The following is a 115,343-nucleotide window of genomic DNA, read 5'->3' as shown; positions in this document are numbered from 1 at the left end:
AAACGAATATTGCCCCGCTCCGGATCTACATTTAGTGCGCCCAGCACATGCGAGCCAACGTTAGAACCACTTGAACAGGCGCTACCACCAGACACGGAAATTCCGGCGATGTCCAGATTGAACAACAGCATGTCATTGAGTTCCGAAGGTGGGAGGCTCACACTCAGAACCGTATACAGGCTGCTATCCAGATCGGCCGAAGTGCCATTGAAAATGACGCCCTCGATGCTACCCCGCAGTTGACCAATCATGTACCGCTTCAAATCCTCGATATGCTGCCGATGGGCGTCCATGTCGCGGTAAGCAATTTCGAGGGCTTTGGCTAAACCCACGATTCCATACACATTTTCGGTACCCCCGCGCATATTGCGCTCCTGCGCTCCGCCAAATACGAAGGGGTCAATTTTGGTGCCGGGTCTGACATAAAGAAAACCTACCCCCTTTGGGCCGTGGAATTTGTGGGCTGCTCCTACAATGAAGTTGGCCTGGAGTACCTGCAGATCGTGCCGGTAGTGACCCATAGTCTGCACAGTATCACTATGAAAAACGGCATCGTACTGCGCGCACAGTTCACCCACGGCATGCAGATCGAGCAAGTTGCCGATCTCGTTGTTGCCATGCATGAGCGAAACCAGCGAGCGGGGCTTAGTTTGGAGCAATTGTTCCAGATGCGTCAGATCCACATTGCCTTTTTCGTCCAGACGTACCAGGCTGAGTTCCACCTGTCCGTTTTTTTGCAGATGTTCCAGGGTATGCAACACCGCGTGGTGTTCAACGGGTGAGGTAATAGCGTGCGTCAGGCCCAATGTTTCGATACTACTCCGAAGGGCCGTGTTGTCGGCTTCGGTTCCGCCTGATGTGAAGAAAATTTCCGCCGGGGCGGCGTTGAGTAGACCCGCCACTGTTTTGCGCGCCCGCTCGATGGCCGATCGCACCGTGCGGCCATGGCCGTGAATGGACGAGGGATTGCCGAACTGCTCGGTCAGGTACGGTAGCATAGCATCCAGTACCTCGGGGTCCAGGCGGGTGGTGGCGGCGTTGTCGAAATAGACTTTCATACAATTCTTTTCAAGTGTTTGGCGGCAGGGTCGCCCTAAATACAAATCACCAGTCGCTTACCAGGAGCATTCTTTTGTACCCAGGAAGCGGCAATATCCGGGAAGGCTGCGGTTTCGGTCCCGATATGAAGTTTTCCGTCAGCGGCCAGTTGAAACATTTCGGGTAGTACTTCGGTGCTGAATTTTTGCATTTCCTGCGGGGTAAAGCTACCTAGCCCCGATCCCAGCAATTCGATAACCGAACTTCTCAGACTCCCGGAATCCAGTCGGATTGTTTCCCCTGCCATGCTACCCACCGACACCAGACGTACCCTGGGTACGCTGGCCGTTGCGCCCGAACTTTTCAAAGCATCAACGATCAGTTCGATAGGATGGCCCCACAAGTAATCGATAACGGCGCCGATCGGAGAAGCGGCATTGAGTTCTTTTAATTTTTCGACAATAGTCCCATCTTCCTGCTCCAATGAAAGCACCTCATCGGCCCCGATTTCGGTCAATTTCTGCAACAAATGAGGGTTTCGGCCTGTGGCGATTATTTTGGCCGCTCCGTAATGCCTGGCAATCTGTACCGCCACCTGGCCCGTCACGCCCGTAGCACCATTGATCAAAACTGTATCGCCTTTTTCTATTTTAGCACGAAAACGCAGGGCCAGAGCAGCACCCATAACGGCATTTGGTAGGGCAGCGGCGGTTACGTCGTCAATTCGTTCCGGCAGAATAGTATATCGGTTGTGGGCGACCAGCGCTTTTTCGGCTATCATCCCCGTGAGACCCTGCGCATACACCCGCGTACCGTTTTCCAAAGTACCCACACCATCCATCCCGACTACGACGGGGAGGTGGGTGTAGCTGGCGTAGTGCTGCCCGCTGGCGCGGAGTTTATCCAGGTTTTTAACGGAAGCAGCCTTTACGTGGAGCAGAAGCTCGGTTTCGTTGCGGGGGATGGGATCTTGAAAGTCTTCGTAGATCGGTAGCGTCCCCAGCTGGTGAAGTACTGCAGCTTTCATTTCTAGTGTAGTATAAAATTCGCTATGAACCTACCTTAGGTTCTCTCCGAAATAGCTTCCTTGATGTCGGAAATGATCTTATTAGCCAGATTGTCCGCCGTTGCCAGTGTTTCGGATTCGGAATAAATGCGGATGATGGGTTCGGTATTAGACTTGCGCAAATGTACCCATTCCTTGTCGAATTCAATCCGTACTCCATCGATGGTATTGATAGGTTGCCTAGCGTAACGCGACTTTATTTTTTCCAAAACCTCATCCACATTCACATCGGGAGTCAGTTCGATTTTATTTTTTGAGATATAGTATTTGGGGTAGGTCTTTCGAAGAAAGGAGGCTGATTTGCCAAATTTGGCCAGGTGGCTCAGAAACAGGGCGATACCTACCAGCGCATCACGGCCGTAATGCAGTTCGGGGTAGATGATCCCGCCGTTGCCTTCTCCTCCGATTACGGCTTTGTTGGCTTTCATCATTTCCACTACATGGACCTCCCCCACGGCCGAGGCAAAGTACTTTCCTCCAGCTTTTAAGGTAATATCGCGCAGGGCTACTGTAGATGAAAGGTTGGAAACCGTATTACCCACTTTGTTTTTAAGCACATAGTCGGCCACGGCTACCAGCGTGTACTCTTCCCCGAACGGCGAGCCGTCTTCGGAAATCAGCGCCAGCCGATCCACGTCCGGATCTACCACGATCCCCAGATTAAAGGAGCCATTCTTGATTTCGCGGCGGATATCGCGCAGGTGTTCGGGCAGGGGCTCGGGGTTATGGGCAAAATTGCCCGTCGGATCGCAGTTTAATTTCAGGATGTTCTCCGAATTAACGCCCAGGGCTTCCAGCAGGCGGGGTACTATGATACCGCCCGTAGAATTTACGGCATCGACCGCAATGCGGAAGTTGGCAGCCGTAATGGCGGCGCGATCCACCAGGGGCAGAGCCATAATGAGATTGATGTGCTTGGCCAGGTAGGTATCATCGGTACGGTAGGTACCTAGCTTCTTGACATCCACAAAATCAAAAGCCTCCTCTTCCGCGATGCGTAGCACCTCCGAACCTTCGGCCGCAGAAATAAATTCACCGGCATGGTTCAACAGCTTCAGGGCGTTCCATTGGATGGGATTGTGGCTTGCGGTCAGGACGATACCCCCGGCGGCCCGCTCGGCGGTTACGGCGATCTCTACGGTAGGGGTAGTCGAGAGCCCCAGATCCACAACATCCCAGCCGATACCTTGCAAGGTAGCCGACACCAGCCGGCTGACCATGTCGCCCGATAGGCGGGCGTCGCGCCCCAGCACCACGGTATTGCTTTCAGAATTGGTACTCCGCAGCCACGTTCCGTAGGCGGCAGCAAATTTCACAACGTCGATCGGGGTGAGGGCTGCACCGATTTTTCCACCAATGATCCCTCGAATACCCGAAATAGATTTTATAAGCGTCACAGATTCCTTTCCTTAATGAAGCAACAAAATTAGGGATTTCCCCCGCCAATCCCCTTTATTTTTCCCCAACTTCTTCTATTTCCAGTTCGGTGGTCAGAAAAGAAGAGGCGGCTCCCCGAAAGGTACCCATTACGGGAGCCAGCTGATCGTAGTCGGCCGAAGCGCCCAGGCAGATATGATTATTGATCATCGCCCGCCCCTCGGTAGGATCGAATCCCCGCCACCCGGCACCGGGCAGATACACCTCCACCCAGGCGTGTAACTCGTGGGCTTGGGTAGGATTGCCATACAGGTAGCCGCTGACCAGCCGAGCGGCCATACCCAGGCTTCGGCAGGCCGCAATGAACAGACTGGAATAATCCCGGCAGGAGCCACACAGCCCGCGTAGGGTGTCTTCGGGTGGGTAAGCACGCCCCTCGGGGCGCTGCTGATAGGAAAAGTTATCGTGGATATGACTACTCATTTCCGTCAGGAAAGGTACCGTAGCCCAGTTGACGTGAGAGGCGATTTGCCGGGCAAACTGCTCCACGTAGGGCGTGATTTCGTGTCGGCTCAGGTAGGGCAGCAGGTACTTGTGCGTCCGGTCGGAATAACGGAATGGTATGTTTTTGGCCTCGAAAGGAAAAAGGACGAAATCGAAAACATTGAAGGGATCTGAGCTAAGCGTCATGTCGGCCTTTACGGTTAGGTAGTCGGTGGGGGCGGCAAAATAAACCACTTGTTGCACGTTTCCTTCTGCATCCACATTGCGGACAACACGGGAGGGCAGCGGGTCGATGCGGAGTGAATAATCGAGCAACCGCTGGTGAGGATACGACTTAGGGTAGAGGTAGAGCAGATGCGGATCAAGCGCCACGGGCTTGTCGTATGTATAGCTCAGCACATGCTTTACGCTTAGATTCATGAGGTTTCGAGGGTTTTAGAAAAAACCGGCTCCATCCACTCCACCGGGAGTTTTTGAACGGAATTCTTGAGGAGTGCACTCCATTGTTTGGCAATATAGTCGAGGTCGTCCTTCTCAAAGCGATGCTCCACAATGCGAAAACTGTCTTTTTCGTACATGATCACATCGATCGGATAGTCCACATCATTGGAACTCACCCGGGTAGAATCGAACGACAGGAAGCCGATTTTGAGTGCATCCTGAAGGCTGGAATCATAGCGCAGACTGCGATAAAGCAGCGGCTTGCCGTTACCCGAATTGCCGATGATAAAAAATGGTGAGCCCGGACCTACCTCGACCCAATTGCCCTCGGGATAAAGCAGAAAAAGCTTATGTTCATCATCGTTTTCGAGTTGTCCTCCCACAATCGAGAATAGATTGAAGGCCAGTCCGGCTTCCGTCAGCGAAACCTTGTCTTCATCCGCTACCCGCCGTACCTGAGCTCCAAACGCATTGACGGCCTTGTAAAGTTTGTTAAAACTAGCATCCTGCTCCTCCAGCACTTCCTTGAAGTAGGTGATGGCTTTGTCGCGTACCGAGCGTAAGCCCGAGGTCATGATGAAGAGCGAATGATGGTCGAACTGGTGGACCGACACCTTCTTGTTGGTCGAAACTTCAGTGCCGGAAGTCAGGCGTGTGTCGGCAATGGCAACCAGGCCCGAGGCTACTTTTATACCGAGGCAGTACGTCATGGGCAAATAGTGAATGAATGTAAGAATGACGGCGGGGCCGCAGCGGCCCCGAGGTGGTCGTCCGAGCGGCGAATAAAACAAAAATAGTACATCCTTCGCTCATTCAGTGATTCAATAATAATTAATGCATGCGGAAGGATTGGAATTGATGCCCGTTCTGACTTTGATATTGTCCCATGCTCTGGCTTTGCGACTGGATAGGCTTGGCGTCGAAGTACATTTTGTATATAGCATTATCCACCTCATTATTAAGTTGTTGGAAGTGATCCAGGTACTGGTGCAGCCCCGCCTTGAAGATGTCCTCGACATCGGTAAACTCAATTTCTGTCCGCAACCGGCTGATGGATTTTTCCGCTATATTCGTAAAGCCTCGCTCGGGCGTAGACCCAGCGATGGCAAAAAGCGAAAGCTCCGCCTGCCGAACACAGTAGGCAATGGAGCGTGGGAATAGCTTGTCCAGGATCAGAAACGCCACGATATTCATGGGCGTGAGAGCAGCATGGGTTTGGCGGTACATGTTGTAGGCACTCACCGATTTAAGCACCGCGGTCCACATCATCAGGTCCAGCGTAGATCCAACGCCGCCGCTGTCGGGCAGGAGGGTGAAGTACTTCACATCCAGAAAGCGCGAGGATTTGTCGGCCCGCTCGATGTGCCGGCCCAGGCGTCCGAAATGCCAGGCTTCATTGCGGGTGATGGTGGAGTCTACTACTCCGTGGAACAATTGGCAACGCCGCCTGATTTCGGCAAAAAAAGCCTGCATCAGATCCAGGTTGCGGAAATTGTCGGTAGGGGTAGCCCGGATGAAGAGGTAAAACTCGTTGATGCTCTCCCACATCTCCTTCGTGATGGATTCGCGGATGGTGCGGGCATTTTCACGCGCTTCATACAGACAGCTTACAATGGAATTGGGATTACGCTTATCGAAGGTCATGAAGTAGATGACATCTTCCCGGCTGGGTTTGTCGAAATACTGGTCAAACAGCACGTGGTCGGCCGTGGCGGTTAGTAACGGCTCCCATTGTTCGTCTACATCGGGGGGAGGTCGAGGGCCATATTGAAGTTCACGCCCACAAAGCGGGCGTAGTTTTCCACCCGCTCCATGTAGCGGTTCATCCAGTAAATCGAATTGGCAACGCGGCTCAGCATACTCTTAGTCAGATTTGTAAGTATCGAATATGCGGAGAATTTTCAAAAATCCTATCCTTTAAAAGAGGAAATAATATTTTGAACAATTGGTGAATAGAGAAAATTCTATTTTTTGTAGGTATAGTGCAGGATAAGGATGCCCGATAGGACAATTATACCGATGCTGGCTAGTTTCGGGAGGTGAAAGTACCGTTCGAAGCAGGAAGGCAGGGTAGGTTAGTGTATTTTCATCCAGTGTCAGCCACAAGAAAGTAGGAAGCGACGGGTATTCAGAAACTTGCGGTCAGCTCGTGAGAGCCCACTGATTCATGGAAAGTAATCAAGCAACCGGAAAACTAGTGGTATTTCTCAAGACGACTTTATCCAATATTTCTCACTGGTGTGCATTTGTAAAGTATTTCTCAAACCTCCCCGCGCACCAGCTTCGCTCCGTCACACATCGCCTTTAATTTCAGCTTGGTAGCCCAGCGGGCAGTTTGGCTCAGACCGCAGTCGGGGGCCACGGCCAATTTTTCGGCGGGTACGTAAGGTAGGATTTTGCGGATGCGTTCGGCCACGTCCGCGGCGGTTTCGATGTAATAGCTTTTTACGTCGATGACACCCACGGCTACGTCGAACTGTTCGGCGAAGCGTTCCAGAAGATTTACTTCGGCAAAGTTCAGGATCGTCATTTCGGAGTGTAGTTCGTCCACGGTCATATCCAGGAAGTCGGGTAGCATGGGGGCAATGGTTTTCTTACCTACCGAGCGGCCTTTATAGTTGCCAAAACACAGGTGCATCGAAAGACGGGTTTTGCCTACGCCCGGCGCAACGGTACGGTTAAAAATATCCACGAACCGCTTGGTGTCTTCGCGGTAGGCATAGCAACTCATGGAAGGCTCGTCGATGCAGATTTCGGGGCAGCCTAGCGCGACTAAATTTGCGATTTCTTTACTGACGAGCGGCAGTATGGCTTCCGTAATTTCCCAGCGGTCTTTATAAAACTCTCCCGGATTGAGTCGCCCGGCCAGCGTATAGGGACCCGGGATCGACATTTTCAAGCCCTGCCCTACCGGAGCCAGCCGTTTCAGTCGCTTGTACTCTTCCACTACCCCCAGACCATTAGGAGCCGAAAGCAGAGCCACGATGCTGTTTTTGCCACGTTGATCATGGGCAGGCGGGCCGTACTTGCGGGTTTCAGAAGCATCATTTTGGATACCTTTGATAAACCCATAAAACGACAGGTTGAAATCGAGACGGGTTTGCTCGCCGTCGGTAATGACATCCAGCCCGGCAGCTACCTGATCGTGAATGGCGGCAATCACTGCGTCGTCGATCATCTCGGCAACATCAGTCGGGCCGAGTTGGGCTAGATTCATACTGGCGAATTCGAGCCAGCCGGGAAAGGGTAGGGAGCCGACTACGGTGGTTTTGATGGGTATAGGCTGCATTTGGTGGAGGGTTTTATAGTAGAGAGTTGACACTTAAGAGTGAAAAATTCAAATAGCTATTAGCTATCGGCTTTTTTTCCCACGTTTTCGTAGAGCTTGGCCAGGCGGTGGGCATGTTCGTCATAGGCGGCCTCGAAGAGCTCGACGGCTTTTTCGGTACCTACCACTACACCCGCGCTGAGTACTTTGGGCGGGTGTCCGGCTTCGGTGAGCAGGCGGGCCACTTCCGCTTTGATGCAGTTGACCAGCATGGCGCCACCTACGGTACTGCCGGGTGCCACAGGTGTTTCCAGATTGGTGATGCTGACCATAGCGTCGCCGACGGGTGCCCCCGTGTCAAGAATCAGATCGGCGAAGTCGCCTAGTTTCTTACCATCGCTGCGTTTGGAGGTACTTTGATCGGAATGTTCCTTTGTAATCAACGCGACTACTTTTACGCGGGATTTCTGGAATAGCTCGGCCGTTTCGATAGGTACCACGTTGCAGCCACTCGACGAAATGATCAGCGCAGAGTCCAGCTCCGATAGGTCGAAATTGCGCAGGATGCGATCCGCCAGGCCGGGTACGTTTTCCAGGAACATCGCCTGCCGCTGTCCGTTGGCCCCCACGACCAGATTATGGAACGTCAGCGAGAGCTCAACGATGGGATTGAAGCCTGGAAAAGAACCGTAACGCGGCCACATTTCTTCGACCATGATGCGACTGTGCCCGCTCCCGAACACGTGCACCATACGGCCGGCCAGGATAGTATCGGCAAACCATCGGGCAACCCGCTGAATTTCGCTTTTTTGCGCCTCGACGGTTTCCGTAATAGCGCGGCATCTGTCTAAGTACTCCTGAATTACATCCATCTAGGGCAATGAGTGAATAGAAAAAGCGGTTATAGAAAAAAGAGTAAGTAAGGGTACCTTCTACAAAACTCCCAGTCCGCTCAATATTTTCCGGGTAATCAATTTGCGCTGATTTCCAAAATCTTCGTGCTGCTGCGCGTCGGGCTGATACAGGTGCGTGGCAAAGAAATAGACGTTGTCTTTGGTTTCCACGTACCCCACGTACCAGCCTACGTGTTCGGGTTTGGTGTCGGCCCAGCCCGTCTTGGCGCGCAGCGTATAGGCCTCAGTTTTTTCCTCGATCATGATCTCTTTTCCGATCCGGTAGGTACGCTGGCTAAAAGGCAGCGTTTCGGCATAGAGTTTCTGTAGAAATTCAAGCTGGCCTTTGGGAGAAATCTTCAGGCTCGATCCCAGCCAGAAAGTGGTCAGTCCGCCGCTGATGTCCTGATTCCCGTAGTCGAGTTTTTTCAGATAAGTATGGTACTTCGCTTCGCCGACCCGCTTGGCTAGTTCCTGATAAAACCAGAAAGCCGAGTTTTTGTAGGCGTTTTTAAGATCATAATCCTGCTCCCAGATTTTGAGTCGCTTGGGTGTTCCATCCCATTTTATGATCTCGTTTTCGTCCTGCACGGCCTTTTCTTCCAGGGCGATGAAGGTATTGGGTACCTTGAAGGTAGAGGCAGGCGAGGTAGCTTTTATGAAGTCATTTTTATCGGTGGTAGCATATTCCTTTTTTTTCAAATCATAAAGACTGAAACTTCCTTTTAGGCCCGCTTCCTCAAAATAATGATCAAATTGGGTAAGTGTTTTCTGTGCAAAAAGAGCATGTGTGCTGAGTAAGATCAGTAGTAGCATTTTTGCAAAAAACCGCAGATGATTCATCATTATAGTAACGTTTTTAGAATACACTATTTTGAAATTACGAGCTAACATTTAACGCTTCTTCATTGCATAGCCTGCCGCACCAATGGCTCCGGCCATATCACCGAAATAGGCTTGCACAATGGGCGTTGACTTACCCCCGGGCTGCCATTCGTAGACTTCCATGAACGTTTGCAAAGGAGTAAAAAGCGCATCGTCGGCCAGCGTAATACCTCCGGCCAGCACGATGCATTCTGGCGAAAAGGTGTTTACCATCGAACATAAACCTACCGCCAGCGCTTTGACAGAAGCCAGCCAGAGATAGGTTGCAAAAGCCTCACCCGTACGATAGGCTTCCACCAGTTCCCAGGTCGAAGTGTAACGTCCCCGGCTGCGACGTTCAATGGAATAATTGCCGATGGCGTACTCCAGACTGCCCGGCAAACCCACAATGCTGCATTCGTCGTCGTGGGCGTTGACGGTGATGTGGCCGAGGTGCCCCGCCATTTGGGAAAGGCCCTGGAATAGTTCGCCATTGATCAGGAGTCCTCCGCCCACGCCGGTACCCAGGGTAAGCAACACCACGTTTTTATACGCTTTGGCGGCGCCAAACGAAGCTTCGGCCATCAAAGCCGAATGCGCATCGTTGATAACGAAAGCAGGCAGACCAAGGTACCCCTCCCACACGAAATTCTCCAGACCAGGCAAACGATTGGGCAGAAACGCGATGTATTGGTTGGTTTCATCGGGCAGGCCGGGCGCCGACAGGCCGACCGCTTCGATGGGGCCTTGCCAGAAGCTTTTGAAGTACCGCACCATATCCAGCACGTTGCCACGCCAATGCCCCTCCGGATCATCGCGGGTAGGAATATAATGCTGTTTCAGCACTTCCCCCGTCTCATTGACCAAAACGCCCTTGATGTTAGTTCCGCCGAGATCGATGCCGATGAAAACCATTTGTAGTGTTTTGTAATTTGTTGAAGTTTCAGATAACCCTTCGAAATGTAGTGTATTGAACTAAGTATGAAACAAAACACAAAGAACAAAAAACACCCCTACTAGTACTGTCCCTCCGTCACACTCCAGCCGCCATCTACCGTCAGAACCTGGCCCGTGGTGAAGCGGGAGAAGTCGGACATGAAGTAGACGGCTGCTCCGTCGAGATCGGTGGTCCGGCCGATGCGTCCGCCGTCGAGGGGCTGCTTGGTTTTGATAAATTCCTGAATAGCTCCATCCTGGGCAGCCCGTTGCGCCATGGGGGTATCTACCAGGGCGGGGGCCAGTACATTGATGCGGATGTTGTTTTTGGCGTAATAGGCCGCCGTGGATTTAGTAAAACCAATCACCGCCGATTTGGCGGCGGCATAGGCATGGGTCGTGAAGTGCTGCGGTGAGGGCGAGGCGCCCAGCACCGAACCCATATTGAGGATTACTCCGCCACGGTTCATGCCCATGAAGGCCCGAATGGCGGCCTGATTGGACAGCATCAGGGCCGTCAGGTTCAGATTCAGCGTGGTATTCCAGCCATCCAGGGTTAGTTCGTGCAGGGGACCATCGCCATACTTGCGGCCACTTCCGCCGGCAACGTGGTACAGACCATCGAAACTGCCAAATTCACGCACACACAACTGGATCGCATCCAGCGAGGTCTGGGCGTGCGTGGCGTCGCCCTGTTTGGCGCGGGCGTTTTGGCCCAGATCTACTTCTGCCATCAGGCAACTTTCGGGATTTCTTCCCACCACAACCACGTTGGCCCCGTGCTTTACAAAGGCCTTTGCGGCCGAAAGTCCCAAACCAGTGGTTCCACCGATTACCACGATGGATTTATTTGTAAGCCAATCATTCATAAGAAGTCTATGGGTTAATGACGGGGACAGCCCGCACGATTCAGGAGCTTATTTGTTCAAAAGTCACCAATGCGTCTTATTGCCAGACTTATAAACTCCGCTTGCAAGAATAAGCAATCTTGGGCAAAAAAACACCCTGCCTTTCCGTGAAAAGCAGGGTAATTTTGAGGTGTCTAGAACTGTTGGTCAGGCTACGGAACGCAGCAGCGACATGGACGATTTGTCGAATTTGTCGCGGGCGTAGTCCAGCGAAAGGGTGAATTCCTTGATGTCTTTCCGCGAGGGTAGCTCAAACATGGCATCTGTCATGATGGACTCACAGATCGAGCGCAAACCTCTGGCTCCCAGCTTATAAAGCATGGCCTGATCGACGATGAAATCAATTACATCGTCATCAAAGTGCAGTTCGACACCTTCCATTCTGAACAATTTCTGGTACTGCTTTACGAGGGCGTTTTTGGGCTCGGTCAGAATGCGGCGCAGCGTCTCGCGGTCCAACGGGTTGAGGTAGGTCAGTACGGGCAGACGGCCGATCAGCTCGGGAATCAGGCCAAACGATTTCAGGTCCATCGCCGTCACGTAGCGCATCAGGTTTCCTTTGTCAAAAATCTCGATGATACGATTGTCGCCCGAAAAGCCGATAGGCCGCGTGTTGATCCGCTTGGCGATATGCCGCTCGATACCATCGAACGCCCCGCCGCAAATGAACAGGATATTCTCGGTGTTGAGCGCGATCATCTTCTGGTCGGGGTGCTTGCGCCCTCCCTGCGGGGGTACGTTCACGATCGAGCCTTCCAGTAGTTTAAGCAGAGCTTGTTGTACCCCTTCGCCGCTCACGTCGCGGGTAATCGATGGGTTATCCGACTTGCGGGAAATCTTGTCGATTTCGTCGATGTACACGATACCCCGCTCGGCGGCTTCCACGTCGTAGTCGGCGGCTTGCAGCAAGCGGGTCAGGATGGTTTCCACGTCTTCACCCACGTAGCCTGCCTCGGTCACGGTAGTGGCGTCGGCGATGCAGAAAGGTACCTGTAGGATTTTGGCGATGGTACGCGCCAGGTAGGTTTTACCCGTGCCGGTTTCGCCCGCCATGATAATATTGGATTTTTCAATCACCACCTCATCATCGCTGCTAAACTGCGACAGGCGTTTGTAGTGGTTATACACCGCTACGGCCAACGACCGCTTGGCTTCGTCCTGCCCGATGATGTACTGCTCCATGAATTCCTTCATGGCCACGGGTGGAATTAAATTGAGCTTGGGGAGCTTCGATTTTTTTGGATCTTTCTTGTCTTTTGGATTTAGTTCTTCCATCACTACCTGGTTTCCCTGCGTAATGCAGTGATTACAGATATGGGCGTCGATGCCCGACAACAGAAGATCTACTTCATTTTTACGGCGTCCGCAGAACGAACAACTTACTTGGGCCATTGGGTCGTATTAAAGAATTGGTGTATGGGTACTATAAAGTCGGTAAATTTCTGAGTTAGCCCTTACGAAAAGGGGAGGTATATTTTGTGCAGCTAGTTCACAAAATATTTTCAGAGCCAGAGGAATAGTACAGCAAAGGTCTGATTTTTTGCTCCGCAAACCAAGATGCGTTCCCTACCGTACAATAAAAAAACCGATAAGGTTTCAGAAATGAGCCTTATCGGTTGGTATAAATTTAGCAAACGGCGCTTATTTTTCGCGCGTCAGGACTTCGTCAATCAGGCCATATTCTTTGGCCTCCATAGCCCGAAACCACTTGTCGCTGTCGGAATCCTTCTCGATGGTTTCCTTGTCTTTTCCGGTATGTTGGGCCAAAATTTCGTAAAGTTCGTCCCGAAGCTTGACAATTTCGCGGGCCGTAATCTCAATGTCTGTAGACCTGCCCTGCGCCCCACCTGAGGGTTGGTGGATCATCACCCGCGCGTGGGGCAGCGCCGAACGCTTGCCCGCTGCGCCGCCCGCCAGCAGCACCGCCCCCATCGAAGCCGCCAGGCTGGTGCATACAGTAGCCACGTCGGGCCGTACATACTGCATCGTATCATAGATACCCAAGCCGGCGTATACCGAGCCGCCGGGGCTGTTGATGTACATCAGCACATCTTTCTTGGCATCGGCCGATTCGAGGAACAGCAGCTGTGCCACCACGATGTTGGCGATATTGTCGTCCACGGCGGTACCCATAAAAATGATGCGGTCGGCCATCAGGCGCGAGAACACGTCTACCTCGCGGAAGTTCATGGGGCGCTCCTCGATGACGGCGCGGGTCATATTCTCAATTGTGTGATTCATGTAGCCATCCACTGTGGAGCCGTTGAGGCCCATGTGATGCACGGCGTATTTTCTGAATTCTTTTCCGTAGTCCATTAGTGGTAAGTAAGTGGTTTGAATAAATTAAAATATAGAAAAAGGGTTTTCCGCCATTGGGAATCTATACACAACGAAAACCGCCGGGGCTTAGTTTCCACACAGTTTGACCTAGAGCAGGAGGTACCTTGAACACAAATTTGGCCAAACCGCCGGATTATTCTAGTCAGTAGAGGTGAGAAATTGTCAGGATTTGTGAAAATAGAGGAAGTTTTTTGCCTTTGAACTGCTTTTGCGGGGCTTAATATCTGGAAACCAGCCGAAGACAAAGCGGTGGTTGTGAAAGGAGGGCAGATTGGGTTTTAGGGGATTTGGCGTATTTTGCAATTCTATAATTCGGTCTATGGTACGCTATCAGTTGGAGACTGACAGCAGCATGGGCTTTTTATCGAAAAAGATTATTGATTTCCTGAGCAGCATAACATTCAGTCATGAAAAACAAGATCGATTATTTAACCTTCCTACTGCTTCTGTCTTTTACGAATGTATTTTCTCAGATCAAGGATAACCCTGAGTTGAAAAGGATGTACGATGAGGATCAGAATTCAAGGAAAGTCCAAGATATCGACTGGAATCAATTAAGCAAAAATGATAGTATGAGAGAAAAGCGCGTGTATGAAATGCTGGATTCAGGGCAAGTAGTCACAGGTAAAGACTACTATCATTCCGCTATGATTTTTCAACATGGCAAAGATACAACAGCCTCATTGATGGCAGTGAAGATGATGAAGAAAGCAATTGACCTGGATTCAACGGTCAACAAATGGCTTTTGGCGGCAGCCATTGACCGTGACTTAATGCGAAGAGACGAACCACAAATATACGGGACTCAGTACGTAAAGATGGGACAGGATGCCAAATGGAAACGGTACAAAATAGATACTACCAAAGTGACGGATGCCGAACGAAAGTATTATCGCGTAGAATCTCTAGCTGAGCAGCGTGAGAAAGCACGCATTATGAATTTGCTTTCCATCAATGATTTTTACTCAAAGTCCAATTCAATTGAGCAAACAACTGAATTTATTAAAGCCGAAAAAAGCAAAGGGCTCTCATCTAAGTATAATATTAGTGAAAATCAAATAAATAGTTTTGGGTACAGTTTGATTAGATCAAAGAAAGAAAATGAAGCGTTAGCTATTTTTGAACTTAACACCCAATTATACCCATCAGGTTTCAATGCCTTTGATAGTTTAGGTGAGTGTCTTTTACTAGTGGGTAATAAAAAAGAGGCAATCAAAGCGTATGAAAAATCTTTGTTTTTAAACCCGGACAACAAAAATGCTGAGAAGATACTGAAAGATTTAAGATGACTTTTTTATATGCAAAATGAAGAGATAGAATCTAAACTTAAATCCATCAAACCGTATTTAATCGCTGAATACGGTATTGATCAGATCGGGTATTTCGGCTCGTTTGCCAGAGGAGATTACAATAAAGATTCTGATCTCGATATCCTGGTGTCGTTCAAGAAAAGAATCGGCTGGAAGTTCTTTGATTTGAAGGAGTACCTTGAATTGGTTGTAGGTAGAAAGGTTGACCTGGTTACCGAAAGGTCCCTGCGCAGGCAATGGAAAGAGACTATTTTAGAGCAAGTTATCTATTTATGAAAGACAGAGGCCATATAGCCTACATCGAAGATATCATTGAATCGATTGATAAAATCTTGAGGTACCTGGACACTGTGAATGGCCTGGATGATTTTTTGAAAAATGAGATGGTCATTGATGCCGTTACGAGGAATTACGAAATAATTGGTGAAGCTGTCAATCAGGTACCTAAGGCTGTCAAAGAAAAATATCCACAGCTACCGTGGAAACAGATGTATGGACTCAGGAACTTTGCCATTCACGAGTATCATCTTATCGATCCCGTCATCCTTTGGGAAATAGCTGAAGATCATCTGGTGGATAATAAGATTCAGTTGGAGAATCTGCTGGATCAGGAAAGGGGTACCTAGGTAGGCAGGAGAAGCAAAAGATTTTAGGTCTACACAGCACATAAGTAAAAGTGCGGGCTATTCCTCCTTTTGCCTAAAATCTATTCTCCGACTCTACATGAAAACATTATACAGCTTCCTGCTTTCGCTGCTCGTAGTCTGCGCGGCATCCACTACCACTCCTGCCCAGCAAATCTCTAAAGCCGACCTCCTCATGCTTACGCCTGAGTGGAAGGGCGAGCGCTTCGCCGACGGCCGTCCTAAGGTACCTGACGAATTGCTGGACCGCCTAAAAAAGGCTACCCTCGAAGAAGCCTGGGCCGTGCTGAAAAACAAGAATTACCGCTACCAGTATACCGAAAACTGGATGACTATCAATCCCGACAGTGTGCTGGTAGGCCGCGCCGTGACGGCTACCTTCATGCCGGGCCGGCCCGACGTGCAGCGTGTTTATGACGAAAAGGGACATACTAAGGATGGCCGGATCAAGTCGCAGAATGCCTGGCCTATCGACCTGCTGGTGAAGCGGGATGTCTATGTAGTGGACCACCACGGTTTCCACAACGATGGTCCTACCATCGGTGATAACCTCGGTAACTCCATCTACGCCAAAACCGGCAACGGCATCGTCTATGACGGAGCTATCCGTGATATTGCCGGCCTGAAGGAAATCGGGTCGTTTACCTCATTTTTCCGTACTTACCATCCGTCACACCATCTCAACAATCCCGACGGCGACTTGAACACCACACTTACGGGTATCAACCAGCCTACCCGCATTGGCGACGCCATGGTACTACCCGGCGACGTGGTGCTGGGCCGCGATGGGGGCGTGATTTTCATCCCGCCGCACTTGGTGGAGCAGGTCGTGAAAACCTCCGAGATTGTACGACTGCGCGATATGTTCGGCCACCTGCGTCTGCGTGAGCAAAAGTACACCCCCGGCCAGATCGACAACCGCTGGACCGACGACATCGAAAAGGATTTCTCGAAATGGCTCAACGACCACATCAACGAACTCCCCGTTCCCAAAGAGCAGGTCGCGGAGTTTCTGAAGGGACGGACGTGGTGAGTCGTACTTGATTATCCGCTCTTTAAAGCGTTTGCCAGCTAAAACCGACCGAGTATACCACTCATCTGGTCAAACGAAACTTTACTCCTCTTTTTCAATTCTAAAACCTAAAAAAGGTCGATACTCTGCTCATGACACAGAAAAACTCCCGTCGCTCTTTTCTCCGCAAGGGCGCACTAGCCAGCGCAATGGCCGCTTATGCCGGGGCTACCTACGGTGAAGGCCTCATCCAGGCTGTCGAACGTACCCCACAGTCGTCCAAGCCCGCCGACCTGAAAATCACCGACATCAAGTGCGGCTACATCCGGGGAGGGCATAGCCTGTTTGTGAAAATCTACACCAATCAGGATATCTGGGGTTGCGGTGAGGGCGTGGATGCAACGCCCGGTACCTACCATCTGGTGAAAATGATGGGCCAGCGCATCAAGGGCAAAAGTCCGCTGAATGTGCACCGCTTGTTCGAGGACATCCGCCGTTCGGGCTTTTTTGAGGGTGCGCAGGCAGGTATGTTCATCGCCGTGCTGACTGCCGTAGAAACCGCGCTGTGGGATCTGACGGGCAAAGCCTACGGGATGCCCGTGTACCAGTTGCTGGGGGGTAAGTTTCGCGATAAAATCCGGGTGTACTGCGATACCGCCGCCTACCGTACCGAAGGCCCCAAGCCTGAGGATTTCGCCAAAGCCGCTAGTAACGCCGTAAAAGCGGGCTACACCGCCGTCAAGTTCGATATAGACGAAGCCCGTGACCCCGCCAAGTACGATGCCTACAACTGGACCGCCAGCCAGGGTGAACTCGATCGGATGTACAACCAAATCGCCGCCGTGCGCAAGGCGGTAGGTCCCTACATCGATATTTGCGTAGACGCCCACGGGCGCTACGATATGACGACGGGCAAGAAAATCGCGGCCATGATGGAGCCGCTCAAGCTACTCTTCCTCGAAGAGCCTATCCCGGCCGAAAACGCCGAGGCCTACAAGATTATCTCGCAGAGTACCGAAACGCCCATCTGCGCCGGTGAAAACCACTACCTGGGCCACGGCTTCCGCAGACTGATGGAACTTGGTGCTGTGGACATCATCATGCCTGATCTCCAGAAAGCGGGCGGACTCGGCGAGGCGCAGCGCATTGCCAACCTGGCCAATCTCTACTATGTACCCTTTGCGCCGCACATGGTAGCCTCCTACCTGGGCGCCATGTCGTCGTGCCACGTGTGTGCGTCGGTGCCCAACTTTCTCATTCTGGAATGGCAGGTGTACTTCGACGAAGACCCGATGTATAAGGAAATCATCAGTTTCGACGGACCGATGATTGAAAAAGGCTTTATCACGCTCTCCGAAAAGCCGGGTATTGGCGTGGAGATCAACGAGGAAGGCATGCGAAAGTACGCTACGCCCGGTGTGCCATTTTTTGAGTAAAGTGAGAGATTCTTTATTGTTTTTTGTTCTGATTAAGTCAGGTGTTTTCATCTGACTTCATTACTTTGGGAACAGTACTAATTTTACCGTGAACTTCTCATGAACCTATCCGAACGAATCCGGCAACTGCGGCAGCAAAAAGGCCTCTCGCAGGAAAACATGGCTGACGAGCTGGGGCTCTCCACCTCGGCCTACGGCGACATCGAACGCGGCCGCACCGAGCCGCCCCTCTCGCGCCTGGAAGCCATCGCTCAGCTTCTCGAGGTACCCCTACCTACCCTCCTGGGCTTGGAAACCACTTCCCTCAGCGAAACCGAATGGCTCCGCCGCGACAACGAGGCCCTGCGTGTAGAGAACGCCTGGCTACATCAGGAAATCGGACAATGGAAAAGCAAGTTTCACGAGTGGGTGCGTCTGGAACTGGCGAGAAGAGCGGAGCGGGAAAGGGAGCGGATTGGGTTTTGAGTAGCCTGTTCTATGCGTGATACCTCCACAATCCTTACCCAAATGCTCCAATTTGATGTAAAGTCTAGTATTTCTACCCTACTTTACGAAAAAGATCAGGTATTCTACAAAAGACTCCCCCACAAACTCATTCTGCTCCAAATCATCTGACTGAAGGTCTGATAAGGACTACGAACTAATCCGATTGAGGTACCCCGGCGCGACAAGATCGGCCTCCTGAAAACCATACATATAAGCCGAGAGCTAAGGTACCTTTCAACCCCATCAAAATCTGTAAAGCGCAGAGGTATAGCACTGACCGTTGGTGGCCAGTAACGACCTCAGGTAAACTGCGCTATACCTGTCACAAAACGCCCGTTGTATTTGAGCGAGGGTTCAGGGAGATTTGTAGAAGCAAATGAAACGGGTAGGGGCCACTGCAAGCTTGCCGCAAAAGAGATATAGATAGTAGGGTACCGAAAACTTATCAGACGGTCATTTAATTGAGCGAACGGTCACTATTGTATTGATTTTCAACCCTAGTTTTATAAGTTCCCCTCTCCTTCATCGTTCCTAAACCCCGCACACGCACATGAAAAAACCTTTACATGTACTGTTCCTGTTAGCGTTTTTGGCATGGGTTGAGGCTAATGCGCAACCCGTCATTACCTATACGAACCCTGAGGAATTGCTCAGTATGGGCTCATCGGGAACCTACTTCGTAGATCATACCAATCGTCTTTCCTACACTGACGTACTCAAAATCAGCAACGATCAGTTCAAGCCCATCGAAGGCAACGCCATCAATCTGGGGTTTGAGCATTCACGGGTGTGGCTGAAGTTCGACCTACGCAATGCTACGTCGGAGAAGCTTTACGCGATCCTGCTAACCCAGGATATCGACTACATCGATGCTTTCCTGAAAGGAAAAGACCGGAATTATTTTGTGGAAACCGGTGCCATGCGCCCTTTCGAACGGCGTTTGCTGGGCATCAACAGCATTGTGCTGGACCTGGGCAGGCAGCCAACCCAGATGCTGTTGGGCGTTCGCGATATGAACGGGATGTCGTTACGAATCAAAGTGGGTACCTTGAAACCCCTCGCTGAGGAGGTGTACCACGAAACGCTGATCAATGCCTTTACCTTCGGTGCCCTGGCTCTGACGCTGGTATTCAGCCTGTTTATTTTTTTCTCGCTCGGCGATTCCGTGTATCTGCTCTATGGGATTCACGTGTTGTTTCTGTCGTTGGTATTTCTGTCGTTCGAAGGCTACCTGGCCGACTTTTTCTGGCGGGACATGCCCTTCATGAACAATGGCATCAACACCAGTCTGATCAGGCTGGGTACCCTGCTGACCAGTATCTGGTTTTCAGTCAGCTTTCTTACCATGCGCAGTATACTTCCCAAAGTGCACCGGGTGTTCGTGGTCCTGGGATGGCTGGCCGTTGCTACATTTTTGGTGAAACTGCTCGGTGCCCGGTGGGCCGAAATGGCTTTCAATATCGTTACATTTATCACCTTCGTTAGTTTCTTGGCAGTAGGTTCCTGGATGTACCGCCAGGGATTCCAATCGGCCCGGTTTTACCTGCTGGGTTGGGGCGTATTCATTGTCGAAATACTCGCAGTGGAGTTGGCACTGCTGGGGGTACTTTCATTCGATCATTTTTTTACCTACTACGGGTTCCACATCGGAGCTACCTTCCAGGTCGTGTTCCTGAATGTGGCGCTTTTTGACCGGATCCAGACCCTGAAAATAGCCCATAATGAAGCCAGAGCGCTGGCTTTGGAACGGAGTGCCGAAAACGAACAGCTACTGGCCGCACAGGCCCAACTGCTGGAACAAAAGCTCGAACAACCCCAGGCCACCCCCACACCCGATATACACTTGTTGTTAAAAGAATTCAGGCAGCAGCGCCAAAAAGTAAAGAAAATTGCCATTGCCACCATGGAGGGCATCCTGCTATTTCCGGCGGGAGATATTGTACGGGTGGAGGCAATGGGTAGCTATGCTTATGTTCATTTTTCCAACAAACAGAAAATCCTGGCCTCGCGGTCGCTGGCCGAATTTGAAGCCCAACTCTCTGAAGACCCCAGTTTTTTCAGGGTGCATAAGTCCCATATCATCAATCTGGATTATGTGACAAAATACATTCGTGGCGCCGGTGGCTACGTAGAATTATACGACGGCAGTAGCGTGGAAGTATCGCGGCGAAACAAGGCCGATTTTATGAAAACCATGAATCTGGAAGCCTGACGCGGTGGGAAAAACCTTTCTGGCTCAACCAGGACTGGTAAATTCGGGCGCATTATCCCGACCGTTGGTGGCCGATACCGACCTTAGATAAACTGAGCTATGGCCGTCACAAACTGTGGGTTGTAGGGGAGCGGCAGTCCGGGGAAATTTGTAGAAAAGAGTATCCTGCAACTTTTTAACCCCGCCTAAACGATGAGTACCTCTGCGAACATTTACAGTCTGCTGGCTCCCCTCGCCATCTTCTTTGTGCTGGCTGAGATTGGTTTTTGCCTCTACTACCGAAAAAATCTGATCTCCTTTCCTGAAGCCATTACAAACTACGGAACGGCCATCGGCAACCAAACCGTCAACGTACTGGTAGCCGCCGGGGTATACCTGGGCTATGGCTACCTGTGGGAACATTTCCGCCTCATCGACGACCTGCCTATGACCTGGTATAATTACCTGCTTTTGCTCCTGGGGGTCGATTTCATTTTTTACTGGGTACACCGCTGGGGGCACGAAATCAATATCATGTGGGCGGCCCACTCGCCCCACCACAGTGCACAGGAAATAAATTTCCTGGTAGCCCTACGGGCGAGTGTCACACAACGACTGTTCTCGTTTTTCTTTTTCTGGCCGCTGACGATCATCGGGTTTCGGCCCTTCGACATCTACCTAATGACGGCCATCCACCTGTTCATTTCCTTTCTGCACCATACCGAACTGATCCCGAAACTGTGGCGCTGGATCGAATATGTCTTCACTACCCCCTCTCACCACCGGGTGCATCACGGGGTGAATTTCAGGTACCTTGACAAAAACTACGGCGAGTTCCTGATCGTCTGGGATCGGTTGTTCGGCACCTACGAAGAAGAAACCGACAAGGTGATCTACGGTATGTACGGACAACCGGAAACCTGGAATCCCATCGCGATCAATTTTCACTATTACTACGTGCTGTGGCAGGACGCCCGGCAGGCGACGCATTGGTGGGATAAAATCAGGATTTGGTTTATGCCCCTGGGCTGGCGACCCGCCAATCTTCCGGTGCATCCACCCAAAGAAGAGATTACGGCCCAGAATCAGCGAAAAATCAAAACGTTTCGAATCCCCGGCTCGGATCACTACCTCATTTCGGGGGCTGTATTTGGTGCCGTCCTGATGATGCTGGTCATTAGTCCCAACAGCGCCCTCAGTACCTGGGAGCGGGTGGCGGGTAGCCTGCTGCTTTGGCACCTGATTGTCAACTGGTCGGGAATTCTGGAAGCCAAGCCGTGGCTGTTCAACTCCGAAATGATCCGAATCCCGCTGACCTGTGGGTGCCTGATTCTGTTTTATGACTTGTTCCACCATCCGCTCTGGCTGGCCGTATGCCTGCTCTACCATCTGTACAGCTTTGTAAGCGTCGTGCTATTTTACCGCCCCAGAGGACAGTTCTAATTCTTTTTTAATCCCTCACTTAACCATTCTATACAACACCTCAACCCACTTTTCCAATGAAAAATATATCCTGTCTTGCCTTGCTGCTGGCCCTGTTGTTTGGAGCAGCCCACGCCCAGCCTACCCAAACCATTCGGGGCCTGGTACTGGACAAAGAAGCCAAATACCCGCTGGTGGGTGTGACGGTACAATTGCTCACTTCTGCCGGACAACCGCAGGGCGACGCCACCGATGCGGAAGGCACCTTTCGCCTTTCCAACGTGGTGGTGGGCCGGCAGACGGTCAAGCTGACGCTGGTGGGCTACAAGGAAGTACTGCTCAATAATATTCTGGTGGACGCCGGAAAAGAAACCATCCTGAACCTGGAAATGGAGGAGGCGGTGACCAACCTGGAAACGGTGACGGTGCGGGCGCGACGCAACGGCGAGGCCGCCAACGAGATGGCCACCGCCAGCGCCCGGCAGTTTTCGGTAGAAGAAACGGGGCGTTTTGCCGGCAGCCGGGGCGAGCCCGCCCGCATGGCCTCCAACTTCGCCGGCGTGCAGGGGGCCGACGACTCGCGCAACGACATCGTGATTCGGGGCAATTCGCCGTCGGGCCTGTTGTGGCGGGTAGAAGGCATTTCGATTCCCAATCCCAATCACTTTGCGGAGGCGGGTTCATCAGGTGGTCCGGTGAGTATCATCAACAACAAGTACCTAGCTAATTCGGATTTTTTCACGGGAGCGTTTCCGGCTGAATTCGGCAATACAGTATCAGGCGTGTTTGATCTGAAACTGCGCAACGGCAACAACGAGAAGCACGAAACTGCCGCCCAGTTCGGTTTCCTGGGTACCGAGCTGATCGCCGAAGGGCCATTTTCCAAAACCGGGAAAGCTTCGTACCTGATCACCGGACGCTACGCCAATTTGTGGCTCTTCAAAAAACTGGGAATTGACATTGGTACCCAGGCTACCCCTTCCTACGCCGATGGATTTATGCGCATGAATTTCCCGCTCAAAAATAAAAACGGGAGTTCGGCCGGATCGGTGGCGGTATGGGCGCTGGGAGGTACCAGTACCATCAACATTCTGGCCAGCACCCAGGAGGCCGCCGACCGGAACATTTTCGGACAGAACGACCGCGACCAGCATTATTCCAGCAACATGAAGATTGGCGGCATTACATATAGCCGTTCAGTAAATAAAAGCCTGTTCCTCAAATCTACGGTAGCCGTGTCCAACAACGTGCAGGATTCCAGGCATGAATTCCTATTCCTGCAAAAAGACGAAACCGGCGCGCCGACCATAGTGAACAAACGCTACGCCATCGACTCCATCCGCCCGTTGCTCGATTTCCGGTTTTCCGAAACCAAGTATTCTCTCTCCACTACCCTCAATAAAAAGTGGGGGGCTACCCGGTCGCTGCGGGCAGGGATCAACCTGGATCTGATCCGTTTCAATGCACATGACAGTGTGCGGATATTCAATGAGTCCGACGCCCTGTGGACGCCCTGGCGGGAGCGGTGGGACGCCGACGGCGCTACTTTTGCGGTGATCCAGCCCTTTGTCCAGTACAAGGAGTACCTCTCCGAAAACCTGGCGCTAACCGTTGGACTGACCAGCCTGGTCAATACGATCAACAGCTACAGCAAGTCCTGGATCGAACCCCGGGCGGGGCTGGCGTGGGATTTACCCAAACGACAGAAAATCTCGCTGGCGACGGGATTACACAGTCAGTCACTGCCCACCTACCTGTACTTTTACCATCCCGATTTGAAAGGTCAGCCCGCCCTACCTTATCCGGTGCGGGAGGTGGGTCTACGCAAGAGCGTTCACCTGGTGGCGGGGTACTCGCGTCTACTCCGCGAAAACATGCGGTTTCTGGCCGAAGTCTATTATCAGTATCTCTATAAGGTACCCGTTACCGTACGTCCGTCGTCCTTCTCGATCCTGAACGCAGGTGCGGGGGCCGAACGAGTGTTCCCGGAACAGCTTGAGAATACGGGCTTTGGTAAAAATTACGGCCTGGAAATGACCCTGGAAAAGTTTTTCAGCAACAACTACTACTTCCTGCTCACCGCCTCGCTGTTCGACGCCAGGTACCAGGGATCGGACAAGGTCTGGCGCAATACCGACGTCAATGGCAAGTATGCCTTCAATGCCTTGTTTAGCCGGGAATTTGTGGTCAAAAAAGGCCGGACGCTCAACCTCGGGGCGAAGTACACCACCACGGGCGGGCGCTGGTACGGCCCCGTCGACGCAGCGGCCTCGCGCCGCGAACAGTCGGTTATTTTTGAGGAGGCTACCCTGAACTCCCGGCAGTTTGTCCCCTACAACCGCTTCGATATCAAGACCGAATACAAGGTCAATAAAAATCGATTGACGCATACGTTCGCCGTGGATTTTGTGAATATTCTGGGCATTCAGAATCAGCTCAGCGTGAGCTACTCACCCGAACCACCCTACTATCGGCAGGAGTATCAATTGGGCTTTTTGCCAATCTTTTTTTATCGGATTGATTTTTGAAAAGAAAGGTGTTTGACTTTATTACGGGTATCCTTTTTTTCATGCCTTAGAAGCGGTAATCCACAGATTATTGCCTATTGTAAACGAGCTTCATGGTGTCCCAACCAGAGCGATCTACCTGGACAGAGATAGCAATAGATTTCCCATCATTGATCAACTTCCAAATCTCCGTTACTTTAATAACTGCTTTCTCACTGTAATCATCAAGGAATCTGGCTGAACTGACAGTCATCGTTTGACCATCATCCGACCACCTTGCGGTAGATTCCTCCCTTGGGCTTCCGACCACGAGAGCCTCTCTTTCTTTACCGTCAAAGGCCAGTTTCTCTTTTCTCGGCACTAGCTCGCCGTCAATCGACGGGCTTGTTACGTCTAGTGTTAGAAAACCGGCCTGCTCGGCTATTTTCATTGTTTTGGAACGTATATGATCTTGCTCTCCTAAAATGCAAATAGGAAAATTTCCATCACGTTTACTTTCCGACTCATTCAGTTTCCATTCACCAGAAAAATCAATACGATTTGCGGTCGCCTTTGTTAGGTGGTAGGAGGTAGATGTGGTATCTGCTGGCAGGTCAGTTTTCCAGGCGGCGCAAACAACGAGCGTCAGGCAAAAAGTATAGGAATGTACGGTTTTCATCATGTTTACTTTTTTTTATAACCAATTGATTTTAACAAATCTAACTATTGTCATTCTGAGCTTTCGTTAATGACTTGTGAAAGAATGTTAACGAAATGTTAAAGTCGTCTGGAATAACTTCACGGAAGGTTTAGGTCTTGAACGTTCTGAATAAGAGACTGCCATCCGATGCGGGATGTTGCACGGAGTAGGGCTATTTTTCAAGAAAAAGGCCTTCACTGCCAAGCGCGTCTCAATGGGGGTACCACCCGCTTTTCAACCCGTGTCAGTAGGTACCTGAGAAAATGCTTCCTCTCCCCAAATATCATACAAATGTAGTATTGACCCTGAGTAGTGGGGCCTGCAACTTTGCAGACGTCAATTCACCAAACATCTGCACGTATGAAAAAGCTACTCACGATTCTTCTGCTCAGTACGGCTACGATGGCTGCTACATTCGCCCAGACCGATAAAACGATCCTATATTCCGCCGCCGATGTATTGCACGGCGTGGGCAAATACAATGGGCTGGGCTTCGGCGCGGGGCTGAACGCCCGGCTACAGTATCCCATCAGGCAGAACCTGGCCCTGACCGCGAAGGTGGGGGCCGAATACTACCGAATTTCGACGTATTCTTACAACCTGGGGTTCACGCATTTGACCTACGGCTATAACTATGCTACGGGCTGGGGATTCAACACACCCATGTACGGGGGCGTGGTGGGGTACCCCACCGAAACCCACGGGTTCAGCCTGCCCGTTACGGTCGGGCCGCGCCTGTACCTACCCCCGGTTTTGGAAGGCCTGCACACCGACCTGAATCTGGGCCTTGATATTGCGGCCAGCAAAACCATGCGCACCTCGCTACGCTTTGAACCGGGTGTAGGGTACACCCTTCCGCTTCCGGGCGGGAGGTACCTTGACATTACGGCCAGCCTGGTCACTACTTTCAAGCGCGGCGATGGCGTGGTAGGGGTCAGCGTGGCGTACGGATTGCCGGCGAATTTTTGATAGTTCTGGTTGTTGAGTGAAGTTTAGTGGAGTTGGGTGTTTCCACCCTGCTTTATGAAAGGTACCTCACAAGAATCGTACTCGCAGGGTACCCTCAAAAAAGGCTACTCCTCCCAGCCAAACGACTTCGTAACCGCCTTCTGCCAGCCTTTGTAGAGTCGGGTGCGGTCTTCCTGCTGCATAGCAGGATTCCAGGTCTGGGCTACGGCCCAGTTCTTGCGCAGGTCATCCAGATCTTTCCAGTATCCCACGGCCAGTCCGGCGGCGTAGGCTGCGCCCAGCGCGGTGGTTTCGGCCACGGCGGGCGCTACCACCTGAGCGTCCAGCATGTCGGACTGAAACTGCATCAACATTTGGTTGGCTACCATCCCGCCATCCACCCGCAGCGATTTCAACTCGATGCCCGAATCCTGCTGCATGGCATTTACCACATCGACGGTTTGATAAGCCGTAGCTTCCAGCACTGCGCGGGCAATATGTCCCTTGGTCACGTAGCGGGTCAATCCGGCGATCACGCCGCGCGCATCGTTGCGCCAATAGGGCGCGTACAAACCCGAGAAAGCCGGCACGAAGTAGGTGCCCCCGTTGTCCTCGACGCTCTGCGCCAGTTTTTCAATATCGCTGCTCTTTTCGATTAATCCCAGATTATCCCGTACCCATTGCACCAACGCCCCGGCAATGGCGATGCTGCCTTCCAGCGCGTACTGCACGGGCTGATCGCCGAATTTGTAGGCAATCGTCGTCAGTAGGCCTTTTTCGGAAAGTTGCAATTCGTCGCCTGTATTCATCACCAGAAAACAGCCTGTACCGTAGGTGTTCTTGGCCATGCCCGGCTCAAAGCACGCCTGCCCGACGAGCGCGGCGTGCTGGTCGCCCAGGGCTCCGGCGATGGGTACCCCCGGCAGGGCGTCCGATTGTACGTGACCATATACCTCACTGCTGCTTTTGATAGCTGGAAGCATGGCTCGGGGTATGTCAAAGGCATTTAGCATGCTCTCGTCCCATTGCAGCGTGCGCAGGTTCATGAGTTGGGTACGGCTGGCGTTGGTCACGTCCGTGACGTGGATACCGCCTCGGGAGCCGCTGCTCCTTGCGCCGCCCGTCAGATTCCAGATCAGGTACGTATCCATATTGCCGAATAGCGCGTCCCCTTTTTCGGCGTCGGCCCGTAGGCCGTCCACGTGGTCAAGGAGCCATTTCAACTTCAATCCACTGAAATAGGTAGCCAGCGGCAGGCCGGTCGTGGCGCGGAATCGGTCGATGCCGCCTTCTCGTTCAAACCGTGCCATTAGCTCGCCCGTACGGGTATCCTGCCACACCAGCGCGTTATGGTAGGGTTTGCCGGTACGGCGATTCCAGACCACTGTCGTTTCGCGTTGATTGGTAATGCCAATGGCCGCCACATCGGCGGCAGTAATGGAGGCCTTGATGCGGGCCAGGGCAATCACTTCCAGCGTATTTTTCCAAATCTCGTCGGGATTGTGTTCCACCCAGCCGGGTTTGGGGTAAATCTGTTCGTGCTCTTTCTGGCCCACCGAAACGATGTTCCCCTGGCGGTCGAATAAAATACAACGGGTGCTGGTGGTACCCTGATCAATGGCGGCGACGTATTTGGACATGAATTCAGCTATGAGTTAGGAGATATGAATTATGAGATTATTCCGGTCGTTGGTGAAAGTAGTGAGCGCCCTTCGATATGATGCTTTTTACTTATCTTTGAAAGAACCATTTGAAGAGTCGGCGATGGAAAAAGTACAGGAGATTCCCAAAATACTGATTGGCTAAGAATTCAATGAAAGGTCTGGTTTGCATTTGTAGCTGGCACAAACAGTCGCGAACTGTTAAGATTCGCATTTATAACACGCTCCTGGCGTAATCTCAAAAGAGTTTTGTTCAAACACCTCAAAATCTTCATCCAAACCCGCTGGTTTTGGCTACTCGGATTTTTACTCTTCACAGGACTGTTCCTGGATTTTACTTTTCCTTTCCGTCCCAGGGTACCTTATTCCACCCAAATCCAGTCCGCGGATGGTACCGTCCTGCACGCTTTTTTGAGTAAAGACGACAAGTGGCGGCTGCAAACCGAAGTGTCTGAAATTACGCCGCTGCTTCGCAAAACCCTCATTCACAAGGAAGATCGTTTTTTTGCCTGGCATCTGGGCGTAAACCCGCTGGCGCTGGGACGGGCCGCTTTGCGCAACCTGCTCACGGGTAGGCGTACCTCCGGCGCATCGACGATCACCATGCAGGTCGTGCGGCTGCTGGAACCGCGCGAGCGCAGCTATGGTAGCAAATTCGTGGAAATTCTGCGGGCCTTCCAACTCGAATTGCATTATTCCAAAACCGAAATCCTGCAACTGTACCTCAACCTGGTACCCTACGGCGGCAACATCGAGGGTATCAAAGCTGCTTCGCTGCTGTACTTCGGCAAGCCGCCCCAACTGCTGAGCCTGGCCGAAATCACCGCGCTGGCCATCGTGCCTAACCGGCCGTCGAGCCTGCGGCCCGACACCCGCACGGCAACCCTGCTGAATGCCCGCAACGCGTGGCTACACCGTTTTGAGAAGGAAAATTTGTTTGAAAAAAGCACCATTCAGGATGCCCTGCGCGAACCGCTGGAGGTACGTCGCCGCGCCGCACCCCATGAAATACCGCACCTGGCGCTGCGCCTGAAAAAGGAGTATCCCGACCAACCCACCATTCACACGGCCATTAATCGGCAAAAACAGCGACAAACGGAAGACCTGGTCAAAAACTACATCAACCGGCTACGCGGTCAGAATATCCACAACGCGGCAGTGCTGGTGATCAATAACGAAACCATGGCCGTCGAAGCCTACGTCGGATCGGCGGATTTTACCAATCCCTACGACGGCGGACAGGTGGATGGTATCCGGGCGGTGCGCTCGCCGGGCAGTACCCTGAAACCACTGCTGTACGCCACGGCTTTTGACAAAGGCCTCATTACGCCCAAAACCGTCCTCAACGACGTACCTACCAACTTCGGCGGCTACGAGCCGGAGAATTTCGACCAGCGGTTCAACGGACCGGTGACGGTGGAGTTTGCGCTGGCCAATTCGTTGAATATTCCGGCGGTGAAGATTTTGAAAGAGGTAGGTACCCCCGTGCTGGTGGATCAACTCAAAAAAGCCGGATTCCAGACCGTGAGCAAGCAGGCCAAAGACCTGGGGCTGTCGCTGATTCTGGGCGGCTGCGGCGTAACCCTGGAAGAACTCACGCGGCTCTTCGCGGCCTTTGCGCACAACGGCGAGGTACGTCCGCTGACTTTTGGTTCTTCCGGAGTTTTATCCAAGAAAAACAAAACGACTGGCAGTGGCATCATTTCGCCCGGCGCGGCTTTTCTGATCACCAACGTCCTCACGCAGGTCACGCGCCCCGACCTACCCACCAATTTCGACAACACCTACCACCTGCCCCGCATCGCCTGGAAAACGGGTACCTCCTACGGCCGCCGCGACGCGTGGAGCGTGGGCTATAACAAGCGCTACACGGTAGGCGTGTGGGTCGGGAACTTCTCGGGGCAGGGGGTACCTGAGCTGAGCGGTGCCGAAACGGCCACGCCGCTGCTTTTTTCGGTGTTCAATAGTCTGGATTACAACTCGCCCAAAGGCTGGTACCGGGCACCCGAGGCCGTGGCGGTGCGGCTGGTGTGCGCCGTGAGCGGAGATATTCCGGTAGAATTCTGCACCCATAAAATTGTGGATTACCACCTGATGGGCGTGTCGCCCTACCACCGCTGTACCCACCGAAAATGGGTTTTTACCGATGCCGCCGCCAAATTAACGTACTGCCCCTACTGTCTGCCGACGAGTGGCTACGTGCGTCGTTCCTACCCCAACTTCGCCCCCGAACTGATCGCCTACTACGAACTGAAAAAGCTACCTTACGAAAAAGAGCCGCCCCACAATCCGGCCTGTGAGCGCGTGTTCCGCGACGGCGCGCCGTTCATCGTGAGTCCCAACGAGGGCAGCGAGTACTACATCCGCCGCGATGAACCGCAACAGATTCTGCTAAGTTGCCAGGCAGCCAACAACGTGGAGGAGGTATATTGGTACATCAATGACAAGCTCTACCAGAAAAGCGCCCCCACCGCTGCCGTGTTCATGGCGCCACCGCTGGGCCGCGTGAAAATCTCGTGCAGCGATGATAAGGGGCGCAATACGGATATCTGGATTGAAGTAAAGCGGCTATGAGAGGATGTAGGGTACCTAGTCGCGTTTTTGAGCAAAAAGCCAGTCCATGACGCCGGGGGTACCTTCTATTTCGTCCCAGATGCCGTGACCGGCGTTGGGAAATTCGCTGTACCGAGGGGTACCCCCGCCTTTTTGATGGCCCCGATCACATCCCGCGAGCCACTCACCGGAACATTGCGGTCGAGCGTGCCGTGGAAAGCCCACACGGCCACACCCGTCATGTTTCTGGCCAATGCGGGATCGCCCTGCCCGGCGAAAGGCATGGCCGCCGCAAACAGGTCGGGCTGGGTACCGATGAAGTACCACGTCCCGAAGCCACCCAGCGAATGGCCCAGGACGTACCTTCTTGTGGGGTCGATACTGAACTCTTTTTCCAGGGCCGCCATAGTTTCAAAAACCAGAGAGTCTTTCGCGATCAGTCCCGGAACCCCGCCCCAGCTGGTACCGAGCTGAATTTGGGGGACAAAAAGAAACGCAGGGTACTTTTTTCGGATTGAATCCGACGCCAGCATACGGTCTATTCCCTCGATCTGCCGCATGTTATCGGTACCATAGCCCGCGCCTCCGTGCAGACACACCACCAGAGGGTACCTTTGGGTAGAATCATAAGACAGGGGCCGGATTAGTCGGTAGGATAGCTTTTCGCCGCGGCGGTTCACATACGTCCGGGCTTCAAATTGGTTGGCCAGTATCCGAACCGACGCCGAAACATGGGTAGCCTCGTAGCCTTGCAGGGCTATGCGGAAGCCAAAGAAAAGCGTAGCGCCCAATGCCAGTACGCCCAATAGACCCATGAAACTTTCCGAAAACTGGTTCGCAGCGTTCGTCTTTTCCGTAGAAGGCAGTTTTTTGATCTCATCCCTAAAATTTAAAATATAGAGCACCGGAAGCAGCAGACCCGCCAACGAAGCCCACTGACTGACTTTGTCCAGCGCTTGCTTTGGCCAGACCTCAGGAGAAGATTGGGCCAACAAGAAAATGATAAGTAGAGTCAGAGCCAGGATTGCGCCCCCTATACCCGCTATTTTTAACCAGAACCGTTGTCCGGCTTTAGAAAAAATAAGAGCAAGCGAATGGACCAGACTAGTTCCCAAAGCTGCCATAGCCACGATGGGATGGTACCTTTCAAGTCCTTTGAATAACAGCATGATGGCGTAGACGATGCTCGCCAGGATGATGTTGGCCAGGATGGCCAGCAAGCCCGTCGAAAACGCCAGCTGATACTGCTTGTGGTGGAAGTATTGTAGATAAAACAGGAAACCGATTAGGGAAACCAGATTCGTGACCAGGTACCAGCTCGACGAAGAGGATTGGGTGTAAATATGGGCACCGATCAGGAAATGGACAATGGACTGCAAAACGCCGCAGGCGACGGAAAGACCCAGAAAAAAGTTGGCAAAAACATAGGAGTCTTTGTTCATTGCGTTCCCGTGGTTAATGAGGTTCTGTACTTTGTCAAGTATAAAAGCTCTTTACAAAACCAGGGTACTTTATTCCTTGAAAGGTAGCTGACCGGGAACAGCGGAGGTCAGCCCGCCATTTCATGCTTACTTCAGCATCGGGAATATTCGTTTCAAATCGTCGTCGGTGGGGCGGGCGCCGTACTCGCATACCTCAAACGCCTCGGCGTGCTGCACCTGGGCGGCTTTGTCTTTGCCGTACCCTTTTTCCAGCGAAGCCCGTACCTCGGGGGTTATCTTCACCGCCCGGGTTTCGGCCAGCCATTTTTCCTGCTCGGCTTGGTCGGTAGGTACCTTGTCCAGAAAGCCCCCGATCCAGGGCAGCCACTCGTACACCTGCGACCGGTGGGCGTCCAAGGCGTGGATTTTCTGGGCGTACACCGGGCTGATGTCGATGGCTACGTCGGGCCGGAAGGGGTTGGGGCGCTGGAAGTTGTCCTGAAAGTAGAGGAAGACCGGGTTTTTCTGCAAGCGAGGCGTTTCGGGCGCCACATTGGGTACCGCCACCATATAAGCGGCATCCTGCACCAGCACGCCGGTATAGCGATGGTCGGGGTGGTAGTCGTTGGGACGGGGTGCAATGACGACGTCGGCGTTCCACTCGCGGATTTTCTTAATGATTTGCAGGCGTACCGCCAGCGTGGGCAAAAGCTCGCCGTCGTGGTTGTCCAGCACATCGTAGGTCACCCCGAAGCGCTTGCCCGCCTCCTGCGCCTCGGCCAGCCTACGCTTGGCCAGGGCGGTACCCTTCATAGTCTGGTGGCCCGCATCGCCATTGGTGACGGCCACAAACTTGACGGCATACCCCATTAACGACAGCAGCGCCGCGGTTCCACCGCTTTTAAGGTCACAGTCGTCGGGGTGGGCACCAATCATGATCACCCGTATTTTCGATGGGTCACTTTGCGCTACGGCTGGTAGCAGGGTAGCGATTCCCAGAAAAAGTATCGAGAATACAGCCAGGCGGTGGTACGTCAGGTACATGAGAAGGGTAGGGGCTAGGTTATGGATTGCTGAAGGCTACCGGGAAAAGGCATTTTCTTGCGCCAGTAACCGATTCTCTTAAAAAGTAAAACCTGGCCCTACTTTACCTGCCTTTTGCATACCGGAAAAGTGCGGAAGCCTGGATCGCTAAGAAGCTATCGCAAAATGCCTGGTACTGGATGCGGAAATAAGTGGTATAGAAATAAGAAAACAGGATAGGGCAGGAAGGTAAGCGTTTGATTTGTTGCACACCTTTATAACTTTTTAGGACCGAAATGCGTTTGACAAAAAAAGCAATCAACTATACAAGCCAAAAAAGAACATGAAAAAGACCATCTTATTATTTGCTCTGGCACTGATCACCGTCGCTACGGTGGGCGTCTCGGAGGTGTATGCCCAGAAACCCAGCCCCAAAATGACTGCCGAAGGTACCAATGTAAGTGTAGCGTATGGACAACCCTCCAAGCGGGGACGGGTTATTTTCGGTAAGGAAGGCAGCGGCAGCCTTGAACCTTACGGAAAAGTGTGGCGTACGGGTGCCAATGAGGCTACCGAAATTACCTTCAAGAAAGACGCTATGTTTGGCGGCAAGCCCGTCAAAGCAGGTACCTACTCGCTGTACAGCATTCCCGGAGAGAAAGAGTGGACCGTGATCCTGAACCCCGAACTGAAGCAGTGGGGCGCTTTCGGCTACGATAAAGTGAAGGATAAAAACGTGGCCGAAGTGACCGTACCGACCAAAATGTACGATACCTCAGCTGAAAAACTGATGTTCGACGTAAAAAATGACAACAAGCTGAGCTTCCAGTGGGACAAAATGGGCTTTGAGGTACCCATCACCTACCAGAAATAAGCAGTCTTTTCCTACTTGTTTAGCCTGATTCCCCACGGAGTCAGGCTTTTTTATTGCTGATTTTCCACCAGGATTAAGGCATCCCGGTTGCGCAGCCAAACAGCCTGATTCAACTGGGTGTTGGCTCGGGTACCCAGGGCCGTCGACACCACACCGGTGCCAAGCGACACCCAAAAGAATGTTCGGAAAGCCTCCCTATTCCCCGTAGCGAGCGAATAAATGGAACCCGCCGAGCCTACCAGAGATACAACCAAGGCGATGTTACGATTGCGACGGGAGCGGATGTAGAGGTCCATACCCGCTGGGGAAACCGAAAATTCCCGCCGTAGGTTGGCAGCTCCCGCATACACTACATTGTTACGCACATAGCGCGTGGGGCCCAGCATGTAAATCGTTTCGCGATCGTATAGAGACTGGATGGGCCGCTGGTTGCCAACCTGTGCTAAGCTTACCTGACCCATACTAGTCAAAAGCCCTATACAAATGGCAGCGGCACGGATGCCGGAACTCCGTGTGAAGCTGGATTTAGCGGTTATCTGGGGTAGGTAGGAGGTCAAAATAGTGATAGTAGTTTTGGATAAAAAATAAGGGCACCTACGATTGCCGCCGAAATGGCCACGATCAGGACCCCGCCGGCGGCCAGATCTTTCACCGATTTGATGAGCGGGTGGTACTCGGGCGATACGGCGTCGGCCAGCTTCTCGAGGGCTGTATTGAAAGCTTCGGCCGCCCATACCAGCGCAATCTGTGTAACGATCAAGGCCCACTCGGTCGGCGAAAGTCGGAAATAAAAACCCGCTCCCAAAACGGCTATCGCCACGAAAAGATGAATGCGGGCGTTGTTTTCAAAGATGAAAAGATCCGCTATGCCTTTCCCGGCGTAGCGAAAACTGCGGAGGGCTTTGCGAAAATCAATGGGGAAGGGCATGATAGTAGAATTCGTACAATCAGCGTTTTTTGGTAAATTCCTTCATCATGACCCACTCGCGGCCCGGCGTTTTGGCCTTGAAGGTTTCCAGGCAGCCCCGATCCTGCAAAGTGATGTAGCAGGTTTTCCCATTGCGCCCCCCGAAACAGATGTTGGATACCTTTTTGCCAATGGTGGGGATGGTCTTGATAACCTTACCGGCCGGGGAAACCACCGCTACCTGACCCAGGCCGTGGCGGGCAATGTACAGATCGCCGTTCGTGGCACAGCGCATGCCATCCATGCCACCCTCCTCAAATTTCAGCAGCAGGCGTTTGTTCGACAGGGTACCGTCCGGGGCCAGGTCGAAGGCCCAGACGTTGCGCTGCACGCTTTCATTCACATAGAGCGTCTTCTCATCGGGACTGATATCGATGCCATTGGTGGTACCCATGTTTTCGGCTACCAGACGGACCGTACCGCCAGGCGCCACGTGCCACACCTGCCCGGTACCTTCCTTCCAGTTAGGATCGGAGCAGAAAATATGTCCGCTGCGGGTAATGGCCAGATCATTGGGTTGGTTCATGCGGGGTTCATGGGCGTACACGGTCACTTCGCGGGTTTCTAGATTGGCTTTCAGGACGTTGTGGCCCGTAAAATCGGCGATATAGAACGTATTGGCATCGCCAAACCGGATGCCGTTGCCTGTACTACCCTTGGGTAGGGTAATGAAAAAACTCGTTTTGCCACGTCGGCTGATTTGAGCGATTGTGCCATCCTGGGCAAAATTGACGGCATAAATGTTACCATCGGCGTCCACGGCGGGTCCTTCACAATTGCCCGTGAATTCTTCCGGAGCCGTGAAGGTCTTGGATACGGGGGGGACGACATTCGGTTGGCCCATGGTCGGCTGGGCGGTGCCCGGTTGACCGAACCCCCGCAAAGCCAGGCCGAAAGCACACATGAAGAGGAGAGTAGAGTTGTGTAAAATCATACGGACAGACATTTCAGACCAGAAAGGTACGTATTCCCAAGGTATTGCGTATTTCTGACAAGATAAAAAAACGCCGGAGCATTTCTGCCCCGGCGCGCGAGAGTTGGGTTAGGGCCGGAAAAGACCGGTGTCTCTAGGCGTCCTTCCACTTGATGGCGCAGCCGATCGCCTTGGTCGTCGTAACCACCACGGGCTTTCCGGCCAGTAGGTTGGCGACTGCGTCTTCCACGTAGCGTTTGGTCACGCTGGCCGGGTCCTGGGGGTTATCGTCGAGGGTACCTATGTACTGGACGACGAAGGTACCCCCCGTATTCTTGAGGACATAAGCCTGGGGCGTTCGGGACGCACCAAAGGCACGCGTTACGGTCTGGGTATCATCCACCAGGTAGGGGTAGCTGAATCCCTTGGTTTTGGCCCGTTCCCGAACCTGCTCAAACGTATCGTCTTCGTAGGTTTTGGGGTCACTCGGGTTGATGGCCACCACCGGATAGCCCTGCGTGGCAAAACGCTCATTCAGGGCACCGACCCGATCTTCGTAAGCTTTGGAAAAAGGACAGTGGTTGCAGGTGAATATCACGATCACGCCTTTCTGACCCGAAAAGTCAGAAAGCGACACCATACTGCCGTTCACATTTTTCAATCGGAAATTGGCCACCGCATCCCCGATCCGGTAGTCGGCCGGGGAAGAAGCGGACCTCAGGTGCAGGCTGGAAGCGGTTGCCGTAGCGCCCCAGCCCACCAGGAGGCTCACAATTAATGCTGCATATTTTTTCATCGCTTCATAGCCTGAGTAACATTGCTTTTGACAATCAATAACCGACAAAGTAACCTAGCGCGTGGGCTAAGGTTTCGTAATTTAGTGATTTCTCGTAAAACGCCCTCTTCTTGTTCGTTGGGTTGAGGATCAGTGTAGCTGGTAAGGCTCCCGACCAGCTGGGATCCACGCGGTCGATCCAGCTGTTGGCGTCGGGTTCATTGAGCAGCCACACCGTGTTTTTGAGTTGCATGCGCTCTACGAAAGGTACCACTCGCTTATCCTTGTCTTGTACAAAATCCATGCTCACCAGCACGATCTTGACTTTTTGGCCGGCAAAGCTGCGGTTGAGTTGCTCAAAATAAGGGAGTTCTTTAACACAGGGGCCGCACCAGGTGGCCCAAAAGTTAACGATGTAGGTAGTGTCCGTATTTGAATTCAACAGATTTTCCAGGGCCGACCACTTTACTTCGCGTACCGTCAGGCCTTTGGGCTTAGATAAAATATTTTTTTCTTTTTTTACGGGATTCTCGACCAGGGCTAGCGAAGTGCCGGGATTATAGGGCAAAGAATTTTGAGCATAAGCTTTTAGTGTGATAGTTAAAATACAGATTATCAGCGTGTTTTTCATAAATTAATAGGATATTTTTGTGGTTTATGGCAAAGACTGGTAGGGGTACCTCAATCATTGTGCCAATTTTTTATGACCCTGTTTTCCGGTCTGAATCGATAGAGGCCGGGCGAGGAAACAGGTACTTTTAATCCTTGTCCGACTTTCTTCAAATGGGAATGACTTTCTACCAAAATTCAGCCCATGGAATTCATTACGACCTCAGCCCTCACGAAGAAGTACGGCCCTACTCTGGCGGTCGATGAGATTTCCCTTCGCGTCGAGGAAGGCGAGATGTACGGGTTTCTGGGGTTGAACGGAGCGGGCAAGACTACCCTGATCAGAATGTTGCTTGGCATGATCCGACCCGATGGGGGAGAAGTAAGGCTTTTTGGTCAAAAGGTCAACCGGTCCTTCAACGCCTGGAATCAGGTCGGTTATTTGGTAGAAACGCCTTATGCCTATCCCAATCTTTCGGTACTTGAAAACCTCAAAGTTTATTACCACTTACGACAGTTGAAAGACCCCGGTCTGATTGACCGGATCATCGAAAAGCTCAAACTGAACCCGTACAGGTATAAAAAAGCGGCGCAACTGTCTTTGGGCAATCAGCAAAGGCTGGGACTGGCCAAGGCCCTCATGCACGAACCCAAACTGCTCATACTGGACGAACCCATGAACGGGCTCGACCCCGAGGGAATTGTGGAGGTGCGACAGCTGTTGCGGGAGTTGGTGTCCACCGGCTCGACGGTCTTCCTGTCGAGTCATCTGCTGAGCGAAATGGCCAAAGTAGCTAGTCGCGTCGCGATCATCCATCAGGGTAGGTTGGTCAAAGAGATATCCACCCACGATTTGGCTAAACAACTGATTCAGAAGGTACTGGTAGATACCCGCGACAATCCGCGGGCGGTCGCTTACTTGGCCGAAGCAGGTACGGAGGCCAGTCTGAACAGCGAACAGGAAATAGAAATTTTGGACGAAAAAGCCATCAGGAACCCCGAAATGATTACAAAACTCTTGGCAGAGAAAGGTTTACCTCCCCGCCAGGTATATACCTTCACGGAGGATCTGGAATCGTATTTTCTTCATACCATCAAGCCGTAAGATCCGATGACGAACCGATTTCCGGCCCTGCGCGCTGAACTCCTCAAAAACAGACATTCTACCATTACTAAGGTCACGATTGCCGCTTTTGGCCTGGCGCCTTTGATGGGTGGCGTATTTATGCTGATACTCTCCGACCCCGAAGCCACCGCCCAGGCAGGTGCCCTGAGTGCCAAGGCGCGGCTGATGAGTTTTTCGGTGGACTGGACATCGTACTTCGGCTTACTGACTCAAGCTATGGGGGTAGGTGGGGTACTGATTTTTGGCTTTGTGGCGAGTTGGTTGTTTGGCCGGGAGTACTCCGAAGGTACCGCTAAAGACTTGCTGTCACTACCTACCTCCCGCGCCCGGATTATCCATGCCAAATTCGTCGTCTATGCGCTTTGGTGTCTGACTCTGATGGTCTCCAACCTGCTGATTGGCCTATTGATCGGCCTGATTGTTCAGCTACCCGGTTCTCCTTTTCCGGCACTCGGTGCGATGCTTCCTCATCATCTTATTACCACGGTGCTGACCATAAGCCTGGGTACTCCTGTTGCCCTGCTGGCTCTGTGGGGGAAAGGGTACCTGGCCCCTCTGGGGTTTGTGTCCTTTATGGCGGTGATTGCCCAGATTATTGCGGCAGCAGGCTACGGGCATTATTTTCCATGGACGATTGCCGGCCTGTTCAGCGGTATCAGCCAGGAGGCAGTATTACAATTGAACGGCGTGAGTTATATGATACTAGCCGCTACCAGCCTCGTCGGTTATTTTTGTACGGTGCTGTACTGGAATCGGGCGGATCAGGCGAAATGAAAATCTCGGGAGGTAGGGTACCCTTCAAAAAATTCGGGAGCGTACATTGTGAATTCAGGCGCAAGTCCTTATCTTTGCCCCTCATTTCAAAAAAGAAGCTAGACACATGTACGCAATCGTAGAAATCGCAGGTCAGCAATTTAAGGTAGAAAAGGGCCGCACCATCTTCACGCACAGGCTGGAAGGGGATGCGGACGCTGCACTTGTTTTCGACAAAGTCCTCCTCGTCGACGACGGAGGCGCGATCCAGATCGGTGCCCCCGGGATCGAGGGTATCACTGTAAACGCCACGATTCTGGAACACCTTAAAGGTGAGAAAGTAATCGTTTTCAAAAAGAAACGCCGCAAGGGTTACCGTAAGAAAAACGGTCACCGTCAGTACCTGACGAAAATCCGGATTGACGATATTTTAGTATAGGTGTACGAGCTGATAGCTTGTTAATACCTACTAACTTGGTAAGTCGACCCCGTTTATTTTTGCAAAAGACTAATAAGAAAAGCGATCAGCTATCGGCTATCAGCCAGTAGCAATTCATATTAAAAAACAAATATCATGGCACATAAGAAAGGTGTAGGTAGTTCCAAAAACGGACGGGATTCGAATCCTAAATATCTGGGCGTTAAGCTTTTTGGTGGACAGCACGCCAAGGCTGGCAGCATCATTGTCCGTCAGCGGGGTACGAAACACAATCCAGGCCGCAATGTCGGCGTGGGGCGTGACCACACGTTGTTTGCATTGGTGGAAGGCCACGTAGTGTTCAAAAAGAAAGCCGGCAATAAGTCGTACGTTTCGATTGAACCCATCGCAGTAGCCGAGCCCGAAGCCGCTGAGGCATAGCCTTCGACTGGTTTTATCGCCAGGCCGGATTGTATAAGATCACCAGAAAGCCCACCGGATTCATTCCTGTGGGCTTTCTCTGTGAACAAACCAATTCGGGGCATCTGATGTTCTGGTAAATAGCGGGTGGCCATGGGTGGGTACCCGCTATTTACCAGAACCTGCATTTCAAATTATCCATTTATTATTTTCAAATAAGATATGTTGAATCGTCCAATCTATATTTATACGGAACTGAGTCCCAATCCTAATTCCATGAAATTCGTCCTGAATTTCGAGTTGGTACCTGACGGACTGTCGTTTGACTACCCGTCGCACGCCGCAGCTATGGAAGAGGGTAAAGCCTCGCCCCTGGCGGCCGACCTTTTTCAGTTTCCCCACGTGCAGCGGGTATTTATTGCGAGTAATTTCGTTACGATTACCAAGGATGACGACAGCGCCTGGGAAGAGGTACTGTACGATACCAAGCAGTTTTTGAAGATATACTTTGAAGAAAACCAGCCGGTCTTTGAGCCCAAAACCATAGAAAGCAACACGCTGGTGGTGGAGGCCAATGATACCGAAACCGTGCAGAAAATCAAGGCAGCTTTGGACCAGTATGTACGCCCGGCGGTGGAGTCGGACGGCGGCGCGATCAACTTTCATTCCTTCGATGAAGATTCAGGTGCCGTAAAGGTACTACTACAAGGCTCGTGCAGCGGCTGTCCATCTTCGACCCTGACGCTCAAATCGGGCATCGAAAATCTGCTGACCCGCATGGTACCCGGTGTGAAAACGGTAGTAGCGGAGGGAGTTTGAAATTACCAGTGAGTTAGAGTTGACAGTGTTTTTTGGGTTCTAGCGATAACGATGACAGGTTTTGATCAGCTGATCAAAACCTGTCATCGTTATCAACGCTCCATTATCAATTATTCACTACCTAAATATTGTTACGCTGCCGCTCTTCACGGGTAGCTCAGGGTGCAGTTTGATGACGTAGTAGTAGGTGGCGTTGGGTAATTCCTCGTTGTTGATTCGGCCATCCCAATCATTGTGGTACCCCTTGGAAGCATATACTGTATTACCCCAGCGGTTGAACACCGTGACTTCGCAATCGGTGTAGGCGCTACTGTTTTCTATTTCCCAGGTATCGTTGGTGCCGTCGCCGTTGGGCGTAAAGCCATTGGGGATTTTGACCGGCGGCAGTACCACAATCCGAATTTCACTTTCCGAAAAACAGCCGTTGGCCGCTGTGACGCGCAGAAGGTAGGTAGTCGTTTGCTCAGGCGAAGCTATGGGTTGGGCCAGAGTAGGGTCATTTAGGCCCAGCGGCGGCGACCACGCGTAGGATGCCTCTTCGGTCACAGAACTGCGGAGCAGCAGGCTATCCCCCTGTAGAATAGTTTTGCCACTGCCCAGCAGTGCCCTGGGAGCAGGCAATACCTGAGCCGTACGGGTAGCGGTAGCACTACAGCCCGTAGGAGCCTGGTAATTGTATGTAATTATGTGACTGCCCCCTCCGGCTTGCCGGGCATCGAACGTGGTACCTTCTACACCCCGCCCCGAAAATGTACCCCCCGCTGGAGTGGCAACCAAAGCCAAACGAGTATTGGCCTGGCCGCAGACAAGCGGGATGGAGTCAAAAAGTACCTCAGGCAAGGGATTGACCACGATTCGCAGCGTATCCGAACGCCGGAAGCAGCCGGTAGTGGTATCCTTCACCTGAACCGAATAAATACCCGCGTTACGGACAAAACGGGAAGAACGCAGGGAATCTGGTTGAACCACATCGTCCCGGTACCACGCGTACGTCAGGTTGGATCCCTGGTTGGCCTGCAGTTGCACCGAGTCTCCCTGGCAGAGTTGCGTGACGGCAGGAATACTAAGCTGGGCGGGTGGCAAAGCATTGAGAGTCACCACAACGGTATCCCTGCTTACGCAGCGTGTCACTACATCGGTAGCTTTCACCAGATACACGCCCGCCTCCCTGACGCCTGATAATGTGCCTAGGGAAGCTCCGTCGAGATCGGTGCCGTCCTTCTCCCAGCGGAACGACCAGCCCGGTCCGCCGACGTTTGCTTTCAAATCGAGCGAGCTACCTTCACACACCCCGGCTTCGGGGCCGGGTGTGATTTCTACCTGCGCCTGCGTGCGGTATTTTACCCCGAATTTCTCACTGAGGGTACTGGTGTTGGCACAGCGGTCGGCAAAGGTTTTGACCACGCTGTACACGCCTTCCTGCGTAATGGTAATGGCGGCTCCCTTGGCCTGTTCAAGATTGACCCCGTCGCGCTGCCATTGATACGCCCACCGGCTATCGACTTCGGCTTTTAGCCTGATCGTATCACCCCGGCAAATGCCAACTTCGATGAGCGAATCGCCCTCGGCTACGGAGGTGCCGGGAGGAAAGTCGGCTTCCGTAAGCGCAACGGGAGGCGGATTTTCATTAGAGCAGTCGACCACCACCATCTGGTAGTCACGGTGGACTTCACCGACTTTGTGTCCGTTACGGTATTCTTCCACCACAACCCGATACACGAACAATCCGGTTTTGGAGGGTGTCAAACTAATGGTACCCGTTTTGGAGTCTAGAGTAAAGGCAGGACTGCTTGGGAGAGGATTGGTCATACTGAAGCCATTTCCCCATTCTATTTGGGGATAAGGCCCGGCTGTTGCAGGTGCGAGTGGATCGATCCCATAAGGCGGGCGCGTACTGGTGAAAGGAGTCTCCAGCCGGTAGCGGAGTTCATCTCCGTCGGGATCGGTAGCGCCCGAAGCGAAGGTGTAGGGCTTGTCACGGCACAGGACTTCGCCGTTGGCCGGACTGAATACCGGGGAACTGTTCTGCGTAGAAACGGGCGGAAACTCCCCGTACAGCACTAGGGCCGAGGTACCAGCACTCTGAATATTGCCGACGGTACTGCTGCGGCAGCAACGTTCCCAGGTAATGTAGTAGCCTTGAGGATCGCCATATTGACTCAGGGGAAGCTGAATGTCAGCGGCAAATTTTACGACATTGATTTTCAAATTGCGGGAAGCAGCGCAGCCAGGATTGGTAAAAGCCAGCGGTTCCCGACTTACCAGCTTCAGGCCCAGGTCGTTGAGCCGTACATTGTCTCTCTTGCGAAAAAAAGAGACGGTCAGTTCCGTCTGCTCGGCGTTGGGGTCGGTACTTTGGGCGTCGTAGTATAACACCACGTATACGGTGAAGGTACCTTTGAGGTTGTCTTTGGGGGTTAGAACTAGATTGCCGCCCAGAATGTGGGAAGCCCGGAGAGGCGTTCCACACGCCAGTATTCCCAACAGAATTAACCAAAACCCTTTGTAATTTTTCTTCATCCTCCTTCAAATCTTCTTTCGGATATCCCGCAATTTCAGTGCCAATTTGATCCAGGAGAAAAGAAAGAAGTGACAACACAAAATGAATAAAATAAAGGAATAATGTACCCGAAACTGAATTGGGTTGAGTTGCTTTCTAAAACGAGGTGGATACTTTCCATGTCTCAAAATTTTCACACCATTTAGGCTAATAATTCAAAGAGGAGTTTTATATTTGAAGAATAGTATGCAAGCATACCTATTTTATGATTTCTCGTTTTTCAAACCGGGTACTCCCGATAAAGCCTTAGAAAATGGCTCAGTATTTCAGCCGCCGCAATTTGGATTTCCTGCTTTACGAAGTTCATCATGCTACCGAACTCACGAAGTACCCCTACTTCGAAGCGCATGACCGCGAAACATTCGGCATGGTGCTGGATTCGGCGACGCAAATCGCCGACACGATCATGTACCCCCACTACCGCGATGTGGATCGCAACCAACCTGAGTTGAAGGAAGGCAAGGTGACGGTGCATCCGCAAATCAAGGCATTCCTGCGAGCGGTGGGCGAAGGCGGTTTGATTGGGGCCGGTTTTCCGTTTGAGCAGGGAGGACAGCAACTGCCCGAGTTGATCGGCTCTTGCGTGAGTTTTATCATGATGGCGGCCAACAACGGGATGATGTACATCGGCCTTACATCGGGTGCGGCCAACCTCATTGCCTCCTTCGGCTCATCTGTCCTGATCGATACGTACGTAGCCAACCTGTTGAACGGTACCTGGCAAGGTACCATGGCCCTCACCGAGCCCCAAGCGGGTAGCTCGCTGTCGGATATTACGACGTCGGCTGAGCCTCGCGCGGATGGCAGCTATTCGATCAAAGGGCAAAAGGTTTTTATCTCGGCGGGCGACCACGACGCGGTAGACAATGTGGTACACCTGATGCTGGCGCGGATCAAGGGCGCACCCAAAGGCACTAAGGGTATCTCGCTCTTCGTAGTACCCAAATACCGATTGACCGATGAAGGTACCCTGGAGCAAAACGACGTGACTTCCACGGGCATCTACCATAAGCTCGGCCAGCGCGGTACTCCGGCCATGCACCTGACCATGGGCGAAAACGACGATTGCCGGGGCTGGTTACTGGGTGAACCGAATCGTGGGCTCAACTACATGTTTCAGATGATGAACGAGGCCCGCATCGGCGTAGGCATGACGGGCGCGGCCATCGCGTCGGCGGCCTACTATGCCTCGCTGGAATACGCCAAAGAACGTCCGCAGAGCCGCCGGCTTAATGAGAAAAACCTGCTGGATTCGCCCCAGACGATGATCATTCATCATCCTGATGTAAAAAGGATGCTATTGTTCCAGAAAGCCGTTGTAGAAGGCTCACTGTCGTTGCTGATGGAAAGCGCCCGGCTGTCGGATCTGGTGCGGGTGACCGAAGGTGAGGAGAAAGAAAACAACGAATTGCTGCTGGAGCTACTGACGCCCGTAGCCAAGACTTTCCCCACGGAGATGGGAGTACGGTCGGTGAGCGAAGGCCTGCAGGTACTGGGCGGCTATGGATTTACGGAAGATTTTGCCCTCGAACAGATGTACCGCGACATCCGAATTACGCCCATCTACGAGGGCACCACAGGTATTCAAGCGCAGGATTTGCTGGGCAGGAAAATGACAATCAAAGGCGGCAAGGCACCCCAACTGCTCTTTGCCGAAATAAACAAAACCCTGGCGGCGGCCACAACCTACGAGACGCTGAAACCCTACGCTGATAAACTGAGCAGGGAACTCAGACGCCTGCACGAAGTGACCCAAAGCCTGCTGCCCTTTGCCGCCGAAGGCGACTACGAACGGTACCTGATGGACGCTACCCTGTACATGGAGTTATTCGGCATCGTGACAGTAGCCTGGCAGTGGCTGAAGCAGGGGGTCGCCGCTCAAAATGCCCTGCTCACTCGGAACCCCGCCGGGGAGGAAGCCGCCTTTTACGAAAGCAAACTGCACACGATGAAGTTCTACTTTCACTACGAGGTACCCAAAACCCTGGGTCTGGCCACGCGTTTGCAGGATACGGAGGTACTTACCATCGCCAACGACCAAACGGTACTGCTGTAGTCCTGAGGCGGGACATTTCTTGTTGATTTTAAACGTAATTTCTTAATCTGAACTATATCGATTTTCATCAACAACTAAAAACATGACAAGGAGAAATAGGCCCCGCCCCTGGCGGGGTTTTATTTTTTATTGCGTAATCAGCCGCAGGTTTTTCGATTTGGTACGTACCTTTAGCCAGTCTTCCATGCGTTTGGTTTCACGCCAGGTGGGGCGTCTCGTGAACTTGGCGTAGGCTACGTAGGCCGTATCGATCTTGGCGGTCTGGAGATTATGAATGGGTGATAGGGAAAGCGAAAATTCGGTCAGATTGGGGTACTGTACCTTAATTTCCTTGCCAATATCGCCCGATTGTGAATTTAGCGTACGGTACCGGACCACTTCCTTTTCGAGCATGGCAATCCGGGCATCCTTATTCTGCACCAGCTCTTCGTTTTTGGTGTACAAATCTTCCAGAATCCCCGTGCGTAGATCCATATTGAACTTGGCCAGCATACTGGAATTGACTTCATTGTAATCCTGCCGTACTACTAGTTGAGTGTTGGAGAGGCCATAGCGGGGCATACGTCGGGTCATTTTCATGATCTGGGTGCTGTCGATGGTTTGTCCAATGCACGTAATGACGATCCTTGAGGTATCTGCTCCATACAGAAACTGCTGGCTGATTACCTGCGTGGCCTGCTGATTGAGTTCTTCTTCCAGAAATGTGCGCGCCTTGCGTTCGAAAAAGCTTTTTTGCACCACATTGTAAGCAATGAAAACGCTGGGAATCATGGTGGCGATCACCAAAAGAGCGATCCAGATTTTAACCCTGCTTTCTGTTTTGGCGTCGACGTACTGCTTAGGCCGGTACCGCAGATACTTGACAATCACGACCGTAGAAACCGTAATGAATACGCAGTTGATGGAAAAAAGATAAAAAGCACCGATAAAGAAATTCCACTGCCCGGTAGCAATTCCATAACCAGCCGTACAAAGGGGGGCATTAGCGCCGTAGCGATGGCTACGCCCGGAATGGCATTACTCTTGTCTTGGCGCGAGCTGGCTATAATTCCCGCAAAACCACCAAAAAGAGCAATCAATACATCCCAGAGGGTAGGGGCAGTGCGAGCCAGAATCTCGGTTTGGGCATCGCTGAGCGGGGTGATGAGAAAGTATACGGTGGAAGTAAGTACACTGATGAAGGCTGCCACGGCCAGGTTCAGGAGGGCGCGTCGAATCAGCTGTAGGTCGAAAATTCCGATGCCCAGGCCAATGCCAATGATGGGCCCCATAAGAGGCGAAATCAGCATGGCACCGATCACCACGGCGGCAGAGTTCATGTTGAGGCCGATGGAGGCAATGAAAATGGCGCAGATCAAAATCCATAGGTTGGTACCCCGGAAAGCCACGCCGCGCTTGATGTCCTCGATGACTTCCTCATCATCGGCCTTGCCTTCTTCGAGGTTGAAAATATGGGAGATAAAATCCCTGATATTGCGTAAGAAAACGCTGGTGCGGCGCGACTGCATCGAATCACTCATAGGATCGGGAGGATAAAAAAAGAATCGGTCAAATATAATTCTATATATCTTTGATTAACTGAAAAGCCAGAATTCAAGTATACTTAACCCCCTTCGTTGATGGATCTATTTACCGTAATCGCCATTCTCACCACCATTAGTGCGCTGTTTGCGTATGTCAATTTTCGTTATGTAAAGCTCCCTTCCACCATCGGCCTCATGCTGATCGCCCTGTTGTCTTCCATCGCCCTCCTGATCGTGGGACAATTCAATGCGGCGGTTCTGGAAGGTACCAAGGCTTTGGTGAGTGAAATTGATTTTCCGCGGGTGCTGCTGGAAGTACTGCTGAGTTTTTTGCTTTTTGCGGGTGCCCTCCACACCGATATGGCCCTAATGCGGGAGCAGAAATGGAGTATCCTGAGTTTTGCGACGCTGGGCGTGGTACTTTCTACCTTTCTGATGGGTACCTTGTTTTTCTACCTGTTACCCTATGCCGGTTTTGCCATTCCCTTCATCCACTGCCTGTTGCTGGGAGCGCTGATTTCGCCCACCGATCCCATTGCCGTATTGGGAATTCTGAAAGAAGCCAAGATTCCGAAGAACCTTGAGATTGTCATTACCGGTGAATCGCTGTTTAATGACGGGGTAGGTGTGGTGATTTTCCTGACCATTCTAGAGGTAGCCATCCTGGGGCCTGCCGAAATTTCTCCGTCCGAGGTAGCCCTGTTGTTCGGAAAAGAAGTAGGTGGAGGCCTGGCGCTTGGAGCCATGCTGGGGTACCTGACTTTCCGCCTCATGAAATCCATCGATCACTACCAGACCGAAGTATTGCTCTCGCTGGCACTGGTCATGGGTGGCTATGCCCTGGCATCGGCGCTGCATTTTTCAGGGCCTCTGGCGGTGGTTGTGGCGGGTTTGTTTATTGGCAACAAGGGCCGCTCCGAGGCGATGTCGAGTGAAACCGTGGAGTACCTGGATAAATTCTGGGAGCTGATTGACGAATTGCTCAACGCATTGTTGTTCGTGCTGATCGGGCTGGAAATCGTGGTGATTCCTTTCCTGGACGATTACTGGCAGGCGGGCCTGATTGGAATCGTGATTGCGCTAGCGGCACGGCTCCTGTCAGTCTACCTTCCGATTTTGGCCCTGCGCCGTTCGGTGAATTTCATGCCACGTACCCCCTTGATCATGACCTGGGGCGGCTTACGTGGGGGGATTTCCATCGCGCTGGCGCTTTCGCTGCCCGCCGCCATGAACAAGGACATTATTTTATCCATCACCTACTGCATCGTCATTTTCTCCATCCTCATTCAGGGCATAACGCTGGGTCCCATCGTGAAGCGCATCAAGGTACGGTACGGGTTGTAGTGTGGAGGGAGGAAGTTCCAGAGGCGCAAAGGGAGCAAACACTTCTGCCCAACCTATTGGTTTCTAATAGGTACCGATCATTTTTCTACTTTGCTCATCAGTACCTTTGCCCCTTTTTTAAAACAGAAAACTCAACCCGCCCCCTACGTTCAGTAACCCAACGGGCTGGTGCGGGCGTATGAGCTCCAGGGAACTCTGGCGACCTACTTTTACTTCCTGGTACAGGTTGTCGTATCTCAAATCGGCCGTAACGTATTGTGCCGAGCCATGGAGGGCCAGCCACCGGAATATTTTGTAGCGGATGGCGATGCCGGCCCCGGCGGCCGGAGCCAGGATAGTACGCGCCGGAGTCGTATACGAAATGGCTTCCTGCTGGTATTGGGCGTTAAATTCCATGTCGGAACTTGTACCCTGGGCATAGCCTGCTGTCGCCTGAATATCGAATACAAACCGGCCGGCCTGCAATGTGAACATGGGACCAACCATCGCGCTTTGCAGCGTACAGTTGGTAGCTGTGCTCTGCCATGGGGCAGACTGCTCCACATTGACACGCACCAGGCGCAGGAGGTCATTTTGGACATCGTTTTTTCGGATGGGATTCGTGCTGTACATGTACGATCCCACAATACCCCAATGCCAACCCAGCCGGTGGCCCACCGACACCTGTAGCGACTGACCTTTCCCTAGGAAGTTTTGGGTATTTTTGCCAAAGGGCGACACCGTGGGCCTGCCCGAAGAAGCAGTTACGCTAGCAAAAGTCTTATGTCTCAGTGTGGAAAGAATAAAAGTACGCTGGGCCCATGCTTGACCCGAAACCATCAGCACGATTCCCAACAGCAGTAAAAAATGCTTCATAGTCTTAGAAGGAAATTAATCTGAATTGTATTCTCAATTACCATGCCAATATGTAAATATCTATAAATGAGTGGATTGATAAAAAATTATATATATAAAATCGCCCAGGAGCAATCCGACGGAAATCGGTATTTTCCGGCAGGACTGTTTCCCGCCTACCGCTCCAATCCCTCCTTGAGCTATACCCGTCCCGATACTACTCTTTTCTTTTCGGCTATCATCAGTTTTACACTTCAATCATTGCGGGCGCACATTTCACCGGACTGCCATCCACAGGTTGACGAGATTATAAATAAAGTAAAAAAAAACTACCCGGATTTTAGAAACAAGGACGGCCTGAAAACCTACAACTTCTGGAAAACCCGACCCTCCCGGCATTTCCCCAATGGGTACCTCTTCCGTCACTTCGAGCATTTCCGCATCCCCGATGACCTGGACGACACCGCCTTCGTGCACCTCACCGAAAATCCCACAGAAGAAGAACTGCTCTGGCTCAAAAACAAGCTTGCCCAGCACGCCAACGGTACCCGGCAGTGGATCAAGAACACCTACCCCGAGTACCGGGACCTGCGAGCCTACTCGACCTGGTTTGGTAAAAACATGTACGTGGAATTCGATGCCTGCGTGCTGAGCAATATGCTGTATTGCCTTTTTTATTATAAGGTACCCCTTGACCAGCACGATACCGATAGCCTGCGTTACATCCGCTCGGTCATCGAAACCGGCCGCTACCGCACCGCGCCATTCCGCTGCGCGCACCAATACCCACATACCGCACTGATCGTCTACCACGTGGCACGGCTCATCGCGGCTTTTGACCCGGAAGCGTTACAACCCATCCGAGTCCAACTAGTAGCTGATGCTGAGGTACTGCTCCAAAAGGAAAGCCATCCGATGTACCGTGTTCTGCTGGCTACTTCGCTGTTGCGGCTGGGCAAGGTACCCCCCCGGCTTGCGGTGGAAAATTATACGGAGAAAGATTTCAGAGGATTTTTCTTTTTCATTGCCGGGCTACTGACGGCCTACGAAAATCCACTGCTGTATAGACTGGCGCCGAATCCGCTGTTCCACATGTACTGGACCTGCGAAGCCCATTGCTGGACGCTCCTGGCCGAATACGAGGTACTTGAGCGGGAAAGCGTGGCCAGAATTTAATAACTTTGGAATCTGATATTTTTAACGCGGTCCGCCGCTTTCAACTTTTACCATTCCTTTGAATACCCGCCCACAACAATTGGCCGCCTTCGACCGCCTGCTCACGATCATGGACGATCTGCGCGAGAAATGCCCCTGGGATCGCAAGCAGACCCTGGAAAGCCTGCGGCACCTGACCATCGAGGAAACCTACGAGCTATCGGATGCGATTCTGGAAAACGATCTGCCCGAAGTAAAAAAAGAGCTCGGTGATTTGTTGCTGCACATGGTTTTTTATGCCAAAATCGGCTCCGAAACCAATGCGTTCGACATTGCCGACGTGCTGAACGGCATCTGCGACAAGCTCATTTCGCGTCACCCGCATATCTACGGCGACGCCGAGGGTAACCCCGTGGTGGCCGATACCGAGGAAAAAGTGAAGCAGAACTGGGAGCAACTCAAACTCAAAGAGGGCAACCGTTCGGTGCTCTCGGGGGTACCTCAGTCGCTGCCGGCGCTGGTGAAGGCCATGCGGATTCAGGAAAAAGCCCGGGGCGCGGGCTTCGACTGGGACGAGAAAAGCCAGGTGTGGGAAAAAGTGGAGGAGGAAATGCAGGAATTCAAAGCGCACTTCAACGCCGAAACCGACGCCGTGCTGGATCAGAAAGAAGCCGAAGCTGAGTTTGGCGACCTGCTGTTTTCGCTGGTCAACTACGCCCGTTTCGTGGATCTCAACCCTGAAACCGCGCTGGAACGCACCAATAAGAAATTCATCAAACGCTTCCAGTTCATGGAAGAACACGCCAAAGCCGACGGCAAGGTACTGCACGAAATGACGCTGCCCGAAATGGACGCGTACTGGAACCGCGCCAAAACCGAAGTCCGGCCGTGAGTTCGCACCACATTGTCCGCGAAAAGCAGGAGCCCGCCCTCATCATTGCCAACGGCGAGGCGTGCAACGACGAAATGCTCGGTCAATTATTGGAATGGAGTCCGTTCGTCGTCGTGCTGGACCATGCCATCTACCGCGTGCTGGATCGGGGTATCAAGGTAGATGCTTGGCTGGGCGACTTCGATCACGGCCACGATTTTGACGCCATCCGCGAACGCCAGCATCCGCTCGAAATCGTACCTACCCCCGACCAGGACAAAACGGATCTCGAAAAAGCCATTGAATTCCTGATCGGGCGCGGCTTTCCGGCGGCCAACATCGTGTGGGCCACGGGCCGCCGTGCCGACCACGCCATCACGAATATCACGAATCTGGTGCGCTACAAAACCCAGATCCGCCTGGTGATGTACGACAACAATTCCAAGATATTTCCGCTCGCAGGTACCTTCGAGAAATGGTATACCGCCGGCACGCCCCTTTCCCTGATCCCCGTCGGCGCGGTAAACGGCATCGTGACGAGTGGCCTGAAATACAACCTCACCGACGAAACGCTCACGCTCGGCCACCGCTCAGGCAACAGCAACGAAGCCGCTACTGATGGCTTAGTACGCATCATGGCGCGGGAAGGGGATTTGTTGATTATGGAGTGCTGGGATTGATTTCTTTACGTCATTCCGAACCAAAGCCACAAGGGCTTCAGTTTAGATTCCAAGTTTGTTTGTGGAAGTAGGTGCAACCACGAAGCTATCACCGCTACTCCCCCGATAAATGCGCGCTTGCAGCTAAAAGTATTGTCAGGTACCCTGTACAAAATCCCCCAGAAAAAGAGAAACGAAAAAGGCGACAACAGCCGATAACCCGGCGCATCGAAGGGACTGAACAGGCGGATAGTAAATAAAAAAATCAGGTACGCGAAAGCCGTCAGCCACGCGAAGCGTACGGATGAAAAAGGCGTCAAAACAGGAGCTTTATAGCCCGCAAAAAACAATAGCGTGAGTGCTACCTGCAGCACAAGTCCGGCTGCGAAAAGCAAATCGAAATGAGTAAAATCAGTATCCCGGAAAAGAAAGAATTCATTCAAGGTACCCTGGGCAAATTGAACCATACTTTGCAGGAAAGGCAAGTTTTCTTCAAAACGAGCTCCCCCGTACCAATCGCCGCTTTGGGAGAAATTGTAATAAAAATATCCCCCCATCACCAGCGCCCAGCCCAGCGCGAGCAGCAGCCGTGACTGGGCCTGTACCCTTTGCATTTCCCAGAAATCAACCACGGCCAGGATTCCAGCGAGCGGAATGATAAAAATCCCCGCGTAGCGAACCAGCATCAGCAAGGTACCCACCAGAAAAATAAGAATATAGGACTTCGGAGAATTAAAAAATAGGTAGGCCCAGCTAAAAAGCAGCACCAGAAACAACGGCTCGGACCAGGTATGCGCCCAGAGCTTCACAAATTGGCCCAACAGTAGGAGGATGCCCGTAACTAGGGCTTTACGCTCGCCAAACCAGTGGCGCAGAAGGTAGAGAAACACAGTCGAAGCCAGCAGATTGACTACTTTGGAGGCCCACAACGGACTAAGTCCCGAGAGCAAGGATACCAGCGCGATGGCGGCGGGGTACCCCACAGGGAAAATACCGTTCCATACCAGTCGACCGTTAACCAGGTAGGTATGCCCTTCGCCGCGCAAGAGGTGCATGGCCGATTCCAGATAGTAGCCCGAGTCGATGGTGGTGAAGTGATTGGGATTGAAGTACGCCATCAGCAATACCAAGGTACCTTGCCCGAGCCAGATCAGAAGCAGGAAAAGCGCGTTTCGGGTCACGGGTAGGGTAAGTAGCTTTTAGCGGGAATAAAGAACTTTACCCTGACCCACTACCGACGCGGGCCATTCGGCTCCTTCCAGTTTCATTTTATACAGGTACAGGCCGGGTGCGAGCGAGGCAGGTACCCAAACTAGTTCGTTTTGGCCCAGAGTCGGTTTTTTCGACAGGGTACCTAGTGCTTTTCCGGTCAGATCGAACAGATACACCTGCCAGAGATCGGGAGCGTTTTTACCTTCCAGTTCCAGACTGAACTTTATCCAGAGGTCGGCGGGATTGGGCGAAGCCATGGCCGAAACTACTTTGTTCTGGTCGGTCACCCGGAAGCGGATTTGATAAGGAGCGGCTTCGTTGCCTTTCACATCGCGGGCTTGTACGGTGAGCAGATAGGTACCCGATGTGAGTTGGGGAAGGGGGAGAGTTACTCCAAAATCGGCGGCGGGAGCAGGTACCCACTGGGCCTGATCCAGAGCTAGGGGTACCTCTGGGCATTGGTCACAAAGCTGTCGGATACTAACCCGCAGTCCCGTTGTGTCTGCACGGAGGAGGTAGGGATTGGAATCCAGAATATGAATTTGTAGGGTAGGTTGCGGCGAAACTACCTCTTCATCACGAAGTCTTCTTTCATCCACCAGCACATCGAGGACCGGGGGAGTCTGATCGGGCCGGACCGTGTACGCCAGTTCGACTACATTGTTCGCATAAAGTTGCTCTGGGAGTTGGCCGGTATTGAATTGGATCAACACCCGGTTCAGTCCCGCCTGGCCCAGGGTACCCTGTTCATAGGTATATTCATGCGTAGCATTAGCCCCTAAGGGTGGAATGGAAAACTGTTTTTCAATAACGTCAGTATCTTGAAATTCCCGGACCAATACCTGAATTGAATCCCGGAAGGGTACCTCCGTCAGGTTTTGAAAAGCGATTTGGGCCGAGAACCGCTCACCTTCTTCAAGCTGTTTGGAAAAAGAACCCTCTACGGTAGCCACACCCTCGGGTAGTGGGAAGGTACCCCCTTTCGGATCATACGTAAAAGACCGGGGGGGCTGGATGGAATCTCCCACGATCCGCACCCGCCAGTACAGGGTTTGCGGGGGCGGGCCACTGAGGGCAAGCATTCGCCGGGCAAGAACCCCACGGGCAGTCACCGTATCGCGTTGGGGGTTCGAGCCCAAAGTCGGGCTGGTATCCCATTCGAAAATAACCCGGGCATTCGCCCGGAACTGGGGTAGTTGTGCCACCAGTTCAACCTGGGACCTGGGGATTACGCTCCGATCGGCCGGAAGCAAGGGGATGGCTCCGCCTTCCGCCACCCGAATTTGGGTAGTGAGGAGGTTGTTGGTTTCGTCTTCTTCATCGAGCACGTTTTCTGGGTCCAGGCTTAGCTCCCAGGTTTCGTTCCCACCCTGACGGCTGTTGTTTGGGATAGTCAGCCGGAGCGAATCGCGCAGGGGTACCCCCGGCCGGTTCAGGGTATAGGTAGCGATAGTCTGGGAATCCCTGATTCGGCGAAGCTGGATGATGTAGTTCTGATTTTCAACCCGCCCATAATTAGCAATCTCGGCGCTCACTCGCAGGGAATCGTCCCAGGCCGTCGGCGTGCCTCCTGTGGAGTTTGTAATGTGGAAGGTCGAGGGTAGCCCGGTGTAGTCGGGTCGGGTAGCCGGGAAAATCTTGATAGCCGGGTCGCCCTGTAAGTTCATCTGCTGGGCCGTAATGCGGTCCGAAAGGGTATTGTTGGTCTTGAGGTACCTTCGGATACCCTCCTGCATGATGTCTCCAAACCCCCGGCTCGCAAAGACGGGGTCAGCCAGGGCGTCGTAAAAGCCCTGGCTGTAGCGGTACATCGCGGCGGAGAGGCCGTTGTGGGTATGGGCCAGGAAAAGCACAGCGCCCCGGTTGGGCGTCAGAACCCAGTCGGTACTGATGGGGGTAGGACCGTAATAAAAATTACCCAGCGCGCAGCCATTGACCAGTACCGCCGGGTAGCGCCCTGCGTTCCGGTAGCCCAGCGCATCGTTGGAAGCAAAGCCAATGTCGATATCCGTAATGTCCAGGCTGGAATGCCCGAATAAGGTCATCAAAGCCACACCCTCGTTGATCTGAGGCGCAATGGCAAAGCGTTCCACGGGCTCATCGGTTTTCTTCGAAATAGTTTGTAGCGCCGGGCCTACCACGGAGGGAATGATCTGACGAGTGTAGTCGTCTACGTAACTCCGGAAGGTACTTAGCTCACTGCCCGAGCGCCCGCCGCTCAGGTGCAATATGTTCTTGCGCCAGGGTGCCGCGGCGGGGGCGGCTTCGTGCTGTTTTACCTTTTGGAAATAATCCCACACATTTTGGGCGTTGTAGGCATTCAGGCGGCCAATGGGTACCAGGGGTACGTCAGGGTTTATGGAATCGAGGCCCATGCCCAGCGCGATGTCCGAGTCGGGCCAGCCCGCGCTGGGTATCATATCTTCGCTACGGGCATTGGCCTGCTTGCGCACGGCTTGGGGCGAGCGCGAGCGACCCATCAGAAACATGTAGCGTAGCTTCCCTTTGTCATGCAGCCACCGCATCAGGCGCCGGGTACCGACGGGGCCGGGCTCACCGTAGTTGAAGTGGTCGGCTACCTCGCTGGCGTTCAGCACAAGTGGGGTGAAGTGCCCGCCCGCCTCTGAGGCGCGGTAGGCCGCGTAATCAGTCACGGGATCGGCGCTGCCAGTCACGGGGGTACGTACCAGGGGGTGCGTGATAATGAGATAATCGATATTGGCTGAATCCAAGCTGGGAAAGTGGACCGATTGTATGTTGGAAACTGATAAAGGATTTTTGACTACCAGCAGCGATTGACTTACCCCAGGGGAAACAAAAAGGGTGTCTTTTCGTGCTGCCAAACCCAGTTGCCGGGGGTGCGAGGGCTTGGTTATATCAAAAAAAAGCAAACTGTCCGGTCTGTTCAGCGCAATAGCCTCTTGTCTGGCAGGATGCAGCAGTTTTTGGTTTTCGGCAGATGAAAACTCAATGCGCTGCGGGTAGGTCCACTCTACATAAGAGGCCGACACAGATTCTTCGGGCTCAAGGGGTACATAGGCCAGGCTGAGCTGATTGGTTGCTGAGAGATCGTCCGGCGTAAGGTTTGCCCGGAACAGCTGCGTACCGTAGTTTTTCCATTGGATTTCTCCTAGTTTTCGGCTTCGTTTGGAAGCATCGCCTACCCATACTTCTACCCGGTGTGTCCCTGCGTTTCGTCCCACAAAAAGTATTTCAACCTCGGATCGTTCAAATGCTTCCCTTACCGGATTCAGAGTTTGCAGGCGCAGGGTTTCCCATTGGTTGGTTTGACGGGCCGGACCCGTCCAGCCTTCGCCATAGTCGTAGGGAGATAGGATGTAGCCATCGTCGTAGCCAGCGCCAGGGGGATAAATGTTACCGGCGGGATATTCACTTGTAAATATCTGCCGGACTTTTTCATCATGATATAATGCCTTCCCAACTGGAGAAGGCGCAGGTACCTGAGCAATCCTTTGTCCTTTCGGGCCGGCAACAACCTGATCTACCGAACGCCAGGTCAAAAAATAGGTGGCGGTGTCAGAATATAAACTATAATAGGTATGTGGCTGGGCCTGCGGAGGATCATACAGTAAGGAGTCCAGAAGACCGTCGTTATGCTGGCCATAAAATTCGATGTAATCTGCCGCGTCCAGCCGTCCGTCAGCTTCACCCTGCACCCGAATGGCCACTTCCTGGCCCCGGCGGTACAACTGCAAAGACTGAGGAGCGATCGTGGCAGGGTCGATGTTGTATTGTTGTAAATCGCCAGCTTTCAGCTGGTACCAGCCGTCCCGAATTATACCCAAACGCAGGTAGCTCTGTTCAGGACGAATCCACTCATTCCCGTAAGGTGTTTGTGCCCGACCGTTCAGGGCAAAAAGCATCAACAACCAAAACCAACCAAAGCGCATAGGCAACCAATCAATTTATCAATAATACGGACTTTGTTTCTGATCCGGGGCGGAGCAGGGAAGATATTTCTGTAAGATCGGAGCTTCAGCCCTTCTTTCGTACATATTGATTCATGGAAAAAGCGTAGGCATGGCGGGCATCGGCGGGGTGGTAATCGGAATGAAGTAGCATCCAGTCCGAAAAATCGACTTCCGGGAAGAACACGTCCCCTTCGATGTGGGCATGAATAATCGAAAGGTAGAGTTTGTCAATTTTGGGAAGCAACTCCTCAAAAAGGCTGACGCCTCCCAGCACCAGTACCTCCTCTTCGGCGGCTAGTAGATCCAGCGCTCCATTAAGGCTATGGGCCAGTTCGGCAGGCGGATGAGGAAGAGGTAGGTTAGGGGTATGACTGAGTACGATATTCCGGTAGTCGGAATACAGTCCGTCGGGCGATTCGTAGCTTTTGCGGCCCATCAGAAAAGGCTTGCCCTCCGAAATACGGCCGAAATAAGCCCATTCGTCGGGTAGATTCCAGGGAAGCCGGTTGTCTTGGCCTATGCAGCGGTTTTCACTCATGGCCACGATGATGCTCAATGTCAAGGTGATACCTGAAGGCTTCATTGGGTTTTGCAAATCAATATCCTGCAAAAATAGCCATTCATCCCGGTATTCCAGCCACTCATCACAACCCAATAATCAATTCAACCAAGTACCTTGCATAGCAAAGTACCTTTGCATACCTTTGTTGTGTTGCATGGAGAAGAAGCCTTTGCATCTATTAGCCAAATTCCGATCATAATAATCATTCAGCCACCTAACATGTACACTTATGAATCATCCTCTACGTCTTTTCGAGAAACTGGATTGCTTTCATAGCGCCGTTAATTTTTTCAGGAAGCATTTCCTGATCGTATTGGGACTGGGGCTCATTGCGGCCCTGGGTAGGGTGATTCAATTAGGGGGATTTGGAGAGATATCGTCCGGAGTAACTATCATTTTGGAAGTAGTGGTGGAATCGGCCCGGGTACTTTTGTTCCTCTACGTAATAGGATTAGCCAACGTAAAAGCGGGATTCGTGCGGATCAAAAAAATATTTACCCACAAGGCAGACCGCCGGGCACAGTGGTCAATTGCGCTCCGGAATCTGAGGACCCAGTGGTTTACGCTCCTGTTGAATTTTATAATGTTTTCACTCGTTGCCTGGCTTCTCAACTATCTGATTGATCAGCTGGCGTACGAAACGTGCCTTTACCTTACCCTACGGGAAAACGGGATTTTGAATGATACGTCATCGGAATGGACCATTCTGTTATTTTTCAAGAACCTCTCTGTCATACCCTTTACCTTAATATTCGAAGCCATGTTTCTTCTGTTTATTACCAATAAACTGGGAAAATACAAGAATGGATATGCCCTGAAATGAGGATGGATTGACGGAAAAATCCTATTCGGCGGGACCTTCTGCTACTCCACAAAACGATCGAAAAATTGAATATCAAAAGTTTAACTAATGGAAAACCATGAATATTGAAAACGCCCAGGTGCAAATGCGGAAGGGAATTTTGGAATTCTGCATTCTGCACGTCATTTCGCGCGGCGAGGTGTATGCTTCCGACATGTTGGACGAGTTGACCTCGGCCCGCATTATGGTAGTGGAGGGTACCCTGTATCCGCTGCTGACCCGGCTCAAGAACGCCGGCCTTCTGGATTACAAATGGGTGGAATCATCGTCGGGACCGCCCCGTAAGTACTACGTACTGACCGATGACGGAAAGCAGTTTTTAGAGGCAATGCAGGAAACCTGGCTGGATCTGGCCGATTCTGTGCAGACGATCATCCGAAAGACCAACGAGGCCATTCAGATCCAAAGACCATCCTGACCGTTTATCCCTGACATTCGACAACACTTATCATGAAAAAGACAATCAGTATCAATATAGGCGGCGTCGTTTTCCATATTGAGGAAGATGGCTACGAGAAACTTAAAAATTACCTGGGGTCGGTCCAACGCTACTTCTCATCCTTTGCCGACAGCAAGGAAATCCTGTCGGACATCGAGGGCCGCATCGCCGAGCGCTTTCTGGCCAAACAAAAAGCCGAAAACAAGCAGGTTATTTCCCTGGAAGATGTGGATCAGCTCATTGGCGCGATGGGTACCGTGGCCGACTTCGAGGCCATCGAGCAGGCCGAGGATTTACTAACCGAACCGTTGCAGGCGGCCTCGCCCCGCCAGCAGTCGGGTACCTCGGAGCGGTCCTATTCGGCTCCGCAAATTCCCGAAAACCCCACTGCCGCACCGGCCGCCCCACGTAGGCTGTACCGCGATTTGCGTCGCAAACTAGTCGGGGGGGTAGCATCAGGTCTGGCGCATTATTTCACCGTAGACCCTCTGTGGGTGCGGCTGGCATTCCTATTGCTGATCATTGGTTTTCCGGCCGTGTCGGGCGCTACAAACGGCCCCGACGATTTCGCCGGTTCGGTGAGTGGCATTACGGTATTGCTCTATATCGCCATGTGGATTGCTTTTCCGGGTTCTACTACCCTGGAAGAAGACAAAAGCATCAAGAAGTTTTACCGTAATCCCGACCGCAAGGTTGTGGGTGGGGTAGCCGCCGGGGTAGCGTCCTACTTCGGCATCGATGTGGGTGTAGTGCGATTCTTGTGGGTACTATCCATCCTGTTTTTTGGTACCGGCTTACTGCTTTACGTCGTATTGTGGATCATTTCGCCCGCAGCGAATACCCTCACCGAAAAAATGGAAATGCAGGGCGAACCCATCACGCTCTCCAACATTGAAACCAACATTAAGCGTGGCCTGAACCTCAACGAAGCCGACGGCCAGGAACCCCCACTAACCCGACTGCTGCTCTTTCCCTTCCGCGCCATTGCAATCATCATTGGTGGATTAGGCAAATTATTGAAAGGTATTGGACCTATTTTGCGCATCATAATCGGGGCGCTGCTGATCGCGGCAGCTGTGGCTTCATTGCTGGGAATTCTGATTGGGGGTGGCTTTGGCATCGGGATGCGGAACATGCTACCCTTCGGCAGTATTCCTCCCCTCATGCTGTTGCAGGAAGCACCCTCCACGCTTATTCTGTCTATTGCGCTGGTAGTCATTATTCCTTTCATTGTCGTGCTGTTACTGGGGCTGACACTTATTGCCAATCGTCGGGTAGCCAGCGGAACGCTCTGGCTTACGCTGGCCGGCTTGTGGGTCGTGGGACTGATCGGGATCGCCATTTCGGGAGCCATATACCAGCAGAAATTTTCGCGCCGGGGTGAAGTGCAGCAGACGGATCTGTACCAGGTGGCGGGTACCCCCATTTTGGACGAATACGACAACGACGACAATAATGATTTCAACTGGGACATCAGGCTGGTGGTGGAAGGCTACAGCGGCGACAGCATCAAAGTCGAACGAGAAACCAGTGCCCGGGGCAGTTCGCCGCAGGATGCCCGTCGCAACGCCATGGGCATGAGCTACCGGATTGCACAGAAAGATTCGGTGTTGCGCTTTGACGAGGAACCTACCCTCAATCCGGACTCGCGTTTCCGGGATCAGAAAATCAGGTTGCGCGTGCTGGTACCGTATGACCGTCCCTTTGTCATGACGCCGGATTTCTTCCATGGAAAATATTCGGACTGGCAGGTCAAAGATGAGTACCGTGAAGTATTCGATCAACGTGACAACGGCGACTGGAAGCAATTGCGCTGGGCCGTAAAACGCGATTCGGGGCTGGTATGCCTGAACCTACCCGCCAAATACAGCCGTGACTACGAGCAGGACGAAGATGCCGAGAACGGGAATGACGACTACAGTTATGACGACGGTGATGATTCCGATTCGGAACGCCTTGATCTAGGAGAACGGGGTGAGTATGTAAAGCAATATTCGGCCAGGGATTTCCAGCGGGTAGATGTCGGCGGAGCCTATTCCATCGAAATCAGGCAGGGCAGTGAATTCGCCGTAGCAGCCGATGGGCAGCGCGACGACGTAGAAGAACTGGATGTGTCGGTCAATAATGGTACCCTGGAAGTGAAGGGAAAAAATGATTACAACTTTTTCAATAACAGGAATCGCCGCGTGGGGCTTGTCATTACCATGCCCGATCTGCGTAGCGTTCAGCTATCGGGTGCCAACAAAACCCGCATTACGGGTTTCCGAAATCTCGACCGCCTCGACGTGGGACTTTCGGGAGCTACTACATCGGAAATTGACGTTACGACCGACCGACTGGAAATAGCGGCCTCGGGTGCTTCGAAAGTGACACTGCGGGGACGGGCCCGCACAGCAGACATCTCATTGGCGGGAGCCTGCAAGCTGGAAGCCACCGACATGTCTATCGATGAAGCCGATGTAAAAGCAGTCGGAGCCAGCAAAGCCGAATTGGGCAAGGTACGGAGTATCCGTAAAACCACCCTGGGCGCGAGTAAAATCGATACGCAACAATAAAAATTATCGACTTAAGCAACTTTCGGGGGATTTTATGCATCCTTGTTGAAAACCCATCTTTCTGACTTTTCACCCAAACAAAATCGTATGACTATGAAAAAAATACTTGCACTTTCGCTCGTCTTATTTTCCGTAATAGCCTGTGTGGCACAAGATAAGGGTCCTCAAACTACCCGTACCCTGAAGGTATCGGACTTTACCAAGCTGTCCATGGGAAGCGCTTTTAAGATCAATGTAGAACAGGGAAGCAGCTTTCGCGTAACTGTGGCAGGTAAAGAGGACGATCTAGACGATCTGGAATACAATGTCAGCCGGGGTACCCTACAGATTGGCTACAAGAATAATGGCTGGCGCAAAAACCGCGAAAGCGTACAAGTGGAGGTCACCATGCCTGCGCTCGACGGTGTTGACTTTTCAGGAGCATCCCATGCGAAAGTAAAAGGCTTCCGGGGAGGGCGCGGCATGGACATCGACGTATCCGGTGCTTCTAAAGTCGAAATGGATTTCTCGGCCGACAAGGTATTTGTGGACCTCTCGGGCGCTTCACGCCTGACGTTGATGGGTAAGGCGGAAATACTGGAGGGTGAAATGTCGGGCGCTTCGACTTTCGACGGAAAGGATTTTCCCGTCAAGGAAGCCAACCTGGAAGCATCGGGTGCCAGCAATGCCTCGGTGGTCGCCAGCAGTGCACTTCAGGCCGATGCCAGTGGAGCCAGCCGCATTCGTTATTCGGGGAGTGCCAGCCAGGTACGTTCCAGTACTTCGGGAGCCAGCTCGATCCGCCGGGAAAACTAAATGATTGATGAATGATTGGAATGGACAGAGGAGAAGCCATCGACAAGGTCAGGGCCTACCGACTTTTGCTGAAAGATCACTTTCAGCTCGAAAATGTGTATCTCTACGGTTCCTATGCGAACGGTACGTACAGTGACGACAGCACCATCGACGTCGTTGTGGTAGTGAACCGGGTCAAGGGCGATTATTTTTCGGTAAGCCCGCTGCTGTGGAAACTGCGCAAGCAAATCGACGATCGGATCGAACCCATTTTAATTGAACGTGATTTTGACGATGCCGACTTTCTGAAAAAAGTACAAAGGCAGGGCATCGAAATAGCCTGAATTTACGACCAGCCATGAACGCCAAAAGCCGGATTTATTCCGGCTTTTGGCGTTTTTTATAGTTTTGTAGCTAATTTGCAGGGCACCATGAATTGTTGAGAAAGGCAACCCGCACACCTTATGCGCAGAGTATTTTTCGTTGTTTTCCTATTTTGCTGGGGAATGTTGGTTTTTCGCCCCAGTACCCATGCCCAGGCCCGGATCGAAGGGTTGGGCAGCGTACCACCCGAAGGAGTTATCACCCTGATGGTCGGCGCGGGGGTAGCCTACTACATGGGCGACCTTGTCGATGGCGTGGATTTCGCCCACCTTGGGTTGGGTCCGAATCTGGCGCTAGGCGGGATGTATCGCCTCACCGAGCACGTCAGCCTGCGGAGTGAACTGCGTTATTACCAGGTACAGGGTGACCAGCAGTATTCCCGAAATGCCAAAAACAATCTTTCCTTCCGTACCCGAAATCCCGACATCTACATAGGTGCACAGGGCGATCTTTTTCCCTTTTCGCGACAGGTCCGCGCTAATCCTTATCTTTTCGCGGGCCTGGGTACAACGATCCTGAATCCCAAAGCCAATCTGGGGGGTACCTGGTACAGTCTGCCACCCCTGACCACCGAAGGGGTCAACTATTCCCAGACACCGTTATTGGTGGTAGCAGGCATCGGCTTCACCTACCGCCTCACGGGTCGCTGGGGGTTGGGGCTGGAACTCTGCAACAACTTCCTGAGTTCCGACTACCTCGACGATGTGAGCGGCTTTTATCCTGAACCCGACGCCCTACCCAATGACCTGGCCCGACAGCTTTCTGACCGTGCCCCCGAAATCGGACAAGCTCCTAACCAGCCGGGTTTCCAGCGGGGCAATCCCAAAGTCAAAGATTCGTACGTATTTCTCAGTGTCAAAGCGCAATACCTACTCACAACCCGCTACTTTGCCCAGCAACGTAAAAAGACGAGATGCCCGAAGTTTTAAAGAGAGTGTAATTGTTGAAGAATTGCTCAGTAATTATTTGACAATTAACTTAAAATCATGGGCGTGACAGTTACATTCATGCCTTTTCCAGGCACTAATCAAACACAACTATTGCCTTTACAATTAGACGGTTACACAGTTCAACAATTACACAACAAAAATGCCTCAGCCCAAGAAAGCCAGCGAGTCGGACGTAACCATGACCGAAATGGTACTACCCAACGACACCAATACCCTCAACAACCTCATGGGCGGACGGCTGCTGCATTGGATGGATATTTGCGCCGCCATTTCGGCCCAAAAGCATTCCAACCGCATCGTAGTCACGGCTTCAGTGGATAATGTATCGTTTACCGAACCAATCAAACTGGGCAATATTGTGACCATGAAAGCGCGCGTGACGCGCTCGTTCAATTCGTCAATGGAGGTATTTCTGGAAGTGTGGGCCGAGGATATTCCCGCCGGGCACCGGATCAGTACCAACAGCGCGTTCTATACTTTCGTAGCGGTGGATCAGAACGGTCGGCCCATCGAGGTACCCGAGCTGGTACCTGAAACCGACGCTGATAAAGAACTGTACAAAAGCGCTTTGCGCCGTCGCCAACTACGCCTGGTACTGGCCGGTCGGATCAAACCCGAGGAGGCGACAGAATTAAAGGCGCTGTTTGATTTGAAATAGTATAGTAAGGTACCCTATAATGGATTTTAAATGCAATGAGTACCTGAATGGCAGATGATTTATAGACAAGGAAATATCAACGACTTGCCGGGGCTGAAAAACCTGGCTCTTAAATCCTGGGGACAATATCAAAAGGAGTTGACACCTGAAAATTGGCAAAAACTCAAAGCCAATCTGAATGATGACAAAACATTCAGAGACTTATTGGAAAAATCTTTTTGCTTGGTTTGTGTGAATGAAACAGAGGAAATCATCGGAATGTGTTTTCTGGTTCCCAGTGGGAATCCGACGGAGATTTACGACAGTAGCTGGTGTTATATACGGTTTGTTACGGTGAGTCTAGATTTCAGCGGACAGGGAATCGGTAGAAAACTTACTGAAAAATGTATTGAATATGCCATAGAAACCGGTGAACACATCATTGCGCTGCATACTTCCGAAATGATGCACAAAGCAAGGTACCTCTACGAAAGCCTGGGCTTTACAATCTTAAAAGAAATAGAACCTCGACTCGGTAAAAAATTCTGGCTTTATACACGAAGCCTTACTTGAGCAAACAGGATCAACAAATCAACAACATCACCTACTCTACCTTAATCTCCCCAATTTTTGGCACAATCTGAATCAGAATTCGTTGATTCTTAGTCTCCTGTGCGCGCGGGAATCGCCCGATGCCGCCCGTGCCTGAACCCGCCACTTGCACTTCACAAACCGTCTGGTCAAACCGGATATTCCGCTCATCCCAAAGGTTTTGTACGGCTAGCGCACGTTTGTAGCTCAGCGTGAAATTATCGGGATAGTTGTCCTTTGAGGCCATACCTTCGATTATAACGACGTACTTAATGTCCTGTCCGGCGTACTTCGTTTTCAGGGTATCGATCAAATTACTGATCGATTTTCCCACATTGGTCAGGTACTGGATGTCACTCTGCCGTATTTCATCGCTCTTTTGGGCAAACTGAATGTTCTGCACCAGCGAAAACCGCTTGTACACCGAATCGTAGGCAAAGTACTTTCGCGGTAGCTCTTTTACCGCCGCCTGTACCTCCTTGATTTTGTTCAACTGCTGCTGCGTCACGCGCTGCTGATTGGTGAGCTTGAGGTAGGTAAGTACGTAAAGTACCAGCATGATGAAAAACAGACTCGTCATCAAGTCGGCAAAACTGGGCCAGAAAAAACCGGAATTCTGTGATTTCATGCGGTACTATTTTCCGGAGACGAAAATTCGCTTCAGGCGGGCGCCGAGCTTCTGGTTGGCGCGGTCTTCCTCGGCTTTGGCAAGCAAACCGAGCAGTGCCGTCATTTTCGAATTCAACTCGTCGAGCCGTTGGCGGGTACGTTCGCCCTGCGAAGCCGCATTTTCCCTGAATTGCGAAACATCCTGCGTCAGAGTAGTCAAATGCTGCAGGTTATTCAGGCTAGTATGACTGCTCGACAGCGCCTTGCGCAGCGATTCGGTTTCGTCCACGGTAAACTGTTTCACTGCCTCGCTGGAATTCAGGATGTGCACTTCAAGATCCTTGAAGGAATCGGAAATAGCGTGCCCGACGTCGGCTACGGCATTGGCTGTGAATTCCTTATGCTGTTCCAGATTGGCAAAGTGCGACTGCAAAAACTCCATGAGTTGCTGGCTTTGGGTCAGCTTTCCGTTCAGATTGTCGGCGATGGTCTGGAAGTTTTCGGTACGTTTGAGTAGCTCATTGGTACGCTCCACAATGCGTTGCGCGTTGGTCACAAAGGCATTTACATGCGTGAGGGAAAGATTGAATTTCTCAAATTCCTTGATCGATCCATCCAACTGCTGCAGTACCTTCACATTGTACTGCGACATCTCGGATACCTTCATTTCGTCAATCGCATCGAGCAATTCTTTTTGCGCCATGATCGTCCGGGTGTTGGCATCGAAAATCCCCGACATTTTGGTCAGGTTGACCGTAAACTCTTCGTTGAATTTCAGCAGATTGCGTTGCAGCGATTCGAAGGTAGCCGCCATGCCCTGGTTGATAATGGGCAACAACTCCACCTGAATGAAGGTATAGAACTCGTTCTTGCGGGCTTCCACCAACGTGCGAGTGCCTTTGAAGGTACCCCCCGAATTGATGATCGTGAGCAACAGCCCCGTAAAGCTGGCGATCATCGCGATTTTTACTCCACCGATCAACGACGAAATGCCTTCGTTCAGCAGTCCGTTATTGGCTACGGCGTCCACGGCCATGGACATGTCCGGCATGTTGAACAGGCCGATCACGATGCCCAGCATGGTACCCATCAGGCCCAGGTACAGCGGAATGCTGACCGACAGGTTAATGTCTTCCTCAACGGCATCGGTGTTGCGTACCACAATGTCCCGGATCAGATTAAAATCCGAGGAAGCTCCCCGATTGCGGATGAGGTAGTTGTTGATCGAAAAAAGAATGTTGGTAAAAATGGGATTGGGATCGGCTTGGCTTTCGATGAGGTTGACCTGCGTTTTGGGAAGGGCATTCAATGTCTGGTAGCTCTCCAATTCAAATTCTTCTCGGCCGATGGCCTCGTGCTGGAAATCCTTGGGAGCATCGGCATCCGCTACCTGCAAAAAAATCGAGGGAACGCCTTTCACTTTACCCCGGTACTTGTCGAGACTTTCCAGAATTATGCGCGGGGGGAGCCTGTCCAGATCCAAAGACAAGACTAATACCTTTGAAACACTCAATTCCTTCACTTCGGGAATGATCGTCCTGAAAATACCAATTTGCCGCCGGGTACGAAAAAAAACGGTAAACTGGATGACAATGATGATACCGATCAGGAAAATTTCAAAGATTTCAACTTTCATACCGGATGCGGGCTTTGGTGATGACCCGCCATTTGTCGCCCGTGAGTTCGGCTATTCCCGGTTCGACCGTAAAGATTTTTCGGGCGCGCGGATCGAAGGCGTTCAGCGCATCGCAGACAGGGTCGATGTTTTTGTCGGGGTAGCTCAGCGCCAGCTTTACGGATGCCTCCCGCTCGTCGATACGGAACGTGGCCTTGTTGTCTTTGAAATTTTGAAATTTGTAGATGGAAGCCCCCTCCTTGTAAGAAAAATTGGCCGAACTATTGTTGAAACTCCCGTCCGAATTGGGCGTGGAGAGGAAAAAAACGTGGGACGTCTTTTCTGGCTCGGGGGTAGGTGGGGGAGTGGACTGGGGTACCTGCGGAGCAGACGGAGGAGGGGTACCCCCCACAAAAATTTCCATCGGAATTTCTGCGCTTTTAACTTTCATAGACAGGGCTTTTACTTCCTGCCTGAGTTTGGAAACATCGCTTTCCAACAGATTGATTCTGTTTTTCAACCGTTCAACTTCACTGTCTCTTGAATTACTATAAGCGGGCATAATTGCGTTGAGATTGATGGTAATAGGCTGGTTGGCATTTAAAACGCAAATCAGCGCGCGATTAACTGGTCACGGGCGTCAACTCGGCCAGCTGCTTCGAAAGATGGTTGATGATACCGATAATTGGATAGAAGAACAGCGTTTCCTCCACTTCTTTCTCGTCCGAACGTACCTCATCCAGCTTTTTGGTGTAATCCAGCCCCTCGGCCAGGTAGTCGCGCAGATGACGGTTCATGTTATTGCGGAAAATTTCCAGGGAATCATACGATACCCCGAAGTTATCCGAGAAACTCATCTTTTTGTTTAAATCGAGAAACAACTCATTGAAATCGGCCACGTAGTCGGTGATTTCCTTCTGCACATCGTTAGTCAGATCGGAGTAGCGGAGCTGGGTGATGGACTGGTCTTCCAGGCCCGTCAGCACCGATTTTATTTTCTTGATATTGATGTCCAGATCTTCGGGGTTGGTCATGAGCCCGCCCTTGCAAGTCAGTTCTTTCGGAATATCTTTTTCGGCTTTGATCACCAGATTGTCGTACCCGAATTCTTTCTCAAAAACCGCTTCAAAAATGCGTTCGGAAAGTTCCGAAAGCGTTTTCTGATTGCGGGTCAGGATGCGCAGGATTTTGGAACCCGTACCGCTGAAGACAATATTTTTCGGCATTTCCGTATCGGGCAACTTGATTTTCATCAGCTGCGCCACGTGGTACATGATGGCCGAATAGAAATACAGGAAAATGATCTTGTAATCCTTGTCTTCGGACAGCAGCGAATTGAATGAAAACAGGCTGGCGTCGCGGATACGGTAGTTGTTTTCGAGCGAGAACAGGAAGGCGATGATGTCCTCGGATTTGTTTTTGTCCTTGATCGAATCCAGTACCTTCATCAGATCGTACTGCTTGTTGGCACTTAGCAGCATTTCGTAATGCTGCGTGTACTTCTTAATGAGCCCGTTCGAAGTAGCCCCAAACTCGTAGAAACCATCCCCAAAAATAGCGTTGGCCGCAAACTTGAACGATGACAGCAGAATAGGTTTGTTAGCTTTGAAAACCACCACATCGGTGGTACCTCCCCCGATATCAATGGACACGACGGGCGAGTAGGTACCCCCCGGCAATTGACCCGTATTTTTATAGTAATAGAAAGGCGCGAGCGACTCGCTGATGCCGATGGGCGTGTTGGTGCCTTTGAAGTATTTCGCGAATAAATCGTTGATTAGGCCTTCCAGACTGTCCTTGCGGTTGTTGGTCATGCTGCTGGGATAAAACCACACCAGCCGGGTTTCGTGCAGGTTGCCGCCGTTGCGAAGTACCTTGGTGCGCATCATCAGGAGTAGCGTTTCGAAATAGGCCCGGATGCGCTTGGTGTTGCCCGGCTCTACCTTGGCCCATTTCAGGTTTGACTTAATTTCGTTGACCCCATCGTGCGTTTTCTCGTACGTGAACGGAATATTGAAATCGGCCAGACTGTTGGTTTCCTTGTTCAGATCCAGATCTTTGCCTTCGCCCGAAACCGTCCGGGTCGGGAATTTGAAGCGGTTGGTACCCCCCAGTTGCTCGGGCAGGAACTCATAGTCCACAAATTCGCGGATAGCGATGGCCCCCGAACCGCCAAAGTCTTCGCTCGTCTTGGCCGGATCGAACAGCGTGGCGATCTGCATATCTTCCACCGTGATGTCGAAAGCTTTCGGTGCAGAAGCGCCCGCCTTGTACTCGATATGCGTATTGGTGGTACCAAAGTCCAGCGCGAACGTGAAAACGGTGTTGCCATTCGCAAAATGCGGCCATTTGGGAATGATTACTCCGCCCATGTCCACTTGCCCGGCGTCGTTGAGGTAGATGTAGTCAAACTCATCGTTCAGCACGTAGTACTGCGTCGTGGCATCGGCGGCCTGCTTGCGGGTACGTTTGCGAGGCTTGCCTGAGTTGGCCGTTTCTTCGTTGATGACCTTGATGGGTACATTGGAGCGCTGACTGAAAAACTGCAGCACGTACTCGGAATTCTTGAACACACCCGCCACGTTCCGGTCAATAACCTGCACGCGGTAGGGCGAAGCCAGATCGGGGATGTTGGTCTTGACGAAGGGAAAGAGTGTCAGACCGACCTGCTGCTCCACTACGACGCCTTTGTTGGCAGCCTCGTCGGGCTTCGAAATCTGATGTTCCAGCGATTGGTAGTAGGTCCGCTCGAAGGCGATGTACTCGCCCTCCCGCATGATCGGGATACGCAGCGTCACTTTCACCGACCCGGCCACGCCCTGGGTCATCTCGATACTGGGTTTTCCCGGCCCGGCACCCAGCAGATCGTTGGGAGTGAAATACTCGAAAAACTGTTTTTTGAGCGGTAGTAAAAATCCTTGAGAATCGTCGCCTACCTCGGGATTTACGTTGCCATCGAAAAACTTTTCCTTGTTGATGGGGTACACCAGCCGGATGAGGTAGGGTTCCAGAAAGTCGCTGACGGTGAGGTAAGGGTACTGAATCCGGGCACCGGGCAGACTGCGTTTTTCCAAAACGGTTTCCGAATCGGCGTAGGGTACCTCGATGGTGTGATCCCAGTCGTCGTTGACGTAGCGGAGGCGTTTATTAAAGTTATTCTGCAATACCAGCGGCGGCGCACCCGCCAGACTTTTGGAAGCATTGATGCGGAAATCACTCTCTCCGATCGAACCCAGGATGTCTTCCTTTTTACGCTTCCGCAAAGGTACCCCGATGACCTCGATCACATCGCCCGCGGCCCCCGTATCCAGTTCCGAGTAATTGTTCAAAAAAGCGGCAGGATTAAGTTTGTTGATTTCCTGGTAGAGCGCGTGATTCCTCCGATCGAGAATCGCTAGATTCTTGGCCAGGTAGTCATTTACCACCTTCATCTTACTGGCCAGCAACGGATTGGCGCGGAACAGGTGATGGAAATATTTTTGAAATTCGGCTTCCCGTTCGTACAATGGCACATAGTGATTGTCGAACAGAACATCGTTTTTGGTTAGCTTGATCTGGGCGTGGCTGAGGTCGTTTGCCGTTGGGAAAAAGAGCGTCGCGGGCGAAGAACAACCGATGATTTTGTGGTTGAACTCGATGAGGTAGAGTCGCCTTAGCAAGTCGAAATTATACGATTCCTTATCCTGCTGCAGGTATAGTTCCAGCGTTTCGGCCAGGCGACGGTGCGCATCGGACGAGGCTTTCATTCTTGAAATCTCGGCGTTTTTGTCCCACACGATGATCCGCATATTCTCCCGCAAACTGTCGCTGTTGAACAGCATCTCGGCCAGGTCGAGGCAGTTCGATACCAGCTTTTCGTCCATCCGGCTCGCCAGTACATTGCCGTTGGTGGTGTAGGCTTTCAGGTCGGGCGTTTTGTTGATGTTGCGAAAGGCCGATTTGGCCAGGTCGATGCGCGCGAAGGGACTGGGGATAGCGGGCGAAAGCGAATCGCCGCTGCCGCCTTCGGGATCTTTGATCGACTCGATTTCTTTGTCGGAGTAGGCATCAGAGAGAAACCAATCCTTGCCGCCCCGGTTGGTATGGCCGAATATTTTGCTCATATTTTTTAGCTGTTGGCTGATAGCTAATAGCTATTGGCTTTTTTTGATTGTAAATATAACTGCCTGATTTTCTTTTTTATAAAAAGTCACAACTGTAACGGACAGATTGTCAGGGCTTTTTTTGAGCTAATGGCCAATAGCGATCAGCCATCAGAAATCTACTTCTTAAAACCGAATTTGGCGGTCAGCATGTCTTCCGTGGTATCGAAAAAGAGCTTGATCATTTTCTGCTCCGCCGAGGGGAAATTCTTGCCTTTAGACTGCTTGCTCAGGTTATCGTCGTAAAAAGGATAATCTACTTTCTTTTCCAGCCATCCCGTTTTGACCGATTTGTCTACCACCAGCGAATCCAGCGTGGAATTCAGGTTGAAAGGCGTAAAACCGCGCCGGTTGCCCGACATTTCTTTCAGCCAATCACCGAACGAAGTCATGAATTCCGACAGGTTGGTACGATAAAACGAATCGCTCAGGAAAGCGCGGTCAATGGTAGGTGCGTCGTTGCTCCACGCCTGCTTTTCGATAGCGTCGCCGATGCGTTCGTCAAGGTACTTGCGGAACATGGCCAGTTGCGATAGGCGCAGGCTGATTTTGTACTCGGTATTATCCTCAAAATCGGAAAATTTGAAGTCCGGTGCATCGGTCTTCATACCGAATTCCTTGTAGACAGGTTTCAGAGCTTTGCCATCCACCGATTCCAACTCTCGGTCGGGCATTTCCAGGAAGTCCAGAATCGCCAGCGCCGAAGCTAGTTCCACAAAATGCGCGTCGTTTTTCTGGCCTTCGTTGCCCGCGTCGTTTTTATAGGGCTTGCCGCTGTAGTCATCGGTAATGTAATAGAGCGCGTTCACCGAATTATTACCCGTCACATTGTCCTTGTAGTAGTACAACGCGGCTTTGGACTTGGCAATGAAGTCCGATTTCTGGATCGGGCTGTTCGGGTCTTTTTCAATATTGAAGTAGGGGAGTACCGTAATAGCGCCAATCTTAGCATTTTGCAGAAATCCCTTGCCGTCGATGTTGCGGTTGTTCATCGCGTCGCGGATATTTTTCAGGATCGTCGGAAAACCCGCCGCGCCTGTACCACCAAAGATGGAACTGATGATAAAAATCCGGTCGTCGGCGTTGAAATTGGAAGCTACCTCCTTGAATTCTTCCGAATCCTTGAACTGGTTCAGCACCACGCTCCCGATGTTGGGATTGCCCACAAAACCGATGTCCATTTCCACGTCCAGCAGATTCACTTCCTCGTCGCGCTTGTTGATGGACTTGCCCGAAAACAGAATATCGGCTAGCGCCCGGCTCGGATCGCTGAGTTGCGCAAAGTCGATGTAGTCCTTGAACTGCGTGTTGGATACCTGCTGCAAATTGAACGTAAAACTTCCCGAAAGGCGGTTTTGTGAGGTTACCAGCTTGTCGAGCGTCGTGATGCGCGTACTGAAAAAACCGCTGTCAGCCCCCGCCCGCTCGGCGATGGCCTGGTAATTTTCCAGCATCCGCGCGGTCCGTTTCAAATCCTCGTTGGACTTGTGCGGATCGATAATGATGGGCACGATCTCGAATTCATTCTGAGAATTCGGTTTCACGCCGGCAGCCAGCAACATGGTCAAAGATTTGAGTACCCTCGAACCGGTACCCCCAATTGCAAATATGAATAAACGAGCCATTTTTTTAATGATGAATTATGAGTGATGAGTTTCAGATTTTTATCACCTTTCTTTTTTTAAATTGGCTTTTCTTGTCAAGATTATACTCCTGATGATTTTCATCAGTTCATTGCAATCTTTTATTATCGAATCTAACTCATTTTCAGTGAGGTACCCTGTTGCTTTCATAAGTTCAAGCCAGTAGAGTGTTTCATTACATTCTTTTTGGGCTATTCCAAACTTGTGAATAAAATCAGCCCCAGATTCTGCATTAGTGGATTCCCGGACATTGGCACCAATTGAAGTGCCCGATTTAAGTAACTGACTGGTTAATACAGTCTCATGATGATTCTTGCTAACAAACTGGCATAGCTTCACTATCCGCACAGCAAAATCAAACGATTTTCTACGAATGACGTTCTTATCTTCCATTGGCTAAGATTTTAACCATTCATCCTTCATCACTCATCATTACCTCACGGTTTCCAGAAAGTGGTATGCCGGCAATTGGTGCTACGCGACCGGAAAATGGGAATGGTACTGATGATGATGAAAAAAATCAGGCTCCACAACGCGTTGGAAAAGCCAAAGCCGACGCAGTCCGAAACGTTCAGTTTGAGTTGGTTGCAAAAATTATTGTCCTGAATGTCGTTGTAAGGAATGGCGAAGGCAATCAGAAAATTGAGCAACACCAGTCCCAGCGCGAAAAACCACCAGTGCCGGGCTTTATTGTAACGCGAGCTATCGACGATGTAGTATTGCAGGGCAAAGGTGAAGGCCGTCGTCACGAGCATGATCCAGCCGATGTAGCTGTACCAGGGCGTGGCGATGAAATCGGTACAGGTGACGTCGAAGCCGCGCAGGTGGTCGCCCATGTCCTTGGAATAGAAGGGAATCAGGCCGAACCATTCGTATATCTTGGCAAATACTTCTTGCATGAGGATTATTTTTGGATGGTGAGAGGGATGGTATACAAAGGATTGGCTTGTGAACGGGGGTAAAAAGCATCGCTGACGCCTTCCACCAGATAGCTGAAGCCGAAGGTTTTGCGGGCTTCGTCGGCGTTGGTTTCTATCTGGGTGTCGTCTTCGGAAGAAGTGGTATACACCCAGCCGGGTACCTTGCCTACCACGTCGATTCGCAGTTTTTCGTCCTTCAGATCGGTGGTGCGTAGGGTCAGCAAATGGGTAAAGCCGCTCAGCGACGGATCGTTCCGATCATTGATGGTTTTGGCTCGGAGGCTATATTTTTCGTTGCTCAATTTGTAATTGGTGCTATCCAGAAAGTACCCTGCGTCCTGCATGCCTTTGGAAAAATTCACCGCCACATTGAACTCAAATATGCCTTTGTTTCGGTCGTCTCGGGCGGCCTGCGCGTCGGTAATGATGCCCTGTGCCAGCGATTTCGAATCGAACTCCCCGATGCGGGGACGGTACATGATTTTGAAAGGTGGCTGCAAGGCCTCGCTCGCCGACTGAATCACCAGTTTGTTGGAAAATCCATTCCGGGTTTGCTCCAGAATCCGGGCGTCCAGCACCTGCTGAATCTGCGCGGCGGTACCGATCAGCCATAGGTAGTAGGGCCGCGCGGCGTCGAGCTTCGCATGGGGCTTGTCGTTCTGGTCGTAATAGGTACCTTCAAACTGCGCCTGTCCTTGCAGAATAGCCACCGACAAGTTAGGGTTTTTCCCACGGGCGGCCACGAACTCACTTCGGATCTGGGAGCGCTGTCCTTCGAGGTACTTCACCGCGTTTTGCCCACCGGGCGAAAATACGAAATCGGAAACCAAAACGGAAAGTTCATGGGGCTTCTGCTGATTGAGGATTTTACTGAGTACGTCACCGATGTCGGAGGTACCCCGCGTGCCACCCTGCGATTTGAAATTGGTCCGGTTCAGATTTTGATAAAACTCGGTAATGTCATCTTTGGTGGCCGCCGCTTTGACCGGAATAATCGTGGAGTTGATGTAGTTCAGGTTCAGGGTATCCGTGGCCGCGAAGTTTTCAAGGTTGGTCAGCAGGTCGAGTAGGGTCGCTTTGAAAGCCGTGGAGTTGGCATCGACGTAGCCATCCATGCTGACGGAGTTTTCCAGATAGACGCTGACGTTGAAATTGGCAGAGGTACCTGAAGCAGTGCCGGGTTTCCAAATATCGATTACGGGGATACCCTTGGCGTCGAAATACTTTTTCAGGTAGGCGGCTACCTTGCCGTGATCCACTTCGCCGTTTTCATTTTTAAGGGTACGGAAGCTCCGGTCGTCGGAGCTTTGAATACCCTGCGTCAGGGTTTCATACTCCTGTTGGTCAATGAGCTGATCGTCTTTGGCAAAATCCAGTGCTTGCTCGTTAAATTTTTCAAAAGTGTAAGCTTGATCCTCTCCACAACTTTGCAGCAGGAAGGTACCGAAAAGCAGGATGAAAAAAATTAAAAGCGAGAGGGGTGGTTTATTCATTCGTCCAATTTTTAAGTCCTAATGTAAGGTTCTATGACAGATTTCAGTTTAATTATTTGTTCAGAATGCTGATAAGTTGGATAACCGGCAAAAACAAGACTTTATTTGAAACGTTTTGGATGCCCGGTTATTCTAACAAGCTAAAAATCTATAGTGCCTATGACAAAAAAAGCCCAGTCATATCATGACCGGGCTTTGAGGGCAAACAGGCAAAAAAGTACTGCTTATTGTTATTGGTAATTTTTATCGTAGTTCACCATCCACTGCACGCCGAATGGGTCGATAAGCATGCCGAAGTATGCGCCCCAGAAAGTGTCCTGCACCGGCATTTCAACCTTACCTCCGGCGGATAGTCCGGCAAAAAGGCGGTCGGTCTCTTCCTTGCTTTCGGTACTGAGCGAAATCGAAAAGTTTGTGCCGACTTTGAACGGTTCGCCCATGCCTTCCATGATATCTGAGGCCATGAGCACATCGTCAGCGGCGAGCGGTAGGGCAATGTGCATGATTTTGTTCTTAGTCTCGTCGGGCATTTTGTCAGCATCGGGCATTTCGCCGAAGCGTTGTACCATGGCAAATTCGCCGCCAAAAACTGACTTGTAGAAATTGAACGCTTCCTCGGCGTTGCCATCGAAGTAGAGATAAACGTTGGACTTGGGCATAGGGGATGGTTGTTTAGGGTGAATAAAAAATTAAAAGAAATTTCATGGCTAACAGGTAATTTCAGGCTGCTTCGGCGAGGTACCTTATTTTCAGCAAGGCCTTCTCCCAGGCCAGTGCCATAGAGTTATAAGACTCTTCGGGCATGTCGGTTTCAACGGAAAGCAGTACAGAACCTTCCTGTTCCTGCAACCTATATATTTCCCTACCTCCCCGCAACGCACGGGCCTCGTCACTCTCATAATCTTCCTCACCCGTAACCACAAGGCCCAGATATTCAACCGAAAAAACTCTGCATGGTCGATTCACCACCACCTTACCCACCAGTCCTCCGCCGCTTATGTCGGTGAATAATATTTTGCTACCTACCCGCCAGGTACCCTGGGCACAGGCGCCCAGGCTAAATTCTGCATACCAGATGGGGAGGTATTTTTCATCAAACAGTACCTCCCACACTTTTTCTTTGGATGCGCCAATACCGATTGACTTCCTGATGGTTTCCTTTTTCATGACGAAGTATAATTCCATGGGTAGGTTGGAGGAAAAATAATAATATAAATACCAAAAGCCCTGTATGTCAGATATTAATGGCCATTTCTATATAGCTGAACGGTACCTTCCATACGTAATAATCAATAATATATTACAAAATAGGAATATGTTGCCTTTGTGATATAAAAGTAGAGGAATATATAATACAATACAAATATATATTCGTCTTTTTAAAGCAGTAGGGGTTGAAAGCGACGAAGTAGGGTGTCAATTGCGACAAACAGTAAGTGAAAGCCCAAGAATTTGGGGTAGGATTGCGAAAAGGTGAGGGTACCTTACGACATGGTAAAAAGGACCCAAACCTGGAGAATGGATATAGCCGCTTCGGTAGGCCTTGTCTATGGATTTAAACTGGAATCGGTGGTTTTTGTAGCCAGATAATCTTCCCATTCGTCCACATCGGTGAGAGGTTCCAGCAGGGAATAGCGGAGTTTTGCCGCCCGAAGAACGGCTAGGGTTTTTTCCATAAGTCCCGGCTGACTCCAGGGCATTTCATCGAATAGAGGACCATGCAATTGGTTCATTCCCAACAGGTAGTACCCACCATCGGTCGAAGGGCCAAGAATCACATCGTTGGTTTGTAACTGCTGAAAAGCTTCTTCCAGATGGCGGGATTGCAGTGTCAGGCAGTCGCTGCCGATGATGACTACGCTGCTGGCACCGGTCGCAAACTGTTCCCGGAAGGCCTGCTTCATGCGGTCGCCCAGGTTGCCCTCGGGTTGAAGCGCTTTGGCCCAGCCGTTCCACAGGTCGTTCTTGTTGATGTAATCGCCATAATAGACGGTTTTAGTGTAGCCTTCGGCGGGAAGTTTTTCGGCAACAGTGTGGGTATATTGGAGAAGTTCGCGGTAGATCGTAGTGGCTTTGGTGTGGCCCACGGTTTTGGCAATACGGGTCTTGACCTGACCTTCAATGGGATTTTTTACAAAAATAATCAGGGCGGCAAGCGGCATATTTTGGTAGTTTTGCAATTCATCGACAAGTTATAACCTACGAAGCGAATGGCAAAAGAGATTATTTTTTCAGAAAAGGCGCCTGCTCCCATCGGGCCCTACAGTCAGGCTGTCCTGGTCAATGACACCTTGTATGTTTCGGGCCAAATAGCCCTGAAAGAGGCGGAAACCGGCGACATAAAAGTGGAGGCCAAGCAGGTCATGGAAAACATCGGCCATATTTTGACCGCCGCCGGGCTTACCTATACTAATATCGTCAAGTCTAGTATTTTCCTGAAGAACATGGATGATTTCGGCCTGGTGAACGAAGTGTACGGTTCCTATTTTGATAGCAACCCACCCGCCCGTGAGACCGTCCAGGTAGCAAAGCTTCCCAAGGACGTCAACGTCGAGATTTCGGTGATTGCAGTGAAGTAAGTTTATAAGCTGATGGCTGATGGTCATAAGTTTTCCCGTCACTACGAATCAAAGAGCTATCAGCTTTTTATCAATCAATACCCAACCATGAACCAACAACCTGTCCGCGTTCGATTTGCTCCCAGCCCCACCGGGCCACTCCACAGCGGGGGCGTTCGCACCGCACTTTATAATTACCTGTTTGCCCGCAAGCATGGTGGCCAGATGCTCCTCCGCATCGAAGATACCGATCAGGCCCGCTACGTGCCGGGTGCCGAGGCGTACATTCTGGAAGCGCTGGCGTGGCTAGACATCACCATCGATGAAGGACCCAACGTCGGTGGCCCACACGCCCCTTACCGGCAGTCGGAGCGAAAGGATATCTATCGCGAATACGCGGAAAAATTAGTGTTTGAGGGCAAGGCATATTATGCCTTCGACACACCTGAAGAATTGGATGCCATGCGCAAGCGGCTGGAAGAAGCCAAGGTACCTGCTGCGCAATACAATGCCATCACCCGCATGCAAATGACCAATTCGCTTACCATGCCCGTGGATGAAATCAAAGCCCGACTGGAAAGCGGCGAACCGTACGTGATTCGGATGCGAGTACAACCCAAGGACGACATTCGCTTCAACGACCTGATCCGGGGCTGGGTAGTGGTACATTCGTCGCAAATTGACGACAAGGTACTCCTCAAATCCGACGGAATGCCAACCTACCACCTGGCTAACATTGTGGACGATCACCTGATGGGCATTACCCACGTGATCCGGGGAGAGGAGTGGTTGCCTTCCGCACCGATGCACGTATTGCTGTATAAGTACCTGGGCTGGGCCGATACCATGCCGCAATTTGCACACCTACCCTTGTTGCTGAAGCCGGACGGAAACGGCAAGCTGTCCAAGCGTGATGCGGATTTGGGCGGTTTTCCGATATTTCCCCTGGAATGGACCGATCCTAAAACCGGCGAGAAAGCGTTGGGCTTCCGGGAGCAGGGCTACTATCCCGAGGCGACCGCCAATTTTCTGGCCCTGTTGGGCTGGAATCCCGGTACCGAGCAGGAGCTTTTCACCATGCCGGAACTGATTGAGGCGTTCAGCTTCGAGCGTGTGCACAAGGCCGGGGCCAAGTTCGATATTCAGAAAGCCAACTGGTTCAACCAGCAGTACCTGAAAGAAAAAGACGACGCTACCATGGCGGCACAGATTCAGCCGCTTTTCGCTGAAAAAGGTATTCAGATTTCGGACCCTCAGGCAATCCAGATCGTGCATCTGCTGAAAGATCGTGTTCATTTTGTCAAAGATATCGTCAACGAATCAGCTTTTTTGTTCAGTGCTCCTGAACAATACGACGCGGACATCGTGGCTAAGAAATGGAACGCAGAAGCCAAACAGGGCATAGGTACCTTTGCTGACGCTTTGCAAGGGTACGAGGGGTCGTTCCTGGCCGATGACATCAAGCATGTACTGGCTCAGACCCTGGAAGCGACGGGCATCAAAATGGGTAAAGTCATGCAGGCTCTCCGCCTGGCCATAACGGGCGTAGGAGCAGGCCCTGACCTGATGGTCACGATGGAAATTCTGGGAAAAGCAGAAGTTGTGCGGCGGCTACGGCGAGCGGTGGAAGTGTTGTAATCGGCTCACCATCTGACCTCTATTTCGCGCCAACCACAGGCCAAAACGTACCGTTTACTATACGAACCTTGCCAATCCCGGCAAGGTTCTTTACATTAGTGACCCTGTTAAATGCCTGCGGGCTATCATCGAAACCCAAGACCTGTCAACCTATAAAACGAAAGACTAAATGGCCAAGAAAAAACCAGTCGATCCCGACGAGCCCGAAGAAGAAAAACCACGCGTTCACAAAGATCTGGAAGGATTTGATATCAAGATAAACTCCTTCGGGGAAATCACCACGAGCTTCGACATGGACCGGGTGAATGAGTTTTTGAATAAAAACGTGGACGACAAAAAACTCCGAGACCGGGAAGATATCCCGGGCCGCAAAACGCGAAAAGGGAAACCCAAACCGCCGACGGACGAGGAAGAGTAGGGGATGGGAATGTGTAATTGTTTAAGGTTGAATTGTTTAAGATTCTCTGTTCAATGACAATTACACAAATCAAACAGTTCAACAATTACACAATTAAACAACAACACATGAATTCTCACGAAATAGACTACAAAATTATCGGCGAAGACATCCAGGTAGTGGAAGTTGAGCTCGATCCCAACGAAACCGTCATCGCCGAAGCCGGCGCCATGCTTTACATGGAAGATGGCATTCAGTTCGAGACCAAAATGGGCGACGGCTCGGAGGCAAACCAGAGTATCATGGGCAAGATATTCCAGGCTGGCACCCGGCTTATTACGGGTGAGTCGCTGTTTATGACGCACTTCACCAACCGCGGCTATGGCAAGCGGAAGGTAGCCTTCGCCGCTCCCTACCCCGGTACGATCATGCCGATCGATCTTGGTAAAATTTACGGCAATGAGCTCATCGTGCAGAAAGACGGTTTCCTCTGTGCAGCGTTAGGTACCAGCATGAAAATTCACTTTAACCAGCGTATTGGTTCGGGTCTGTTTGGTGGTGAAGGCTTTATTCTGCAAAAATTGCGTGGCGACGGCATGGCCTTCGTACACGCAGGCGGGGTGATGATGGAGCGCCAGCTCAACAACGAAACTCTGCGTGTGGACACGGGCTGTGTGGTAGGTTTTGAGCCGAGCATCAGCTTCGATATCCAGCGCGCCGGCGGCCTGAAATCCATGGTATTCGGTGGCGAAGGAATGTTTCTGGCCACGCTGCGCGGTACCGGAAAGGTGTACCTGCAATCGATGCCTATCTCCAAACTCATCGACCGGCTGTCGCCCCGCGGTGGCAATGCCCACAAAGAAAGCGGCTCAGTATTAGGCGGCTTGGGGAATTTGTTTGAAGGGTAGGGGTACCTTGAGTACTACTGGAATAGAAGAAAGCCAAATCATTTGCGGTTTGGCTTTCTTTGTTTTGGGACCACTGACCAACAGGAACTCACCCGTCATGGGATAACGGATATATTTTCTTTAATATAAAAGAAAACTATACAAACTTTCATATATTGGCCGAAATTTTACCCTTAATTAAACGGCCATGTTCAAGAAAAAAGCCAAGGTACCCCGACCCAAGAAATCTTTCCTCCGCGAGTGGTCCGACTCGCTGCTGTTTGCCGTAATCGCCGCCACGCTGATTCGGTTTCTGACGTTTGAAGCTTTTGCCATCCCTACCCCTTCGATGGAGAATAGCCTGATGGTGGGTGACTACCTGTTTGTCAGCAAGCTGCACTACGGCATTCGCACGCCCAAAACGCCCCTGCAGGTACCCCTGACGCACCAGAAAATATGGGGAACGGATATTCCCTCGTTCAGCGAAGCTATCCAGCTACCCGTGTACCGTACCCCCGGTTTTTCGGACGTGAAGAGCGGTGATGTGGTGGTATTCAACTACCCGCCCCGACTACCGGGCGAACCCGAGTACCCCACCGACTTGAAAACCAATTACATCAAACGCTGCATAGGTACCCCCGGCGACCGGGTGGAGGTACGGCAGGAACGTGTCTATGTAAATGACAAAGAAATGGAGGTACCTTCCCGCGCCGAAACCTTCTATTTTATCAAGACCACCGAAGTACTCAACGAGCGCTTTTTTCGAAAGTATGGCATTGTCAACGACTTCAAATCGGCCGAAGGACCATTCATCAATTGGCAGCCCGTGGAAGTGTACGATGATGAAGCAAAAGTCAACAGGCTCGTAGGGTACCGGGTCAATATGACCCAGGAAATACTGGCTGAATTTAAGAAAATGGATTGGGTCAAGGGTGTTGAACCAACTACTGCGCCGCCCGCACAGACTGAGCCGGGAATCTACGGAGGTGCCGCCTACGACTGGAACCGCGATAATTTTGGCCCGCTGGCGGTACCTGCCAAAGGAGCAACGGTACCAATCAACGCACAAACCATCGCCGTGTACGGCCCGGTGATCGAGCGCTACGAAGGAAACGAAAACGTGGAAGTGACGCCCGAGCAGATTCGCATCGGCGGCCAGGCGATCAGGACCTACACCTTCAAACAGGATTACTACTTCATGATGGGCGACAACCGCCACAACTCCGAGGACTCGCGCTACTGGGGCTTTGTACCCGCCGACCATATCGTGGGCAAGGCCGTGTTTGTGTGGATGTCCATTGATCCGGTGGCGGAAAACTTCTGGAACAAAATCCGCTGGGATCGGCTGTTCAGAACAATCGATTGAATTTCATGAAGCAAAACGCATTGCTTACCCCAAGCGACAGCAGGGTACCTTTGGTTGAAAGTACCAATACTTATTTCCCTTTTGACCGATCTCCGGCACCGATGTCTTTTACCAATCTATCAGATTTGAAGAATAAGGGCACTGGGTCCTGTGGGCGGAGCTTTTTCTGATGAGCAACTATAATCCTCTATTTTTCGTATATGATTGTAGATTGTCCAAAAAGAAAACCTCTGTGGCGCTACCCTATTTGACGGGTAGTGGCACTTTTAACAAAAAAATGATGAAACTCAAAAATACAATTTTCGCACTTTTAACCGTAGTGGTCATGGCCTCCTGCGGTACCTCGGCTCCTACATCCAACGCGGCCCCGATTGAACACGGGATTTGGGATAAGCTGCTCAAAGAGCACGTAAATAATAAAGGGTTGGTAGATTACAAAGGCTTCAAAAAAGATCAGGCCGAGTTAAAAAAATATCTTGATTTGGTAAGCAAAAATGCTCCGGGGTCTTCCTGGAGTAAAGATGAAAAGCTAGCCTACTGGATCAACGCCTACAACGCCTATACCGTGCAACTGATTCTGGACCATTATCCGCTGAAAAGTATCAAGAATATTGGCTCTTCCATTAAAATTCCTTTCGTGAATACGCCCTGGGACGTAAAATTCATTGAGATTGGCGGTAAGAAGATGGATTTGAACAACATTGAGCACGGCATTATCCGCAAGCAGTTCAACGAACCCAGGATTCACTTTGCGCTGGTATGTGCGGCCATGTCGTGCCCTCCGTTGCGCAACGAGGCCTATACGGCCGATAAACTTGATAAGCAACTCGACGACCAGGGCAGCAAGTTTCTTAATAATCCCGAGCAGAACGTTGTCACTAAAGACAAAGCCAGCGTCACGAAGATTATGGACTGGTATGGTGGTGATTTTAAGAAGAAAATGCCGATTAAAGATTGGATCAATAAGTATTCAAAAACCGATCTGCAAACTGACAATATCTCGTACCGCGACTATAACTGGGCGTTGAACGAGCAGAAGTAGCTCGGACGGGATAAATTGACGCTTGACGCTCGATAGCCTAACGTTTAGTTCCCATGAGTGATAAAAAGATGCCGTCTGCTCAACAAGCAGACGGCATCTTTTATGTAATGTCAAATAATCAACGTCATTTCTCCGCCATTTCCAGCGCTTTGGTCGTCGTGTAATACTTCGTAATCATATTCGGAACTTCCCAGTCGGGGAGTTTTCCGTCCTTTAGGTACTCCATGTATTTATTGGCTACCTGGGCGAAATGCGCTTCGTGGCCGTTGTCGTACTTCTTGGGAATCTCTACCTGCCAGCCTTTGGCGTCTTTTTTCAGCGTGATGCCGGGGTACAAGGCTTCCACTTTTTTAAAAGCCGCTTCCAGGTTCTGGGCGTAATTGGCATCCGAGCCAACGGGTTCGACATACAGCATGGGCTTATAATTCTGTTCTTTGCCCTGCCGGATGATCAGATTGGCCTTGGAGCCGCGCATGATGGAGTAATGGGTGTCGCCGGCTCCTTCGGGCGCCTGAAAATTCCAGAGTACCTTCACTTGGGCGTGGATGCCTTTGAGCGTATAATTGATCTCGCCGTTAGCGTATACACTCAGGGTACTGTCCTTGACCGACGAAGTGAGGAAATCGGGGTAGGTATCCTGCTTGGTAACGAGCTTGAACTGCGAAGGTGTGAGATCGGTGGTCCAGCGGCGGGCCGAAATGAGGTTCACATCGCTGGGACTTAGCTTTACTTCCGGAAACGCCGCCCACTGGATCAGATCCACCAAGTGGGTGTTGACGTCTACGATACCTTCGCCCTGCTGTTTGGTGTCGAAAAACCAGCTGGGACGCACGAGCGGACTACCGGACACGATCTTGGAAAAATGGTGGACGCTTTCCTTGCTGATGGCGGGTTGCGAGGGGGTACCTTTCTGCAATTCACCAAAAATGTCGGCCTGTTTGGCTAACTCCTTTTGCAACGTGTTGGTGATTTCGTACCGCTCGGTCATGATGTCGTAGAGCAGCACGTTGTTCTTTTCAGCGGAGGCGAAGGCGTCTTTCAGTAATTCAAATCCAGCCGCATCGATCGCCATCGGCTTATCGGCCAGCACGTTCAGGCCCGCATCCACCGACTGCTTGATGTAGTTGGTTTTTTTCTGATTATTGCCGGCCAGCACCACCACGTTGCCGGGCTTGTCGGCCAGCATTTTTTCCAGGTAGTCGGGCCCGGTATACACCTGCTCGTTCCAGTTGGTGGGCGAATCGGCGCGGGTATTGTACTGGTCCACTTTGGCCAGGTAGGCTTTCACCTCGGGTCCATCGGGCGCGTACACGTGTACGGTCGAATCCACCTGATCATAGATTGTTTTTTGAAGCAAATCGGCGTGAAAGTGACCGGGATCGAGCACGATCAGATGCAGAGGCTTGGTACTTTCGGTAGCGGTTTCTTTAGAGGTATTACATCCTTGGTTCATGACCAGTAAGGGAGCAAGGGCGAGGACAGACAAGCTTTTTTTGAGCATAGGGAAGAGGTATTAAAGTATCGGATATTTATTTGTCAATTCAGAAATCAGGTACCTACCTTGATAGGACGATTATTTCGTACGTTCGCACTTAATCAATTCTCAAAAACCACTTTTCCCCCGATAATCGTCGTACTTACCCGGATATCTTCATCAAATAGTACCAGGTCGGCATCCTTGCCAATCGTTAGCGAGCCCTTCCGGTCCTGTACTCCCATGATGCGGGCGGGTGTGGATGCCATCATTTTTATAGCGTCCAGCAAAGGTACCCCGGCTTGTTGTACGATCGTACGTACCAGCCGGTCGGCCGTAGCTACGCTGCCGGCAAACGAACTGCGGTCGGGTAGCTTGGCCACGCCGTCTTCCACCAGTACTTTCAGGCCGTTATCAAGCGGCCCCAGAATACTGTCGCCGGGTGGGAGGGAAGCGGCCCGCATGGCGTCGGTAATGAGGGCGGTGCGGTCGGGACCTTTTATTTTGTAAATCAATTGCAACAGCGGTGGCGGCAGATGGATGCCATCGGTAATGATTTCGACATCCATGTCGTCGAGCAGAAAAGCACTCTCCACGGCTCCCGCGTAGCGGAAGGCATTACGTCGGGTCACGCCCAGCATCGCGGAATACAGATGTGTCATGAGCGTATAACCGTTTTCGGCGGCCAGCACCACGTCTTCGTGGATGGCTTCGGTATGGGCCACGGAGGCAATGATTCCCTGCGCCCGCAGGTACCTCCCCATTTCCAACGCGCCGGGTAGCTCGGGAGCCACACTCCACCGCCTGACCGAACCGTTGGCCCGGCGGATGATTTCGCGGTACTCCGTTGGATCGGGATTTCGAATATAGCGCGGGTCCTGCGCGCCGCGCTGAATCATAGCGAAGTAAGGTCCCTCGAGGTGTAGGCCCAGAAACTGCGCCCCGTTTTCGTTTTTCTTATGGGTCGCTTCGTACAATTCCAAGGTCCTGAACAGCGAGGCCTGATCACTGGTGAGCGTGGTAGGAACCAGGGCGGATGTACCAAAGCGGGCGTGTGTTTCGGCTATTTTCAGGAAAGCCTCTTCGGTGCCATCCATGAAATCGTGTCCGCCGCCGCCGTGTACGTGCAAATCAATGAAGCCGGGCGCGACGTACCTACCCTGCGCGTCGATTTCGATAGCATCAGGTACCTCCACATTTCCTTCGGTAATTTCTGCAATGCGCCCGTCCACAACGACAAGGGTACCGTTCCGAATCAGGCGGTAGGGAGTGAGGAGGGTACCGTTGATTATTTTGAGGTAAAGAGGCATTTAGGTTTCAATTGTGAAAACGGCAACTACATTTTCCTTATCCAGACGAGCTATCAGCCATTGGCCAGTAGCCATCAGCCAATTACGATAGTAAGGATGCCGAATCCTGATCCAGAAAAAGTTTACAATCGGGGTGAGTGCGCAAAATACCCGCCGGGTGCAGATTGCTGATGGGGAGTTCCACGCAATCCTTGACTGCCTGCGCCTTGCGTTCGTCAGGGACGGAACACACAATGGATTTCGATTTCAGAATCTGCTGGATGGACATACTGATGGCCTGTTGAGGTACCTCGTCCATCGACCCGAACCAGCCTTCGTTAAATTGCTGCCGACGGCAGGCCTCGTCGAGTTCCACAACAATGTAGGGATCTTCGGTTGAAAAATCGGCTGGAGGGTCGTTGAACGCCAGGTGGCCGTTTTCACCAATACCTACCTGCGCCATGTCGATGGGGTACTGTCTGATCAGTTCACCCAACCGGGTACATTCCTGCTGGGGATCGGCTTCACCATTAATAAGATAATAGGCTTTCAGGGCAGGTACCTGGTCGATAAATCGTTCTTTGAGGTACTTCCGGAAACTGGCCGGAGCCGTGATGGGCAGTCCTATGTACTCATCCAGGTGAAACATCACCACTTTACCCCAGTCAATATCGGTATGCGTGAGCAGTTGCTGCAAGGTTTCGAACTGACTAGTTCCGGTGGCAAGAATAATATTGGCCTGGCCTTTTTCGGCAATGGCTTTCTTGATAATTGCCGCCGCCCAATCGCCTGATTTCTGGCCGAGTTCCTTCTTCGTTTTCGAAATATCTGTGTCGAATTTCATGAAAGGGTATGTATTGTTTTTAGAAAAAAATCAGAAACTCCACCGCCTTACCAGATGCCCGTAAAAAGCATAGTACACCAGGTACAAATAGCACGGAATGAGTACCCAGTAAGCATCGCGCAAGCTATACAAATCCGCAAAATAACCGTACAGGAGCGGCATGAGTGCGTTGCCGCATAATCCCATGATTAGAATGGACGCGCCCAGCTTCGTGAAGCGACCCAATTCGTCCAGCGCCAGCGGCCAGATTCCGGCCCATACCAGCGAATTGGCTAATCCCAGCATTACGACAAACCAAATGGAGATGTCGGCGTCGTGGCCCATAAAATTGACCCTTCCGCTGGCAAAGATGATGAGTAATGTAAAGACCGTTCCCAGTAACGTGCAGATACGCAGCGCATTGACCTGCCGGATGACTTTGGGAATGAGTACGATGCCCAACAGGTACCCACAAATGGTAAGAAAAAGCGTATACGAAGGAAATACTTTGGCTTCCAGCAGACCAATGCCCATGGAGCCCGCGTAGGCGATGATGGTATCGATGGCGATGACCTGGGTACCTACGTGCAGAAAAATGGCAACGGCCCCCAGAATCAAATGGGGGAATTTGAAAATGCTGTTCTTACCCGCATTGGCCAGCGCCAGTTCGGGGCTTTCCTGCTCGGTGTTGAGTTCGGGGAGCGGGGAATAAAAAACCAGAATTCCCAAAATAAAAAGTACCGTACCCACGGTAGCGTAGGGGACGATCACCCGGCGGATCAATTCATCCAGCGCCGCGCCGCGTTCGGTCTCGCCCATCGAGGACAATTGCGCGAATAAATCTGTATCGGTAGGGCGCAGAATAACGGCGGCAAAGAGCAGCGGAGCCAGGATACCCGCCGCCTTGTTGCAGATACCCATAATGCTGATCCGCTGTGCCGCTCGCTCCTTGGGACCCAGAATCGTGATGTAGGGATTAGCCGCCGTTTGTAAAATCGCCAGTCCCACGCCGATCATGAACAAGCCCAGCAGAAACACTTCGTAAGTACGGGAGTAAGCCGCCGGTACAAAGATGAACGCACCCAGTGCCATGGACCAGAAACCGATCATCATGCCCTTTTTGAAACCCGCCGCTTTGAGCAGGTAGGCCGCCGGCACCGACATAATGAAGTAGGAAATGTAAAAAGCGAAGGCCACCAGGTACGACTGAAAACTGGTCAGTTCGCAGGCAATCTTGAAATAGGGAATCAGGATGGCGTTCACCCACGACACAAAGCCGAAAATAAAAAACAAAACGCCAATGATGAGAATCGAGATAACAGTGTCCCGCTTGCTCAACGAACTGGCATCTACGACTTGGGAGGCAGTTTTCAAGAGGTTGGGTAGTTGGGTGGTTAGGTTCTGATGATTTTGAATAGCCGAAAATCGACTGTCAATTTATACGGTAGGTGCCCAGCCTTTCTCATACTCCCGTTTCCAGTATTTCATGGCCTGAGGATTATTCTTGATATGGCCGTTGCTCGAATCAACATCCAGCGCACCGCCCGAGCGCAAAGCAATATTTCCCAACTGACAGAGTAGGGTACTTTGATGTCCGCCTACGATGTCGGATTTCAGGGGGGTACCTTTAGTAATACCATCGTAGAAATTCTGGAAGTGAAAGGCATCCAACGCCTGCGAAGGATTCATCTTGTTGCGCGGATCAATCACCAGGTCGTTCTTGACCTCTTTCACCAGCTTGTTTTCCAGATCGTAAACCTTGTACGAATTTCCGCTCTCGATCAGTATGGAGCCTTTTTCACCGTAGAACATGACACCCACACTTTCGCCTTCCACGGTGCGGCCGTTACAGCTGCGGCCTTCCCAGGTCAGGGCGGTATTGTTCGGGAATTCCATGGAAATCACCTGCGTGTCGGGTGTTTGCCAGTCGTCTTGGTAGCGGTAGCGCCCGCCCGAGGAGGTAACGCGGGTAGGGTACTCTACCCCGAGGCCCCAGCGCATGAGATCCACCATGTGGGTGCCGTTGTTCAGGGCCTCGCCCGTACCCCAGTTCCAGAACCAGTGCCAGTTGTAGTGAATCAGGTTGTCCTGATACGGCTGACGCGGTGCGGGACCCTGCCAAAGTTCGTAATCGAGCCATTCGGGTACGGCCACTTTCTTGCCCGTGCCGATGGAAGCGCGGTTATTGGTGTACCAGCCCTTGGCAAAGTACGGGCGGCCAATGGTACCCCCCTGTACTTCGGCGATACCCGCCGCCACGTTGGGCCACGAGCGCCGCTGATTGCCCATCTGAATCACGTTTTTGTACTTTTTTGCTACGGCTACCAGCATCTCTCCTTCGTTGGGATTGTGGCTGCAAGGTTTTTCGAGGTAGACGTGCTTGCCTGCTTTAGATGCCAGGATAGCCGCCGGCGCGTGCCAGTGGTCGGGCGCGGCAATCACCAAAGCATCCATATCCTTATTCTCCAGAGCCTTCCGGAAATCGGGCTGCGCCTCGGGTTTCCGGGTAGCCAGTTTTCCCACGGCCTCGATGCACTTGGCTGCCGCCCGGCTATCTACATCCGAAATGGTCAGGATTTCAAAATTGGGCTGGACAGCATAATTGGAGGCCAACGCCAGTCCCCGGCTATTGACGCCCATGATGCCTAGCATGACCCGTTCATTAGCCCCAATAATGCGGGCGTAACTTTTGGGGCTAAAACCGGGCAGCATGCCGCCCAGCGATAAGGCAGCTGTGCCAGCCAGCGTTTTTTTGATAAAATCGCGACGTGAATTATGTTCCATATCTATTTGGTTTTTGCTTTCTGCATGACACTTTCCAGCGTGACGGCCGCCCCGTTTTGCCGCTTGCTTTCGTCGGCGGCTTCCATAAAGGCAAATATTTCCAACGTTTCCGCGGCCGAAACGGGCGGGGTACCTGTTTCAAAAAATTGGATGATCTCTTTCAAAAGTGGTTCGTAGCCCGCGTAGGGCCCCAGCACGATATTGCCATTTTGGGTGAATACCGTCCCGCCATACTCGTGCTTACCCGAGCGGGTACCCCGGAAGGTACCCACGCGGCCATCGCCCCAGGTACCTACCACAATGTCGGTTAGGTCGGTATGGATGCGTTCCACACTTTTACAACCCGTGCCCATTACGGTAAACAGCGTTTCGACGCCATGCACGCCGTACCAGAACAAATCGGGATGGGTTTTCTCCAGTACAGCCGGGCTGAATGTATCGGCCCCAACGACCGTACCTTTATCCAGCCCCTCCACGCCTTTGATGTAGCGTAGCGATGAGGCCGAAAACAAGGGTACATTATATCGTTTGGAAGCCTCAAAAATGGCAACGGCATCGGCCAATGAACCCGCGATGGGCTTGTCCACAAATACGCGCTTGCCCGCTTTCAGGACCGGAATCACTTGTTCGAGATGTCGCCGTCCGTCGTTGGTTTCCAGCAGTACCACATCGACTTTGGTCAGCAGATCCGCAATGGAATCCACAATCTCGACACCCAGCTTTTTGACGGTCTCGGTATATTCAGGAATGCGCTTGACGCTCGACTCGATATCCTTGCTACCCTGCGGATAGGCCGCCACCACACGGTAGCCCTGGTAGGTTGCATCGGGTTCGGCCGCATTGAGTACTTTGGTGAATGCTACGCTGTGCGAAGTATCCAGGCCGATAATCCCGATCCGCTTACCCGCCAGGTACCTGGGATCAGAAAAACTAAGTTGAGAAAGTCCGAGCCCCGTAACGGCGGCGGTTTTCATGAAGCTCCGACGGGAGAATGCGTTTTCCATAAGGTTCGGAAGGTACTGAATAGAGTCGTAAATGTGACGATAAAAGTTGGCAGATACTCTCACAAAGGCATCAAAGGCCCGTCTCTACCTTTAAAGTGGTCCTGCCACTAGTACGGAGAACCAGGCGAAGTAGGCTAGTTTAAGAATCTTTTTTCAAGTAAGGGGTTAGAATCAGGTGCGCAGTAAGATGGCTCTTAACTTACGTACCATGCTTATGCTTATATGCCGAAATAACCCTTGTGGATTATGATAAGTATTTTATCCCTACTCTACTGCACCGAAGTTCGGTAGGTACTCCGGTATTCGCGCGGTGTCTGGCGGGTGAGCTTCTTGAAATTCCGGTTGAAATTGGAGAGCGTGTCGAAGCCGCTTTCGTAGGCGATCTGGGAGATAGTCCAGGAGGTATCCAACAGAAGTTTAGTGGCGTGACCAATGCGGATTTCGCTAACGTAATCGGTGAAAGTCTTGTTGGCCCGGGCGCGGAAATACCGACAAAAAGCGGCCTCACTCATACCCGCCAGCGACGCCGCTTCGCCCAGCCGGATATCGTCTTTGAAATGTTGCCACACGTAGTTATGTACCTTTTGCATGCGTTCCGTTTCGGATACCTTGTATGTGTTCGTATAATTGTGGCTTGTGATGGGCTGGCCTTCGGTGCTATGGGCTAGGGTGTTGAGAAGCTTCAGTAGCCCGATAATGCGTTCAAAACCATCGCTGACCAGCAGCTTGCCCAGTGTGCTTACAATGGCGGTGCGGGCTTTTCCGGAGTAGGCGATGCCGCGCTTCGATTCCCGGAGCAACTGCTCTACCGGGTGTAACTCCGATTTGGCCAGGAATTCCTTTCCCAGAAAATCCTCCTGAAAATAAAGCACAATCCCGCGGGTCTTTTGGGTACTTTCCTTCTCAAAGTAAGTAGCCTCACTGCGCCATAAATGCGGTATGTCGGGACCCAAAAATACCGTGTCGCCCGCCTCAAAGGGCCGGATGGAATCCCCGATCAACCGGCTGCCCGTACCTTCCAGGACCGTAAAAAGCTGATAATGGGGATGAAAATGCCAATTGGGATCAAAATGTGGCTCTTCAAGCTGCTGGATAGTCAGTGAAGCTGTTGGGCTTTCGATGTTTTTGAGAAGTGCAGGTTTCATGGTAGCTAAATATTGCTCAAAAATATTTCATTCTTTTTATTAGAAGTCAAAATCAAGTCAATACTAATCAAATCTCGTAAAGTATGTAGCATTTTATTGTTGTAAAATTGTACTTTGAAAAATTGCAGAGGTAAACGGCCGATAGCCCATGACTACTAATCAGGGCTTTAATTGAAATGGCCGCGAACGGATGATTTAGCTAAATTGAGTATTAAAAAAACGTTAGTGGCTAACAGCCATTAGCTGACAGCCCTCTTATGAAATACAGCATGAACCTCCTTCTATGGGGGACCCAGGTGGATGAAAGCCTTTTTCCGGTGCTTGATCTGATTCAGGAAATCGGGTTTGAAGGAGTGGAGGTACCCGTCTTTAATCCCGATCCCGATGCCTGGCACGGCTGGCGTAAACGGCTGGACGAAATGGGCCTGCACCGCGAAGCGGATACGTTCTGCGGTGCCGACACCAATCTGATTAGTCCCGATGCCAGCGTTCGCGCCCATGCGCTGGAAACATTGAAACGTAGCGTGGATTGTGCCGTGGTACTGGGAGCCAAAAACCTGATGGGACCTTTCAACGCAGCCCTGAGCGTATTCACGGGCCAACCTGCCACCAGCGAAGAATGGAAATGGGGAGTAGAAGGTATTCAAAACCTGTCGGAATATGCCCAGAATCAGGGTGTGGGACTAGGTATGGAGTACCTCAATCGCTTCGAAACCTACCTGACCAGCTGCGGTGACGACCTGATCCGCTTCGTGGATGAGGTGAACCATCCGGCCTGCCGGATCATGTTCGACACCTTTCATGCCAATATCGAGGAAAAAAACATCGGCGACTGTATCCGTACCATGGGCGACCGAATCTCATTTATCCAATTGTCCGAAAATGACCGATCCACGCCCGGTAAAGGTAACGTGGCCTGGCCGGGCGTATTTCAGGCCATTCAGGATATACAGTACGACGGCTGGCTGAGCATCGAGGCATTCAGCCCGAAGCTACCCGCTGCCAACATCTGGCGTAAGATGTTCGATTCCGAAGAACAACTCATGCGCGATGGGTTGGCTTTCATAAAAGCCAATACCCTCTGTCCAACTTTGTAAAACCACCTGATTACTATTTAATTCCAATGAAACAAATTAACATTGCCATTGTCGGTCTGGGATTTGGGGCCGAGTTCATTCCCATCTATCAGCGGCATCCCCACGCCAATATGTACGCTATCTGCCAGCGCACCGAATCGAAACTCAACGCCGTGGGCGACGAATTTGGAATCGATGTACGTTACACCAGCTACGATGAACTGCTGGCCGATCCCAAAGTGGATGCCGTACACATCAACTCACCCATTCCCAACCACGCCGAGCAGACGTTGAAAGCTTTGCGGGCGGGTAAACATGTGGCGTGTACGGTACCCATGGCTACTTCGGTGGAAGACTGCATGGAGATTGTGAAGGTCTGTCAGGAAACCGGCCTGAAATATATGATGATGGAAACGGTAGTCTACGCCCGCGAATTCCTTTTTGTCAAAGAGTTATACGAAAAAGGGGAATTGGGGAAAGTACAGTTCCTGAAAGCCAGCCACCAGCAGGATATGGAAGGCTGGCCCGACTATTGGCCCGGCTTACCGCCGATGCACTACGCCACGCACTGCGTGGGACCCGTGGCCGGACTACTCAGGCTGGAAGCCGAGTATGTTTCCTGCTTTGGCTCGGGTACCATCAGCGAGGATCTGGTGAAAATCCATAATTCGCCGTTTGCCGTAGAATCGGCCCATATCAAATTCAAGGATAGCGACTTGTCGGCCTATGTGTACCGTTCGCTGTTTGACACCGCCCGGCAGTACCGCGAAAGCTTCGAGGTATACGGTAGTAAGAAATCGTTCGAGTGGCCGTTGATTGAAGGCGAACATCCGGTGATTCACACCGCCAAGAAACCTGAGCCCGAGATTCCCGAGCGGGTCGAAACGCCTGATTATGCGCACCTGCTGCCCGAGGAAATACAATCCTTTACGGGCCGTGGGGTATATGATGCCGGTGAGAAGGCACACCTTTCGTTTGTGCAGGGTGGCGGCCACGGCGGCTCGCATCCGCACCTGGCGCATGAGTTTATCTCGGCTCTGATCGAGGATCGCGACCCGTTCCCCAACGCGGCGCAGTCGGCCAACTGGACCAGTGTGGGGATTCTGGCACATGAGTCGGCGATGCAGGGCGGGAAGATCATCCAGGTACCGGATTTCAAGAACCCGTGAGATGTGGCCGTCTTACACAATCTGGTTCGCGTCGCAGACGAAAACTAGGAAATAATACAGCAAAAACAATTTTAATAATAAAAACTATGAAACGTATTGTCCTCTTCTTACTGGCCTTGTCCCTGTTTGGGGCCTGCGCCCGCACGTCGGGTGTAACCCAAACCGACAAGCAGGAAGCCAACAAGCCGCGGCGGTTGGAGGTACTCTTCCTGGGTGACAACGGCCACCACCGGCCCATCGACTTTGTGCCCAAGCTCATGGAGGCTATGGGCAGCAAGGGTATCAACTTTACCTATACCGATAAGCTTACGGACCTGAATCCGCAGACGCTGGGCAAATACGATGCCCTGCTGCTGTACGCCAATTGGGACAGTATTGCCCCGGCGCAGGCCAACGCCTTATTGGACTTTGTGGCGGGAGGTAAAGGTTTCTTGCCTATCCACTGCGCTTCCTATTGTTTCAGGAATAATCCTGAGGTAGTGAAGCTGATCGGCGGTCAGTTCTGGCGGCATACGATGGATACGATTCAGCCCGTGTGGGTGAAGCCCGACCACCCCGCGCTGGCGGGCGTCGAACCGTTCAAAACCTGGGACGAAACCTACCTGCACGAAAAACTGCAACCTGATAATATCATCCTGACCGAGCGGATCATTCAGCCCGATCAGGCCAAGGACAAACCGGGCGTTACGAGGGAACCCTACACCTGGGTACGTACCCACGGTAAAGGAAAGGTATTCTACACGGCTTATGGCCACGATGAGCGTACCTGGAATCAGCCGGGATTCCAGAATCTGATCGAGAAAGGAATTATGTGGGCAGTAAGTGACGAAGCGCGCAAGGCCCACGAAGCGCTCAACCCCAAGCCGTTTGAGTATCGGGTAGCCAAACTGCCCAACTACGAGCAGCGGCCGGGCCCGCAGATGCAGCAACTACCACTGTCACCCGAGGAATCGGTGAAGCACATTCAGATACCGGTGGATTTTACGCTGGATGTTTTTGCCCATGAGCCGGACGTCATGCACCCCATCGCGCTGGCCTGGGACGAAAAAGGAAGAATGTTCGTACTGATCACCAAAGACTATCCCAACGAACGTAAGGAAACCGGCGGCAGCGATTACATTCTGATTTGTGAGGATACGAACAAAGACGGCAAGGCTGATAAATTCACCCGCTTTGCCGAAGGCCTGAGTATTCCCACGGGCATGGTGTTTGCCAATGGTGGTCTCATCGTATCGCAGGCGCCGCACATGCTCTTTTTGCAGGATACCGACGGCGATGACAAGGCCGATGTGAAGAAAATCCTATTCTCGGGTTTTGGTACCTTCGACACCCACGCCGGGCCTTCCAACCTGCATTATGGCTTCGACAACTGGGTCTATGGCGCGGTAGGGTACTCGGGCTACAAAGGCAAGTTTGGGGACAAAGACAGTCTGAACTTTGGTCAGGCGCTGTACCGTTTCCGCCCCGACGGCTCCGACATGGAAATTATGACGCGTACCTCGAACAATACTTGGGGACTGGGCTTCAATGAAGCGGGCGATCTGTTCGGCTCTACGGCCAATAATTCGCATGGTTGGTACATGGCCATTCCCAGCCGGTATTTTGGAGACAGCAAGATCGACAACGGCGGTCGCAGCACGGACACGCACAAGGATATGAAACCCATCACACCCAAGGTACGTCAGGTAGACGTGTTCGGTGGTTTCACGGCGGCGGCTGGTCACAATTTCTATACGGCCCGTGCTTTCCCGAAGCATTACTGGAACAGCGTGGCCTTCGTATCGGAACCTACAGGCCACGTGCTGCATCAGAACAATATGGTGAAACAAGGTACCGACTACCAGGATGCCGCCGACTTCAACCTGCTGGCGGGGGCCGACGAATGGGTGTCGCCCGTCTTCGCTGAGGTAGGTCCCGATGGGGCCGTGTGGGTAGCTGACTGGTATAGCTTTATCATTCAACATAACCCTACCCCCAAAGGATTCGACAACGGGGGCGGAAACGCCTACGATACCGATCTCCGCGATTATACCCACGGGCGGTTATACCGGGTTGGCTGGAAAAATGCTCCGGCTTATACGCCCATTGCGCTGGATAAAAACAATCCTGCCCAATTGGTGGCTACGTTGAAAAATACCAATATGTTGTGGCGGATGCACGCGCAGCGGTTGCTGGTGGAGCGCGGCAATAAAGATGTGGTACCCCAATTGATCGCTTTGGTAAAAGATAATTCGGTAGATGAAATCGGTCTGAATCCGGCGGCTATCCACGCGTTGTGGACACTCCACGGCCTTGGGGCGGTCAATGATGGACCCGGTTTGGAAGCCGCCACGGCTGCCCTGCGTCACCCGAGTGCGGCCGTGCGCAAGAATGCCATTAAGGTACTTCCCAAAAATGCCGCCACGGCTCAGGCGCTCCTCAGTGTGGATGCTTTGCACGATAAAGAGCCCCTGGTGGTACTGAATTCCTTGCTGGCCTTTACCGAAACGCCGCTAAGCCCCGCCGTAGAAAACGCACTGCTGGCGCGGATCGATGAATACAAGGAAGCCGACGACCGCTGGCTACCCGACGCCTTTGCGGTAGTGATGAATGCCCATGACGGTGCGATCCGGCAGAAGTACCTGGCGAAGCGACTGGCTTCGGCGGGACAGCGCGCCAAGGCTTCTACCATGGCCACGATGGACCATGCAGGCATGGATCACACCCAGCATGCTATGAAAGAAACCAAGCTGGCGGATGGCAAGCCCGACCTGGCCATTACCAACATCACCCTGGGACCATCCAGTCCTTTTGTGCGGGAGTACGCTCGTATTACGTTGCAGATCGTCAACCAAAGTACCGTGGCCATTCCCAAAGAAAAGGTACCTGTGGTAACCGTAGCCATTCGCGGCAGTGGACTGGAATTGAATTACATCAGCCGGAAACTGGACAAAGGACTGGCACCAGGTGAAAAGGTGGATCTGGCGGAGGGAAACAACGGTCCCTGGAACGCGGGTTTTGGTTTTACGGCCGAACAAGCCGGGAAAGTAACCGTGACGGCAACCATCGACCAGGACAACGCCGTGGACGAAGCCGACGAGCGTAACAACGTATTTAGCAAGACCTTTGAGGTACGTCGCCCGCAATTGCTGTCGGATTTCGCGCTGGAACGCGCCGCCCGTAGTTATGCGTCGTATGCCGATGCCAGTGCCGTGATGGATTTGCTCAAAACCGCGCAGAATCTGGATTCTGACGGGAAATTTGCAATCACCAAGGGCATTCTGAACGGCTGGAATGTTAAGCGCAAAGAAACCGCCTCCCCCGAAGCCCGGGAATTGCTGGCCAGTTTGAAAGAGGGGGTACCTTCTGACCTGTCGGGCCGCATGACGGCCTTCATGGAATCGTTCGGGATGAAGGATATGGAAGCTGCCGATCCCAACGTGCAGGTGATTCGTATCAAAGCCATTCGCGAAGCGTTGAAATATGATCTGACGCAATTCACGGTAACCGCCGGAAAGCCCGTAGAGATTATCTTTGAGAATCCCGACGCCATGCAGCACAACGTCGTCATCGGCAAGCCCAAGACGATGGAAATCATCGGAGCCGCCGCCGACAAACTAATTACGGCCAAGGACGGAGCAGAGAAAAACTACGTACCCGATATCCCGCAGATCATTGCTTCCACGCCGCTGGTCAACCCCGACCAGACCTACCGTTTGAAATTCATAGCCCCCGCCACGCTGGGTGATTATCCCTACGTGTGTACCTTCCCCGGTCACTGGCGGTTGATGAATGGCGTGATGAAGGTCGTGAAGGAAGATGTGGCGAAAACCGCTAAGTAGTAGGTCAGGTACCTTATTATAAAAACAGGGAGGCTCCGTTCGCGGAGCCTCCCTGTTTTTGACCAGCGAGCCGTGCCACGGTTTGAACCGTGGCACGGCTATCAAACCCATATGAGTAAGCGGACCATATAAACCATTAAAAGTCCCTTTGACTAGTTGAATTTTTAAAAGATGGGCAAGCTCTCAATTAAAAAAGCTATGATATTAGTAACAATACAAAAAGTACGGCGTTAATAGTACAAATAATAATTGATAAAGTGCAAATAAATACAAAAAGTACTGCAAAACTTTCGTATATTTACGAGTTTTGTGCCATTTAAAAAAACTGAAACTCAAAGTAAAATCAAAAAAAATGAAACTCTTTTTTACACTTACTTTTCTACTTATTTCTGACATTACTTTCGGACAAAAAATCGAATGGATTCCTTTTAATTGGCAAGGTGACAGTGTTTCAGGAAAGTATTTAGACAAGCTTTATATTACAATTCCTGTTACGATTGACAATATGCCTAACAAATTTAATATGCAGTTCGATTTAGGGGCTAAATCAACTATGATTTATGGTAAATCATTTGAAAATTATTTGGACAACAATAAAAATCTTTCTAAAAAAATTGATACGAGCCTTGTATTTTGGATGGACAATGGAAAGAACTTCAAATTTAAAAATGTTGACTTTAAGTTAGGTAAAGTTAGTTTTGGAAATCGAGATATTGGGTTGTTTAAAGACTTTGGAGATATTATTCCGATAGATTCTATTATTACAAATTCTGAAAAACATATTGGGACAATTGCACCAGATTTATTTCAAGACAAAATTCTAATAATTGATTATCCAAACAAAAGGATATGTGTCACATCTGAACTGCCAAAGCAATTTGTCAAAGCAAATTTCAGACCTTATAAAATCAAAGATGGGAGAATAAAAATACCATTTCTCATAAATAACAAACAAGAGGACTTGCTTTTTGATACAGGTTCAAGTTTATTTGCTCTAATGACAACAGAAGAAAGGGCGAAACAAATTTCAAATGAAAAAATTATAGATTCATTAAAAATATCAAGTTGGGGAGAGTATTACATGGTTTATGGTCAGACAGTCAACTCAAAAATAAAATTTGGGAAGAAAGAACTTAAACCTGCAACTGTATTTTACGACAGACTTAATAAGTTTGACAAATTTTATGACGAAGAAAAAATTTGGGGAATTACAGGAAATGCTTATTTTTTAAATAACATCGTTATTATTGACTATAAGAAAAAACTGTTTGGAGTAAAATAAACGGCACACAACATAGTATTTGCAATATGGCTGGCTGACGTAAGTAATTGAGCAGTTGGAATACTATTGGGCAACAGTTCAGGCTGACAGTTTTTCAATTAAACATTTGTAATTTAACCTCAACTTTTGTAGCTTTATTCAACATTTGTTACGGGCTGAACGGTTTCAAAACCAGCCACATCGCAAATACTTATCCGTAAGCGGTAAATTTAGCACAATGCTATAACGCCATACTCAACCCTACCACATTTCAAAATCTCATATAGCTTTTTACGCCACCACCTCCACCCGATCCCCAACCCGAATAGTACCTTCCTTCACCACCCGCGCCAGGATACCCCCATGCTGACGCATGGCATTGTAGCCACCTTCGCCGAGGTTCTTCTCCATACGACTGCACGGATAGCATTCGCCGGTATATTCCAGTACGGCTTCACCGATGGTAAAGCGTTTGTCTTTTAAAGCGAGCAGGTTGATGCCGCGCATCACAATATTGCGGCGGGTCAGAAGAGGATCAATCGGTTCCTGGCCCAAAAACGAACCCACCGCTGTCAGATGCTCTGCCTGAATCAGCGACACCTGCCGCTTGCTTTCCGGTTTTCCCTTGTAGCGGTCGCCATCGAGTCCGGTTCCGATGCGGGCGTAGGCTTCGGCTACCTCTACCATCGGCTGCCGGGCTACGGGGCGCAGGCCGATCCATTCTACGGTACCTGGATGGACAAAATGCTGCATCAGTTCGTGCAGTGGGGAGTTCTTGGAGGGCTCGGTCATGGTTTCTTTTAATTTGAAAATCAAAATAGCGGACGCCCGGGGCCAGTCTTCTGATGATCGTCAGGGTAAAGCCCATTCTTTAAGGTCTTTTAAGACAAAAGTCAAGCTGAATTGTACTGCCATCGATCTATGCATATTTTCGCAAAAATACTATTTCCCATCTTACTCCTGACTATCCTGACCGGACTGGGGCCAGCCAAAGAAGAGGCAGTGCCGCGTCCGCGCGACGTGTGGGCCATCCGCTCGGTACTCGACAAAAAGCCCCGGATGCTGACCGTGGCGCTGGACACGGCGATGTACATCGCCTACGACATGGCGAATTGCAAACCCTACAAAGTCTGGAAAGGTGGGATATCGATGGACGGCGCGCCCTATACCAGCAAGAAAGAGATTCAGCCTACCTCCTGGGGAACAGAGTACCTGTCTGATAGCACCCAGCACTTCACCTGGACCGCCCAGCGCAACGGGAAAACGCAGGAGGTGCAACTGCAAAGCCGGGGGTACCTCTTCCGGAAAAACCAGATCTATCTGCAACACACCCTCATTGTTGCGGGCAAAGACACCATCACGATCGAGGAGCGGCCCGAATTTGTGCGAAGCAAAGAAGGCAAGCCGGGGCTGGAAAGGATCTTCGTCACCAGCCACGTGCCGGCCGATGTCAGGGTGACGCTGAAAGCCACGCTGGGCAATCTGGTGCTGGTGCCCAACGGCCGGGCGCGTCATGTGGATTATTTCGATCCATTGCCCGCGCAGCGCCCGCCCGTTCCTAAAAAAGAATACGGCCACAAGGGGGAAGAATTGGTGGAAAAGAGCGACTGCCTGACTTGCCACGAACAGGTGGAGGCCAACGTCGGGCCGTCTTTCCAGCAAATCGCTGCGCGCTATACCAAAGACAAAAAGACCGTAGCCCAGCTGACCGACAAAGTCAAGAATGGTGGAACGGGCGCATGGGGAAACAGTATGATGAATCCGCATCCGGCTCTGGCAACCACCGAGATCGAAACGATTCTCGACTACATTTTTACCCTGAAACCCAAAGCCAAAACAGCCGAAAAAACGGATACCAAAGCTACGGCCAGCCTGGAGGTACCAGCCAAGGCTGGCTTTGGCGCGGCGCTGGAAGGCGTCCACCCCAGCTACGACCTCAGTACATTGTCCACGCCGGGCTTTAACCCGAAGGTAGGGGCGATGGCGTTTCTGCCGCACGGACGGCTATTGGTCACGACCTGGGACACGGTGGGCGGGGTGTACCTGCTGGATGGCCTCACTAGGAAAGATGGCTCTGATATTCGTGTGAAGCGTATCGCATCCGGACTGGCCGAACCGTTGGGTATCGAGGTCGTAAATGGGGAGATCTATGTGTTGCAAAAACAGGAACTGACCAAACTCATCGACCACGACGGCGACCAGATCATCGATGAGTACCGCACCATCTGTAACGGCTGGGGTGCCACGGCCGACTTTCACGAGTTTTCGTTCGGGTTGGTTTATAAAGACGGCTACTTCTACGCCACGCTCTCGATGGCCATGCGGCTGAAACCCGATGAAAAACAACTCCCCGACCGGGGACGTACCATCAAAATCAGTCCGGACGGTACCTTTGAATCCGTAAACTACGGCTTGCGAACCCCCAACGGCATCGGCCTGGGCGTCGACAACGAGTTGTTCGTGCTCGACAACCAGGGTCAATGGCTGCCGGGCAACAAGCTCATCCACGTTCGGGAGGGAGAATTTAACGGCATGGGATGGGGTTGGCTCGACGAATCGGCGCCAATGCCGCGCATGGTACCCCCGCGATCTGGCTGCCCGAAAACGAAATCGCCAATTCTCCCTCCGAACCCGTTCTGATCAAAGAAGGTACCTACAAAGGCCAGATTCTGCATGGGGATGTGACACATGGCGGCATCAAGCGCGATTTTCTGGAAAAAATCAATGGCCGGTACCAGGGCGCAGTGTTCCGCTTTTCGCAGGGTTTCGCGGCGGGCGTCAACCGCCTGCGCTGGGGCCCCGATGGCGCGCTGTACGTGGGAGAGGTGGGCATGGCCCCCGGCGGGTGGAGCTGGCAAGATCATACTTCCGGCTTACAGAAACTGACCTACAACGGCAAGGGTACCTTCGAGATGCTGGCCGTGCGGGCTAAGCCGAAAGGTTTCGAAATCGAGTTCACCGAGCCGTTGGGCAAAGAAGCCACCGCCCAAATGAAAGAACTGCTGATCCAGCAGTGGTGGTACCAGCCCACGCCCAAGTACGGCGGACCCAAAATGGACCTGACGGATTTGAAGGCCAGCCGCATGACGCTTTCGGAGGACGGCAGGCGGCTGTACCTGGAAATCCCGAATCTAAAAAAGGAAAATGTGGTGTATTTCCGCCTACCGAACGACCTGAAATCTGCTTCCGGGCAACCCTTGTGGTCGTCGGAAGCCTGGTACACCTTGAATGAAATTCCACTAAACTAATTGCAAAGAAAACCCTGTGACCTCAGTGTGAACCTCCACGGTTAAGAAAAACACATGAATATAAATAGAAGAGAATTTATAGGAAGTAGCGCCCTGCTTGGAGCGAGCCTGCTCAGCCAGGGTACCTTGAAGGCCATGCCCCAAGAAAAAACCATCCGCATCAAGGACGTCAGTTCCAATTTTGAACGCGAGCCGCTGAATCCCTACCGTTTCAAAGGCAGCGCGATCACCGAAAGCTGGCAGACGCTGGCGTATCTGAAAACCGACGGTGATGTGCACAAAATCGGGCAATGTACGCAGGGGGTACTCTGGTCTGATTCCAAGGTTTTTGCCAATCACTCCGAAACGGCAGGCAACGCCCTGATGTACGCCATGACCGAGCGGGCTTTGCAGATGATGAAAGGTACCTCGTTTACTAATCCGGTAAAATTGGTGGACGATATCCTACCGGAGGTACTGGCCTACGGCAAACAAATTACGGGTAACCCTGATCTGCGCACTACTTTTGCCCTCAACGCGTTGGTGGCCGTGGACAATGCTGCCTGGCTACTGTATGCCCACGAAAATGGGTTGACCAGATTCGACGATATGATTCCGGCAGCTTACCGGCCCGGCCTGTCGTATCATCATGACAAAGTGGCCAGCATCCCGTCGTTCAGTGTGGGTACCACCGCCGAGCGCATCAAGCAGGCTGCCGACGAGGGGTACTTTATCCTAAAATTGAAAACCGGCGCGGCGGGTACCCAGGCCGAAATGATCGAGAAAGACATTGCCTTCCTGACGGCCGTGCACAAAGCCATCGGCCACTACGAAACGCCCTATACGGCCAGTGGAAAGATCCCCTACTACTTCGACGCCAATGGCCGTTACGAAAAGAAGGAAACGCTGCTGCGCTTCCTGGATCATGCCAAAAAGATCGGTGCCTTCGATCAGATTGCGGTGATCGAAGAACCCTTTGCGGAAGAGAACGAGACCTACGTCGGCGACCTGGGCGTGCGGGTGGCGGCCGATGAAAGCGCGCACACGGTAGAAGACGCCGCCCGGCGCATCGAGCAGGGGTACGGGGCCATTGCCGTGAAGGCCATTGCCAAAACCATGAGCATGACGATGAAAATCACGCAGCTGGCCTACGAGAAGAAAATTCCCTGTTTCTGCGCCGATCTCACCGTGAACCCCATCCTGGTGGACTGGAACAAGGCCGTGGCGGCCCGCCTGCCGCCCTTCCCGGGTATGAGCATCGGCTTGCAGGAAACCAACGGCCACCAGTATTTCAAGAACTGGGAGAAGCTCGAAAGCTACCATCCGATGGCTGGCGCCAGCTGGACCGAAACCCAGAAGGGCGTGTACATCACGGACAAATCCTTTTACGAGAAGAGCGGTGGTATCCTGGCCCCCTCGGCGCATTACGAAGCGGTATTCGCGCAGGGGTGATTTTGGTGTAGGGAAAATTCGTAAATTCGTATAAAACAATTTCCATTGCTATGCCCGCCATCACCGATCTTTCGCAACTCGACCTCAACGGTACCTACTCCTACGCTGACTACCTCACATGGCGGTTTCAGGAACGGGTAGAATTGCTAAGGGGGAAGATTTTCAAGATGAGTCCCGCGCCTAATGTTCGGCACCAGCGCATAGCATCCCGGTTGCATGTGTGGTTGGGTGGAATCTTGGATGATCATCCCTGCGAACTTTTCTCCGCTCCTTTTGACGTGCGGCTCTACAACCTAGAAAAATCACTCAAAGCAGATAAGGAAGTATTCTCCGTAGTGCAGCCCGACCTCTGCATCGTATGCGATCCGGTCAAGCTCGCCGATAATCGAAGTTGTAACGGGGCTCCCGATCTGGTGATCGAGGTACTCTCACCGGGCAATACCAAGCGCGAAATGAGCGATAAATTTCAATTGTACGAAGAAGCGGGCGTACGGGAGTACTGGCTCGTGCATCCCGCCGATGAAGCCGTGCAGATTTATGTCCTGAACGAAAATGAGCGGTACATTGGACTTCAACCTGCCGTGGAAGTAGCTCAATCCGTGATCTTTCCTGAGCTGCACGTCGATCTGGAAAAGCTTTTCAAATAAAAATAGGGGGCAGAAATAATCCGCCCCCTTCTTCAAGTGAGTCCAGAATCTGGAATCCAGAAATTACTTCAATCAATACAACTTCTCGTAGTACTCCGTGGCCATGCGGTCGGAGCCGAAGAAGGCATTCACATCGTTCATGCTGGTGAGTACCATGTTCTGCCACTCTTCGGGACGATCGTAGTAGGTGGGGAGTACCTGGGTCTCAATCAGCTCAAAAAGATTATCCATGTCCTGCTTGTTGATATCGCCTTCCTTAGCGACGGGGACGATGAACGAGTTTTCTCCATCGCGGGCAAACTCACAGATCCAACCATCGTAGGTTGAAAGGTTGAGCGAGGCATTCATGGCGGCCGTCATACCACTGGTACCTGAGGCTTCGCGGGTCACAACGGGATTGTTGAGCCAGGCATCAGAGCCATCTTTCAGCAGTTTGGAAAGCGCGAGTTCGTACCCCGTCAGCACCGCCATGTTAGAATACAGATTACTGAGATACACCAATCCATTGAACGTATTGATGGCTCCCATATCCTTAGGATAAGGCTTTCCGGCCCAGATGATCTGAACAGGGTACTTCTCATTGGTCATCAGCTTATGAAAACGTTCACGATCCCAGGTGAGCATGTCAGCCCGCTTATATCCTGCAAATCGCCGTGCCCACACGATGGTCAGTACCTTGGGATCAAAGAGTTTGCCGCATTGGTTGGCTACGGTCTTGAACAACTCTTTCTTGAGCACTTCCTTACGGGCCATAATGGTTTTGGTGTCGCTCTGGGTACGGGCTTTTTCCAGCGTTTCGTCCGTCCAGTAAGCCTGATTCTGAGCATTGGTGATGTGGTCTATTGCACAGATTTTGTCATACCCGCCCCACATTTGCCGCGCCACCTCTCCGTGGAGTTTGGAAACGCCATTGGCCTTGCGGGCCAGGCGCAGAGCCGCCAGCGAGTGATTGAAGGTATCATCCTTATGTCCGGTGATTTTACGAACCGTGGCCAAGGGTACCCCCGCAAAGAAACCCAGCGATTCCAGAAAATGAATATTATGCTTTTCATTGCCGGCTTCTTCGGGGGTGTGGGTCGTGAATACCAGCCGCTTTTTCAATTGGGCAGCGGTCTTATATTTCTGATACAGGTAAAACGCCCCTGACAGGGCATGGGCTTCGTTGAAGTGGTATACTTCCGGTTCGTATTGCAGGGCATCCAGCATCTTGGTACCCCCAATCCCCAGCACCATGCACTGGGCTACCTTGGTGGCATTATTTGCCGCGTACAGATTGTAGGAAATGGACCGGGCTTCCGCGTCGTTACCCTCGGTGTCGGTAGTCAGCAGAAACATGGGGGCCGTATCGAACACATCGGGCGGCAGGTAGTAGGCATGTACCCACACGGGTTTTCCGGCGATATCGATACTTACCCGGGTCTGGGTGTCAACGAGAAAGTGATAAAATTTTTCGCGAAACTCCGGTTTCATGCTATTGTCTACGTTCCGCTCCTGATCGTAGTAGCCGTGTTTCCAAAGCATTGCGATGCCGATAAGGTTTTGGTTTAGGGCGTAGGCGCTTTTCATGTGGGAGCCTGCCAGGAAACCCAGACCGCCTGAATAAATTTTCAATGCCTGATCAACGGCAAATTCCATCGAAAAGTAGGCTACGGATTTTTTGAACTTCTTATTGGGTTTCAGCGGGTGAGTAAAAGGTACCGTGAATGGTTGATTCGATTGCATAAAGCGTAAAGATTAAATGAGGTATAGCCGCCAATCTATAAAAATCCGTGCCGTTTATTGAATTGAAAGCTGAAAAGGGAGTGATGACAATGCCTGTTTTAGGTCCGGACACATACAAAAAAGCCCTTCCAGCTAGTGGAAAGGGCTTTTTTGTTTTGAGCAAAAACGGAATGTGAAAACTTATTTGCCGCCTTTGTGGGATTTGGCGTAGTGTTCTTTCAGTAGGTCTTCCGAGAAATCGTCCGTCAGGTCGCGAACAACTGTATGAATGTGATTGGCATCGTTCTGGGTATTGTCAAACTCGATGAGGATTGTCGGCCCCTGAATGCGGTAGTAATGACCGGCACCCTTACCCATTTTGAGTTCGGCATCACCCATCCAGGCAAAGTACAGGTTATCCATACCCGCTTTTTCCAACTGTTGCATCTGCTGGTTCTTGAGCGTCACGTGGTAGCGGTCAAGGTACAGAGCGATGAGTTTTTTGAAAATTTGCTTTTGGGCCGGAGTCATCTCTTTCATGGTCAGGCCTTCCAGCTTGTCTAGCCCCGTCACCCGGCGCTGGTTGACCGAGAAAATTTCGTAGGGTGATTTTTCGGCCAGAATGACCTGCTTTTTCTGATCGGCAGAGAATGAATTCAGGAGTTCATAGCCCATGTCTTCTTCCGGGCCCAGTACCCGCTTCCCTTTCTGGGGAACGTCAATGAGGACATGACCGGGATTGCTGCCCAGAAAACTCGGCGTAAAAGATACATGACCATTGACGGACGTGTAGTGTAATGAAATATGGTGGCCTTCCATGCGCCAGCCCCAGGGCTCTTTGGCAGCAGGATCACCATACACTAGGAAAGCATAGTTTTCGGGATCGCGTCGGGTATCGTTGGGCGGACGGCTTTCCAGCACCCGCAGCACGTTTTCCAGATCTATGATATCCTTTATCTTCTGGTAGCCTTTATCACTCAGTACTACCTCTACCATGTGCATGGCCGCCTTGCGTTGGGAGTCATTCATGCGTTTCAGGTTGAGGCCCAGTCGCTCGCGCGGAATAAAATGCCAGTTGTAGCGAAGGGTATCGGCCAGGGGGTGCATTACTTCGGTTTTCTGATCGCCGTTCAGGGTCGTGATGAAGGCATTGGCAGCTTGTGCCATCTGCTGGTCTAGTTTGTCTTTCGGGCCAGGGCCTTCAAAGGGTAGGCTTGCCCAGGAAGGTGCTGTCACAAGTGCTCCCAATCCAATGAAGAGCAGGGAGAAAAGGGTACGGTACTGTTTCATAAGTAAGTATGTAAGCAAAATTAGTTTGCAATATGAGTTAACCTAAAAGGGTACCTTAGAGCTCCCGGATTCGGATGTTATTGAACCACACTTCGTCGCCGTGGTCTTGTAAGGCGATTTTACCTTTGGTATGGGGGGTAGCGTAAGCCCATTTACTGAACTTGCTCTTGGCGAGCTGATCTTTCCAGGCATCGGAACCGTACATATAGTCCACCACTTTCACGCCATTGAGCCAATGCTCCACATGGTTGTCCTTTACCACAATACGCCCTTTGTTCCATTGCCCGGCGGGTTTGGCTACCCACTGGTTAGGAGCTTGCATATCGTAATTGGCACCGGTTTTCTGACGGTCGTTGATTTTCACCATTTTGCCACCGTCGTTAAAGGGAGGGTACCCTTCGTCATCGATGATCTGGTACTCTGGACCGGAATAGTAGGTGGCATTTTTGGGGTCCTCGATTACCTTGTAAATGACCCCACTGTTGGCCTTGGGCGGAATCTTGAAGTCGAATTCCAGTTCGAAGTCTTCGTATTCTTTATCAGTAACCAGGTCGCCGCTGCCGCCATGTGACATCAGGGCGCCGCTCATCACCATCCATTTCTTGGCATTGTCGGGCCGGTAAGCGTGCCAGCCTTTGGTAGATTTACCATCAAACAGCTTTTCCCATTTGCCGGGTTTCTGAGCCCACGAAAGGCTGGCCAAAAGACAAATCGTGAGAAGTAGGCTAAATTTTTTCATAGGCTTATTCAGTAGAAGTACAATACTGGGTAACCAAAGAAAAGTCCGTAGGGATTATACTGTAATTGGCAGGGTTGGCCTTTCAACGCTTTGAGCGGACGGCAGTCAGAGCCTTCTGGGTGAATTCAGACAGTACCAGGGTACCACTGATGCCAGCGCGCTGTAGCAACAAGTTGTCCCAGTGTTCAGTACCTTCCCACAGTACCCGCTTCATCTGACGCATCGCCTCCGGGTCATAGGCCGCTAACTTGCGGGCCAGATCGAGAACCCGCTGGTTGAGTTCGTCAGAGGTTTCAAACACATCGTCGTACAGGCCCTTTTGCCAGGCCCAGAGTGCCGATTCGAATTCGGTGGCATTAATCGTGAGGTGGCTGGTGGCGGCCAGGCCAATTTTGCGCTGCACCGCCGGTTCGATCACAAAAGGACCGATACCTACCGTAAGCTCACTGAGTTTTACTGCGGCATCGTGCGTAGCCAGGCAGTAATCGGCGGCGGCAACAAGTCCCACACCGCCCCCGACCGCCTTGCCCTGTACCCGGGCAAGAATGAATTTGGGGCATTGCCGCATGGCATTGATGACATGGGCGAATTTTGAGAAAAATATTTCCCCTTCCTGAATGGTAGCAATGGCGGATAGTTCGGTCAGGGAAGCTCCGGCGCAAAAGGCACGGTCTCCACCTGATTGGAGCACCAGCACAGATGAATCCACTGATTTGCCTGCTTTATCGATGGTCTGGGCCAATTGGTCCAGCAGTCCGGAAGGCAGTGAATTGCCCGCCGGATGGAAGAATTCCACGGTGGTAATGCGGTTTTCGGTCCAGGCTTTTACGTAAGGAGTCAAGGTAGAATACTATAAAAGACTAATGGATGGGATGAGAGAATACACAAATTGCCTGGCATTCTCTCAACCCAACTTTTAAAAATTATAAAAAATTATCTTCCGAAGAGCCTGGCCCAAAAGCCTTTGGCTTTTTTGGAAACTTCCTGGGCGGCTTCGGTGGCATCTTCACGCAAGTCAGCGATTTCTTCCGAGGCCTTGGCGGCCAGGACGGAAGCCTTAGCCTTGGCTTCGGCTACTTTTTCGGCGGCTTCTTCTTTCAGTTCGTCCAGTTCCTCGGCGGCCTTAGCAGCAATTTCCGAGGCCTTGGCTTTCACCTCCGCAAATTTTTCCTCTGCTTCCTCTTTGAAGTCATCTACTTCTTCGGAAGCCTTTGCAGCCAGGGCTTCAATTTTTACTTTGGCGGCAGCGGCTTTTTCTCCCGCTTCTTCCCGCAGCTCGGCCAGTTCTTCGGCTGCTTTATCTGCCAGTGACTCGAGTTTGCCTTTTACTTCGGGAGCTTTTTCGGTAGCCGTCTTTTTGGCGTCACTTACTTTCTCAGCAGCCTGGTCGGTTAGGGATTTGATCTCGGTTTTGGCTTCATTGATCTTTTCAGTGGCGTCTTCTTTTAAATCTGTGATTTCCTCTACTGCTTTGGCTTTTAAAGCTTCCGCGGCGGCTTTAGCCTCATGGGCTTTCTCAGTAGCTGTTTCTTTGGCTTCGCTCACTTTCTCATCGGCCTTCTCCGCCAGCACTTCTGCTTTGACTTCGGCGGCCTTTGTAGTGGCAGCGGCTTCTTCTTTTACCTCGTTCACTTTTTCGTCAGCTTTTTCGGCGATCGATTCGGCCTTCACCTTCATATCATCGGCCTTTTCGGTGATTTGGGCTTTTGCATCGTCCACGCTTGAAGCTGCCTGATCGGGAAGGACTCCGGTAGATTCTTTCGCCTGGGCGATGTTTTCAGCGGCAAGTTTTCGGGCGGCCTCCTCTTTGCGAGCCAGTGCCTCAGCCGCCTGTTTAGCGGTGTCGTTTGGATTTTCTGCCATGATGGTTTGGGAAGTTAGTTGGAGTCGAAATGTACGAACAAGCAAGATGTGTTGCAAATCAGGGATTTATCCTGTGTCATCCCGTGCTTTGAGGAAAATACTACCCAAAAGTCCGGTCTTACTGCCGGATCTGGAAAGTGGCACTGATTTTTTATTCAGCCGATAGTACCTAATTACCCCGAAAACCTGTAACACAACCTATGAAAAAAGTAGTATTAATCACCGCCATATACGCAGCTGTCACCATGGGTTGGCTCCTGACAAGTTGCGATTCCACCCCTAAGGATGGCCAGAAAGAGTACGCCGAAGAACAAGCCGATGCAATCGATGAGGCCGATCAGGCCCGTGCCGAAATGCAACAGGCCGAAGATACCAGTGACCTGGCCGACGTACGGGAAGAACTGTCCGACGCGGCCAAGGAACTTGAAGCCGCTCGTAAAAACTACCTGACCGAGCTTCAGACCCGCCAGAAAACACTTAACGAAAAAATAAGTGATCTGGATGGAAAGGTAACTGATCCCAAGCAGGCCAACCGTGATAAGTGGGTGGAGAAACGTCAGAAACTAGTGCAGGAGCGCGACCAACTACAGGCGAATTTGCTGGAATTGCAGAAACCCATGACCGAAGAACGCTGGACGACGGCTGAAAAAGAGATTAAGGAGTTAATAGCCGCAATAGATCAGGAATTGAAAGATTCGTAGGGTACTCGACAGATACCTGATATAAAACAAACTAAAACGGGGTGCGGACTGAAAAGTCCGCACCCCGTTTTAGTTGAGGCGCCTTATCATCAGGCTTTTCACTAACTCATAAAAAGCCTGGGGTTGTAGGGTACGCCAGTTGTCGAGGTGCAGGGTACCCCCGAAATTGAGGTAGTAATCGAGGCGGAAACGTTGCCACTCGCGTTCGACGTGGTCGCGGAAACTTACCGCCGCAATCCATCCATCTTCGACATCCTCGAACCATTCGGCGTAATAGTCGTCCTCGGCCCCGTGGAAATCCATGATATTTTCACCAATCAGAATGAATTGATTGATGCCCTCGGCCACAAACTCATCCACTACCCGCCGCTTGAAGTACATGATGTCGTTGTGTTTGGCGTCGTTCCACTCGCCAAATAATTCAATGATGACAAAATGCTTTTCATAATCCGCGAAAAGTACCTTCACATACAGGGTAGCAGAACCGATTTCATCCCATAGCGGATGAATATAGTACCCATAAATGTCATTTTCATACTGGTTGAGATTAGGCTCGTGTCCGTAAAAGGGCGACCTCTTGTCGCGGTTGGCCTCGTAGTATTTTTCCCAATTGTAAAAGGGTTCAATGTCTTGCATGGTGTTGCTTGATGGGCTAATAGGCAATAAGCTTTCTGCTTTTTCACGCTAACGAAAAAAGCCGGGCGGAGAATTCCCGCCCGGCTGTAAATTTTATAGAGAGACACTTTCGGCGGCATACTACCGAAAACTAATAGCTGCCTTACAACTCCCTAATCCACACATTCCGAAAGCTCGTCGGATTGCCGTGGTCCTGCAGCATGATGGGGCCGCGTCCGTGGGGTTTGATGGTGGGCCGACCGATGTAGTCTGTGTTGCCCTGAATGGCCGTATGATTCTGAATCAGCACGCCGTTGTGCAGCACTGTAATGTAGGGCGGAATCAGCATCATACCGTCCTTGTTGAAGCGGGGCGCGGTGTACATCACGTCGTAGGTCTGCCATTCGCCGGGTTTCTTGGCAGCATTCACCAGCGGCATGGTCTGCTTGTAGATCGACCCCGCCTGTCCGTTGGAGTAGGTACGGTTATCATAGCTGTCGAGTACCTGCAGTTCGTAGCGACCCTGCATGAATATCCCACTGTTGCCGCGTCCCTGCCCATTGCCTTTCACTTCCGCGGGCGAACGCCACTCGATGTGTAATTGGTAATCGCCAAAATCGCGTTTGGTCTGAATGCCCCCCTTGCCGGCGGCGGTGATGATGGCATTATCGGCTACCGTCCAGGGCGCTTCTCCGCCTTTGACCGATTCCCACTGATCCAGGTCTTTGCCGTCGAACAGGACGATGGCATCGGAGGGAGCGGTAAAACCGGAAACGGCCGACGATGGTGCACCGGGCGTTACCAGGCGCGGCACCGGGTCCCACACTTCACTCGATTCAGGGGTCATTTTCTTGGGTTGCAGCTGGGCCTGGGCTGCCCAGGTGACGGTCAGGAAGAGGGCTGAAATGAATAATTTCTTCATGTGATTCGTTGAAAATGTAAGGATAGAAGTACCGGGTCGATCCGGTACCTTTTATAAAAAAGCCGGATGGATTCGGATTCTAACCAGACAAACAACCGATTTCCCGATTCAAAATCGTAATTTTCGGGCCTCAAAAATTCATTCACCTATGATTAAACTTTGTATGCTTACACAGCGAAGTGTTTTATTGAAAGGCACGCTCTGGGCGCTGGCACTGGGATGTACCCTTTCGGCGGCGGCTCAAACTCCCATTCCCCTAAATGATCTTTCCGCCTTCACCAACAAGGCTGGCAACTGGAGCATCGTCGGTGACGCGACGGTGGATATCTCCCAGCCCAATGTACTGAATACGACGCCCGGTAAAGGGGTGTTGGCTTGCATCCATAAGCAAGGTACCTACGGGGCCGATTATGAATTGCTTTCCAAGTTTGAGCACGGCGATCTGGATATCGAGATGGACTACATGCTCGCGAAGGGTTCCAACTCGGGTATTTACCTACAGGGAAATTATGAAGTCCAGCTTTTTGATAGCTGGGGCAAGAAAGCGGCCAAATACAACGACAACGGCGGCATCTACGAACGCTGGGACGATTCCAAGCCCGAAGGCCAGAAGGGTTATGAAGGCTACGCGCCCCGCGTCAATGTGGCCAAGGCACCCGGTCTGTGGCAGCATATTGCTATTTCTTACCAAGCCCCCCGTTTCGATAAGGCTGGTAAGAAAATCGCCAACGCCGTGTTCCTGAAAGTAGAGCTGAATGGAATCACCATCCATGAGAATGTGGAGGTAAGCGGTCCTACCCGTGGCGCACTTTCCAAGGATGTACCCATGGGGCCGCTGCGGATTCAGGGTGATCATGGTTCGCTGGCAATCAAGAACATATTCATCAGCAATTTTGACAAAAAACCAGGTACCCTCTCCAACTTGCAATACAAAGCTTACTACGGCAGCTATTCGCAGGATATCGATCCGGCTACGCTGAAAGTAGCCGAGTCGGGCAAGTCAGAAGAATTGTCGTGGGAGGTGCTGAAAGACAAAAACAACTACGTGCTGGTATACACAGGTACCTACAATGCGCCTACTGCCGGCGACTACACGTTCAGGATTCAGGCCTCGGGCAATAGCAACCTGAAAATCGACGGCAAACCGGTGCTCGGCGATGCCTGGAAAAACAACAACGAATTCCGCACCGTTACGACCAAACTCAGCGCGGGCGATCATAAAATGGAACTGTACGTCAACAAGCGCGACGGCTGGCTGCAGCCTGTACTAGGGCTTTGGATCGCCGGACCGGGCTTCCGCGAGGTACCCTACCATAGCCTGGGTTCTACCCTGGCCGGCGGCGGCAGCGACCCGATTCTGGTGAATGCCGATAACAATACCGTATTGCGTAGCTTTATGGACATCCGCCCCGAACCCAACAAGCGTGAGCGCATCGTGCATGCCGTATCGGTAGGCAGCCCCGCGGGATTGCACTACACCTATGATATGGAAAAAGGTGCGGTGTTTCAGGTATGGCGGGGTGGATTCCTGGATGCAACGCCCATGTGGGAAAACCGGGGCGACGGCTCCTCTCGCCCACGGGGTAGTGTTACTTTTCTGGGCGATGCACCGCTGTTGGCCAAAACCTCGGGCCAGTGGCCCACCGACACTACCGGCAGCAGCTTCCGTCAGCGAGGCTATGAGCTGGATGCCAACGATGTACCTACCTTCCTATACGATGCCTTTGGTACCTCCGTCACGGACCGTACTTCGGTAGTCGATGGTCAGTACCTCAAGCGCGAGATAAAAACGGGCAAACCTGTCAGTGGCCTTATGGCCCGCCTGGCCGAAGGAAAAAAAATCGAGAAAATGGCGAATGACCTGTACGCAGTCGATGACAAAAGCTACTACATTCAATTGCCCTCAGGCAGCCCGGTACCTGAAATCAAGAAGGTCAACGGAGGCCAGGCGCTCATGATGCCCGCCGATAAGGGCGAACTGAACTATTCGATATTATTTTAATCAATAAAGCCAATAGCCATTGGCTACTAGCTGCTAGCTTTTTTTACCATGAAACAATTCTTAAAAACCACCTTCGCATTCCTGGCTTCCTGTACGCTGTTGCTGGCCCAGGAGTCGCCCAAGGAAGAAGATTATTACAAAATCCTCACGCCGCCCATTCCCGAGGGAATCATCCTGGAAGTAGGCGGACTTACCACGCTGCCCAACGGCTCCATCGGCATGTCCACGCGCCGGGGTGAAGTCTGGATCATGGACAATCCCACGAGCCGCTCGCCCTACTTTCACAAGTACGCGTCGGGTTTGCACGAGATTCTGGGTCTGGCCTGGAAGGATGGCGCACTCTACTGCGCCCAGCGTGGCGAATTGACCAAGCTGGTCGACAAAGACGGCGATGGCAAGGCTGATCTGTACGAAACCGTATATTCCTGGCCGGTGTCGGGGCACTACCATGAGTATTCGTTTGGCCCCAAGATCGCGCCCGATGGCAGCTTTTTCGTGAGTGGTAACGTGGCCTTCGGCGATGAAGAATGGTGGCGCGGCGAAAGCCGCGTACCGGGTCGGGGCTGGATTTTTCGCATCACGCCCGATGGCAAGTTCGAGCCCTACGCCACGGGAGTACGCTCGCCCGCCGGCATCAGTATGCTGAACGGCGAATTGTTCTACACCGACAACCAGGGCGACTGGATGGGATCGGGCGGGATATTCAAGGTTGACAAGGGCGATTTTATGGGCCACCCTGCCGGACTTCGCTGGTCGAGTCTGCCTAATTCGCCCGTCAAGCTATCTGAGAAACAGTTTTTCTCGGTGATGGACAATCGGCAGGTGAAGGATAAAAACGGACGGTACATCAAGCCCGAAAATGTAGCGGACGAGAAAGATCCGATGTTCCTATATAAGTTGAAGGAAAAATTCCCTGAAACCGTCAAACTTCCCGCCGTATGGCTACCCTACGGGATTCACGGAATTTCTACCTCGGAAATCGTCGTGGACGATACGGAAGGGAAATTCGGTCCCTTCGCCGGACAAATGTTTGTGGGTGATCAGGGCCAAAGCAAAATCATGCGCCTGTTCCTGGAAAAAGTGAACGGCGAGTACCAGGGCGCGGCTTTCGACTTCCGGAGCAATTTCCAGTCGGGGGTACTGCGCATGACCTACGCCAAGGACGGTTCCATGTTCGTGGGTGAAACCAACCGCGGTTGGGGTTCGGCGGGCGACGCCAATCAGGGCTTGCAGCGGCTGGTGTGGAACGGAAAAATGCCGTTTGAGATGTACTCTGTGAAGGCGATGCCCGATGGTTTCGAGGTGAACTTTACCATGCCCGTGGATCGCAAGTCGGCTGAGAACCTGAATTCGTACGAAATCAGCAGCTTTATCTACAAGTACCATGCCGTGTACGGAAGCCCTCCCACCAACACCGAAAAGGTACCCATCAAAGGCGTAAAGGTATCGGAAGATGGTAAAACCGTGCGTATCGTGCTGGATGGTCTGCGCCGCTACTACATCCATCACCTGAATCTGGATGGTAT

Annotated in this window: 102 protein-coding genes and 1 pseudogene (2 of these 103 only partly in view); 47 read left to right on the top strand and 56 right to left on the bottom strand. The window is 51.7% G+C overall.

What is annotated here, in order from left to right; translation table 11 throughout:
* The 14 genes from GBK04_RS08285 to GBK04_RS08225 all read right to left on the bottom strand — a co-directional run.
* Nucleotides 1–1,058 carry the 5' portion of a cysteine desulfurase family protein gene (locus GBK04_RS08285; RefSeq protein ID WP_152758536.1) on the bottom strand. Its footprint begins 91 nt before the window's first position, so 1,058 of the gene's 1,149 nt are visible here — the first part of the coding sequence; its start codon is at nucleotides 1,056–1,058; its stop codon lies off the left edge, out of view.
* A 35-nt stretch (nucleotides 1,059–1,093) separates the two neighbouring features.
* Entirely contained in the window at nucleotides 1,094–2,065 is a 972-nt protein-coding gene (locus GBK04_RS08280) for a quinone oxidoreductase family protein (RefSeq protein WP_152758534.1), read from the bottom strand.
* A gap of 35 nt (nucleotides 2,066–2,100) precedes the next feature.
* On the bottom strand, nucleotides 2,101–3,501 hold the full coding sequence (gene glmM, locus GBK04_RS08275) for a phosphoglucosamine mutase (RefSeq protein WP_373330824.1): 1,401 nt from the start codon (nucleotides 3,499–3,501) through the stop codon (nucleotides 2,101–2,103).
* Between the two features lie 55 nt (nucleotides 3,502–3,556).
* Nucleotides 3,557–4,405, bottom strand: coding sequence for a transglutaminase family protein (locus tag GBK04_RS08270; protein ID WP_152758532.1), 849 nt, complete (start codon nucleotides 4,403–4,405; stop codon nucleotides 3,557–3,559).
* The gene (locus GBK04_RS08265; protein ID WP_152758530.1) at nucleotides 4,402–5,136 is read right to left on the bottom strand and encodes a proteasome-type protease; all 735 of its coding nucleotides are present in this window, start codon (nucleotides 5,134–5,136) and stop codon (nucleotides 4,402–4,404) included. The genes GBK04_RS08270 and GBK04_RS08265 overlap by 4 nt, the downstream gene beginning before the upstream one ends.
* 121 nt (nucleotides 5,137–5,257) lie before the next feature.
* On the bottom strand, nucleotides 5,258–6,124 hold the full coding sequence (locus GBK04_RS08260; RefSeq protein ID WP_373330823.1) for an alpha-E domain-containing protein: 867 nt from the start codon (nucleotides 6,122–6,124) through the stop codon (nucleotides 5,258–5,260).
* A 41-nt stretch (nucleotides 6,125–6,165) separates the two neighbouring features.
* A complete protein-coding gene (locus tag GBK04_RS30450) occupies nucleotides 6,166–6,285 on the bottom strand; it encodes an alpha-E domain-containing protein (protein ID WP_373330822.1) in 120 nt (39 codons plus the stop codon).
* A 401-nt stretch (nucleotides 6,286–6,686) separates the two neighbouring features.
* Nucleotides 6,687–7,715 (bottom strand): methionine synthase, encoded by a 1,029-nt coding sequence (locus tag GBK04_RS08255; RefSeq protein WP_152758528.1) that lies wholly within the window; start codon nucleotides 7,713–7,715, stop codon nucleotides 6,687–6,689.
* Nucleotides 7,716–7,774: 59 nt separating this feature from the next.
* The gene (locus GBK04_RS08250; RefSeq protein ID WP_152758526.1) at nucleotides 7,775–8,566 is read right to left on the bottom strand and encodes a sugar isomerase domain-containing protein; all 792 of its coding nucleotides are present in this window, start codon (nucleotides 8,564–8,566) and stop codon (nucleotides 7,775–7,777) included.
* Between the two features lie 60 nt (nucleotides 8,567–8,626).
* On the bottom strand, nucleotides 8,627–9,403 hold the full coding sequence (gene blaOXA / locus GBK04_RS08245; RefSeq protein ID WP_152758524.1) for a class D beta-lactamase: 777 nt from the start codon (nucleotides 9,401–9,403) through the stop codon (nucleotides 8,627–8,629).
* A 78-nt stretch (nucleotides 9,404–9,481) separates the two neighbouring features.
* A complete protein-coding gene (locus GBK04_RS08240; protein WP_152758522.1) occupies nucleotides 9,482–10,366 on the bottom strand; it encodes an ROK family protein in 885 nt (294 codons plus the stop codon).
* 101 nt (nucleotides 10,367–10,467) lie between these two features.
* A complete protein-coding gene (locus GBK04_RS08235; protein ID WP_152758520.1) occupies nucleotides 10,468–11,256 on the bottom strand; it encodes an SDR family NAD(P)-dependent oxidoreductase in 789 nt (262 codons plus the stop codon).
* Nucleotides 11,257–11,442: 186 nt separating this feature from the next.
* Complete coding sequence (gene clpX, locus GBK04_RS08230; protein WP_152758518.1) at nucleotides 11,443–12,687, bottom strand: ATP-dependent Clp protease ATP-binding subunit ClpX; 1,245 nt, start codon at nucleotides 12,685–12,687, stop codon at nucleotides 11,443–11,445.
* A gap of 249 nt (nucleotides 12,688–12,936) precedes the next feature.
* Nucleotides 12,937–13,611 carry a ClpP family protease gene (locus GBK04_RS08225; RefSeq protein WP_152758516.1) on the bottom strand — a complete coding sequence of 225 codons (675 nt, stop codon included), beginning with the start codon at nucleotides 13,609–13,611 and terminating at the stop codon, nucleotides 12,937–12,939.
* Nucleotides 13,612–14,042: 431 nt separating this feature from the next.
* Between GBK04_RS08225 and GBK04_RS08220 the strand changes: the two genes are divergently transcribed.
* From GBK04_RS08220 to GBK04_RS08180, 9 genes are all read left to right on the top strand, one after another.
* Entirely contained in the window at nucleotides 14,043–14,924 is an 882-nt protein-coding gene (locus GBK04_RS08220; protein ID WP_152758514.1) for a tetratricopeptide repeat protein, read from the top strand.
* A 9-nt stretch (nucleotides 14,925–14,933) separates the two neighbouring features.
* The gene (locus GBK04_RS08215; protein WP_152758512.1) at nucleotides 14,934–15,221 is read left to right on the top strand and encodes a nucleotidyltransferase family protein; all 288 of its coding nucleotides are present in this window, start codon (nucleotides 14,934–14,936) and stop codon (nucleotides 15,219–15,221) included.
* On the top strand, nucleotides 15,218–15,571 hold the full coding sequence (locus tag GBK04_RS08210) for a HepT-like ribonuclease domain-containing protein (protein ID WP_152758510.1): 354 nt from the start codon (nucleotides 15,218–15,220) through the stop codon (nucleotides 15,569–15,571). Before GBK04_RS08215 ends, GBK04_RS08210 begins: the two co-directional genes overlap by 4 nt.
* Before the next feature lie 97 nt (nucleotides 15,572–15,668).
* Nucleotides 15,669–16,622, top strand: a complete 954-nt coding sequence (locus tag GBK04_RS08205; RefSeq protein ID WP_152758509.1) for an RraA family protein — start codon at nucleotides 15,669–15,671, stop codon at nucleotides 16,620–16,622.
* A 131-nt stretch (nucleotides 16,623–16,753) separates the two neighbouring features.
* Nucleotides 16,754–18,037 (top strand): mandelate racemase/muconate lactonizing enzyme family protein, encoded by a 1,284-nt coding sequence (locus GBK04_RS08200; protein ID WP_152758507.1) that lies wholly within the window; start codon nucleotides 16,754–16,756, stop codon nucleotides 18,035–18,037.
* Between the two features lie 99 nt (nucleotides 18,038–18,136).
* Nucleotides 18,137–18,502 (top strand): helix-turn-helix domain-containing protein, encoded by a 366-nt coding sequence (locus GBK04_RS08195; RefSeq protein ID WP_152758505.1) that lies wholly within the window; start codon nucleotides 18,137–18,139, stop codon nucleotides 18,500–18,502.
* Between the two features lie 571 nt (nucleotides 18,503–19,073).
* Entirely contained in the window at nucleotides 19,074–20,735 is a 1,662-nt protein-coding gene (locus GBK04_RS08190; protein ID WP_152758503.1) for a 7TM diverse intracellular signaling domain-containing protein, read from the top strand.
* Nucleotides 20,736–20,927: 192 nt separating this feature from the next.
* Nucleotides 20,928–22,157: a sterol desaturase family protein gene (locus tag GBK04_RS08185; protein WP_152758501.1), complete on the top strand. Its 1,230-nt coding sequence runs from the start codon at nucleotides 20,928–20,930 to the stop codon at nucleotides 22,155–22,157.
* A gap of 56 nt (nucleotides 22,158–22,213) precedes the next feature.
* The gene (locus GBK04_RS08180; RefSeq protein WP_152758499.1) at nucleotides 22,214–24,664 is read left to right on the top strand and encodes a carboxypeptidase regulatory-like domain-containing protein; all 2,451 of its coding nucleotides are present in this window, start codon (nucleotides 22,214–22,216) and stop codon (nucleotides 24,662–24,664) included.
* Between the two features lie 67 nt (nucleotides 24,665–24,731).
* Here GBK04_RS08180 and GBK04_RS08175 read toward each other — a convergent pair whose 3' ends face one another.
* Nucleotides 24,732–25,304 (bottom strand): hypothetical protein, encoded by a 573-nt coding sequence (locus GBK04_RS08175; protein WP_152758497.1) that lies wholly within the window; start codon nucleotides 25,302–25,304, stop codon nucleotides 24,732–24,734.
* Between the two features lie 378 nt (nucleotides 25,305–25,682).
* On the opposite strand from GBK04_RS08175, the gene GBK04_RS08170 reads away from it, so the two are divergent.
* Nucleotides 25,683–26,291 carry a hypothetical protein gene (locus GBK04_RS08170; protein ID WP_152758495.1) on the top strand — a complete coding sequence of 203 codons (609 nt, stop codon included), beginning with the start codon at nucleotides 25,683–25,685 and terminating at the stop codon, nucleotides 26,289–26,291.
* Nucleotides 26,292–26,395: 104 nt separating this feature from the next.
* Here GBK04_RS08170 and glpK read toward each other — a convergent pair whose 3' ends face one another.
* On the bottom strand, nucleotides 26,396–27,910 hold the full coding sequence (gene glpK, locus GBK04_RS08165) for a glycerol kinase GlpK (protein WP_152758493.1): 1,515 nt from the start codon (nucleotides 27,908–27,910) through the stop codon (nucleotides 26,396–26,398).
* A 270-nt stretch (nucleotides 27,911–28,180) separates the two neighbouring features.
* Between glpK and pbpC the strand changes: the two genes are divergently transcribed.
* Nucleotides 28,181–30,505: a penicillin-binding protein 1C gene (gene pbpC, locus GBK04_RS08160; protein ID WP_152758491.1), complete on the top strand. Its 2,325-nt coding sequence runs from the start codon at nucleotides 28,181–28,183 to the stop codon at nucleotides 30,503–30,505.
* 65 nt (nucleotides 30,506–30,570) lie between these two features.
* On the opposite strand, the gene GBK04_RS08155 is transcribed toward pbpC, so the two are convergent.
* Both GBK04_RS08155 and GBK04_RS08150 read right to left on the bottom strand, forming a co-directional pair.
* Nucleotides 30,571–31,926, bottom strand: coding sequence for an alpha/beta hydrolase-fold protein (locus tag GBK04_RS08155; RefSeq protein WP_152758489.1), 1,356 nt, complete (start codon nucleotides 31,924–31,926; stop codon nucleotides 30,571–30,573).
* A gap of 126 nt (nucleotides 31,927–32,052) precedes the next feature.
* Nucleotides 32,053–32,949 carry a PIG-L deacetylase family protein gene (locus GBK04_RS08150; protein WP_152758487.1) on the bottom strand — a complete coding sequence of 299 codons (897 nt, stop codon included), beginning with the start codon at nucleotides 32,947–32,949 and terminating at the stop codon, nucleotides 32,053–32,055.
* A gap of 322 nt (nucleotides 32,950–33,271) precedes the next feature.
* Between GBK04_RS08150 and GBK04_RS08145 the strand changes: the two genes are divergently transcribed.
* On the top strand, nucleotides 33,272–33,802 hold the full coding sequence (locus GBK04_RS08145) for a DUF2911 domain-containing protein (protein WP_152758485.1): 531 nt from the start codon (nucleotides 33,272–33,274) through the stop codon (nucleotides 33,800–33,802).
* A 50-nt stretch (nucleotides 33,803–33,852) separates the two neighbouring features.
* Here GBK04_RS08145 and GBK04_RS08140 read toward each other — a convergent pair whose 3' ends face one another.
* The 5 genes from GBK04_RS08140 to GBK04_RS08120 form a co-directional block, all read right to left on the bottom strand.
* Nucleotides 33,853–34,263, bottom strand: coding sequence for a hypothetical protein (locus GBK04_RS08140; protein WP_373330821.1), 411 nt, complete (start codon nucleotides 34,261–34,263; stop codon nucleotides 33,853–33,855).
* Nucleotides 34,264–34,355: 92 nt separating this feature from the next.
* A complete protein-coding gene (locus GBK04_RS08135) occupies nucleotides 34,356–34,730 on the bottom strand; it encodes a diacylglycerol kinase family protein (protein WP_152758482.1) in 375 nt (124 codons plus the stop codon).
* A 19-nt stretch (nucleotides 34,731–34,749) separates the two neighbouring features.
* Nucleotides 34,750–35,703, bottom strand: a complete 954-nt coding sequence (locus GBK04_RS08130; protein WP_373330820.1) for an SMP-30/gluconolactonase/LRE family protein — start codon at nucleotides 35,701–35,703, stop codon at nucleotides 34,750–34,752.
* A gap of 133 nt (nucleotides 35,704–35,836) precedes the next feature.
* Nucleotides 35,837–36,478, bottom strand: coding sequence for a thioredoxin family protein (locus tag GBK04_RS08125; protein WP_152758480.1), 642 nt, complete (start codon nucleotides 36,476–36,478; stop codon nucleotides 35,837–35,839).
* A 34-nt stretch (nucleotides 36,479–36,512) separates the two neighbouring features.
* Complete coding sequence (locus GBK04_RS08120) at nucleotides 36,513–37,025, bottom strand: TlpA disulfide reductase family protein (protein ID WP_373330819.1); 513 nt, start codon at nucleotides 37,023–37,025, stop codon at nucleotides 36,513–36,515.
* A gap of 246 nt (nucleotides 37,026–37,271) precedes the next feature.
* Between GBK04_RS08120 and GBK04_RS08115 the strand changes: the two genes are divergently transcribed.
* The 5 genes from GBK04_RS08115 (at nucleotide 37,272) to GBK04_RS08095 (ending at nucleotide 40,602) form a co-directional block, all read left to right on the top strand.
* The gene (locus GBK04_RS08115) at nucleotides 37,272–38,171 is read left to right on the top strand and encodes an ABC transporter ATP-binding protein (protein ID WP_152758476.1); all 900 of its coding nucleotides are present in this window, start codon (nucleotides 37,272–37,274) and stop codon (nucleotides 38,169–38,171) included.
* A gap of 6 nt (nucleotides 38,172–38,177) precedes the next feature.
* A complete protein-coding gene (locus tag GBK04_RS08110; protein ID WP_152758474.1) occupies nucleotides 38,178–38,966 on the top strand; it encodes an ABC transporter permease in 789 nt (262 codons plus the stop codon).
* A gap of 106 nt (nucleotides 38,967–39,072) precedes the next feature.
* The gene (rplU, locus tag GBK04_RS08105; protein ID WP_152758473.1) at nucleotides 39,073–39,384 is read left to right on the top strand and encodes a 50S ribosomal protein L21; all 312 of its coding nucleotides are present in this window, start codon (nucleotides 39,073–39,075) and stop codon (nucleotides 39,382–39,384) included.
* Nucleotides 39,385–39,519: 135 nt separating this feature from the next.
* Nucleotides 39,520–39,804, top strand: a complete 285-nt coding sequence (rpmA, locus tag GBK04_RS08100) for a 50S ribosomal protein L27 (protein ID WP_152758471.1) — start codon at nucleotides 39,520–39,522, stop codon at nucleotides 39,802–39,804.
* Between the two features lie 201 nt (nucleotides 39,805–40,005).
* Nucleotides 40,006–40,602: a NifU family protein gene (locus GBK04_RS08095; RefSeq protein WP_152758469.1), complete on the top strand. Its 597-nt coding sequence runs from the start codon at nucleotides 40,006–40,008 to the stop codon at nucleotides 40,600–40,602.
* 117 nt (nucleotides 40,603–40,719) lie between these two features.
* Here GBK04_RS08095 and GBK04_RS08090 read toward each other — a convergent pair whose 3' ends face one another.
* Complete coding sequence (locus GBK04_RS08090) at nucleotides 40,720–43,122, bottom strand: T9SS type B sorting domain-containing protein (RefSeq protein WP_152758467.1); 2,403 nt, start codon at nucleotides 43,120–43,122, stop codon at nucleotides 40,720–40,722.
* A gap of 293 nt (nucleotides 43,123–43,415) precedes the next feature.
* Here GBK04_RS08090 and GBK04_RS08085 point away from each other — a divergent pair, with 293 nt between their 5' ends.
* Entirely contained in the window at nucleotides 43,416–45,218 is a 1,803-nt protein-coding gene (locus GBK04_RS08085; RefSeq protein WP_152758465.1) for an acyl-CoA dehydrogenase, read from the top strand.
* Nucleotides 45,219–45,344: 126 nt separating this feature from the next.
* On the opposite strand, the gene GBK04_RS31585 is transcribed toward GBK04_RS08085, so the two are convergent.
* A complete protein-coding gene (locus tag GBK04_RS31585) occupies nucleotides 45,345–45,611 on the bottom strand; it encodes a DUF8492 domain-containing protein (RefSeq protein WP_505952494.1) in 267 nt (88 codons plus the stop codon).
* Between the two features lie 546 nt (nucleotides 45,612–46,157).
* Nucleotides 46,158–46,726: pseudogene (locus GBK04_RS31580) on the bottom strand (TIGR00341 family protein); the annotation flags it as partial.
* Nucleotides 46,727–46,837: 111 nt separating this feature from the next.
* On the opposite strand from GBK04_RS31580, the gene GBK04_RS08075 reads away from it, so the two are divergent.
* A complete protein-coding gene (locus tag GBK04_RS08075) occupies nucleotides 46,838–48,085 on the top strand; it encodes a cation:proton antiporter (protein ID WP_152758463.1) in 1,248 nt (415 codons plus the stop codon).
* Nucleotides 48,086–48,202: 117 nt separating this feature from the next.
* On the opposite strand, the gene GBK04_RS08070 is transcribed toward GBK04_RS08075, so the two are convergent.
* On the bottom strand, nucleotides 48,203–48,940 hold the full coding sequence (locus tag GBK04_RS08070; RefSeq protein WP_152758461.1) for a hypothetical protein: 738 nt from the start codon (nucleotides 48,938–48,940) through the stop codon (nucleotides 48,203–48,205).
* Nucleotides 48,941–49,006: 66 nt separating this feature from the next.
* Here GBK04_RS08070 and GBK04_RS08065 point away from each other — a divergent pair, with 66 nt between their 5' ends.
* Genes GBK04_RS08065 through GBK04_RS08055 form a run of 3 tightly spaced genes read left to right on the top strand, consistent with a single transcriptional unit; the run spans nucleotide 49,007 to nucleotide 51,625 of the window.
* On the top strand, nucleotides 49,007–50,095 hold the full coding sequence (locus GBK04_RS08065) for a hypothetical protein (protein WP_152758459.1): 1,089 nt from the start codon (nucleotides 49,007–49,009) through the stop codon (nucleotides 50,093–50,095).
* 58 nt (nucleotides 50,096–50,153) lie between these two features.
* A complete protein-coding gene (mazG, locus tag GBK04_RS08060; RefSeq protein WP_373330818.1) occupies nucleotides 50,154–50,966 on the top strand; it encodes a nucleoside triphosphate pyrophosphohydrolase in 813 nt (270 codons plus the stop codon).
* Nucleotides 50,963–51,625, top strand: coding sequence for a thiamine diphosphokinase (locus GBK04_RS08055; RefSeq protein WP_373330817.1), 663 nt, complete (start codon nucleotides 50,963–50,965; stop codon nucleotides 51,623–51,625). The genes mazG and GBK04_RS08055 overlap by 4 nt, the downstream gene beginning before the upstream one ends.
* A gap of 5 nt (nucleotides 51,626–51,630) precedes the next feature.
* Here GBK04_RS08055 and GBK04_RS08050 read toward each other — a convergent pair whose 3' ends face one another.
* From GBK04_RS08050 to GBK04_RS08040, 3 genes are all read right to left on the bottom strand, one after another.
* Nucleotides 51,631–52,785, bottom strand: a complete 1,155-nt coding sequence (locus GBK04_RS08050) for a glycosyltransferase family protein (protein ID WP_152758455.1) — start codon at nucleotides 52,783–52,785, stop codon at nucleotides 51,631–51,633.
* An 18-nt stretch (nucleotides 52,786–52,803) separates the two neighbouring features.
* Complete coding sequence (gene porU2 / locus GBK04_RS08045) at nucleotides 52,804–56,727, bottom strand: putative type IX secretion system sortase PorU2 (protein ID WP_152758453.1); 3,924 nt, start codon at nucleotides 56,725–56,727, stop codon at nucleotides 52,804–52,806.
* Nucleotides 56,728–56,812: 85 nt separating this feature from the next.
* On the bottom strand, nucleotides 56,813–57,331 hold the full coding sequence (locus tag GBK04_RS08040) for a dihydrofolate reductase (protein WP_152758451.1): 519 nt from the start codon (nucleotides 57,329–57,331) through the stop codon (nucleotides 56,813–56,815).
* A 208-nt stretch (nucleotides 57,332–57,539) separates the two neighbouring features.
* Between GBK04_RS08040 and GBK04_RS08035 the strand changes: the two genes are divergently transcribed.
* From GBK04_RS08035 to GBK04_RS08000, 8 genes are all read left to right on the top strand, one after another.
* Nucleotides 57,540–58,133 (top strand): hypothetical protein, encoded by a 594-nt coding sequence (locus GBK04_RS08035; RefSeq protein ID WP_152758450.1) that lies wholly within the window; start codon nucleotides 57,540–57,542, stop codon nucleotides 58,131–58,133.
* A gap of 97 nt (nucleotides 58,134–58,230) precedes the next feature.
* Nucleotides 58,231–58,590, top strand: coding sequence for a PadR family transcriptional regulator (locus tag GBK04_RS08030; protein WP_152758448.1), 360 nt, complete (start codon nucleotides 58,231–58,233; stop codon nucleotides 58,588–58,590).
* A 32-nt stretch (nucleotides 58,591–58,622) separates the two neighbouring features.
* Entirely contained in the window at nucleotides 58,623–61,166 is a 2,544-nt protein-coding gene (locus tag GBK04_RS08025; RefSeq protein ID WP_152758446.1) for a PspC domain-containing protein, read from the top strand.
* Nucleotides 61,167–61,259: 93 nt separating this feature from the next.
* A complete protein-coding gene (locus tag GBK04_RS08020) occupies nucleotides 61,260–61,961 on the top strand; it encodes a head GIN domain-containing protein (RefSeq protein ID WP_152758443.1) in 702 nt (233 codons plus the stop codon).
* 11 nt (nucleotides 61,962–61,972) lie between these two features.
* Entirely contained in the window at nucleotides 61,973–62,284 is a 312-nt protein-coding gene (locus GBK04_RS08015) for a nucleotidyltransferase domain-containing protein (RefSeq protein ID WP_373330816.1), read from the top strand.
* A 120-nt stretch (nucleotides 62,285–62,404) separates the two neighbouring features.
* Nucleotides 62,405–63,253 carry an outer membrane beta-barrel protein gene (locus GBK04_RS08010; RefSeq protein WP_373330815.1) on the top strand — a complete coding sequence of 283 codons (849 nt, stop codon included), beginning with the start codon at nucleotides 62,405–62,407 and terminating at the stop codon, nucleotides 63,251–63,253.
* A gap of 160 nt (nucleotides 63,254–63,413) precedes the next feature.
* On the top strand, nucleotides 63,414–63,932 hold the full coding sequence (locus GBK04_RS08005; RefSeq protein WP_152758441.1) for an acyl-CoA thioesterase: 519 nt from the start codon (nucleotides 63,414–63,416) through the stop codon (nucleotides 63,930–63,932).
* An 84-nt stretch (nucleotides 63,933–64,016) separates the two neighbouring features.
* Entirely contained in the window at nucleotides 64,017–64,484 is a 468-nt protein-coding gene (locus GBK04_RS08000) for a GNAT family N-acetyltransferase (protein ID WP_373330814.1), read from the top strand.
* 31 nt (nucleotides 64,485–64,515) lie between these two features.
* Here the strand turns inward: GBK04_RS08000 and GBK04_RS07995 are convergent, their stop codons facing one another.
* The 11 genes from GBK04_RS07995 to GBK04_RS07945 all read right to left on the bottom strand — a co-directional run bounded on the left by GBK04_RS07995 (nucleotide 64,516) and on the right by GBK04_RS07945 (nucleotide 77,086).
* The gene (locus GBK04_RS07995; protein ID WP_152758437.1) at nucleotides 64,516–65,130 is read right to left on the bottom strand and encodes an OmpA family protein; all 615 of its coding nucleotides are present in this window, start codon (nucleotides 65,128–65,130) and stop codon (nucleotides 64,516–64,518) included.
* 6 nt (nucleotides 65,131–65,136) lie between these two features.
* Nucleotides 65,137–66,747, bottom strand: coding sequence for a hypothetical protein (locus tag GBK04_RS07990; protein ID WP_152758435.1), 1,611 nt, complete (start codon nucleotides 66,745–66,747; stop codon nucleotides 65,137–65,139).
* Nucleotides 66,737–67,288 carry a hypothetical protein gene (locus tag GBK04_RS07985; protein ID WP_152758433.1) on the bottom strand — a complete coding sequence of 184 codons (552 nt, stop codon included), beginning with the start codon at nucleotides 67,286–67,288 and terminating at the stop codon, nucleotides 66,737–66,739. Before GBK04_RS07985 ends, GBK04_RS07990 begins: the two co-directional genes overlap by 11 nt.
* 61 nt (nucleotides 67,289–67,349) lie before the next feature.
* Entirely contained in the window at nucleotides 67,350–70,829 is a 3,480-nt protein-coding gene (locus tag GBK04_RS07980) for a hypothetical protein (protein ID WP_152758431.1), read from the bottom strand.
* A gap of 158 nt (nucleotides 70,830–70,987) precedes the next feature.
* On the bottom strand, nucleotides 70,988–72,493 hold the full coding sequence (locus tag GBK04_RS30435) for a hypothetical protein (RefSeq protein ID WP_373330813.1): 1,506 nt from the start codon (nucleotides 72,491–72,493) through the stop codon (nucleotides 70,988–70,990).
* Nucleotides 72,494–72,535: 42 nt separating this feature from the next.
* A complete protein-coding gene (locus GBK04_RS07970) occupies nucleotides 72,536–72,904 on the bottom strand; it encodes a four helix bundle protein (RefSeq protein ID WP_152758429.1) in 369 nt (122 codons plus the stop codon).
* A 44-nt stretch (nucleotides 72,905–72,948) separates the two neighbouring features.
* Nucleotides 72,949–73,410, bottom strand: a complete 462-nt coding sequence (locus tag GBK04_RS07965) for a hypothetical protein (protein WP_152758427.1) — start codon at nucleotides 73,408–73,410, stop codon at nucleotides 72,949–72,951.
* 5 nt (nucleotides 73,411–73,415) lie between these two features.
* Nucleotides 73,416–74,924, bottom strand: coding sequence for a hypothetical protein (locus GBK04_RS07960; protein ID WP_152758425.1), 1,509 nt, complete (start codon nucleotides 74,922–74,924; stop codon nucleotides 73,416–73,418).
* Nucleotides 74,925–75,154: 230 nt separating this feature from the next.
* A complete protein-coding gene (locus GBK04_RS07955; RefSeq protein WP_152758423.1) occupies nucleotides 75,155–75,583 on the bottom strand; it encodes a VOC family protein in 429 nt (142 codons plus the stop codon).
* 61 nt (nucleotides 75,584–75,644) lie between these two features.
* A complete protein-coding gene (locus GBK04_RS07950) occupies nucleotides 75,645–76,109 on the bottom strand; it encodes an SRPBCC domain-containing protein (RefSeq protein WP_152758421.1) in 465 nt (154 codons plus the stop codon).
* A 362-nt stretch (nucleotides 76,110–76,471) separates the two neighbouring features.
* Complete coding sequence (locus tag GBK04_RS07945) at nucleotides 76,472–77,086, bottom strand: TIGR04282 family arsenosugar biosynthesis glycosyltransferase (RefSeq protein ID WP_152758419.1); 615 nt, start codon at nucleotides 77,084–77,086, stop codon at nucleotides 76,472–76,474.
* Between the two features lie 48 nt (nucleotides 77,087–77,134).
* On the opposite strand from GBK04_RS07945, the gene GBK04_RS07940 reads away from it, so the two are divergent.
* The 6 genes from GBK04_RS07940 to GBK04_RS07915 all read left to right on the top strand — a co-directional run bounded on the left by GBK04_RS07940 (nucleotide 77,135) and on the right by GBK04_RS07915 (nucleotide 82,812).
* Entirely contained in the window at nucleotides 77,135–77,503 is a 369-nt protein-coding gene (locus GBK04_RS07940) for a Rid family detoxifying hydrolase (protein ID WP_152758417.1), read from the top strand.
* Nucleotides 77,504–77,590: 87 nt separating this feature from the next.
* Nucleotides 77,591–79,120 (top strand): glutamate--tRNA ligase, encoded by a 1,530-nt coding sequence (gene gltX, locus GBK04_RS07935; protein WP_152758415.1) that lies wholly within the window; start codon nucleotides 77,591–77,593, stop codon nucleotides 79,118–79,120.
* Nucleotides 79,121–79,289: 169 nt separating this feature from the next.
* The gene (locus tag GBK04_RS07930) at nucleotides 79,290–79,538 is read left to right on the top strand and encodes a hypothetical protein (protein ID WP_152758413.1); all 249 of its coding nucleotides are present in this window, start codon (nucleotides 79,290–79,292) and stop codon (nucleotides 79,536–79,538) included.
* A 107-nt stretch (nucleotides 79,539–79,645) separates the two neighbouring features.
* Nucleotides 79,646–80,425: a TIGR00266 family protein gene (locus GBK04_RS07925; RefSeq protein WP_152758411.1), complete on the top strand. Its 780-nt coding sequence runs from the start codon at nucleotides 79,646–79,648 to the stop codon at nucleotides 80,423–80,425.
* 187 nt (nucleotides 80,426–80,612) lie between these two features.
* Entirely contained in the window at nucleotides 80,613–81,770 is a 1,158-nt protein-coding gene (lepB, locus tag GBK04_RS07920) for a signal peptidase I (RefSeq protein ID WP_152758409.1), read from the top strand.
* Nucleotides 81,771–82,047: 277 nt separating this feature from the next.
* Nucleotides 82,048–82,812 carry a DUF547 domain-containing protein gene (locus GBK04_RS07915; protein ID WP_152758407.1) on the top strand — a complete coding sequence of 255 codons (765 nt, stop codon included), beginning with the start codon at nucleotides 82,048–82,050 and terminating at the stop codon, nucleotides 82,810–82,812.
* A gap of 124 nt (nucleotides 82,813–82,936) precedes the next feature.
* Here GBK04_RS07915 and GBK04_RS07910 read toward each other — a convergent pair whose 3' ends face one another.
* From GBK04_RS07910 to GBK04_RS07880, 7 genes are all read right to left on the bottom strand, one after another.
* A complete protein-coding gene (locus tag GBK04_RS07910) occupies nucleotides 82,937–84,313 on the bottom strand; it encodes a putative oxidoreductase C-terminal domain-containing protein (RefSeq protein WP_152758405.1) in 1,377 nt (458 codons plus the stop codon).
* A 95-nt stretch (nucleotides 84,314–84,408) separates the two neighbouring features.
* Nucleotides 84,409–85,596, bottom strand: a complete 1,188-nt coding sequence (nagA, locus tag GBK04_RS07905; RefSeq protein ID WP_152758403.1) for an N-acetylglucosamine-6-phosphate deacetylase — start codon at nucleotides 85,594–85,596, stop codon at nucleotides 84,409–84,411.
* Nucleotides 85,597–85,678: 82 nt separating this feature from the next.
* Nucleotides 85,679–86,419, bottom strand: coding sequence for a glucosamine-6-phosphate deaminase (locus GBK04_RS07900; RefSeq protein ID WP_152758402.1), 741 nt, complete (start codon nucleotides 86,417–86,419; stop codon nucleotides 85,679–85,681).
* Nucleotides 86,420–86,449: 30 nt separating this feature from the next.
* On the bottom strand, nucleotides 86,450–87,772 hold the full coding sequence (locus tag GBK04_RS07895; protein ID WP_152758400.1) for a sugar MFS transporter: 1,323 nt from the start codon (nucleotides 87,770–87,772) through the stop codon (nucleotides 86,450–86,452).
* A gap of 63 nt (nucleotides 87,773–87,835) precedes the next feature.
* The gene (locus tag GBK04_RS07890; RefSeq protein WP_152758398.1) at nucleotides 87,836–89,182 is read right to left on the bottom strand and encodes a Gfo/Idh/MocA family oxidoreductase; all 1,347 of its coding nucleotides are present in this window, start codon (nucleotides 89,180–89,182) and stop codon (nucleotides 87,836–87,838) included.
* A 2-nt stretch (nucleotides 89,183–89,184) separates the two neighbouring features.
* Nucleotides 89,185–90,186: a Gfo/Idh/MocA family protein gene (locus GBK04_RS07885; protein WP_373330812.1), complete on the bottom strand. Its 1,002-nt coding sequence runs from the start codon at nucleotides 90,184–90,186 to the stop codon at nucleotides 89,185–89,187.
* A 269-nt stretch (nucleotides 90,187–90,455) separates the two neighbouring features.
* The gene (locus GBK04_RS07880) at nucleotides 90,456–91,331 is read right to left on the bottom strand and encodes an AraC family transcriptional regulator (RefSeq protein ID WP_152758396.1); all 876 of its coding nucleotides are present in this window, start codon (nucleotides 91,329–91,331) and stop codon (nucleotides 90,456–90,458) included.
* 269 nt (nucleotides 91,332–91,600) lie between these two features.
* On the opposite strand from GBK04_RS07880, the gene GBK04_RS07875 reads away from it, so the two are divergent.
* The 4 genes from GBK04_RS07875 (at nucleotide 91,601) to GBK04_RS07860 (ending at nucleotide 98,679) form a co-directional block, all read left to right on the top strand.
* Nucleotides 91,601–92,428, top strand: a complete 828-nt coding sequence (locus GBK04_RS07875) for a sugar phosphate isomerase/epimerase family protein (RefSeq protein WP_373330811.1) — start codon at nucleotides 91,601–91,603, stop codon at nucleotides 92,426–92,428.
* 26 nt (nucleotides 92,429–92,454) lie between these two features.
* Complete coding sequence (locus GBK04_RS07870; protein WP_152758392.1) at nucleotides 92,455–93,576, top strand: Gfo/Idh/MocA family protein; 1,122 nt, start codon at nucleotides 92,455–92,457, stop codon at nucleotides 93,574–93,576.
* An 86-nt stretch (nucleotides 93,577–93,662) separates the two neighbouring features.
* Nucleotides 93,663–97,397, top strand: a complete 3,735-nt coding sequence (locus GBK04_RS07865; RefSeq protein ID WP_152758390.1) for a PVC-type heme-binding CxxCH protein — start codon at nucleotides 93,663–93,665, stop codon at nucleotides 97,395–97,397.
* 352 nt (nucleotides 97,398–97,749) lie between these two features.
* Nucleotides 97,750–98,679, top strand: a complete 930-nt coding sequence (locus tag GBK04_RS07860) for a hypothetical protein (RefSeq protein ID WP_152758388.1) — start codon at nucleotides 97,750–97,752, stop codon at nucleotides 98,677–98,679.
* Between the two features lie 270 nt (nucleotides 98,680–98,949).
* Here the strand turns inward: GBK04_RS07860 and GBK04_RS07855 are convergent, their stop codons facing one another.
* Entirely contained in the window at nucleotides 98,950–99,450 is a 501-nt protein-coding gene (locus tag GBK04_RS07855) for an MOSC domain-containing protein (RefSeq protein ID WP_152758386.1), read from the bottom strand.
* A gap of 129 nt (nucleotides 99,451–99,579) precedes the next feature.
* On the opposite strand from GBK04_RS07855, the gene GBK04_RS07850 reads away from it, so the two are divergent.
* The 4 genes from GBK04_RS07850 (at nucleotide 99,580) to GBK04_RS07840 (ending at nucleotide 103,984) form a co-directional block, all read left to right on the top strand.
* On the top strand, nucleotides 99,580–101,298 hold the full coding sequence (locus tag GBK04_RS07850; RefSeq protein WP_373330810.1) for a c-type cytochrome: 1,719 nt from the start codon (nucleotides 99,580–99,582) through the stop codon (nucleotides 101,296–101,298).
* Nucleotides 101,202–101,906 (top strand): hypothetical protein, encoded by a 705-nt coding sequence (locus GBK04_RS30430; protein ID WP_373330809.1) that lies wholly within the window; start codon nucleotides 101,202–101,204, stop codon nucleotides 101,904–101,906. Before GBK04_RS07850 ends, GBK04_RS30430 begins: the two co-directional genes overlap by 97 nt.
* 135 nt (nucleotides 101,907–102,041) lie before the next feature.
* The gene (locus GBK04_RS07845) at nucleotides 102,042–103,337 is read left to right on the top strand and encodes an enolase C-terminal domain-like protein (RefSeq protein ID WP_373331446.1); all 1,296 of its coding nucleotides are present in this window, start codon (nucleotides 102,042–102,044) and stop codon (nucleotides 103,335–103,337) included.
* Nucleotides 103,338–103,387: 50 nt separating this feature from the next.
* Nucleotides 103,388–103,984, top strand: coding sequence for a Uma2 family endonuclease (locus GBK04_RS07840; protein WP_152758382.1), 597 nt, complete (start codon nucleotides 103,388–103,390; stop codon nucleotides 103,982–103,984).
* Nucleotides 103,985–104,056: 72 nt separating this feature from the next.
* Here GBK04_RS07840 and glgP read toward each other — a convergent pair whose 3' ends face one another.
* From glgP to GBK04_RS07815, 5 genes are all read right to left on the bottom strand, one after another.
* Nucleotides 104,057–105,706 carry an alpha-glucan family phosphorylase gene (gene glgP, locus GBK04_RS07835; protein ID WP_373330808.1) on the bottom strand — a complete coding sequence of 550 codons (1,650 nt, stop codon included), beginning with the start codon at nucleotides 105,704–105,706 and terminating at the stop codon, nucleotides 104,057–104,059.
* Between the two features lie 180 nt (nucleotides 105,707–105,886).
* Nucleotides 105,887–106,975 (bottom strand): DUF3500 domain-containing protein, encoded by a 1,089-nt coding sequence (locus tag GBK04_RS07830; RefSeq protein ID WP_373330807.1) that lies wholly within the window; start codon nucleotides 106,973–106,975, stop codon nucleotides 105,887–105,889.
* A gap of 55 nt (nucleotides 106,976–107,030) precedes the next feature.
* Nucleotides 107,031–107,714, bottom strand: coding sequence for a 3-keto-disaccharide hydrolase (locus GBK04_RS07825; RefSeq protein WP_152758380.1), 684 nt, complete (start codon nucleotides 107,712–107,714; stop codon nucleotides 107,031–107,033).
* Nucleotides 107,715–107,796: 82 nt separating this feature from the next.
* Nucleotides 107,797–108,555: an enoyl-CoA hydratase/isomerase family protein gene (locus GBK04_RS07820; protein WP_152758378.1), complete on the bottom strand. Its 759-nt coding sequence runs from the start codon at nucleotides 108,553–108,555 to the stop codon at nucleotides 107,797–107,799.
* 92 nt (nucleotides 108,556–108,647) lie between these two features.
* Entirely contained in the window at nucleotides 108,648–109,577 is a 930-nt protein-coding gene (locus GBK04_RS07815; protein WP_152758376.1) for a hypothetical protein, read from the bottom strand.
* A 200-nt stretch (nucleotides 109,578–109,777) separates the two neighbouring features.
* Here GBK04_RS07815 and GBK04_RS07810 point away from each other — a divergent pair, with 200 nt between their 5' ends.
* Complete coding sequence (locus GBK04_RS07810; RefSeq protein ID WP_152758374.1) at nucleotides 109,778–110,278, top strand: hypothetical protein; 501 nt, start codon at nucleotides 109,778–109,780, stop codon at nucleotides 110,276–110,278.
* Between the two features lie 69 nt (nucleotides 110,279–110,347).
* Here the strand turns inward: GBK04_RS07810 and GBK04_RS07805 are convergent, their stop codons facing one another.
* Both GBK04_RS07805 and GBK04_RS07800 read right to left on the bottom strand, forming a co-directional pair.
* The gene (locus GBK04_RS07805) at nucleotides 110,348–110,914 is read right to left on the bottom strand and encodes a hypothetical protein (RefSeq protein WP_152758372.1); all 567 of its coding nucleotides are present in this window, start codon (nucleotides 110,912–110,914) and stop codon (nucleotides 110,348–110,350) included.
* Between the two features lie 142 nt (nucleotides 110,915–111,056).
* A complete protein-coding gene (locus GBK04_RS07800) occupies nucleotides 111,057–111,815 on the bottom strand; it encodes a 3-keto-disaccharide hydrolase (protein ID WP_152758370.1) in 759 nt (252 codons plus the stop codon).
* Between the two features lie 148 nt (nucleotides 111,816–111,963).
* Here GBK04_RS07800 and GBK04_RS07795 point away from each other — a divergent pair, with 148 nt between their 5' ends.
* Both GBK04_RS07795 and GBK04_RS07790 read left to right on the top strand, forming a co-directional pair.
* On the top strand, nucleotides 111,964–113,817 hold the full coding sequence (locus GBK04_RS07795) for a 3-keto-alpha-glucoside-1,2-lyase-like domain-containing protein (RefSeq protein ID WP_373330806.1): 1,854 nt from the start codon (nucleotides 111,964–111,966) through the stop codon (nucleotides 113,815–113,817).
* A 48-nt stretch (nucleotides 113,818–113,865) separates the two neighbouring features.
* On the top strand, nucleotides 113,866–115,343 hold the 5' portion of the coding sequence (locus GBK04_RS07790; RefSeq protein ID WP_152758369.1) for a hypothetical protein. It continues 469 nt past the right edge of the window; the window shows 1,478 of its 1,947 coding nt (coding positions 1–1,478); its start codon is at nucleotides 113,866–113,868; its stop codon lies beyond the right edge, outside the window.

The organism is Salmonirosea aquatica (assembly GCF_009296315.1).
Lineage (GTDB): Bacteria > Bacteroidota > Bacteroidia > Cytophagales > Spirosomataceae > Salmonirosea > Salmonirosea aquatica.
Note: the sequence above shows the minus strand (reverse complement) of the source record. Positions and strands in the feature narration are given on the sequence as shown.

Coding starts and splice junctions, on each gene's coding strand:
- GBK04_RS08140 (WP_373330821.1), bottom strand. CDS start 34,263: ATGGGTCAGGTAAGCTTAGCACAGGTTGGCAACCAGCGGCCCATCCAG.
- GBK04_RS07930 (WP_152758413.1), top strand. CDS start 79,290: ATGGCCAAGAAAAAACCAGTCGATCCCGACGAGCCCGAAGAAGAAAAA.
- GBK04_RS08085 (WP_152758465.1), top strand. CDS start 43,416: ATGGCTCAGTATTTCAGCCGCCGCAATTTGGATTTCCTGCTTTACGAA.
- porU2 (WP_152758453.1), bottom strand. CDS start 56,727: ATGCGCTTTGGTTGGTTTTGGTTGTTGATGCTTTTTGCCCTGAACGGT.
- rplU (WP_152758473.1), top strand. CDS start 39,073: ATGTACGCAATCGTAGAAATCGCAGGTCAGCAATTTAAGGTAGAAAAG.
- GBK04_RS08040 (WP_152758451.1), bottom strand. CDS start 57,331: ATGAAGCCTTCAGGTATCACCTTGACATTGAGCATCATCGTGGCCATG.
- GBK04_RS08270 (WP_152758532.1), bottom strand. CDS start 4,405: ATGAATCTAAGCGTAAAGCATGTGCTGAGCTATACATACGACAAGCCC.
- GBK04_RS08025 (WP_152758446.1), top strand. CDS start 58,623: ATGAAAAAGACAATCAGTATCAATATAGGCGGCGTCGTTTTCCATATT.
- GBK04_RS08130 (WP_373330820.1), bottom strand. CDS start 35,703: ATGATTTTACACAACTCTACTCTCCTCTTCATGTGTGCTTTCGGCCTG.
- GBK04_RS07980 (WP_152758431.1), bottom strand. CDS start 70,829: ATGAGCAAAATATTCGGCCATACCAACCGGGGCGGCAAGGATTGGTTT.
- GBK04_RS08185 (WP_152758501.1), top strand. CDS start 20,928: ATGAGTACCTCTGCGAACATTTACAGTCTGCTGGCTCCCCTCGCCATC.
- GBK04_RS08020 (WP_152758443.1), top strand. CDS start 61,260: ATGAAAAAAATACTTGCACTTTCGCTCGTCTTATTTTCCGTAATAGCC.
- GBK04_RS07960 (WP_152758425.1), bottom strand. CDS start 74,924: ATGAATAAACCACCCCTCTCGCTTTTAATTTTTTTCATCCTGCTTTTC.
- GBK04_RS08095 (WP_152758469.1), top strand. CDS start 40,006: ATGTTGAATCGTCCAATCTATATTTATACGGAACTGAGTCCCAATCCT.
- GBK04_RS30450 (WP_373330822.1), bottom strand. CDS start 6,285: ATGCTGAGCCGCGTTGCCAATTCGATTTACTGGATGAACCGCTACATG.
- GBK04_RS08265 (WP_152758530.1), bottom strand. CDS start 5,136: ATGACGTACTGCCTCGGTATAAAAGTAGCCTCGGGCCTGGTTGCCATT.
- GBK04_RS08280 (WP_152758534.1), bottom strand. CDS start 2,065: ATGAAAGCTGCAGTACTTCACCAGCTGGGGACGCTACCGATCTACGAA.
- GBK04_RS07955 (WP_152758423.1), bottom strand. CDS start 75,583: ATGCCCAAGTCCAACGTTTATCTCTACTTCGATGGCAACGCCGAGGAA.
- glgP (WP_373330808.1), bottom strand. CDS start 105,706: ATGCAATCGAATCAACCATTCACGGTACCTTTTACTCACCCGCTGAAA.
- GBK04_RS08075 (WP_152758463.1), top strand. CDS start 46,838: ATGGATCTATTTACCGTAATCGCCATTCTCACCACCATTAGTGCGCTG.
- rpmA (WP_152758471.1), top strand. CDS start 39,520: ATGGCACATAAGAAAGGTGTAGGTAGTTCCAAAAACGGACGGGATTCG.
- GBK04_RS07830 (WP_373330807.1), bottom strand. CDS start 106,975: ATGAAACAGTACCGTACCCTTTTCTCCCTGCTCTTCATTGGATTGGGA.
- glpK (WP_152758493.1), bottom strand. CDS start 27,910: ATGTCCAAATACGTCGCCGCCATTGATCAGGGTACCACCAGCACCCGT.
- GBK04_RS07970 (WP_152758429.1), bottom strand. CDS start 72,904: ATGGAAGATAAGAACGTCATTCGTAGAAAATCGTTTGATTTTGCTGTG.
- GBK04_RS08180 (WP_152758499.1), top strand. CDS start 22,214: ATGAAAAATATATCCTGTCTTGCCTTGCTGCTGGCCCTGTTGTTTGGA.
- GBK04_RS07900 (WP_152758402.1), bottom strand. CDS start 86,419: ATGAAATTCGACACAGATATTTCGAAAACGAAGAAGGAACTCGGCCAG.
- GBK04_RS08150 (WP_152758487.1), bottom strand. CDS start 32,949: ATGTACCTGACGTACCACCGCCTGGCTGTATTCTCGATACTTTTTCTG.
- gltX (WP_152758415.1), top strand. CDS start 77,591: ATGAACCAACAACCTGTCCGCGTTCGATTTGCTCCCAGCCCCACCGGG.
- GBK04_RS08195 (WP_152758505.1), top strand. CDS start 18,137: ATGAACCTATCCGAACGAATCCGGCAACTGCGGCAGCAAAAAGGCCTC.
- GBK04_RS07825 (WP_152758380.1), bottom strand. CDS start 107,714: ATGAAAAAATTTAGCCTACTTCTCACGATTTGTCTTTTGGCCAGCCTT.
- GBK04_RS07915 (WP_152758407.1), top strand. CDS start 82,048: ATGATGAAACTCAAAAATACAATTTTCGCACTTTTAACCGTAGTGGTC.
- GBK04_RS08210 (WP_152758510.1), top strand. CDS start 15,218: ATGAAAGACAGAGGCCATATAGCCTACATCGAAGATATCATTGAATCG.
- GBK04_RS08110 (WP_152758474.1), top strand. CDS start 38,178: ATGACGAACCGATTTCCGGCCCTGCGCGCTGAACTCCTCAAAAACAGA.
- GBK04_RS08005 (WP_152758441.1), top strand. CDS start 63,414: ATGCCTCAGCCCAAGAAAGCCAGCGAGTCGGACGTAACCATGACCGAA.
- GBK04_RS07945 (WP_152758419.1), bottom strand. CDS start 77,086: ATGCCGCTTGCCGCCCTGATTATTTTTGTAAAAAATCCCATTGAAGGT.
- GBK04_RS08155 (WP_152758489.1), bottom strand. CDS start 31,926: ATGAACAAAGACTCCTATGTTTTTGCCAACTTTTTTCTGGGTCTTTCC.
- GBK04_RS07965 (WP_152758427.1), bottom strand. CDS start 73,410: ATGCAAGAAGTATTTGCCAAGATATACGAATGGTTCGGCCTGATTCCC.
- GBK04_RS08255 (WP_152758528.1), bottom strand. CDS start 7,715: ATGCAGCCTATACCCATCAAAACCACCGTAGTCGGCTCCCTACCCTTT.
- GBK04_RS08030 (WP_152758448.1), top strand. CDS start 58,231: ATGAATATTGAAAACGCCCAGGTGCAAATGCGGAAGGGAATTTTGGAA.
- GBK04_RS08135 (WP_152758482.1), bottom strand. CDS start 34,730: ATGCCCTTCCCCATTGATTTTCGCAAAGCCCTCCGCAGTTTTCGCTAC.
- GBK04_RS08010 (WP_373330815.1), top strand. CDS start 62,405: ATGCGCAGAGTATTTTTCGTTGTTTTCCTATTTTGCTGGGGAATGTTG.
- GBK04_RS08170 (WP_152758495.1), top strand. CDS start 25,683: ATGAAAAAGCTACTCACGATTCTTCTGCTCAGTACGGCTACGATGGCT.
- lepB (WP_152758409.1), top strand. CDS start 80,613: ATGTTCAAGAAAAAAGCCAAGGTACCCCGACCCAAGAAATCTTTCCTC.
- GBK04_RS07800 (WP_152758370.1), bottom strand. CDS start 111,815: ATGAAGAAATTATTCATTTCAGCCCTCTTCCTGACCGTCACCTGGGCA.
- GBK04_RS08235 (WP_152758520.1), bottom strand. CDS start 11,256: ATGAATGATTGGCTTACAAATAAATCCATCGTGGTAATCGGTGGAACC.
- GBK04_RS07810 (WP_152758374.1), top strand. CDS start 109,778: ATGAAAAAAGTAGTATTAATCACCGCCATATACGCAGCTGTCACCATG.
- GBK04_RS08015 (WP_373330816.1), top strand. CDS start 61,973: ATGATTGGAATGGACAGAGGAGAAGCCATCGACAAGGTCAGGGCCTAC.
- clpX (WP_152758518.1), bottom strand. CDS start 12,687: ATGGCCCAAGTAAGTTGTTCGTTCTGCGGACGCCGTAAAAATGAAGTA.
- GBK04_RS07850 (WP_373330810.1), top strand. CDS start 99,580: ATGCATATTTTCGCAAAAATACTATTTCCCATCTTACTCCTGACTATC.
- GBK04_RS07840 (WP_152758382.1), top strand. CDS start 103,388: ATGCCCGCCATCACCGATCTTTCGCAACTCGACCTCAACGGTACCTAC.
- GBK04_RS07995 (WP_152758437.1), bottom strand. CDS start 65,130: ATGAAATCACAGAATTCCGGTTTTTTCTGGCCCAGTTTTGCCGACTTG.
- GBK04_RS07985 (WP_152758433.1), bottom strand. CDS start 67,288: ATGCCCGCTTATAGTAATTCAAGAGACAGTGAAGTTGAACGGTTGAAA.
- GBK04_RS07910 (WP_152758405.1), bottom strand. CDS start 84,313: ATGCTCAAAAAAAGCTTGTCTGTCCTCGCCCTTGCTCCCTTACTGGTC.
- GBK04_RS31585 (WP_505952494.1), bottom strand. CDS start 45,611: ATGCTCGAAAAGGAAGTGGTCCGGTACCGTACGCTAAATTCACAATCG.
- GBK04_RS08250 (WP_152758526.1), bottom strand. CDS start 8,566: ATGGATGTAATTCAGGAGTACTTAGACAGATGCCGCGCTATTACGGAA.
- GBK04_RS07880 (WP_152758396.1), bottom strand. CDS start 91,331: ATGAAACCTGCACTTCTCAAAAACATCGAAAGCCCAACAGCTTCACTG.
- GBK04_RS08220 (WP_152758514.1), top strand. CDS start 14,043: ATGAAAAACAAGATCGATTATTTAACCTTCCTACTGCTTCTGTCTTTT.
- GBK04_RS07875 (WP_373330811.1), top strand. CDS start 91,601: ATGAACCTCCTTCTATGGGGGACCCAGGTGGATGAAAGCCTTTTTCCG.
- GBK04_RS08115 (WP_152758476.1), top strand. CDS start 37,272: ATGGAATTCATTACGACCTCAGCCCTCACGAAGAAGTACGGCCCTACT.
- GBK04_RS08125 (WP_152758480.1), bottom strand. CDS start 36,478: ATGAAAAAATATGCAGCATTAATTGTGAGCCTCCTGGTGGGCTGGGGC.
- blaOXA (WP_152758524.1), bottom strand. CDS start 9,403: ATGCTACTACTGATCTTACTCAGCACACATGCTCTTTTTGCACAGAAA.
- GBK04_RS07855 (WP_152758386.1), bottom strand. CDS start 99,450: ATGACCGAGCCCTCCAAGAACTCCCCACTGCACGAACTGATGCAGCAT.
- GBK04_RS07845 (WP_373331446.1), top strand. CDS start 102,042: ATGCCCCAAGAAAAAACCATCCGCATCAAGGACGTCAGTTCCAATTTT.
- GBK04_RS07805 (WP_152758372.1), bottom strand. CDS start 110,914: ATGCAAGACATTGAACCCTTTTACAATTGGGAAAAATACTACGAGGCC.
- GBK04_RS08240 (WP_152758522.1), bottom strand. CDS start 10,366: ATGGTTTTCATCGGCATCGATCTCGGCGGAACTAACATCAAGGGCGTT.
- GBK04_RS07925 (WP_152758411.1), top strand. CDS start 79,646: ATGAATTCTCACGAAATAGACTACAAAATTATCGGCGAAGACATCCAG.
- GBK04_RS07865 (WP_152758390.1), top strand. CDS start 93,663: ATGAAACGTATTGTCCTCTTCTTACTGGCCTTGTCCCTGTTTGGGGCC.
- GBK04_RS07870 (WP_152758392.1), top strand. CDS start 92,455: ATGAAACAAATTAACATTGCCATTGTCGGTCTGGGATTTGGGGCCGAG.
- GBK04_RS08035 (WP_152758450.1), top strand. CDS start 57,540: ATGAATCATCCTCTACGTCTTTTCGAGAAACTGGATTGCTTTCATAGC.
- GBK04_RS07795 (WP_373330806.1), top strand. CDS start 111,964: ATGATTAAACTTTGTATGCTTACACAGCGAAGTGTTTTATTGAAAGGC.
- GBK04_RS08065 (WP_152758459.1), top strand. CDS start 49,007: ATGAGTGGATTGATAAAAAATTATATATATAAAATCGCCCAGGAGCAA.
- GBK04_RS07860 (WP_152758388.1), top strand. CDS start 97,750: ATGAAACTCTTTTTTACACTTACTTTTCTACTTATTTCTGACATTACT.
- GBK04_RS08090 (WP_152758467.1), bottom strand. CDS start 43,122: ATGAAGAAAAATTACAAAGGGTTTTGGTTAATTCTGTTGGGAATACTG.
- GBK04_RS07815 (WP_152758376.1), bottom strand. CDS start 109,577: ATGGCAGAAAATCCAAACGACACCGCTAAACAGGCGGCTGAGGCACTG.
- GBK04_RS08175 (WP_152758497.1), bottom strand. CDS start 25,304: ATGATGAAAACCGTACATTCCTATACTTTTTGCCTGACGCTCGTTGTT.
- GBK04_RS07990 (WP_152758435.1), bottom strand. CDS start 66,747: ATGAAAGTTGAAATCTTTGAAATTTTCCTGATCGGTATCATCATTGTC.
- GBK04_RS08225 (WP_152758516.1), bottom strand. CDS start 13,611: ATGGACTACGGAAAAGAATTCAGAAAATACGCCGTGCATCACATGGGC.
- GBK04_RS07950 (WP_152758421.1), bottom strand. CDS start 76,109: ATGGAATTATACTTCGTCATGAAAAAGGAAACCATCAGGAAGTCAATC.
- GBK04_RS08145 (WP_152758485.1), top strand. CDS start 33,272: ATGAAAAAGACCATCTTATTATTTGCTCTGGCACTGATCACCGTCGCT.
- GBK04_RS08190 (WP_152758503.1), top strand. CDS start 19,074: ATGAAAAAACCTTTACATGTACTGTTCCTGTTAGCGTTTTTGGCATGG.
- GBK04_RS08070 (WP_152758461.1), bottom strand. CDS start 48,940: ATGAAGCATTTTTTACTGCTGTTGGGAATCGTGCTGATGGTTTCGGGT.
- nagA (WP_152758403.1), bottom strand. CDS start 85,596: ATGCCTCTTTACCTCAAAATAATCAACGGTACCCTCCTCACTCCCTAC.
- GBK04_RS08200 (WP_152758507.1), top strand. CDS start 16,754: ATGACACAGAAAAACTCCCGTCGCTCTTTTCTCCGCAAGGGCGCACTA.
- GBK04_RS07890 (WP_152758398.1), bottom strand. CDS start 89,182: ATGGAACATAATTCACGTCGCGATTTTATCAAAAAAACGCTGGCTGGC.
- GBK04_RS30435 (WP_373330813.1), bottom strand. CDS start 72,493: ATGGCTCGTTTATTCATATTTGCAATTGGGGGTACCGGTTCGAGGGTA.
- GBK04_RS07885 (WP_373330812.1), bottom strand. CDS start 90,186: ATGGAAAACGCATTCTCCCGTCGGAGCTTCATGAAAACCGCCGCCGTT.
- GBK04_RS08205 (WP_152758509.1), top strand. CDS start 15,669: ATGAAAACATTATACAGCTTCCTGCTTTCGCTGCTCGTAGTCTGCGCG.
- GBK04_RS07940 (WP_152758417.1), top strand. CDS start 77,135: ATGGCAAAAGAGATTATTTTTTCAGAAAAGGCGCCTGCTCCCATCGGG.
- GBK04_RS08215 (WP_152758512.1), top strand. CDS start 14,934: ATGCAAAATGAAGAGATAGAATCTAAACTTAAATCCATCAAACCGTAT.